This window comes from Rhodococcus sp. IEGM 1341 (assembly GCF_030056895.1).
In the GTDB taxonomy this organism is placed as follows: domain Bacteria; phylum Actinomycetota; class Actinomycetes; order Mycobacteriales; family Mycobacteriaceae; genus Rhodococcoides.
Genome location: NZ_JASHKV010000001.1, coordinates 748,972 through 864,314, shown reverse-complemented (window position 1 = coordinate 864,314; position 115,343 = coordinate 748,972). Strand labels below are relative to the sequence as shown.

The 115,343-nt window shown below is 65.4% G+C and carries 107 protein-coding genes, 2 tRNA genes, 1 other RNA gene and 2 pseudogenes (2 of these 112 only partly in view); 74 read left to right on the top strand and 38 right to left on the bottom strand.

Annotated elements, in window-relative coordinates; all coding sequences use genetic code 11:
- From nirB to QM615_RS03835, 4 genes are all read left to right on the top strand, one after another.
- On the top strand, positions 1-1,574 hold the 3' portion of the coding sequence (gene nirB, locus QM615_RS03850; RefSeq protein ID WP_283347026.1) for a nitrite reductase large subunit NirB. The gene continues 922 nt to the left of window position 1, outside the view; the window shows 1,574 of its 2,496 coding nt (coding positions 923-2,496); its start codon lies off the left edge, out of view; the stop codon is at positions 1,572-1,574.
- A gap of 121 nt (positions 1,575-1,695) precedes the next feature.
- Positions 1,696-2,088 carry a nitrite reductase small subunit NirD gene (gene nirD / locus QM615_RS03845; protein WP_094642301.1) on the top strand — a complete coding sequence of 131 codons (393 nt, stop codon included), beginning with the start codon at positions 1,696-1,698 and terminating at the stop codon, positions 2,086-2,088.
- Positions 2,089-2,108: 20 nt separating this feature from the next.
- Complete coding sequence (locus QM615_RS03840) at positions 2,109-3,290, top strand: uroporphyrinogen-III synthase (protein WP_255183303.1); 1,182 nt, start codon at positions 2,109-2,111, stop codon at positions 3,288-3,290.
- On the top strand, positions 3,290-4,018 hold the full coding sequence (locus QM615_RS03835) for a sirohydrochlorin chelatase (protein ID WP_283347025.1): 729 nt from the start codon (positions 3,290-3,292) through the stop codon (positions 4,016-4,018). Before QM615_RS03840 ends, QM615_RS03835 begins: the two co-directional genes overlap by 1 nt.
- Here the strand turns inward: QM615_RS03835 and QM615_RS03830 are convergent.
- From QM615_RS03830 to QM615_RS03805, 6 genes are read right to left on the bottom strand one after another with little or no spacing between them, the layout of a single operon-like run.
- The gene (locus tag QM615_RS03830) at positions 3,972-5,753 is read right to left on the bottom strand and encodes an NTP transferase domain-containing protein (protein WP_283347024.1); all 1,782 of its coding nucleotides are present in this window, start codon (positions 5,751-5,753) and stop codon (positions 3,972-3,974) included. The genes QM615_RS03835 and QM615_RS03830 overlap by 47 nt on opposite strands.
- 13 nt (positions 5,754-5,766) lie before the next feature.
- Positions 5,767-6,213: a PaaI family thioesterase gene (locus QM615_RS03825; protein ID WP_256989530.1), complete on the bottom strand. Its 447-nt coding sequence runs from the start codon at positions 6,211-6,213 to the stop codon at positions 5,767-5,769.
- Positions 6,210-6,551 carry an MGMT family protein gene (locus tag QM615_RS03820; RefSeq protein WP_068046009.1) on the bottom strand — a complete coding sequence of 114 codons (342 nt, stop codon included), beginning with the start codon at positions 6,549-6,551 and terminating at the stop codon, positions 6,210-6,212. The genes QM615_RS03825 and QM615_RS03820 overlap by 4 nt, the downstream gene beginning before the upstream one ends.
- Positions 6,552-7,337 carry an alpha/beta hydrolase gene (locus tag QM615_RS03815; protein WP_176460496.1) on the bottom strand — a complete coding sequence of 262 codons (786 nt, stop codon included), beginning with the start codon at positions 7,335-7,337 and terminating at the stop codon, positions 6,552-6,554. It lies immediately after the preceding gene.
- A 14-nt stretch (positions 7,338-7,351) separates the two neighbouring features.
- Positions 7,352-8,128: an ABC transporter permease gene (locus QM615_RS03810; RefSeq protein WP_283347023.1), complete on the bottom strand. Its 777-nt coding sequence runs from the start codon at positions 8,126-8,128 to the stop codon at positions 7,352-7,354.
- Positions 8,125-8,856, bottom strand: a complete 732-nt coding sequence (locus tag QM615_RS03805; protein WP_283347022.1) for an ABC transporter ATP-binding protein — start codon at positions 8,854-8,856, stop codon at positions 8,125-8,127. Before QM615_RS03805 ends, QM615_RS03810 begins: the two co-directional genes overlap by 4 nt.
- Positions 8,857-8,992: 136 nt before the next feature.
- Between QM615_RS03805 and QM615_RS03800 the strand changes: the two genes are divergently transcribed.
- The 4 genes from QM615_RS03800 (at position 8,993) to QM615_RS03785 (ending at position 17,549) form a co-directional block, all read left to right on the top strand.
- On the top strand, positions 8,993-10,114 hold the full coding sequence (locus QM615_RS03800) for a histidine kinase (RefSeq protein ID WP_283347021.1): 1,122 nt from the start codon (positions 8,993-8,995) through the stop codon (positions 10,112-10,114).
- Positions 10,111-10,755 carry a response regulator gene (locus QM615_RS03795; protein WP_283347020.1) on the top strand — a complete coding sequence of 215 codons (645 nt, stop codon included), beginning with the start codon at positions 10,111-10,113 and terminating at the stop codon, positions 10,753-10,755. Before QM615_RS03800 ends, QM615_RS03795 begins: the two co-directional genes overlap by 4 nt.
- 63 nt (positions 10,756-10,818) lie before the next feature.
- A complete protein-coding gene (locus tag QM615_RS03790) occupies positions 10,819-14,136 on the top strand; it encodes an ATP-dependent helicase (protein ID WP_283347019.1) in 3,318 nt (1,105 codons plus the stop codon).
- Positions 14,133-17,549, top strand: a complete 3,417-nt coding sequence (locus QM615_RS03785) for an ATP-dependent helicase (RefSeq protein ID WP_283347018.1) — start codon at positions 14,133-14,135, stop codon at positions 17,547-17,549. The genes QM615_RS03790 and QM615_RS03785 overlap by 4 nt, the downstream gene beginning before the upstream one ends.
- Here the strand turns inward: QM615_RS03785 and QM615_RS03780 are convergent.
- The gene (locus tag QM615_RS03780) at positions 17,512-17,898 is read right to left on the bottom strand and encodes a DoxX family protein (protein ID WP_094670882.1); all 387 of its coding nucleotides are present in this window, start codon (positions 17,896-17,898) and stop codon (positions 17,512-17,514) included. The genes QM615_RS03785 and QM615_RS03780 overlap by 38 nt on opposite strands.
- 105 nt (positions 17,899-18,003) lie before the next feature.
- Here QM615_RS03780 and QM615_RS03775 point away from each other — a divergent pair, with 105 nt between their 5' ends.
- Positions 18,004-19,071 (top strand): potassium channel family protein, encoded by a 1,068-nt coding sequence (locus QM615_RS03775; protein WP_094670884.1) that lies wholly within the window; start codon positions 18,004-18,006, stop codon positions 19,069-19,071.
- Between the two features lie 24 nt (positions 19,072-19,095).
- Positions 19,096-19,998, top strand: a complete 903-nt coding sequence (gene nudC, locus QM615_RS03770; protein WP_283347017.1) for an NAD(+) diphosphatase — start codon at positions 19,096-19,098, stop codon at positions 19,996-19,998.
- A 7-nt stretch (positions 19,999-20,005) separates the two neighbouring features.
- Here the strand turns inward: nudC and QM615_RS03765 are convergent, their stop codons facing one another.
- Complete coding sequence (locus QM615_RS03765; RefSeq protein ID WP_032398313.1) at positions 20,006-20,275, bottom strand: mycoredoxin; 270 nt, start codon at positions 20,273-20,275, stop codon at positions 20,006-20,008.
- Positions 20,276-20,391: 116 nt separating this feature from the next.
- Between QM615_RS03765 and QM615_RS03760 the strand changes: the two genes are divergently transcribed.
- Positions 20,392-22,506 carry an ATP-dependent DNA helicase UvrD2 gene (locus QM615_RS03760; protein ID WP_373455157.1) on the top strand — a complete coding sequence of 705 codons (2,115 nt, stop codon included), beginning with the start codon at positions 20,392-20,394 and terminating at the stop codon, positions 22,504-22,506.
- 603 nt (positions 22,507-23,109) lie between these two features.
- Positions 23,110-23,430 carry a WhiB family transcriptional regulator gene (locus QM615_RS03755; protein ID WP_068045970.1) on the top strand — a complete coding sequence of 107 codons (321 nt, stop codon included), beginning with the start codon at positions 23,110-23,112 and terminating at the stop codon, positions 23,428-23,430.
- A 34-nt stretch (positions 23,431-23,464) separates the two neighbouring features.
- On the opposite strand, the gene QM615_RS03750 is transcribed toward QM615_RS03755, so the two are convergent.
- The 3 genes from QM615_RS03750 to QM615_RS03740 form a co-directional block, all read right to left on the bottom strand.
- Complete coding sequence (locus QM615_RS03750; RefSeq protein ID WP_068045967.1) at positions 23,465-24,775, bottom strand: ABC1 kinase family protein; 1,311 nt, start codon at positions 24,773-24,775, stop codon at positions 23,465-23,467.
- Positions 24,776-24,866: 91 nt separating this feature from the next.
- The gene (locus tag QM615_RS03745) at positions 24,867-25,760 is read right to left on the bottom strand and encodes a hypothetical protein (RefSeq protein ID WP_283347016.1); all 894 of its coding nucleotides are present in this window, start codon (positions 25,758-25,760) and stop codon (positions 24,867-24,869) included.
- Between the two features lie 122 nt (positions 25,761-25,882).
- Complete coding sequence (locus tag QM615_RS03740) at positions 25,883-27,280, bottom strand: zinc-dependent metalloprotease (protein WP_283347015.1); 1,398 nt, start codon at positions 27,278-27,280, stop codon at positions 25,883-25,885.
- Between the two features lie 146 nt (positions 27,281-27,426).
- On the opposite strand from QM615_RS03740, the gene QM615_RS03735 reads away from it, so the two are divergent.
- Positions 27,427-28,452: a YlbL family protein gene (locus QM615_RS03735; RefSeq protein ID WP_068045962.1), complete on the top strand. Its 1,026-nt coding sequence runs from the start codon at positions 27,427-27,429 to the stop codon at positions 28,450-28,452.
- 13 nt (positions 28,453-28,465) lie between these two features.
- Here the strand turns inward: QM615_RS03735 and QM615_RS03730 are convergent, their stop codons facing one another.
- Positions 28,466-29,044, bottom strand: a complete 579-nt coding sequence (locus QM615_RS03730) for a PPA1309 family protein (RefSeq protein ID WP_176460511.1) — start codon at positions 29,042-29,044, stop codon at positions 28,466-28,468.
- A 276-nt stretch (positions 29,045-29,320) separates the two neighbouring features.
- Between QM615_RS03730 and QM615_RS03725 the strand changes: the two genes are divergently transcribed.
- Positions 29,321-32,281 carry a UPF0182 family protein gene (locus tag QM615_RS03725; protein WP_283347014.1) on the top strand — a complete coding sequence of 987 codons (2,961 nt, stop codon included), beginning with the start codon at positions 29,321-29,323 and terminating at the stop codon, positions 32,279-32,281.
- A 147-nt stretch (positions 32,282-32,428) separates the two neighbouring features.
- Here QM615_RS03725 and QM615_RS03720 read toward each other — a convergent pair whose 3' ends face one another.
- A complete protein-coding gene (locus QM615_RS03720) occupies positions 32,429-32,992 on the bottom strand; it encodes a transglycosylase family protein (protein WP_283347013.1) in 564 nt (187 codons plus the stop codon).
- A 502-nt stretch (positions 32,993-33,494) separates the two neighbouring features.
- On the opposite strand from QM615_RS03720, the gene QM615_RS03715 reads away from it, so the two are divergent.
- Both QM615_RS03715 and QM615_RS03710 read left to right on the top strand, forming a co-directional pair.
- A tRNA-Met gene (locus QM615_RS03715) sits at positions 33,495-33,571 on the top strand.
- 109 nt (positions 33,572-33,680) lie between these two features.
- Positions 33,681-34,193, top strand: coding sequence for a putative immunity protein (locus QM615_RS03710; RefSeq protein WP_283347012.1), 513 nt, complete (start codon positions 33,681-33,683; stop codon positions 34,191-34,193).
- A gap of 619 nt (positions 34,194-34,812) precedes the next feature.
- Here QM615_RS03710 and QM615_RS03705 read toward each other — a convergent pair.
- A complete protein-coding gene (locus tag QM615_RS03705; RefSeq protein ID WP_269593548.1) occupies positions 34,813-35,055 on the bottom strand; it encodes a hypothetical protein in 243 nt (80 codons plus the stop codon).
- 16 nt (positions 35,056-35,071) lie between these two features.
- Here QM615_RS03705 and QM615_RS03700 point away from each other — a divergent pair, with 16 nt between their 5' ends.
- On the top strand, positions 35,072-35,617 hold the full coding sequence (locus QM615_RS03700) for a GNAT family N-acetyltransferase (protein ID WP_283347011.1): 546 nt from the start codon (positions 35,072-35,074) through the stop codon (positions 35,615-35,617).
- Here the strand turns inward: QM615_RS03700 and QM615_RS03695 are convergent.
- The 4 genes from QM615_RS03695 to QM615_RS03680 form a co-directional block, all read right to left on the bottom strand.
- Entirely contained in the window at positions 35,590-36,870 is a 1,281-nt protein-coding gene (locus QM615_RS03695) for an RNA polymerase sigma factor (protein ID WP_283347010.1), read from the bottom strand. The genes QM615_RS03700 and QM615_RS03695 overlap by 28 nt on opposite strands.
- A gap of 31 nt (positions 36,871-36,901) precedes the next feature.
- A complete protein-coding gene (locus QM615_RS03690) occupies positions 36,902-37,246 on the bottom strand; it encodes a YciI family protein (RefSeq protein WP_149405493.1) in 345 nt (114 codons plus the stop codon).
- A gap of 185 nt (positions 37,247-37,431) precedes the next feature.
- A complete protein-coding gene (locus tag QM615_RS03685) occupies positions 37,432-38,652 on the bottom strand; it encodes an acyl-CoA dehydrogenase family protein (RefSeq protein WP_068045941.1) in 1,221 nt (406 codons plus the stop codon).
- Between the two features lie 45 nt (positions 38,653-38,697).
- Positions 38,698-40,107 (bottom strand): acyl-CoA dehydrogenase family protein, encoded by a 1,410-nt coding sequence (locus tag QM615_RS03680; RefSeq protein ID WP_283347165.1) that lies wholly within the window; start codon positions 40,105-40,107, stop codon positions 38,698-38,700.
- Positions 40,108-40,249: 142 nt separating this feature from the next.
- Between QM615_RS03680 and QM615_RS03675 the strand changes: the two genes are divergently transcribed.
- Positions 40,250-40,624: a DUF1304 domain-containing protein gene (locus tag QM615_RS03675; protein ID WP_283347009.1), complete on the top strand. Its 375-nt coding sequence runs from the start codon at positions 40,250-40,252 to the stop codon at positions 40,622-40,624.
- A gap of 1 nt (position 40,625) precedes the next feature.
- Here QM615_RS03675 and QM615_RS03670 read toward each other — a convergent pair whose 3' ends face one another.
- Positions 40,626-41,417 (bottom strand): inositol monophosphatase family protein, encoded by a 792-nt coding sequence (locus QM615_RS03670; RefSeq protein ID WP_283347008.1) that lies wholly within the window; start codon positions 41,415-41,417, stop codon positions 40,626-40,628.
- A 59-nt stretch (positions 41,418-41,476) separates the two neighbouring features.
- A complete protein-coding gene (locus QM615_RS03665; protein ID WP_283347007.1) occupies positions 41,477-41,968 on the bottom strand; it encodes a beta-class carbonic anhydrase in 492 nt (163 codons plus the stop codon).
- 213 nt (positions 41,969-42,181) lie between these two features.
- Here QM615_RS03665 and prfB point away from each other — a divergent pair, with 213 nt between their 5' ends.
- The 19 genes from prfB (at position 42,182) to QM615_RS03570 (ending at position 59,921) form a co-directional block, all read left to right on the top strand.
- Complete coding sequence (prfB, locus tag QM615_RS03660) at positions 42,182-43,294, top strand: peptide chain release factor 2 (RefSeq protein WP_068045939.1); 1,113 nt, start codon at positions 42,182-42,184, stop codon at positions 43,292-43,294.
- Between the two features lie 38 nt (positions 43,295-43,332).
- A complete protein-coding gene (locus QM615_RS03655) occupies positions 43,333-44,232 on the top strand; it encodes a mechanosensitive ion channel family protein (RefSeq protein ID WP_149405496.1) in 900 nt (299 codons plus the stop codon).
- Positions 44,229-44,675 carry a hypothetical protein gene (locus QM615_RS03650; protein ID WP_283347006.1) on the top strand — a complete coding sequence of 149 codons (447 nt, stop codon included), beginning with the start codon at positions 44,229-44,231 and terminating at the stop codon, positions 44,673-44,675. Before QM615_RS03655 ends, QM615_RS03650 begins: the two co-directional genes overlap by 4 nt.
- 86 nt (positions 44,676-44,761) lie before the next feature.
- Entirely contained in the window at positions 44,762-45,451 is a 690-nt protein-coding gene (gene ftsE / locus QM615_RS03645; protein WP_027496574.1) for a cell division ATP-binding protein FtsE, read from the top strand.
- A 63-nt stretch (positions 45,452-45,514) separates the two neighbouring features.
- On the top strand, positions 45,515-46,420 hold the full coding sequence (gene ftsX / locus QM615_RS03640) for a permease-like cell division protein FtsX (RefSeq protein ID WP_068045894.1): 906 nt from the start codon (positions 45,515-45,517) through the stop codon (positions 46,418-46,420).
- Between the two features lie 83 nt (positions 46,421-46,503).
- Positions 46,504-46,977: an SsrA-binding protein SmpB gene (gene smpB, locus QM615_RS03635; protein ID WP_027496576.1), complete on the top strand. Its 474-nt coding sequence runs from the start codon at positions 46,504-46,506 to the stop codon at positions 46,975-46,977.
- On the top strand, positions 46,974-47,840 hold the full coding sequence (locus tag QM615_RS03630) for an EamA family transporter (protein ID WP_502941869.1): 867 nt from the start codon (positions 46,974-46,976) through the stop codon (positions 47,838-47,840). The genes smpB and QM615_RS03630 overlap by 4 nt, the downstream gene beginning before the upstream one ends.
- A gap of 31 nt (positions 47,841-47,871) precedes the next feature.
- The gene (locus QM615_RS03625; protein WP_283347005.1) at positions 47,872-49,332 is read left to right on the top strand and encodes an SDR family NAD(P)-dependent oxidoreductase; all 1,461 of its coding nucleotides are present in this window, start codon (positions 47,872-47,874) and stop codon (positions 49,330-49,332) included.
- Between the two features lie 65 nt (positions 49,333-49,397).
- Positions 49,398-49,768: a transfer-messenger RNA gene (gene ssrA, locus QM615_RS03620) on the top strand.
- Positions 49,769-49,886: 118 nt separating this feature from the next.
- Entirely contained in the window at positions 49,887-50,546 is a 660-nt protein-coding gene (locus tag QM615_RS03615) for an alpha/beta hydrolase family protein (protein WP_269593557.1), read from the top strand.
- Positions 50,543-51,814 (top strand): NAD(P)/FAD-dependent oxidoreductase, encoded by a 1,272-nt coding sequence (locus QM615_RS03610; RefSeq protein WP_269593558.1) that lies wholly within the window; start codon positions 50,543-50,545, stop codon positions 51,812-51,814. Before QM615_RS03615 ends, QM615_RS03610 begins: the two co-directional genes overlap by 4 nt.
- Positions 51,805-52,584: a DUF1365 domain-containing protein gene (locus QM615_RS03605; protein WP_269593559.1), complete on the top strand. Its 780-nt coding sequence runs from the start codon at positions 51,805-51,807 to the stop codon at positions 52,582-52,584. Before QM615_RS03610 ends, QM615_RS03605 begins: the two co-directional genes overlap by 10 nt.
- On the top strand, positions 52,581-53,894 hold the full coding sequence (locus QM615_RS03600) for an SAM-dependent methyltransferase (protein ID WP_269593560.1): 1,314 nt from the start codon (positions 52,581-52,583) through the stop codon (positions 53,892-53,894). The genes QM615_RS03605 and QM615_RS03600 overlap by 4 nt, the downstream gene beginning before the upstream one ends.
- Positions 53,891-55,216 (top strand): SAM-dependent methyltransferase, encoded by a 1,326-nt coding sequence (locus QM615_RS03595; RefSeq protein WP_269593561.1) that lies wholly within the window; start codon positions 53,891-53,893, stop codon positions 55,214-55,216. The genes QM615_RS03600 and QM615_RS03595 overlap by 4 nt, the downstream gene beginning before the upstream one ends.
- 56 nt (positions 55,217-55,272) lie before the next feature.
- Complete coding sequence (locus QM615_RS03590; protein ID WP_411741275.1) at positions 55,273-56,004, top strand: DUF1295 domain-containing protein; 732 nt, start codon at positions 55,273-55,275, stop codon at positions 56,002-56,004.
- A 70-nt stretch (positions 56,005-56,074) separates the two neighbouring features.
- Entirely contained in the window at positions 56,075-57,715 is a 1,641-nt protein-coding gene (pgm, locus tag QM615_RS03585) for a phosphoglucomutase (alpha-D-glucose-1,6-bisphosphate-dependent) (RefSeq protein WP_283347004.1), read from the top strand.
- A gap of 77 nt (positions 57,716-57,792) precedes the next feature.
- The gene (locus QM615_RS03580) at positions 57,793-58,950 is read left to right on the top strand and encodes an MFS transporter (protein WP_094642463.1); all 1,158 of its coding nucleotides are present in this window, start codon (positions 57,793-57,795) and stop codon (positions 58,948-58,950) included.
- A 25-nt stretch (positions 58,951-58,975) separates the two neighbouring features.
- On the top strand, positions 58,976-59,722 hold the full coding sequence (locus QM615_RS03575) for a DsbA family protein (RefSeq protein ID WP_283347003.1): 747 nt from the start codon (positions 58,976-58,978) through the stop codon (positions 59,720-59,722).
- Positions 59,723-59,848: 126 nt separating this feature from the next.
- Positions 59,849-59,921: transfer RNA gene (locus QM615_RS03570), tRNA-Ala, on the top strand.
- A 152-nt stretch (positions 59,922-60,073) separates the two neighbouring features.
- Here QM615_RS03570 and QM615_RS03565 read toward each other — a convergent pair.
- The gene (locus tag QM615_RS03565) at positions 60,074-60,418 is read right to left on the bottom strand and encodes a histone-like nucleoid-structuring protein Lsr2 (protein WP_037190211.1); all 345 of its coding nucleotides are present in this window, start codon (positions 60,416-60,418) and stop codon (positions 60,074-60,076) included.
- 528 nt (positions 60,419-60,946) lie between these two features.
- Here QM615_RS03565 and QM615_RS03560 point away from each other — a divergent pair.
- Both QM615_RS03560 and QM615_RS03555 read left to right on the top strand, forming a co-directional pair.
- On the top strand, positions 60,947-62,014 hold the full coding sequence (locus QM615_RS03560; protein ID WP_283347002.1) for an N-acetylmuramoyl-L-alanine amidase: 1,068 nt from the start codon (positions 60,947-60,949) through the stop codon (positions 62,012-62,014).
- An 11-nt stretch (positions 62,015-62,025) separates the two neighbouring features.
- Positions 62,026-63,067 (top strand): annotated as a pseudogene (locus QM615_RS03555) (CobW family GTP-binding protein).
- 4 nt (positions 63,068-63,071) lie between these two features.
- Here QM615_RS03555 and QM615_RS03550 read toward each other — a convergent pair.
- Genes QM615_RS03550 through QM615_RS03540 form a run of 3 tightly spaced genes read right to left on the bottom strand, consistent with a single transcriptional unit; the run spans position 63,072 to position 65,675 of the window.
- Complete coding sequence (locus tag QM615_RS03550; RefSeq protein ID WP_269593567.1) at positions 63,072-63,485, bottom strand: molybdenum cofactor biosynthesis protein MoaE; 414 nt, start codon at positions 63,483-63,485, stop codon at positions 63,072-63,074.
- Positions 63,478-64,488, bottom strand: a complete 1,011-nt coding sequence (moaCB, locus tag QM615_RS03545; protein WP_149405508.1) for a bifunctional molybdenum cofactor biosynthesis protein MoaC/MoaB — start codon at positions 64,486-64,488, stop codon at positions 63,478-63,480. Before moaCB ends, QM615_RS03550 begins: the two co-directional genes overlap by 8 nt.
- Positions 64,485-65,675: a molybdopterin molybdotransferase MoeA gene (locus QM615_RS03540; protein ID WP_269593568.1), complete on the bottom strand. Its 1,191-nt coding sequence runs from the start codon at positions 65,673-65,675 to the stop codon at positions 64,485-64,487. Before QM615_RS03540 ends, moaCB begins: the two co-directional genes overlap by 4 nt.
- A gap of 147 nt (positions 65,676-65,822) precedes the next feature.
- Here QM615_RS03540 and moaA point away from each other — a divergent pair, with 147 nt between their 5' ends.
- Together moaA and QM615_RS03530 are read left to right on the top strand one after the other, a co-directional pair.
- Positions 65,823-66,911: a GTP 3',8-cyclase MoaA gene (gene moaA / locus QM615_RS03535; RefSeq protein ID WP_373455156.1), complete on the top strand. Its 1,089-nt coding sequence runs from the start codon at positions 65,823-65,825 to the stop codon at positions 66,909-66,911.
- Complete coding sequence (locus QM615_RS03530) at positions 66,904-67,158, top strand: ubiquitin family protein (protein WP_269593569.1); 255 nt, start codon at positions 66,904-66,906, stop codon at positions 67,156-67,158. Before moaA ends, QM615_RS03530 begins: the two co-directional genes overlap by 8 nt.
- A gap of 33 nt (positions 67,159-67,191) precedes the next feature.
- On the opposite strand, the gene nadE is transcribed toward QM615_RS03530, so the two are convergent.
- Positions 67,192-68,037: an NAD(+) synthase gene (gene nadE / locus QM615_RS03525; protein WP_149405511.1), complete on the bottom strand. Its 846-nt coding sequence runs from the start codon at positions 68,035-68,037 to the stop codon at positions 67,192-67,194.
- A gap of 12 nt (positions 68,038-68,049) precedes the next feature.
- Between nadE and QM615_RS03520 the strand changes: the two genes are divergently transcribed.
- On the top strand, positions 68,050-68,880 hold the full coding sequence (locus tag QM615_RS03520; protein ID WP_411741264.1) for a fructosamine kinase family protein: 831 nt from the start codon (positions 68,050-68,052) through the stop codon (positions 68,878-68,880).
- A 35-nt stretch (positions 68,881-68,915) separates the two neighbouring features.
- On the opposite strand, the gene QM615_RS03515 is transcribed toward QM615_RS03520, so the two are convergent.
- Entirely contained in the window at positions 68,916-69,515 is a 600-nt protein-coding gene (locus QM615_RS03515; RefSeq protein ID WP_094642277.1) for a TetR/AcrR family transcriptional regulator, read from the bottom strand.
- Between the two features lie 104 nt (positions 69,516-69,619).
- Here QM615_RS03515 and QM615_RS03510 point away from each other — a divergent pair, with 104 nt between their 5' ends.
- From QM615_RS03510 to nrdF, 7 genes are all read left to right on the top strand, one after another.
- Positions 69,620-70,186: an NAD(P)H-dependent oxidoreductase gene (locus QM615_RS03510; protein WP_149405514.1), complete on the top strand. Its 567-nt coding sequence runs from the start codon at positions 69,620-69,622 to the stop codon at positions 70,184-70,186.
- Positions 70,187-70,227: 41 nt separating this feature from the next.
- Complete coding sequence (ykgO, locus tag QM615_RS03505) at positions 70,228-70,350, top strand: type B 50S ribosomal protein L36 (RefSeq protein WP_037189801.1); 123 nt, start codon at positions 70,228-70,230, stop codon at positions 70,348-70,350.
- A gap of 410 nt (positions 70,351-70,760) precedes the next feature.
- Positions 70,761-70,994, top strand: a complete 234-nt coding sequence (locus tag QM615_RS03500) for a redoxin NrdH (RefSeq protein ID WP_269593570.1) — start codon at positions 70,761-70,763, stop codon at positions 70,992-70,994.
- 24 nt (positions 70,995-71,018) lie between these two features.
- Positions 71,019-71,480, top strand: a complete 462-nt coding sequence (gene nrdI / locus QM615_RS03495) for a class Ib ribonucleoside-diphosphate reductase assembly flavoprotein NrdI (protein WP_269593571.1) — start codon at positions 71,019-71,021, stop codon at positions 71,478-71,480.
- A 36-nt stretch (positions 71,481-71,516) separates the two neighbouring features.
- Entirely contained in the window at positions 71,517-73,682 is a 2,166-nt protein-coding gene (gene nrdE, locus QM615_RS03490) for a class 1b ribonucleoside-diphosphate reductase subunit alpha (protein WP_068045844.1), read from the top strand.
- Between the two features lie 67 nt (positions 73,683-73,749).
- On the top strand, positions 73,750-75,144 hold the full coding sequence (locus QM615_RS03485) for a DUF2252 domain-containing protein (RefSeq protein ID WP_283347001.1): 1,395 nt from the start codon (positions 73,750-73,752) through the stop codon (positions 75,142-75,144).
- Between the two features lie 160 nt (positions 75,145-75,304).
- Positions 75,305-76,270 (top strand): class 1b ribonucleoside-diphosphate reductase subunit beta, encoded by a 966-nt coding sequence (gene nrdF / locus QM615_RS03480; protein ID WP_008717549.1) that lies wholly within the window; start codon positions 75,305-75,307, stop codon positions 76,268-76,270.
- Between the two features lie 23 nt (positions 76,271-76,293).
- On the opposite strand, the gene QM615_RS03475 is transcribed toward nrdF, so the two are convergent.
- The 4 genes from QM615_RS03475 to QM615_RS03460 form a co-directional block, all read right to left on the bottom strand.
- Positions 76,294-76,491 (bottom strand): type II toxin-antitoxin system antitoxin, encoded by a 198-nt coding sequence (locus QM615_RS03475; RefSeq protein ID WP_037189794.1) that lies wholly within the window; start codon positions 76,489-76,491, stop codon positions 76,294-76,296.
- A 3-nt stretch (positions 76,492-76,494) separates the two neighbouring features.
- Positions 76,495-77,412, bottom strand: coding sequence for an SPFH domain-containing protein (locus tag QM615_RS03470; RefSeq protein WP_188078574.1), 918 nt, complete (start codon positions 77,410-77,412; stop codon positions 76,495-76,497).
- Positions 77,413-77,509: 97 nt separating this feature from the next.
- Positions 77,510-77,983 (bottom strand): NUDIX hydrolase, encoded by a 474-nt coding sequence (locus tag QM615_RS03465; protein ID WP_149405518.1) that lies wholly within the window; start codon positions 77,981-77,983, stop codon positions 77,510-77,512.
- Positions 77,984-77,987: 4 nt separating this feature from the next.
- The gene (locus QM615_RS03460; protein WP_262498303.1) at positions 77,988-79,073 is read right to left on the bottom strand and encodes an ABC transporter substrate-binding protein; all 1,086 of its coding nucleotides are present in this window, start codon (positions 79,071-79,073) and stop codon (positions 77,988-77,990) included.
- A gap of 302 nt (positions 79,074-79,375) precedes the next feature.
- Here QM615_RS03460 and ctaD point away from each other — a divergent pair, with 302 nt between their 5' ends.
- The 4 genes and pseudogenes from ctaD to yczE all read left to right on the top strand — a co-directional run.
- Positions 79,376-81,166 carry an aa3-type cytochrome oxidase subunit I gene (ctaD, locus tag QM615_RS03455; RefSeq protein ID WP_068045815.1) on the top strand — a complete coding sequence of 597 codons (1,791 nt, stop codon included), beginning with the start codon at positions 79,376-79,378 and terminating at the stop codon, positions 81,164-81,166.
- Between the two features lie 145 nt (positions 81,167-81,311).
- Positions 81,312-82,538: a phosphoserine phosphatase SerB gene (serB, locus tag QM615_RS03450; RefSeq protein WP_068045812.1), complete on the top strand. Its 1,227-nt coding sequence runs from the start codon at positions 81,312-81,314 to the stop codon at positions 82,536-82,538.
- A complete protein-coding gene (locus QM615_RS03445; RefSeq protein ID WP_283347000.1) occupies positions 82,535-83,341 on the top strand; it encodes a peptidyl-tRNA hydrolase in 807 nt (268 codons plus the stop codon). The genes serB and QM615_RS03445 overlap by 4 nt, the downstream gene beginning before the upstream one ends.
- A 65-nt stretch (positions 83,342-83,406) precedes the next feature.
- Positions 83,407-84,009 (top strand): annotated as a pseudogene (gene yczE, locus QM615_RS03440) (membrane protein YczE); the annotation flags it as partial.
- On the opposite strand, the gene glgX reads toward yczE, so the two are convergent.
- Positions 84,000-86,165, bottom strand: coding sequence for a glycogen debranching protein GlgX (gene glgX / locus QM615_RS03435; protein ID WP_502941859.1), 2,166 nt, complete (start codon positions 86,163-86,165; stop codon positions 84,000-84,002). The pseudogene yczE and the gene glgX sit on opposite strands and share 10 nt — an antisense overlap.
- A 31-nt stretch (positions 86,166-86,196) precedes the next feature.
- Here glgX and QM615_RS03430 point away from each other — a divergent pair, with 31 nt between their 5' ends.
- The 5 genes from QM615_RS03430 to QM615_RS03410 all read left to right on the top strand — a co-directional run bounded on the left by QM615_RS03430 (position 86,197) and on the right by QM615_RS03410 (position 91,038).
- Positions 86,197-87,039, top strand: a complete 843-nt coding sequence (locus QM615_RS03430; RefSeq protein ID WP_068045832.1) for an ABC transporter ATP-binding protein — start codon at positions 86,197-86,199, stop codon at positions 87,037-87,039.
- A gap of 48 nt (positions 87,040-87,087) precedes the next feature.
- Positions 87,088-87,903 carry an NUDIX hydrolase gene (locus tag QM615_RS03425; RefSeq protein ID WP_283346999.1) on the top strand — a complete coding sequence of 272 codons (816 nt, stop codon included), beginning with the start codon at positions 87,088-87,090 and terminating at the stop codon, positions 87,901-87,903.
- 26 nt (positions 87,904-87,929) lie between these two features.
- Entirely contained in the window at positions 87,930-88,709 is a 780-nt protein-coding gene (locus QM615_RS03420) for an enoyl-CoA hydratase/isomerase family protein (protein ID WP_068045804.1), read from the top strand.
- A gap of 105 nt (positions 88,710-88,814) precedes the next feature.
- Positions 88,815-89,825, top strand: a complete 1,011-nt coding sequence (locus tag QM615_RS03415) for a class I SAM-dependent methyltransferase (RefSeq protein ID WP_283347162.1) — start codon at positions 88,815-88,817, stop codon at positions 89,823-89,825.
- 40 nt (positions 89,826-89,865) lie between these two features.
- Positions 89,866-91,038: a THUMP-like domain-containing protein gene (locus QM615_RS03410; RefSeq protein ID WP_149405522.1), complete on the top strand. Its 1,173-nt coding sequence runs from the start codon at positions 89,866-89,868 to the stop codon at positions 91,036-91,038.
- Here the strand turns inward: QM615_RS03410 and QM615_RS03405 are convergent.
- Complete coding sequence (locus QM615_RS03405; protein ID WP_149405523.1) at positions 91,026-92,348, bottom strand: outer membrane protein assembly factor BamB family protein; 1,323 nt, start codon at positions 92,346-92,348, stop codon at positions 91,026-91,028. The two genes, QM615_RS03410 and QM615_RS03405, sit on opposite strands and share 13 nt — an antisense overlap.
- Before the next feature lie 150 nt (positions 92,349-92,498).
- Here QM615_RS03405 and QM615_RS03400 point away from each other — a divergent pair, with 150 nt between their 5' ends.
- Positions 92,499-93,260, top strand: coding sequence for an acyltransferase (locus QM615_RS03400; protein ID WP_068045796.1), 762 nt, complete (start codon positions 92,499-92,501; stop codon positions 93,258-93,260).
- 11 nt (positions 93,261-93,271) lie between these two features.
- Here QM615_RS03400 and QM615_RS03395 read toward each other — a convergent pair whose 3' ends face one another.
- From QM615_RS03395 to QM615_RS03385, 3 genes are read right to left on the bottom strand one after another with little or no spacing between them, the layout of a single operon-like run.
- Entirely contained in the window at positions 93,272-94,519 is a 1,248-nt protein-coding gene (locus QM615_RS03395; protein ID WP_149405524.1) for a glycosyltransferase family 4 protein, read from the bottom strand.
- The gene (locus QM615_RS03390; protein WP_149405525.1) at positions 94,516-96,048 is read right to left on the bottom strand and encodes a 1,4-alpha-glucan branching protein domain-containing protein; all 1,533 of its coding nucleotides are present in this window, start codon (positions 96,046-96,048) and stop codon (positions 94,516-94,518) included. The genes QM615_RS03395 and QM615_RS03390 overlap by 4 nt, the downstream gene beginning before the upstream one ends.
- Positions 96,049-96,071: 23 nt before the next feature.
- Positions 96,072-96,911, bottom strand: a complete 840-nt coding sequence (locus tag QM615_RS03385) for a class I SAM-dependent methyltransferase (protein WP_149405526.1) — start codon at positions 96,909-96,911, stop codon at positions 96,072-96,074.
- Positions 96,912-97,081: 170 nt separating this feature from the next.
- On the opposite strand from QM615_RS03385, the gene QM615_RS03380 reads away from it, so the two are divergent.
- The 10 genes from QM615_RS03380 (at position 97,082) to ligA (ending at position 107,931) form a co-directional block, all read left to right on the top strand.
- Entirely contained in the window at positions 97,082-97,882 is an 801-nt protein-coding gene (locus QM615_RS03380; protein WP_068045787.1) for an electron transfer flavoprotein subunit beta/FixA family protein, read from the top strand.
- Between the two features lie 42 nt (positions 97,883-97,924).
- Positions 97,925-98,881: an electron transfer flavoprotein subunit alpha/FixB family protein gene (locus QM615_RS03375; protein ID WP_149405527.1), complete on the top strand. Its 957-nt coding sequence runs from the start codon at positions 97,925-97,927 to the stop codon at positions 98,879-98,881.
- 146 nt (positions 98,882-99,027) lie between these two features.
- A complete protein-coding gene (locus QM615_RS03370; RefSeq protein ID WP_149405528.1) occupies positions 99,028-99,846 on the top strand; it encodes a GNAT family N-acetyltransferase in 819 nt (272 codons plus the stop codon).
- Positions 99,843-100,733: a lysophospholipid acyltransferase family protein gene (locus QM615_RS03365; protein ID WP_255183285.1), complete on the top strand. Its 891-nt coding sequence runs from the start codon at positions 99,843-99,845 to the stop codon at positions 100,731-100,733. The genes QM615_RS03370 and QM615_RS03365 overlap by 4 nt, the downstream gene beginning before the upstream one ends.
- A gap of 82 nt (positions 100,734-100,815) precedes the next feature.
- Positions 100,816-102,054 carry a cysteine desulfurase family protein gene (locus QM615_RS03360; protein WP_068045777.1) on the top strand — a complete coding sequence of 413 codons (1,239 nt, stop codon included), beginning with the start codon at positions 100,816-100,818 and terminating at the stop codon, positions 102,052-102,054.
- Entirely contained in the window at positions 102,054-103,142 is a 1,089-nt protein-coding gene (gene mnmA, locus QM615_RS03355; RefSeq protein ID WP_068045774.1) for a tRNA 2-thiouridine(34) synthase MnmA, read from the top strand. Before QM615_RS03360 ends, mnmA begins: the two co-directional genes overlap by 1 nt.
- Positions 103,139-104,158 carry a methionine synthase gene (locus QM615_RS03350; RefSeq protein ID WP_149405529.1) on the top strand — a complete coding sequence of 340 codons (1,020 nt, stop codon included), beginning with the start codon at positions 103,139-103,141 and terminating at the stop codon, positions 104,156-104,158. Before mnmA ends, QM615_RS03350 begins: the two co-directional genes overlap by 4 nt.
- A 131-nt stretch (positions 104,159-104,289) precedes the next feature.
- Positions 104,290-105,477, top strand: a complete 1,188-nt coding sequence (locus tag QM615_RS03345; protein ID WP_149405530.1) for a GGDEF domain-containing protein — start codon at positions 104,290-104,292, stop codon at positions 105,475-105,477.
- 65 nt (positions 105,478-105,542) lie between these two features.
- A complete protein-coding gene (locus tag QM615_RS03340) occupies positions 105,543-105,725 on the top strand; it encodes a hypothetical protein (RefSeq protein ID WP_068045768.1) in 183 nt (60 codons plus the stop codon).
- A 55-nt stretch (positions 105,726-105,780) separates the two neighbouring features.
- Positions 105,781-107,931 (top strand): NAD-dependent DNA ligase LigA, encoded by a 2,151-nt coding sequence (gene ligA / locus QM615_RS03335; protein WP_262498304.1) that lies wholly within the window; start codon positions 105,781-105,783, stop codon positions 107,929-107,931.
- 31 nt (positions 107,932-107,962) lie between these two features.
- Here the strand turns inward: ligA and QM615_RS03330 are convergent, their stop codons facing one another.
- Positions 107,963-108,613 (bottom strand): ACT domain-containing protein, encoded by a 651-nt coding sequence (locus QM615_RS03330; protein WP_149405531.1) that lies wholly within the window; start codon positions 108,611-108,613, stop codon positions 107,963-107,965.
- Between the two features lie 306 nt (positions 108,614-108,919).
- Between QM615_RS03330 and gatC the strand changes: the two genes are divergently transcribed.
- From gatC to QM615_RS03310, 4 genes are all read left to right on the top strand, one after another.
- Positions 108,920-109,219, top strand: a complete 300-nt coding sequence (gene gatC, locus QM615_RS03325; RefSeq protein ID WP_068045762.1) for an Asp-tRNA(Asn)/Glu-tRNA(Gln) amidotransferase subunit GatC — start codon at positions 108,920-108,922, stop codon at positions 109,217-109,219.
- Positions 109,216-110,688, top strand: a complete 1,473-nt coding sequence (gene gatA, locus QM615_RS03320) for an Asp-tRNA(Asn)/Glu-tRNA(Gln) amidotransferase subunit GatA (RefSeq protein WP_149405532.1) — start codon at positions 109,216-109,218, stop codon at positions 110,686-110,688. Before gatC ends, gatA begins: the two co-directional genes overlap by 4 nt.
- A 6-nt stretch (positions 110,689-110,694) precedes the next feature.
- Positions 110,695-111,774 (top strand): alpha/beta hydrolase, encoded by a 1,080-nt coding sequence (locus QM615_RS03315; protein WP_262498305.1) that lies wholly within the window; start codon positions 110,695-110,697, stop codon positions 111,772-111,774.
- Positions 111,775-111,901: 127 nt separating this feature from the next.
- A complete protein-coding gene (locus QM615_RS03310; protein WP_094642260.1) occupies positions 111,902-112,933 on the top strand; it encodes an ATP-dependent 6-phosphofructokinase in 1,032 nt (343 codons plus the stop codon).
- A gap of 23 nt (positions 112,934-112,956) precedes the next feature.
- On the opposite strand, the gene QM615_RS03305 is transcribed toward QM615_RS03310, so the two are convergent.
- Positions 112,957-113,421 carry an acyl-CoA thioesterase gene (locus tag QM615_RS03305; RefSeq protein WP_262498317.1) on the bottom strand — a complete coding sequence of 155 codons (465 nt, stop codon included), beginning with the start codon at positions 113,419-113,421 and terminating at the stop codon, positions 112,957-112,959.
- Between the two features lie 94 nt (positions 113,422-113,515).
- On the opposite strand from QM615_RS03305, the gene gatB reads away from it, so the two are divergent.
- Positions 113,516-115,027, top strand: coding sequence for an Asp-tRNA(Asn)/Glu-tRNA(Gln) amidotransferase subunit GatB (gene gatB, locus QM615_RS03300; RefSeq protein WP_094671441.1), 1,512 nt, complete (start codon positions 113,516-113,518; stop codon positions 115,025-115,027).
- Positions 115,028-115,088: 61 nt separating this feature from the next.
- Here gatB and QM615_RS03295 read toward each other — a convergent pair whose 3' ends face one another.
- On the bottom strand, positions 115,089-115,343 hold the 3' end of the coding sequence (locus QM615_RS03295) for a PQQ-dependent sugar dehydrogenase (protein ID WP_149405534.1). It continues 894 nt past the right edge of the window; only the last 255 of its 1,149 coding nucleotides appear in the window; the start codon falls outside the window, past its right edge — the gene reads right to left on this strand; its stop codon occupies positions 115,089-115,091.

Here is a 115,343-nt window from a genome sequence, read left to right as displayed (position 1 = left end):
TCGGCGGCGCAGCGCAATTCCCGGGTGCCGACATGTCCACCAAGCTCAAGCTGATGGGCGTCGACGTCGCGAGCTTCGGCGACGCGATGGCGGCAACGCCGGGCGCACTCGAAGTGGTGTTCAGCGATGCCCCCAAAGGCACGTACGCCAAGCTCGTCGTCACCGACGACGCGAAGACGCTGCTCGGCGGCATCCTCGTCGGCGACGCCTCCGCGTACTCGCTGTTGCGGCCGCTGGTCGGTCGCGAGTTGCCCGGCGATCCGGGCGCTCTGATCTCACCTGCCGCCGAGCAGGTCGGCATCGGTGCACTGCCCGACGACGCCGAGATCTGCTCGTGCAACGGTGTGAGCAAGGGTGCCATCTGCTCCGCGATAGCCGACGGAGCCTGCGACCTGGCGGCCGTGAAGAGCTGCACCACCGCGGGTACCACCTGTGGCGGATGCCTGCCCTCGATCAAGTCGTTGCTCGCCGCGTCCGGTGTGGTCCTCTCGAAGTCGTTGTGCGAGCACTTCGCTCAGTCCAGGGCCGAGCTGTACGAGATCGTTCGGGCCACGAACACCCGCACCTTCTCGTCGCTGATCGCCAAGTACGGCTCGGGAACCGGCTGCGACATCTGCAAGCCTGTCGTCGCGTCGATTCTCGCGTCTACGTCCTCCGACCACATTCTCGACGGCGAGCAGGCGTCGTTGCAGGACACCAACGATCACTTCCTGGCCAACATCCAGAAGAACGGCACCTACTCGGTTGTGCCGCGTATGCCCGGCGGTGAATGCACTCCGGAACAGCTCATCGTCATCGGCGAGGTCGCTCGCGATTTCGGGCTCTACACGAAGGTGACCGGAGGGCAGCGCATCGACATGTTCGGTGCCCGCGTCGAGCAGTTGCCGGCGATCTGGAAGCGCCTCGTCGACGCCGGGATGGAGTCGGGTCAGGCGTACGGGAAGTCGCTACGGACGGTCAAGAGCTGCGTCGGATCGAGTTGGTGCCGTTACGGCGTCCAGGATTCGGTGGGGATGGCCGTCGATCTGGAGAACCGCTATCGAGGTCTGCGGTCGCCGCACAAGATCAAGTTCGGCGTCTCGGGCTGCGCTCGCGAATGCGCCGAGGCCCGCGGCAAGGACGTCGGGATCATCGCGACCGAGGGTGGTTGGAACCTCTACGTAGGCGGTAACGGAGGTCAGTCGCCCAAGCACGCGCAGTTGCTCGCGTCCAATCTCGACGATGCCACCCTGGTCAGCTACATCGACCGTTACCTCATGTTCTACGTGCGTACAGCCGACCGGCTGCAGCGCACGGCGCCGTGGCTCGAATCGCTCGACGGGGGACTCGACCACCTCAGAGCCGTCGTGTGCGAGGACAGTCTCGGGATCGGTGCCGAGCTCGAATCCGACATGGAACGCCACGTCGCCGGATACAAGGACGAGTGGGCCGGCGTGCTCGAAGACGACGAGAAGCTCGGTCGGTTCGTCTCCTTCGTCAATGCTCCGGACGAGTCCGACCCCACGATCGCGTTCGACGAGTCCGGCGCGCGCAAGGTGCCCGTGCTGATGGGAATGCCACGTGTGGGCGCGTGAGCCGATACGGGAGCTGACAACCGGCAGGTCACGAGACTGAGTGCATGTGCACAGACGGGTAATCGCGACTTAACGGCCAAGAAACACAAGCAACGTGGAATAGCTGATCAGGAGGTACGCCATGACTGTCATCGATTCGTCAGCAGTGAAGTCACCATCAGCGGTACCGAACGACATCGCTCGTGATTGGACCCCGGCCTGCACGCTCGACGCGCTGATTCCGGGGCGCGGGGTAGCGGTGCTCCTGCGAGGCGGCACCCAGGCGGCGCTGTTTCTGCTCGACGACGGACGACTGTTCGCGGTGGGCAACATCGATCCGTACGGGCGTGCAGCAGTGATGTCACGCGGACTGGTGGGAGACCGAGGGGGCGAACCCACCGTCGCATCGCCGCTGCTCAAGCAGGTTTTCTCGCTGGCCGACGGGCGCTGCCTCGATGACCCGCAGGTCACCCTCGGATCGTTCGAGGTCTCCTGCGTCGAGGGCGTCGTGCTCGTCCGCGGCGGATCTACGTGAGCGAAATTGCAGGGGCTGCAATGCCTCTGGTCGGGTTCACCGTCGGGATCACCGCTTCGCGTCGGGCCGAGGAGTTCGCGACTCTGCTCGAGCGGCGCGGGGCCACCGTGATGCATGCCCCCGCTATTCGCATCATCCCACTGGCCGACGACGCCGAGCTCGAACGCGTCACCGCCGCCGTCATCGCTGATCCACCCGAAATAACCGTGGCCACAACAGGAATCGGATTTCGTGGCTGGGTCGAGGCAGCGGACGGGTGGGGGCAGGCAGAAGAACTGGGGCGGGCACTCGGTGCGTCCCGTCTGCTCGCTCGCGGTCCGAAGGCGAAAGGAGCCATTCGAGCAGCCGATCTACGCGAGGAGTGGTCGCCCGCCTCGGAGTCCTCGGCGGAGGTACTCGAACATCTGTTGGCCGAAGGGGTGGAGGGCAAACGCATCGCCGTGCAGCTGCACGGCGCGACCACCGAATGGGAGCCGGTCCCCGATTTCTGCGAGGTGTTGCGCTGCGCGGGAGCCGAGGTGGTGCCGGTGCCGGTGTATCGCTGGACAGCGCCCGACGACCAGAGCCCGATGGACCGCATGATCGAAGCCGTCATCGTCGGTGATCTCGATGCCCTCAGCTTCACCTCGGCACCGGCGGTGGCGTCGATGCTGATGCGCGCCGACGAGAACGGAGTGCTCGAACCTTTGCTGCAGTCGATGCGATCGAGGGTGCTGCCGGTGTGCGTCGGGCCGGTGACGGCAGCGCCCCTCGAACAGCTGAACGTGGCCACCACACAGCCGACACGGGCGCGTCTGGGGGCACTCGCGCGGCACATCGCCGAAGAACTGCCGAGGCGCACCGGTCGTCTGCATGCGGGCGGACACGTGGTGAGTGTTCGCGGTAAGTGCGTGGTGGTCGACGGTGAAGTTCGACCGGTGTCCCCAGCAGGCATGGCGTTGATGAAGACGTTGGCTCGCAATCCAGGACGCGTCGTCTCCCGCGAGGACCTGTTGGCGTCCCTGCCCGGCGGAGGGGGCGACACCCACGCGGTGGAGACGGCGATGACCAGACTCAGATCCTCGCTGGGTGCGCCGAAAGCTATCCAGACCGTGGTCAAGCGTGGCTATCGCATCGCACTCGATCACATCGAGACCGAAACGGACTGCGATTCCGAAGAACCGGCTGATCGAGTGGCCGTCGTAGAAGGGGGAAAGTACTGATGACACCGACTCTTGTTCTGGTTGCCCACGGCACCCGAAACCCCCGTGGTGTCGAAATGGTCGCCGCACTCGCCGATGCCGTGTCGACGCAGATCGGTACCACGCGCGTGGCATTCGTCGACGTACTCGGGCCGTCACCGGCCGAGGTGCTGCGCGACACCGCCGGGCCCGCGGTCGTGGTTCCCGCTTTCCTCGCGTCGGGCTACCACGTGCACACCGATGTGCCGCGTGAGATCGCCGACAGCGCCCACACGTCGGTCTCCGTCACCCGCGCTCTCGGACCCGACCCAGTGCTGGCCGAGGTCATGGTCGACCGACTACGTGACGCCGGGTGGTGCTCGGGCGATCCGATCGTGCTCGCTGCCGCAGGATCGTCCGATGCTCGTGCGTTGGAAGAACACCGGCGCGCGGCGGCGATGTTGGCCGATGTCGCCCGAGTCCCGGTACGCATCGGCTACGTCGCCACCAGTACCCCCACCGTGTCCGACGCGGTGTCGACCCTGCGAGAAGCCGGGCACGCACGTGTGTTCGTGGCGTCGTATCTGTTGGCGCGCGGCCTCTTTCACAACCGTCTCGCCGACGCCGGAGCCGACGGCGTCGGTGCACCGCTCGGCGTGCATGCCGCGATCGTCGATCTCGTGGTCGCGCGCTACCGCGAGGGTGTTCGATCTCTCGGTGAAACTAGTGGTGCGGCAACGGAAGAATTGTCACCGGCTCGTCGGCGCTGACCTCGGCCGGGATCACAGCCAGTGCGTCGCGGCCGACGAGGTGAGCGAGGTGCGCCGTGCGGACTCGGGTATCTGCCCGCCACCGTGTGCCGTCCGCGGTGACCGGGACGATGCGAGGCGTCGAGGATCGAACCTCGGCAGCATTGGACAACAGGCCGATCCGCGATGGGCGCACCGTTCTCCCGGTCAGGGCATCGACGATCGCGGGCGCGGCGAGCATCGCGGTACCGACGGCCGCCAGCGGATTGCCCGGTAGGCCGAGTACCACTGTGCCGTCGGGCAACGCCGCGGTGATCTGAGAACCGCCGGGACGCATGCGCATTCGCCCGACGACGGTCTCGGCATCGATGCCGGCGAGGGTCGCGCGGAGCTGATCGGCTGCCCCGCCTCCGGTTGCCCCGACGACGATGATCACGTCCACGTCCCGAGTGCGGGTCAGCACGTCTCGAAACCCCGTCGCAGAATCGTCGAGCAGCGTCACGTCGACGACGGTGATGCCGCAGTGCGCCAGGTAGTCCGGCAACACCGACCCGAGCACGTCCCTGGTCTCGCCGGGAGCGAGTGGCCCGGTGGATCGGATCTCGTTGCCGCTGATGACTACTCGTCCGCGGACCGGACCGCGCACCGCCACCTCGAACACCTCTGCACTGGCAGCGAGCGATCGTACGGCCGCATCGATCGGGGTGCCGGCTGCGACGAGTTCGGTACCGGGCAGCCAGTCCTCACCGCGTCGACGCGTGTCGTCGGACTGCGGTGCCGTCGGGATGCGTCGAGCCGAACTGCCGGACTCGCGGGTCATGTGCTCGTCGCGAACCACCGATGTCGCTCCGGGCGGAAGCGCTGCGCCCGTCGCGATGCGCACGGCCGTTCCTTCGGTGAGTGGGGCGATGTCGGAGGTGCCGGCGTACGCGATGTCGGACCGGAGCGTCCACGGATCGGTGCCGCACACGGCGTAGCCGTCCATCGCGGAGATGTCGACTGCCGGCAGCGCGGTTCGGGAGACGAGGGGTTCCGCGAGCACGGTTCCGGCACTGTCCTGCAGGGGAATTCGACGGATCGGCAACGCGGGGAGTCGGCTCCGAACGCGTTCGAGTGCGTCGCTCACCTCGAGCGTCTCCGGCTGTTGTGCGGCCAGACGGGCGGCGAGAAGATCGGCGGGGGTGTCGCAGTCCTCGACACCGGACACCGCGATCACCAGATGATCGGCAGGAAGGATCGTGCGCATCGGCGCGCCCTCCACCGAATCCAGCTGTGCCAGCGCGGAACGCAACGCGCCGTGCCGCCAGACTCCCAGCAGGAATTGGGTACGACCGGCACTGTCGCGGGCGAAGACGGCGTCGGTCTGCGAGCGAGATACGGCACCGATCAGCGACTCGACCGTCGCGGCGTCGAGAAAGGGTAGATCCGACGCGATGACCACCACCAGATCCGCGGTGCCTTCCGCACAGTCGTCGAGTGATCGCAGGCCCGCGGCGAGTGCAGCGACCGGGCCGCCGCCCACGGGGGACTCGCGAGTCTGCACCACGTGATCGGGCACTCCGGTACGGGTCGGACCCACCAGAATCGTTGTGCGACAACTCGTTACCGCGTCCACGGCGATGTCGACCATACGGCGCCCGCCGACGGTCATGGCAGGTTTGTCGACCTCGTGCGGCGCAGCGGGGTTCTCGGGATCTGCCATCCTCGACCCTCGACCGCCGGCGAGGACGATCGCGTCGCAGACCGGTTGCGTCACGTTGCGAGCTCCGTCATGTCGGCAGCGGCACGTTCTGCAGGCGAACCTGCCCGCGTGCTATGACTTTTCCGCTGTCGGAGGCGGTGATCGTGACCAGCCACAGTTGTTGAACACGGCCCTGCTGCAACGGTTCTGCGACAACGTCGACGCGGCCGCCCTTGCTGGCGCGGAGAAAGTCGGTGCCGTTGTGTACGCCGACTGCGAATTCACCGCGATCCTTGACCGCCTCGCTGGCACCGATGCTCGCTGCGCTCTCGACGGCAGTGGTGTAGACGCCGCCGTGGACGACCCCCCAGGGCGTGAAGTGCTCGTCCGTCAACTCGATGTGCCCGGCCACCCTGGTGCCCGAGACCTCGTCGACGACGAGACCGGCGGAGGCGACGAAGCTGCTCGCCTTCGACAGCGCGAACTTCGCCGTGGGGCGTGGATCGAACTGCTCGAGTGCGTCCCTGATGTTCATTCTCCGAGATTAGTGGTCGGCGGCGGTGGCGGTGGGAGCGCGCCGAAGTCGAATCGAATCGAGCTCAATGGCACGCGCCCGTCGTGGTTCGGAACGCCTTCGCTGCGCAGAGTTTCCAGCTGTCTCGAGGCCAGGTGCGGGGCGGGCCTTCCACTCGCGCCGAGGACTCGATGCCAGGGCAGGTCGGCGGAATCGGTGCGCATGATCCATCCGACGATGCGTGGACTCGACAGGTCGGCGGCGGCCGCGATGTCTCCGTAGGTGGCCACGAATCCAGGGGGGATCGACGCGACCAACGCGCGAACTCTCTCGACCTGGGCTTCGGTGATCGGGGCCATCTACAGCAGGGATCGCACCAGCTCGGCGACCTCGACCGGCTTGGCCTGGCCGACCATGTGATCGCAGTCCAGTTCGACCGTTCGTAGGTTGTCACCGAGCTTGTCTCGCAGCGCCGAGAGGAATTCCTCTGTGACATAGGGGGGTTCGACGCGCATGGCCCGCACCACGATGGTCGGGACACTCTCGGCGGGGACCACGATCGGACGTGCGAGCTCGCCCCACGTCGCGACGATGGCCGGAATCGACATTCGCCACGCGACCTTTCCGTCGTCGGCGGGGATCAGGTGATCGGCGACCTCACGGTCGAGCAATTCGGTGGGCACGTCCGCCCACGCCCCGTGGATCTTCTCCGAGCGCGCCTCGTCGACGTCGGTGTAGTCGGGGGATTTCGCGGTCGCCTCGGCCACCTCGAGTAGCTCCTCCGGCGGCAGAGCGATTGCGGGATCGAGCAGAATCAGCGCCCGCACAGCCTCGGGGAACCTCTGCGCGAGGTGCACGGCCAGCGCGCCGCCGTACGAGTGGCCGAGGACCACGACCGGTCCACGCGCATGGGCGTCGAGCACGGCTTTGAGCGCAGTGACCTGCGCGTCGATGTCCCAGGGCGGTGTGGATGGGGAATGCCCGTGGCCGATGAGGTCGGGTGCCAGAATCCTGGCCTCGGGAAGGTGGTTCTCGGCGAGGTCCCACCACCGGGCACCGTGTCCGGTGACACCGTGGACGGCGAGGATTTCGGGACCGTCTGCGGGTCCGAACGTATGCAGATTCAACTCGGTCACGTCGACCACTATGCCGTATCGCGCTAGGACCAGCGAAACAACCGGATCGCGCAGGCGGTTCCGGCGATCACCGCGACCACGAGTCCGATGGGTCCGCCGATGTCGACAGGCGTTCCGGCCCAGGCAGATCCCAGCGCACTGACGGTGGCACCGAAAGGAAGTACCTCACCGATGGCCGCAACCGGACCGGGCAGATCCGCGACCGGTCCGAACAGCCCGCCGACTGCACCGAGAACGAGGAACAGCGTCAGACCGATCGCGACGGCCGAGTTCGCTGTGGGTGCGACGGCAGCCACGACGATCCCCAGCGAGTACATCGCCGCGGCACCGAGCGCGAGAACGGCCGCAACCAGGATCGGGTTGTGCGGGGGCGTGATTCCGAAGAGCAGGGCAGCAGTGGACAGAGCGATGCCGATTCCGAGTGTCGCTTGGACGGCGCTGGTGATCACCTGCGCAGCCAGCACCTGCGTCGGTCGGATCGGTGTCGTCGACAGTCGCTTCAGTACGCCGGACTTGCGATAGAGCGCAAGAAAGCTCGGCATGTTCACGATTCCGACGACGGCGATGATCATGGTCAGGGCGAGTGGCAGTACGAACCGGTCGAATGCGGTGATCGCGCCCGGACCGACGATTTCCGACGAGGTACCCGATCCGTTCATCACCAGTACGAGAACCGGGAGGGCGATGGGAACGATCAGGCCGGCAGTGTCCCGGGTGACCATGCGCATTTCGGCCCGCACGAGCGCGCCGGTGGCGCGCAGGCCCGGACGAGGTGAAGCGTCGATCTCGTGTGCGGTCATGCCGAGCTCCGTTCGGTCAGCGCCAGGAATGCGTCCTCCAGGGTGGCTCGGTGGTCGCCTCCGAGGCCGGCGTCGGCGATCAGAGAATCCGGTGTGCCGGTGGCCACCACGGAGCCTCGATCGAGGACGGTGATGCGATCGCACAGGCGGTGTACCTCGTCCATGTGATGGCTGATCAGCAGGATGGTGACACCGTCTGCGCGGAGGTCCTCGATCAGTCGCCACACGGTGCGTCGTGCATCGGGGTCGAGTCCGGTGGTGAGCTCGTCGAGCAGGACCACCCGAGGGGAACCGATCAGGGCGAGGACGACCGACAACCGTTGTTGCTGGCCTCCGGACAACCGTTCGTAGCGCACCCGGCGGTGCTCGTGCAGGCCGACAGCGCGGACGAGAGCGTCTCCATCGGCAGGTCGACGGTGGAAGGAGGCGAACAGATCGACCAGTTCGGCAACGGTGAGCGCGGTGTGCAGGTCGTTGGACTGCAGCTGTACTCCCAGCACGGAGCGCACTCGATCGCGGTCGGTGAAGGGGTCGAGTCCCAGAACTCGTACGGCACCGGAGCTCGGCCTGCGAAGGCCTGCAACGGTTTCGACCAGGGTCGTCTTGCCGGCACCGTTGCGCCCGAGCAGGCCGTGCGTCTCGCCTTCGGCGACCGTGAGGCGCACGCCTGCCACGGCGGTCCGTCCCCGATACCGCTGGGTGATGTCTCGAACGTCGATCGCTGCCATCCGATGCTCCCTTCTCGATGGTCTCGATCTCGACGCTAGATCGGCCGTGGCCTGCGCACAGGTGCCGATGGTCACCGATGGTGATCGTGACTTTCGGCAGGGGTGTGCGGACGAAATGGGCGATAAAGTCGACAGAATGAGACGCCTCGGACCCGACGTTCTGGCCGGTGCGTTCGTGTCTGCGCTCGCGGTCGCGATGGGCGCTCTCGTCGTCTTCGATCGGTCGATCGCCGACGGTCTCGCGGTTCCCCGCTGGGTCTGGGCTGCGCTGTTCGTGGTCTTTCTGCTCGTGCAGACCGCAGGCATGTGGTGGGAAGACCGGTTGCCGGATCGTCTCGTGCGCGCGTGCTTCGGCGCACAGGTGGTACTGGCACCGATTCTGGTGCTGACCGCCCCGACGGCGGGTTGGTTGCCCATCCTGCTGGTGTTCACCTCGACGTTCGCCGTGTATCGGGTGACCGGTCTCTCGGTGGCGGTCGTCGTTGCGGTTTACACCTGCTGCGTGGGGGTGTCGGTTGCGATCCGGGGTGGACGGATCTCGGAGATCGCGCTGATCACGTCGATCTACGGGGCGCTGCAGGTGGCCAGTGCGTTGTCGGTGACCGCACAGCTGCGACAGGCTCGGCTGCGTCGGGAACTGGCGGTCGCGCACGCCGAACTACGCACTGCCAGTGCGTTGTTGGACGATTCCTCCCGTGCCGACGAGCGATTGCGCATCGCACGAGAGTTGCACGACGTGCTCGGTCATCAGCTCACCGCACTGAGCCTCGAACTCGAGGTGGCGTCTCACAGGGTCTCCGAGCCTGCGCGCGAGCACGTCCTTCGGGCGCAATCCATCGCACGCGACCTGCTCGGCGACGTTCGGTCGACCGTCGGCGAGGTACGCGCCAGGACTCCGGTGCTGGGGGAGTCACTCGATCGTCTGGTTGCCCGGCTACCCGAACCGGTCGTGCATCTGACGGTCGACCCCGAGATCAGGGTCGACGAGGCTCGCGCGGTGGCTGTGGTCCGCTGCGTGCAGGAGATGATCACCAACACCATTCGCCATGCGAATGCCGACGAGATGTGGATCGAGGTACGCGCGGATTCGACCGGTGCGCTGTCGGTCTCGGTGCGCGACGACGGCCGGGCGACGGCCGATTTCGAGCCGGGGCACGGGCTGCGAGGAATCCGAGAGCGCATCGAAGGACTCGGCGGCACGGTCACGTTTTCGGTCGATCGCGGGTTCGCGGTCCATGCGACGGTGCCAGCACCGTGATCAGGGTCTTGATCGTCGACGACCACACTCTGGTTCGGCAGGGTATCCGCAGCCTGCTCGACCTGGCCCCCGACATCGAGGTGACCGATGAGGCGGAGGACGGTGCCGCTGCGGTCGCGTCGATCGAACTCGATCCTCCCGATGTGGTCCTGCTCGACCTACGCATGCCGCGGTTCGACGGACTGTGGACGCTACGGGCTTTGCAGGACAGAGGAATTCGGGTTCCGGTCTTGGTTCTGACGACGTTCGACGACGACGAGTTGGTGCTCGGGGCGCTGCGGGCGGGCGCGAAGGGCTACCTGCTCAAGGACGTGACCTTCGAGCGGCTCGGCGGTGCCGTACGTGAACTCGCGGCCGGGCGCACCTTGGCACAACCCGCCATCACCGAGAGACTGCTGGACGCTCTCCGGGCCGGGAAGCACGGCCCGAGCGACGTCGGAGTCGCCGACACACTCACCGCCCGCGAGATCGACGTCCTACGGCTCGTCGCAAGCGGATACACCAACAGATCGATAGCCGACGCACTGCATCTGGCCGAGGGAACCGTCAAGAACCACATGTCCTCGGCCATTCTCAAACTCGGTGCGAACGACAGAACGAGCGCAGTTCTGCGTGCGCTGCGTGACGGCCTGCTCGACTGACCGGGCCGGCGATCGGTCCGGGCGGCGGCCGATGTGTCGGTGGCTCGTGATTGCATCTGTGTCATGAGCTCGGACGGCAGACACGGCGCGACGGTCACACTCGTCCGTGCGCCCAAGGTGGCTCGCCCGGCACGTGAGTGGACCGGCTCGGCAGCGCGGCTGCTGTCCTCGACACCCGACTCGGCAGCAGAGGCCGCGACAGGTGCACCGCGATGGAATCCGTGGCAGATCCTGGGTGGTCCCGGCACGGGTAAGACATCGCTCGTGGCCGATTACGCCGTCTCGCGCATCGTCACCGGTGATCCGGAGTCGGTGCTGATGCTCACCCAGTCCAAACGGGCGGCAACTGCGGTCCGCGAGGTCATCACCTCTGGTCTCTTCAGCGGCGATCACGCACTGCGGGCGACCCGTGAACCGTTGGTGCGCACGGTGCACTCCTACGCCTTCGCGGTGCTGCGGCTGCAGGCCTCGCTGTACGGCAATCCGCCACCGCGATTGCTGACCGGTGCCGAGCAGGACGCCGTGGTGCGTGAGATGCTGCGCGGCGATCTCGAGGACGGAGCTCGAGACTGGCCGGAGCGGCTGCGTCCGGCACTGGGCACCGCGGGATTCGTGACTGCGGTGCGAGACATGATGCTCAGGTCCGCCGAACGCGGGATCGGACCGGAAGACCTCGTCAAACTGGGTCGCAAACACGGCCGACCCGAGTGGGTTGCCGTCGGGAGGTTCGCTGCCGGATACGAGCAGGCCATGTTGTTGCGCGGTGCCGTCGGAGTGGAAGCGGCCGGAGCCACGGCACCGGGTCTGGACGCCGCCGAGCTGATCGGTGCAGCGCTCATGGCGTTCGCCACCGATCCCGAATTGCTGCGCAGCGAACGCGCCCGTATCCGGCACCTCGTCGTCGACGACGCGCAGCACCTCGATCCGCAAGCGGCACAGCTGGTTCGGCTGATCGGAACCGACACCGAATCCACCGTCGTCGCCGGGGATCCCGATCAAGCCGTGTTCACCTTTCGCGGTGCCGACCCCTCTTTCGTGGCCGACCTGGTCGAGGTGGATTCGCCGCGTCGCGTGATGCTCACTCGCAATCACCGGTCCGTGCCCGAGGTCGCAGAGCTGACCGACATCATCGCCGGACGGTTGCCCGGGCTCGGTCGGCACCGCTGTCCCGAACCGGTGGGCACCGCACGCTTCGGTGAACCTGCAGCGCGAGTGCACGTCGTGTCCTCGCCTGCCAAGGAGGCGGCGATCATCGCCGACGCCATGCGTCGTGCCCACCTGATCGACGGCATGCCGTGGTCCGAGATGGCGATCGTGGTGCGGTCCGTGCCGCGCACCCTCGCACCGTTGCGTCGGGCGCTGCACGGCGCAGGGGTGCCGATGATCACCCCGACCTCGGAGCTACCGCTGCATCGCCAGCACGGGGCCGTGGGTCTCCTGCTGGTGCTGCGTGCGATCTCCGACCCGAGCTTCGACGGTGAAGATGCACTCGCGCTGCTCTCCGGGCCGATCGGCGGGGCCGATCCGGTGGGTCTGCGGCGATTGCGCCGGGGCGTGCGCAGGCTCGAACTCGCATCGGGCGGCGAGCGCGACTCGGCCGAGCTGCTCAGAGTCGTACTCACCGACGACGCTCGGGGGAGCGCCGGGTGGATCGGCGGACTCTCGGATGTGGAGTCCGCCCCGTTGCGTCGAGCCCTCGGTGTCATTCGGAAGGCACGGGCGCTCGCCCGCACCGGCCGCGGTGTCGAGGACGTGCTGTGGGCGGCGTGGCAGGCATCGGGGCTCGAGCGGCGTTGGTCCACCGCGTCCGCCTGGGGTGGCTCGGCCGGTGCCCAGGCCGACCGCGACCTGGATGCGGTGGTGGCGCTGTTCGACGCGGCGGCAGCATACGTCGACAGGTTGCCGCGGGCTCAGATCGGTGGATTCCTCGATTACATTGCGCAGCAAGAGATTCCTACTCTGAACTCACACCGCGCCACGGTTCGGGCCGACGCGGTGACGCTGCTGAGCGCGCATTCTGCCGCGGGTCGGGAATGGGAGCTCGTCGCGGTCGCCGGGGTGCAGGAAGGCCTGTGGCCGGGGCTGCGGTCACGTGGCAGCCTGCTGGGCACCGACACCCTGGTCGACCTCGTATCCGGGAAGGTCGATGCAGCTGCGGCGCTCGACGGGCGACTGTCGAAGTCGGCACCGTTGCTGGCCGAGGAGCGCACGCTGTTTCTGGTGGCGTGCAGTCGCGCTCGATCGACCTTGCTCGTGACAGCCGTCGATTCCAGTACCGGAGATGCGGATCTGGTCCGATCGCGATTCGTGGACGAACTACGCGGCGTCGACGGCGGAGGCGAGTCGGATCTCGCACCCGGGACCCCCGTGCCGGAGACCGCGCACCGAGTTTTGGCGCTGCCCATGCTGGTGGCCGAACTCCGAAGTGTGGTGTGCGATCCGATTGTCGCCGAACAGGATCCGGACAAGCGTGCCCGAGCGGCCCGGCATCTGGCCACTCTCGCCGACGCCGGTGTCCGAGGCGCGCATCCCGACGAGTGGTTCGGAGTGGCAGGGCCGAGCACCGACGCGCCGATGTGGCAGCTCGGCGACGGTCCGGTGCCGCTGTCGCCGTCGACGGTGGAACAACTCACCACCTGTCCGCTGCGGTGGATGCTCGAACGTCACGGCGGCAACGACGGCACCAACACCCATGCGGTCACCGGCACGCTCGTACACACTCTCGTCCAGGCGGTGGCCGGCCGAATACCGCCGGAGCAACTCCGGCGTGCGCTCGAAACAGCATGGGATGCAGTGGACCTCGGATCGCAGTGGTTCTCACGGCACGAACTCGACCGAACCGGGGCAATGCTCGAGACCTTCGAGACCTGGTTGCAGGGCAGTCGAGGCGAGCTCACCGAAGCCGGAGTCGAAGTGCGCGTCGACGGCATACTCGACGCTCGGTCGGAGGACGAGCCGGCGGTGGCGTTGCGCGGCCGCATCGACCGACTCGAGCACGATCCGGACGGTCGGCCGGTGATCATCGACGTCAAGACGGCCAAGACCGTGATGTCCAAGGAGGATGCCCAGGGTCATCATCAGCTGGCCACCTACCAGGTCGCCGCGGCAGCCGGTGCCATCGAGGGCGAGCCTGCGGGCGAGCCCGGCGGAGCGCGGCTGGTGTTCGTGGCCAAGCCCCACAACAAGGACGGGGCAACGCAGCGTGTCCAGCAAGTGCCGACGCCGGAGAAACTCGAGGAGTGGCGAGACACCGTGCATCAGGCCGCATCGGCGACGCAGGGACCCACGTTCGAGGCGCGGATCAACGACGGCTGCAGGCACTGCCCGGTCAAGTCCAGTTGCCCGGCACACGAGACGGGAAGGCAGGTGACCGAGCAGTGACGACATCGACGAAGACACGGACCGGTTCGGTACGGGTGTCGCCGGTCGAGCTCGCCCGGGCGCTCGGGCAGAAGCATCCACCGACCGACGAACAAGCCGCGGTGATCGCAGCGCCGCCCGGCCCGACGCTCGTCGTCGCGGGGGCAGGTGCGGGCAAGACCGAGACCATGGCGGCCCGCGTGGTGTGGATGGTGGCCAACGGTTTCGTCGACCCCGACCAGGTTCTGGGGCTGACCTTCACTCGAAAAGCTGCACAGCAGTTGACCTCTCGAATCAGAGCTCGGCTGGCTCGGCTGGCCGGATCCGACCTGGTGCGCGCACTCGACCCCAGCCTGGCACTGCGCGAGCGAATCCTCGGTGCCGAGCCGGAAGTGAGCACCTACCACTCCTACGCGGGCCGACTGCTCACCGAGCACGGCTTGCTGCTGCCGATCGAACCGTCCGCGACTCTGCTCTCGGAAACCGAACTGTGGCAGCTGGCCCACCGTGTCGTCAGCACCTGGGACGGCGACCTGGACACCGACCGCAACCCCACGTCGGTCACCGAGGCGGTACTCGCACTCTCCGGTCAGTTGGCCGAGCATCTGGTCGATCCCGAGGATCTGCGCCATGCACACGTGGAGTTGGAGAAGCTGGTGCACACTCTCGGGCCGGGACCGCGACAACGCGGCGGCCCCACCAAGGAGTTGCTGAACATCCTCGACGCACAGCATCAACGAATCGGGTTGCTGCCGTTGGTGGAACGGCTGGCGCAGACGCTGCGGCGCGAGGGCGCACTGGATTTCGGCTCGCAGATGTCGATGGCGGCGCGGGTCGCGGCCGAGCATGCCGAGGTGGGAATCGCCGAACGGCAGAGATTCCGGCTCGTGTTGCTCGACGAGTACCAGGACACCGGTCATGCCCAACGCGTCCTGCTGTCGTCGCTGTTCGGTTCCGGCAGCGATCCGCAGTTGGCCCTGACCGCCGTCGGTGACCCGATGCAGTCGATCTACGGGTGGCGCGGCGCATCGGCAGCAAATCTGCCTCGGTTCGCCACCGATTTCCCCAAGGCCGACGGCAGCCCGGCACCCCGGCTCGAGCTGCTCACCAGCTGGCGAAATCCGCCCGAGGCATTGACGCTGGCCAACCTGATCACCGACCCACTGCGCCGCGTCGGGGTGCCGGTGCCGACCCTGCGGGCCCGCCCGGGTGCGGTTCCCGGTGATGTCCGACTGGCCGTCACCGATACCGTTGTGGGCGAACGAGAGTGGATCGCCGACCGGATCGCGGGGGAGTACCGTGCTGCACTCGAACAGGACCGCACGCCGCCCACCGCCGCGGTTCTGGTGCGCCGCAACGCCGACGCCGAGCCGATCGCGGACGTGCTGCGCAGCCGCGGGTTGCCGGTGGAGGTCGTGGGGCTCGGTGGATTGCTGCACGTTCCCGAGGTGGCCGACATCATCGCGATGCTGCGGTTGGTGGCCGACCCCACTGCCGGTAGCTCGGCGATGCGCATCCTCACCGGCTCTCGGTGGCAGATCGGACCGACGGATCTGCGGGCACTCTCGCAGCGCGCCCGAGAACTCGAGATCCGCGGCGGCTACGGCACCGCGGGTCGCGTCGACGACCCGGAGGCACTCGATGCGGCGCTCGGTAGCGCCCTACCCGGCGAGCAGTCGGAGCAGGCCGGTCTGGCCGACGCGATTGCCGATCCCGGTCCGGCCGAGCGGTACTCGGAGGTGGGGCATCGCCGGATCGTCGCCCTGGCGGGCGAGCTGCACCTGCTGCGCGATCGAATCGGTCAGCCGCTGACCGAATTGGTCGGCGACATCGAACGGATCATGGGGATCGGTGTCGAAGCTCAGGCCCGCACACCGATCAGCACCGACGGCGCGGTCGGTCGTGAACATCTCGACGAATTCGCCCATGTGGTGGCCGATTACGCTGATAACCCGACTGCCACGGTCACCGGATTCCTGTCGTTCCTGGCCGCTGCGGAGACGGTCGAGGACGGCCTCGCCCCCGGAGAGGTCGACGTCGCCCCCCATCGTGTGCAGGTGCTCACCGTCCATTCCGCGAAAGGCCTCGAATGGGAGGTGGTCGCGGTCCCGCACGTGGCGAAGGGCGTGTTCCCGTCCGCGAACGCATCCTCGACCTGGCTCGGGGCGATGGCCGAGTTGCCGCCGTCGCTGCGCGGTGACCGCGCGCTCGACGGCGAGGGCTCGGAAGGCGTTCCGGTCCTCGAACTCGACCGACTCCACAATCGCAAGGACCTCGAGGACGCCGTCAAGAGTCACAAGGATGCGCTGGCGAGGCGTCGACTCGCCGAGGATCGCCGACTGTTCTACGTGGCACTCACCCGAACCGAACGGGTGCTGCTGGTATCCGCGCATCACTGGGACGAGACCGCCACGAAGCCGCGTGGGCCGTCGGAGTTTCTCGCCGAGTTGCACACACACACCGAGCAATTCGCCGACACCGCGGTGATCGAGCAGTGGGCACCCGCCCCGGAGGATGGGGCATCGAACCCGCTCGGAGCCGTGCCGCACACCGCGTCCTGGCCACGCGATCCACTCGGCTCCAGGCGCGGAGCGATCGAGAGCGGTGCGCAGGAAGTGCTGCGCGCGCTGGCAGATATTTCGGCCACACCGAGCGAAGAGCGTGACGGCATCCAGGATCGAACCCGGGAGGACCCCGAGAACTGGGCCGCGGACGTCGACACTCTGCTGGCCGAGCGGGCCGCACGATCGGTCGCGGGAGTGGACGTGGCTCTTCCCGGCAACCTGTCGGTGACGCAGCTGGTCGACCTCGCGGCGGACCCCGATGCGTTGGCCTCACGACTGCGCAGGCCGCTGCCGTTCCCGCCGAACCCGTTGGCGCGCAGAGGAACCGCGTTTCACGCCTGGATCGAGCGCCGTTTCGGCGCGACCCGATTGCTCGATCTCGACGAACTGCCGGGCTCGGCCGACACCGGAGCCTCGGCCGACGTCGACCTCGAAACCCTCCAGCAGGCGTTTCTCGAATCGGACTGGTCGCTCCGCAGCCCCGTCGAAGTGGAGGTACCGTTCGAGACCTCCGTGGCGGGAACGGTACTGCGAGGCCGCATCGACGCCGTGTTCGCGGACGCGGACGGCGGCTGGACCGTCGTCGACTGGAAGACGGGCGCAGAGCCGACGGCGTCGGAACAGCGGGCGGTAGCGATGCAGCTCGCGGCCTACCGGTTGGCGTGGGCCGAGCTGATGTCCATCGGGCGGACCGAACCGGTACCGCTCGACCGAGTGCGCGCAGCGTTCCATTACGTGCGCAGCGGTCACACCATTTCGCCCGAGAACCTGCCGGACGCAACGGAATTGGCCCAGCTTCTGGAAGGCCGGGCCGGGCCCGAGCAGCCAGAGCCTACGGTGCGTTCCGGCGAGCCTTCAGAGCCTCGGTGACGAGCGGGATCTGCAGCGGCAGCCGGGCGATCATCGCTGCTTTGAGAGCAGGTGAGGTCTTCGGGCTCTGCACGTACTTCCACGCGAGGTTGATGTTGGCGGGGAAGACCACGACGAACAGCGCGGCCGCGAGTGCACCGCCCAGTCGGCGAGTCCGTGGTGCGGCCAGCGTTGCGGCCACGGCGAGTTCGGCCACACCCGAGACCTGCGTGTAGGTCCGCGCCGAGCCGGGCAAGGCCGTCGGTACCTGGGCATCGAAGAACTTCGGCGTGGCGAAGTGCAGAACTCCGGCTCCGGCGAGCAGTCCCGCGAGGCGCAGTGCGGCTGCCTGACTCGATCTCTGTGTCATGCCCATACCGTGCCACACCCAGCGTCGTCGGCACGGAAGCCTGGCATGGGGTTACGCTGCGTGCCGTGAATGATCTCGACATCGGTGAGTACCTCGGCGGGCGACGTGGCAGGTAGGTTGCGAGCGCGCTTGGGTGACAGCGGCGCGCTGACCGACAAGCCCGACTTCGCCCTCGTGGGAGTGCTCCGGGTACCCGAACTGGAATCGAGTCCGTGGCGCGCCATCTACAAGCGAGTTCTGATGGCGCTGGGCATCCTGTTCTTGGCGGCGTTCGTCGTCTATCTCGATCGCGACGGGTACAGCGACAACCAGAACGGCGAATTGTCCTTCCTGGACGCCTTCTACTACGCAACCGTGTCGCTGTCGACGACGGGATACGGCGATATCGCACCGATGAGCCCGTCGGCTCGACTGGTCAACATCCTGGTCATCACACCCCTCCGGGTCCTATTCCTCATTCTGTTGGTCGGTACCACGCTGTCGGTTCTCACCGAGCGGTCCCGGCAGGCATTCAAAATTCAGCGATGGAGACGCAGCGTGCGCAATCACACCGTGGTCATCGGTTTCGGCACCAAGGGCCGTACCGCAGTCGACGCGATGCTCGGAGACGGCGTGTCGGCGTCCGACATCGTGGTCGTCGACACCGATCAGATGGTGCTCGACACCGCATCGGCCATGGGCTTGGTCACGGTCCACGGTTCGGCGACCAAGTCCGACGTGCTCAGACTCACCGGTGCCCAGCACGCGTCGGCGATCATCGTGGCGACCAATCGAGACGACACCGCAGTGCTGGTGACTCTGACCGCCCGAGAGATCGCTCCCAAAGCCAAGATCGTCGCAGCCATCAGGGAAGCCGAGAACACGCACCTGCTGCGTCAGTCCGGTGCCGATTCGGTTGTCGTCTCGTCCGAGACCGCGGGACGTCTGCTCGGTATCGCCACGTCGACTCCGTCCGTCGTGGAGATGATCGAGGATCTGTTGACGCCGGAGGCAGGCTTCGCGATCGCGGAGCGTGAAGTCGAGCGTGACGAGGTGGGCGGGTCTCCGCGGCACCTGACCGACATCGTTCTCGGGGTGGTGCGGGGCGGCAAACTGTTCCGAGTCGGTACTCCGGAAGTCGATGCGGTCGAGGCCTCCGACCGACTGCTCTACATCCGTCGCGTCGGCGACTAGTCACGGCCAAGTAGGGTCGTGCGCGTGCCGAAATTCCAACTCGCTCACCCCCCTCGACTGTCCCGATCGCCACTGAACAGGGCAGAAGAACTGCGCCGAGACACCGCAGCGTTGGCAGCGGGTTGGCCGACTGCTCGCATCCTGAACGTGGACGGCAGAGGCCGATTCCCGGTTGACGAGAACGGCCTGGTGTTCGGCTCTGCCGCGGATCTCGCCACCGAGCCGACGGCCGATGCAGTGTTCCTCGGAATTCACGGCGATCGGCATCTGTGGGCCCGACGGGTGGAGGTCGTGGCGGGCACGGTCGGCGACCTGCGCACCGACGGCGATCGACTCGACAGCGCCGCGTTGTCGACGGTGACCGGAGCCCTGGCGATCCTCAATTGGCATGCGAGCGCGCAATTCAGCTCACTCGACGGCGCGCCGTCCGTTCCGTCGAGCGCAGGCTGGTCGCGAACGAGCACGTCCACCGGTCACGAGGAATTCCCGCGTACCGATCCGGCGGTGATCTGTCTCGTTCACGACGGCGGCGACCGAGTGTTGCTGGCGCGGGCACCCGCGTGGCCCGAGCGTCGTTTCTCGGTGCTCGCGGGCTTCGTCGAGGCCGGTGAGTCGCTGGAAACCTGTGTCACACGGGAGATCAGAGAAGAAGTGGGCCTGGACGTGTCCGGTATCGAGTATCTGGGCAGCCAGCCGTGGCCGTTTCCACGTTCGGTGATGATCGGGTTCTCCGCCGTCGCCGACCCGGAGCAACCGCTGCACTTTCAGGACGGCGAGATCGCCGAGGCCCACTGGTTCGATCGGGCGGAAGTTCTCGCCGCGCTCGAGCTGGGCGACTGGGGATCGGATTCGACCTCCCGGTTGCTTCTGCCGGGCTCGATCTCCATCGCACGGGGAATGCTCGAGGCGTGGGTGGCGACGGCCTGACGTCCGATCAGAGCGACAGCGCGCGCTTGACCTCGGCCAGAGTGGGGTTCGTGGCCGTCGAGCCGTCGGCGAAGAGCACGGTCGGCACCACATGGTTGCCGTTGTTGACGCTGCCGACGAAGTCGGCCGACTCCGGGTTCTGCTCGATGTCGATCTCGGCGTACTCGATTCCGGCCTGGTCGAGCTGGGTCTTGAGCCTGCGGCAGTAACCGCACCACGTGGTGGAGTAGACGGTCAGCGCGGCCGGGGTCTGCGGGGTGTTCTCGGTAGTGGTCACGTGAACAGTCAACAGGAGCGCAGGCGCGATTGTTCCGGCCGACACCTGCATCGGCCGTCGGCCACCCGGTTCGGCCCCGGGTGGAACTGTCGGTACGCACTGACACAATGGTCCTCATGGCTGACGACGCGATGACCGCCGGACTCGATCCGGAGCAATCCGCGGCGGTACTGGCTCCCCGTGGCCCGGTCTGCGTTCTGGCCGGTGCGGGCACGGGAAAGACACGTACGATCACCCGACGCATCGCCCACCTCGTCTCTGCCGGGCATGTGTCCTCGGGACAGGTGCTGGCGGTCACGTTCACCGCGCGCGCGGCCGGCGAGATGCGTGGCCGTCTGCGCGAGCTCGGCGTCGGGGGAGACGGTCCTCCGGTGCAGGCTCGTACGTTTCACGCCGCGGCCATGCGCCAGCTCAAGTACTTCTGGCCTCAGGTGGTCGGCGACACCGGCTGGCAGCTGCTCGACCGCAAGTTCACCGTCGTCTCGCAGGCGGCGAACCGCGCCGGGGTGTCGACGTCGACGGACGCCATCCGAGATCTCGCGGGAGAGATCGAGTGGGCCAAGGGATCATTGATCGCACCCGAGGACTATCCGCGCATCGCGGCGAGCAATCGTCGTGACGTTCCGATGGACGCGACCAAGGTCGCCGCCGTGTACGCAGGTTACGAGGAGCTCAAGTCGCGCGGCGGTGACGGGATGTTGCTCGACTTCGACGACCTCCTGCTGCACACGGCCGCTGCGCTGGAGGAACATTCGTCGGTGGCCGACGAGTTCCGTGAGCGCTACCGCTGCTTCGTCGTCGACGAATACCAGGACGTCACTCCGTTGCAGCAACGGGTGCTCGACGCCTGGGTGGGCGAGCGTGACGATCTCACCGTCGTCGGCGACGCGAACCAGACCATCTATTCCTTCACCGGGGCATCTCCGCGGTATCTCCTCGACTTCTCACGGAAGTACCCCGAGGCCACCGTGGTTCGGCTCGAGCGCGACTACCGTTCCACGCCCGAGGTGGTGTCCCTGGCCAATCGCGTGATCGGTGCCGCTCGCGGTCGCATCGCCGGCACCCGACTGCAGTTGATCGGTCAGCGTCAGCCAGGACCGGAGCCGGAGTTCTTCGAGTACGACGACGAGCCTGCGGAAGCCGACGGTGTGGCGCGTGCGGTCAAGCGATTGATCTCGAAGGGCGTCGAGCCGGCCGAGATCGCGATTCTGTACCGCATCAACGCACAGTCGGAGGCACACGAGCAGGCGTTGACCGAGCTGAAGATCCCCTACCAGGTGCGTGGCGGCGAGGGGTTCTTCACCAGGCCCGAGGTGCGGCAGGGAGTCAACGCGTTGCGGCAGGCAGGTGGCCGTGACGATCTGCCCGACGGCGCACAGGCGGGCGAGGGACTGCCGGCTCTGGTGCGAGCGGTGTTGGCCCCGCTCGGCCTGACGGCAACCGAGCCGACCGGTGCACAGGCCCGCGAGAAGTGGGCATCTCTCGGCGGTCTGGTGCAGCTCACCGAAGAACTTCTGGTGCACGATCCGGAACTGACCCTCGAGAAGTTGTTGGGGGAGCTCGCCGCGCGCGCCGAGGCGCGGCACCCACCGACGGTCCAGGGCGTGACCCTTGCGTCGCTGCATGCGGCGAAGGGGCTCGAGTGGGACGCGGTGTTCATCGTCGGTCTCGCCGACGGCACCCTGCCGATCTCGCACGCGATCGGCAACGACCCCAGTGCCAACAACGAGGCGGCCGTCGAGGAGGAACGCAGGCTGCTCTACGTCGGTGTCACCCGCGCCCGTGTCCACCTGCATCTGTCCTGGGCGCTCGCCCGCAACGAGGGTGGACGCAAATCGCGGCGGCGGTCGAGGTTTCTCAACGGTCTGATCCCCGAGGACTCACCCGCCTCGCGTATCGCCGCGCCTGCTGCCAAGAAGTCCGGGCCCAAGTGTCGGTTGTGCGGGAAGCCGTTGATCGGTACGTCCGCGACCATGCTGGGTCGGTGCGACAGTTGTCCGTCGAACGTAGACATCGCCCTGCTCGACGCGCTGAAGTCGTGGCGATTGGACAAGTCCCGCGAACTGAAGGTGCCCGCGTACGTGGTGTTCAGCGACAACACGCTGACGGCCATCGCGGAGCAGCAACCGCAGGACGAGCGTGGGTTGGTCGCGATTCCGGGAATCGGGGCCAAGAAGCTGGAGCGGTTCGGCGAAGAAGTTCTCACCGTGGTGCGAGCCTCGGACACGTGACGCGGAGGTCAGAAAATTTCCGCAAAACCGCAGGTAGAAAATAACTTGTGCAGATATCGGCGGGGGGCTTAGTCTGTTTCATGTGCCGCGGGAGATCGCGCACTGTCCAATCCGCCGACGAGACCAGAACAGGAGCTGAAGAAAATGATCAACACATTGCACGCCGCCGTTGCCCACGCAACCGTCGCGTTCAGCCCTGTCCTCGGCACGGCACCTTTCGGAGTTGCCCCCCTCGGCACTCATGCCGCCGCCGCAGGCTCTGTTGCGCAGACGTGGATTCGTTCCTCTGCTTTCGGCCCCATCCAGGAGTCCGCATATGCGGCCTCGGGGGCGAATTGCGCCCAGGTCGCCCTGGCACCAGGAGCGAAAGCCGTTCCTCAGGCAGCCCGACGTCACCGCGCACCACGTGCGTCCGTGCTCGACAGCAGACACCGACTTCACTGTCGGTAGACGCTTCGACAAGCCCCACCAGGCCACGGACCCGCACTCGCGGACCGTGGCCTTTCTCGTTCAGGTAGTTCCTCTATCCGAGCGTGAGGCCGACTGGTTCGCATCACCCCTCGAACCGATAACGACGCCGCACGAAAAGTAGAGGAGACCGACGTGTCAACCGCCACGATCCGGACGACATGCCGACCAGAGTCCGAAAGTGCCTACGCTGCACAGTATTCGACCGAATCGGTCGAACTGGCCTTGTCGGTGCCCTGCCGAGCGGCGAACCCCGACATGTGGTTCGCCGACACCCCTGCCGAACTCGAGCAGGCAAAGGCGCTGTGCGCCCAATGCCCCATCCGGCGTACCTGCCTGAGCGCGGCCCTCGACCGGGCCGAGCCGTGGGGCGTCTGGGGCGGCGAGATCCTCGAGCAGGGTGTCGTCATCGCCCGCAAGCGTCCCCGGGGACGGCCACGCAAGAACGCAGCATGACGCCCGAGACCGGTGCCCGGTTTCGCCGAACGAATCAGTCGGTGAAGCCGGGCATCCACTCGGTCAGGATCGCCATGTACGGCGCGTAGGCGTCGAGTTGGGCACAGATCCCGACCAGCCCGCCCAGCACGCGAAAAATCATCACGTATTCCGCAGGCATGTTCAGTGCACGAACGGTGCGGAACTGCGCACTGTTGAAATCTGCAGCGGTGCCCGCGGCCTTCTGCAGCCAGGCCCGGGTGAAGTGGAACGATTCGGTGTGAATCGGATCGGTGAAGGGACGCAGATAGTCTTCGATCTCCTTCTCTGTCACCGTTCGGCCCGGCACCACGAAGCCGCTCTCCGTGAACAACACCACGAGCTCGTCGAACTTCTCGTCGCGGGCGAGCGAGACCATACGACCCAGGACGGGCGGGAGACCGTCGGGCATCGGAGCGCACGCACCGAAGTCGATGACACCCATGCGTCCGTCGTCGAGCATCATGAAGTTGCCCGGATGCGGGTCGGCGTGCAGCAACTTCGCCCGCGCCGGGGACACGAATGCGAACAACGCGAGCAGTTCGCCCGCCCGGTTACGCTCCTCGGCCGTCCCGTTCGCGATCACATCGGCCAACGGCCTGCCCGTCATCCATTCGCTGACAACGACTTTGGGAGCACTGGCGACGATCTTGGGAATCGCGAACTGTGAATCGCCTGCGAATTCCTTGCTGAAGGCACGTTGATTCGCGGCCTCGATACGGTAATCCAGCTCGTCCTCGGTACGGGCCGTCAATTCTTCGAGCACCGGCTTGACGTCCGTGCCCGCGAGCACCGTGCTGAACAGGTTCGCGAACCGCGACAGCGTCTTGAGGTCGGAGCGCAATGCGTCGTCTGCGCCGGGGTACTGGATCTTGACCGCGACATCGCGTCCGTCGGCCCAGGTTGCGCGGTGCACCTGTCCGATGCTCGCCGACGCGATCGCAGTGTCGTCGAAATCGAGGAAACGTGACCGCCACGCAGTTCCGAGTTGCTGGTCCAACACCCGATGCACGGTCTTCGCGGGCATGGGCGGGCCCTGCGCCTGCAGTTTGGTCAACGCCTCGCGGTACGGCTCCGAATACTCCTCCGGAACGGCCGCTTCCATCACCGAGAGCATCTGCCCGAGCTTCATGGCACCGCCCTTGAGCTCCCCGAGGACGGAGAAGAGCTGTTCGGCTGCCTTGGCGGCCATGTCCGCATCGATTTCGTCACGATTGCCGCCGGCGAGCTTCTTGCCGAACCCCATGGCAGCACGACCGGCCATCCCGAGGGGAATGCTGGCCAGTTTTGCAGTACGAGTCGATCCACGGCGCGGTATGTCAGACACAGCTCCATCATGGCTGAACCTTCCGACAATTGCTCGGACGGCCCTGCGCCGACCCCATCGGTCGTGGTGAGCTCGCTGCGAGCGCGTGTGGTCAGTGCCAGCAATCGCAGTGAGGATGCTTGGACCACAGACGTTTGTGCACGGTGGTTCCGGTTGCTGCGAAGTCCAGTTCCATGGTGCAGTCGGCGGTCTCGGGAAGCGCGGCGTCGGAACGGCCGATGAGGTTCTCCAGCTGAGCGAACGCGAACGCTGCCGTGGCCAACACCGTCGCGCTGCTGGCCTGGCCGACCGTGCCGAGCAGTTGAGCGGAAAGATGCGGCCACTCGGGCTCGAAATCACATCGCGTCAGATCTGCGCACCGTAGACAACTCGTTCGACCGGGCAACACGAAAGGACCGACGATGCCCTTCCCGTCTCGCAGCCGCACCTGCAGATGTGGGATGCGCAGCCGCACCAGGTCGGTCACCAGACGAGGTTCGGCAACCAGATCGTCGGCGAGCACCACGACGTCGTAGTTCCACGACCTCACCACCGAGTGCGGATAGCGCGTCGGAGTCAGACTCGTTCGGCTCACCGTGACACCGGTTCGACTCAGACCGGAGGCCAACGCGTCCGAGATCGGACCCCGCCCCACGAGGTGCACGGTCTTCACCGTCCCCGGTCCGACCTGCGACGCATGCGGCGAGGCGTCGGGCACCACGGGTTCTCTCGTGCCGTGCATCAGCAAGCCGGAGTCCTCCAGTTCGCCGAGCATCGCCGATGTCCGATTGGCCGACAGTCCCAAAGTCATTGCGTGACAGACGATATGAGGTCTGGAATGGCCCGCGGCCAGCAGTCGGAGTATTTCGAGTATCGAGCCCGGCTCGGCACCGGGAGGTGGCGTGACGACGACGCTGGTCTCGGGATTCCAGCCCAACTGAACGGTGCCGTCTCGACGCGGCAGAATTGCCACTGCAGGATCGAGTCGAACGGTCGGTGTGATCATGAGACACACTCTGACAGCGCCGACAAACAAGAACGCCCGCTCAGGGCACGTTATCCACAGGGTGGAAGTGCCTCCGAGCAGGCGTTCGACGGTCTCGATCGAAGTGGCGCGAACCCGACGGGTCAGGGTGTGGATGAACCCTTCTCGGGATCTCCGTCGGTGCCCCTGTCGTCGCCTTCCGCGGCGCGTTCGGCAGCCTCGGCGCGCTCCTTGGCCTCCATCGCCTCGAGCTGCGCGATCGGGTCGTCGAAGCTCGACGTTCCACCGCCGACCACGCGGTCGATGAACGCCGCGGGGTTGTCCAGGTCCGAGGAGTCGGGGAGCAGATCGGGGTGTGCCCACACACCGTCGCGTCCCTCGACGTCAGCTGCGGCGAGGAGCTGACGCCACAGCTCGGCGGCCTCGCGAACCTTGCGGGGTCGCAGTTCGAGGCCGACCAGCGTCGCGAAGGTCTGTTCGGCGGGGCCTCCCGACGCCCGGCGGCGCCGGATCGTTTCGCCGAGCGCGACGGCACCGGGCAGGCGGTCGCCCAAAGCGGCTGCAACCACCGTCTCGACCCATCCTTCGACCAGGGCGAGCAGCGTCTCGAGACGCTCGAGTGCGTGCTTCTGCTCCGGCGTCGTCTGTGGCTCGAAAGCACCCTGCTGCAGGATCGCCTCGATCTTCGACGGATCGGTCAACGCGGACGGGTCGAGTCCTGCGGCGGCCTCCTCGATGGCCGAGAAGTCCATCCGGATGCCGCGCGCGTACTCCTCGACGGTGGCCAGAACCCGCTGCCGCAACCACGGAATGTGGCTGTACAGCCGCTGGTGGGCGGCTTCACGCGCGGCGAGGAACACCAATACCTCACGGTCGGGCTGCTCGAGTCCCTCACTGAACGACGAGATGGCCGACGGCAGCAGTGCCGCTGTTCCCGACGGTCCGAGGGGCAGGCCGATGTCGGTGGAGGTGAGCACCTCCTTGGACAGCTGGCCGAGTGCCTGACCGAGCTGCGAGCCGAACGCCATCCCGCCCATCTGCGTCAGCATGCCCATCATCGGACCTGCCATCTGCTGCGCCTCGGCGGGCAGGCCGGAGGTCCACATACCCGAGATCTGCTCGGCGACCGGGTCGCACAAGCGCTTCCAGGTGTCGATCGTGTTGTCGAGCCAGTCGACCGGCGTCCATGCAACGGTCTTCGTAGCACCGGCCGGCAACGTCGTCGCCCCGTCCAGCCACAGCTCGGCCAGGTGTGCGGCGTCGGTGATGGCCTCTCGTTCGCCTGCCGACACCGGGCTGAAATCGCCCATCTGCTGACGTGCGAGCTGTTTGGCCAGGTCGTAGTTCACCGGCCCCGAACCGGTTCCGCCCGCAGCTCCCATACCGCTGAGCATCTGGCCGAACTGGGTGAGCATCTGGCCCAGCTGTGCGGGGTCGAATCCCTCGCCGCCGAAGCCGAAACCGGCAGGGTTGCCCGAGCCGTCCGGATCCTTCTTCTTGTCCGGGTCGTCGTCGGAGGCACCGAAACCAAAATTGCTCATGACTCAACGGTACAAGCCCGACGAACGGAGAGAGTGGTGGATCGTCACGCTGACGGCGAACAGTCCGAGCCGAGAGAAGTCGGTACGGACGTACTCGGTAGGGGCGGTCTGCACCGTCGACCGTATTCGGATCTAGTGTCTACGGAGTGAACCGAAGGATCGCCACTCTTGTCGCTGCGCTGGTACCTGTGGTGGTGCTCGGCGTCACGGGCTCGGTCGTCACCGTTCCGTTCGCCGCTCTCGGCCCCGGCCCGACGTACAACACTCTCGGTGACGTCGACGGGGTACCCGTGGTGCAGATCGACGGAACCGAGGTCGACCCCACCGCGGGCCACTTGAACATGACGACCGTGGCCGTGCGCGATCAGCTCAATCTGTTCGAGGCACTCGGCTTCTGGGCCAGCGGCAGGCAGGGACTCGTTCCGCGCGAGGAGGTCTATCCGCCGGACATGTCGAAGGAAGAAGTGCAGGAGGGTAATCAGGCGGACTTCGAGGAGTCGGAGTCCAGCGCCGAACTCGCCGCGCTGCATCATCTGGATCTGCCCGTGACGCTCGCGGTGGCGAGTGTGGCCGATGACGGGCCCGCTGCCGGCGTGCTGAACGTGGGGGACACGCTCGTCTCGGTCGACGGAGCTCCCGTGTCCACGGCGTCCGCGGTTCGCGAGGCGGTCAGCTCCAGGGCCCCGGGTGACTCCATCGATATCGAGTACGTCCGGGACGGCACGACGCGGACGGATTCGGTGGTGCTCGAAGCCCGGCCCGACGACGACGCGTTGGGATACCTCGGCGTCACGCCCGAGGAGCAGCCGGACGTGCCGTTCGACGTGACGTTCAACCTTGCCGACGTTGGTGGACCGTCGGCCGGACTGATGTTCAGCCTGGCCGTGGTCGACAAGCTCAGTCCCGGTGAGCTGAGCAACGGAGAGTTCGTCGCGGGGACGGGGACCATCGACGCCGAAGGCACGGTCGGCCCCATCGGCGGCATCCCGTACAAGCTGATCGCCGCCCGTGAGGCCGGAGCCACCACGTTCCTGGTGCCGGACGCGAACTGCGGAGAGGCGCAACAGAACGTCCCCGACGGCCTCAGACTGGTGCGTGTCGAATCGTTGGACGGTGCAATCGACTCGCTACAGGCGATCGGCTCCGGCGGCGACGTGCCGTCCTGCAGCTGACCCAGCCCTGTCGCTAGTCGTCGTCGACGGCGTCGAACGTGGCGTAGAGACCGTGCACGACGTTGGGGGCCAGGTCCTCCGCGATGCGAAGGTCGATGGGTGCGAACGGATCGGCGTCCTCGTCCGGGTGCAACTGCAGAAGAGTCAGGGACGGACCGTCCTTGAGGACCGCGACGATCAACCGAGCATCTCGTTTCTCGGGATGGTTCTCGGCAGCCGAGCGAGCGGCCTGGTCGGCCGCATCGGGATCGGCGAGCAGCGGGATCAAGGCATCGTCGAGGGTCGATTCGGCTGCTGGGGGAAGAACTACGATCTCTTGGACCAAGGCGCATCCGACGACACCCTCGGGCCACGTGGAGGTGGCCAGGAACTCGTCCAGGGCGGGGGAGCCGCCGGTGATGTCCTCGGGTAGCGAATGCTGTTGGATCGGAGTCAGGGCAGCGCCGTCGGCCAAATCGTCGAGCAGTCCCGGCTCGGCCGCGGCGAGTGCGGCTGTGGGCACCAAGGCGAACATCTGGGGTGCCTGGTGCCATCCGCCGGCATCGACGAAGTCCGCCACCTCCCGCGCACACCGCGCCAAGGCGTCGGCCACATCCTGTCCACCCGTCTCGGGGTCGAACTCGACACCGAAATCGTCTCGGCCGGGCACTCCGTCGCTGTCGTTGCTCACCGCACTATCCTCGCATTCGGATGGTTCCTCGGATGCGAGGCTCCTGACCTGCGGTCGGCTGTGGCCGCGGTACGGGCGTCGCAGCCGTAGGATCAACGTACGTACAGTAGGGCGAAACGGACATGCGGCGCACGGCGAGTGCGCCGCCGAAGTCATCTGCGGCGCCGGTCGGCGTCGCCCGAAGTTGGAGTGTGGCTCGTGGGCATGAGGCCCCCCACCGGTATGCCGTCCTTGTCGCGGCGCAGCCGGATCTTGCTCGTATTGGCCTTGGTAGCAGCAGGTTTGCTACTCATCGGTCCCCGTCTGATCGACGTGTACACGAACTGGTTGTGGTTCGGCGAAGTCGACTTCCGCGGCGTGTACACCACCACTCTGCTGACGCGGTTGGTGATCTTCTTCGTCGTCGCCCTGGTTGTCGGACTCATCGTGTTCGCAGCTCTGGCGGTGGCGTACCGCAACCGTCCGGTGTTCGTGCCCGTCGCCGGGCCCAACGATCCGATCGCGCGATACCGCACCACGGTGATGAGCCGACTGCGCCTGTTCGGCATCGGAATTCCTGTGGTGTTCGGGTTCCTGTCCGGCATGATCGCCCAGACCAATTGGGCGACCGTGCAGTTGTTCATCCACGGCGGCGACTTCGGCATAACCGACCCGCAGTTCAATCTGGATGTCGGTTTCTACTCGTTCGACCTCCCGTTCTACCGGTTCATCCTCAATTGGCTGTTCGTCGCCATCCTGGTTGCCTTCTTCGCGAACCTGGTGACGCAGTACGTGTTCGGTGGAATTCGTCTCGCCGGGCGCGAGGGTGCACTCACTCGCGCAGCGCGGATTCAACTCGCGGTTCTGGCCGGTACTTTCGTCCTGCTGAAGGCCATCGCGTACTGGTTCGATCGGTACACGCTGCTGTCGAGCAGTCGCAAGGAGCCGACGTTCACCGGTGCCAGCTTCACCGACATCAACGCGGTGTTGCCGGCCAAACTGATCCTGCTGGCAATCGCCGTCATCTGTGCGATCGCCTTCTTCGCAGCGATATTCCTGCGTGATCTCCGTATCCCGGCGTTGGCCACGGCTTTGTTGGTGCTGTCGTCGATCCTCATCGGTGCCGTCTGGCCGCTGGTGATGGAACAGTTCTCGGTGCGCCCGAACGCGGCGGACAAGGAGAGCACGTACATCGAGCGGAACATCGCAGCAACCCGAGACGCGTACGGCTTGAACGACGACGTGGTCACCTATCGGGACTATTCCGGTGAAGCAGCATTGAGCCCCGGCGAGGTGGCGTCCGAGTCGGCCACGATGTCCAACATTCGCCTGCTCGACCCCAACATCCTCGCGCCCACCTTCACCCAGCAGCGTCAGATTCGTAACTTCTACGGGTTCCCCGACACGCTGGCCGTCGACCGATACCCGGATGCGGACGGCAACCTGCGCGACTATGTCGTTGCAGCCCGCGAGATCTCACCGCAGACGCTCGACGCCAACCAGCGTGACTGGATCAACCGCCACACCGTGTTCACACACGGAAACGGCTTCGTCGCAGCGCCGGCCAACTCCGTCGACGAGGCCGTCGCAGACGAATCGAGCGGTGGACGCGGTGGTTACCCGAACTACCAGGTCAACTGGATCGAGAACGATTCCGAGGGCACCATCCGCAAGGACGGACCCGGCGACCTGGATCAGCCGCGCATCTACTTCGGCCCGGTCATCGCCAACTCCGACGCGGACTACTCGATCGTCGGTTCCACCGGCGAGCCCCGCGAGTACGACACCGACAGCAAGAGTTACACCTACACCGGTGCCGCAGGCGTCGACGTCGGTAACTTCTTCAATCGACTCGTGTTCGCCAGCAAGTACGCCGAGCGCAACATCTTGTTCTCGAGCGTCATCGGGGACGAGTCGAAGATCCTGTTCAACCGTGACCCCCGCGACCGCGTACAGAAGGTCGCACCGTGGTTGACCACGGATGGATCGACCTACCCGGCGATCGTCGAGGGCAAGCTCGTCTGGATCATCGACGGGTACACCACGTTGGACAACTTCCCGTACGCCCAGCGGATGTCGCTCGAGGACGCCACTGCCGACAGCATCGAGTCGACGACGACACGTGCGTTGCCGAGCCGAGAGGTCTCGTACATCCGAAATTCGGTGAAGGCCACCGTCGATGCCTACGACGGCACCGTCAAGCTCTACGAGCAGGACGAGAACGATCCGGTGCTCAAGGCATGGGAAGGCGTGTTCCCGGGAACCGTCATTCCGAAGGACCAGGTGTCCGACGAGCTGCGCGATCACTTCCGCTACCCGGAAGATCTGTTCAAGGTCCAGCGTGAACTGCTGACCAAGTACCACGTCAACGATCCGCGAGAGTTCTTCACCAACAACGCGTTCTGGGAGGTTCCCACCGACCCGACCGCAGAGAACACCGCGGCCAAGCAGCCCCCGTACTACGTCGTCGCATCCGATATCTCGAACCAGGAGAATCAGGCGTCGTTCCAGCTGACCAGTGCGTTGGTCGGTTACCGCCGAGAGGTGTTGGGCGCGTACGTCAGTGCGGATTCCGATCCGGAGAACTACGGCAAGATCACCGTGTTGAGATTGCCGACGGATACATCCACGCAGGGTCCGAATCAGGTGCAGAACCAGATGACGACCACGACCGACGTGTCCGAGAGTCTCGGTATCGTGCGCCGTGAGAACACCGTGGAGTTCGGAAACCTGCTGACACTCCCGGTCGGCGACGGCGGATTGATCTACGTGGAACCGGTGTACGCCTCTCGTACCAACGAGGCGTCGGCCTATCCGCAGTTGATTCGGGTGTTGGTCTCGTACGAGGGCCGCGTCGGGTACGCCGCGACACTGCCCGAAGCCATCGAGCAGGTGTTCGGAGCGGGTGCCGGACGCACAGTCACCGCACCCGGTGAGACCGACGGAACCACCCAGCCCGGCGCTGTTCCCGAAACCGCGCCGTCCGACGGAGGTGCGCCTGCGGCAACTCCGGCCCCGGCCACCGGCGGTTCGACGACCAGGGATGCGGCCGTGTCCGAATTGAATTCGGCACTCGCGGCCGTGCGCACTGCACAGCAGAGTGGAAATCTCGCGGAGCTCGGTACTGCGTTGGAGGATCTGCAGACCGCCGTCGATACCTACAACCAGGCAGGTAACTGATCGCTGAGGCCACGGCCTGCTGACCGAGAGAAAGAGCCGCCTCACCGAATGGTGAGGCGGCTCTTTCGTCGTTCGTCACCTGGCTCGTTCACGCTGTGCAGCGGTGCAACTCCGAGGTGAGTGGCAGTTCGACGAACTGCCGGGCGATCAGCGTCCGATGGGCGCGAGCACCGGGGCGTTGGCAGCAACGAAGTGCTGGAACTGCGTGCTCAAGCCGTACTGGTCGGCAAGCTTGGACGCTGCGTCGAACGCGCCCTGTGCAGCCTGCGTGGCCGCTGCGGCCTCGGGAGCCACGGCCGGTGCCGGTGCCGGTGCGGGAGCCGGCTGTGGTGCCGGTGCGGGAGCTGCCTCGGGCGCGGGAGCGGAGGCACCCTTGCTCAGCTGCTGACCGCACACGGGCCATGCGCCCGGTCCCTGGGTCTGAAGGGTGTTCTCCGCAACGCGGATCTGCTCGGCCTTTGATGCGTTGGCCGGTGATCCGGATCCGCCGTTGGCCGTCCAGGTGCTCTGCGAGAACTGCAGGCCACCGTAGTAGCCGTTTCCGGTGTTGATGCTCCAGTTGCCACCGCTCTCGCACTGCGCGACCGCGTCCCAGTTGTTCGGGGCTGCGTTGGCGGTTCCGGCAGAGATACCGAGGGGGATTGCTACAGCGGCACCTGCGATGACGGCCATTCCGAGTGCGCGCTTGCCGACATTGTTCAGTGTGGTCATTCGGGGTGAATCCTCTCCGCGCTCGACTGGCGCGACTGGCCTGCAATCACCTCGCCGGTGTGGATGGCGTTGGTGACCAGGCGCTTCGTATCGTCGCGGCTCTGCCCCCGTACGTCTTGGGGACCACACCCGCGGGGCAGAGCGAAAGGAGCGGCGGGGTGGTGCAGGCCCAGCGGTTTAGGGCCGTCCGTGAAGGTAGTCGAGGATCTGCTCACCGTCACTGAGCCGTAATGGGATGGTCGATGTCCACATATTGGGACGACGGGGGGTGTTTCCGCAGCTCAGACCAGCTCGTGGCGCTAATGTTTCTACTTCGTAACCCGAACGTTATGTGACTCGAAACACGCCCCAAAAGAGACGCGGAGCACTATTTTCTGCGGTGTTCGGCGTGATAAATGCGTGCCGTGACGCGTCGCGGTGCACTCGTCGGGGTGCGCGAGGACGCGGAGAAGTCACGTGATTTGCATTGGTTGTACGCACGGGAGTAACTTCGTAGACGCAACGCGGGGTGGAGCAGCTCGGTAGCTCGCTGGGCTCATAACCCAGAGGTCGCAGGTTCAAATCCTGTCCCCGCTACCACTGAAGAAGACCCAGGACATATGTCCTGGGTCTTTTTTCGTGCTCTGATGGGTCCGGAACGGACTCTCGGCCGCAGTCTGCACGTTCGAAACCGGAAGGTTCGCCTCGCATGATTCTCCCCGCCGTCAGAGATCCGCGCCTCATCACCGTGCATCGCGGCGGCCTTCTGTCCGATGACGACCATCGGAGCCTTGCGCTCTGGGCGGCCGAGTGTGCGGAACATGTTCTCCACCTGTTCGAGGAGCTCGAACCTTCCGACTCGCGGCCGCGTGAGGCAATCGACGGTATCCGTGCGTGGACGCGCGGCGAGCTCGCGATGATGGCAACCCGCGCTCTCGGCGGGCACGCCATGGGTGCGGCACGGCCGCTGCACGGTTGCGCTCGCTTCGCCGCATACGCCGCGGGGCAGGCAGCCTGTGTGGCACACGTACCCGAACACGACCTCGGAGCGGCCGCCTATGCCATCAAGGCAGCTCGGGCGGCCGCACGTGACGGCCTGGAGCTGAGTGCAGGTCTGAAGGAACTCGAATGGCAGCGCGACCGGCTCCCGAGCAGTGTGCGAAAACTGGTGCTGGAAGACCAGGAGAGAAGAAACAGTATCTGTTGGTCGTTGTTCGCCTGATTCCGTTTGGGTGACCGATACCGTCAGAAGCTCGCGCGGGACGATCACCGACCGCAGATCGGTCGGCGTCAGCAGTGATCCTGGCACCAGAGACGCGTCGGGCAGGAAGCGAATGGTGGTGCCGGTGTGGCCGGTCGACGCAGCCGAGCTCAGCTCGGTGACGGGAACTCCGTGCTCGTACCGTCTGGTCCACGAACCGTCGACCCGCCGGTTGGTGTGTTCGAGCATCCGCGAGAGAGCAGCCACTGTGGACATCCCACGTCGAGCGTGTCCGTCGTCGAGCATGACGGGCTGTGATTCGTCGAAGAAGCGGACATCTTTCGTGCTGACGACGGGCTTACGGATGGCTAGTCCGTCGTCGAGCCTGGTGTCGGTGCCTCGACCTGCGTCGGACACTTCGACAGTCCCGTCCGCGCCCAACACGACTGTCGCGTGACCACCGCCCTGATGTTCTGCTTCGTCCACCGCGTAGGCGAGTACCTCGAGAACCAGGTGCAGGACTCCGCCGGGCGCGTATTCGCCGGGTCGAGATCTGATGTGCGACAGATGATCCAGATCGACGTCCACCGACCAGTCGTGTGTGGTCGTGGACCACGTGTGGCGACTGGGCATCGGGAGTTCAGTCCGTGATCTGCTCGCGTGCATCGTCACTGGTGACTGCTTCGGAAGGGGCGGGGCCTCCTTCGTCGTCTGCATCATCGGCAGTGAGGTCGACGGTGTCCACACCTTCGAGTGCGGTCAGTTCCTGCTCTGCCTCGGCGATGAGGCCTTTCGCGTTCTCTTCCATCTTCTTGATCCACTCGGCCATGACGGTGACACCCTTCGCTCGATCGTGTACCACCGGTCTACCAGACTTCTTCACCCCTAGGATCCATGGTGTGCGAACACGAACCTCGCGTCTCGATCTCGACGAGCCGGTCGGCACGGATCTCGATGAGCTGTACGCGATCTGCAGCGACCCGCAGTCGTGGACGCACTTCCCGAGCCTGCGACACACCGATCCCGGTGCAACCGAACGAATGTTGCAGAGCTGGGCGGAGCAGTGGCGGCGGGATGGACTGTCCACGTGGATCATTCGTGAGCGCGGCAGCCGCACGATCAGTGGCTACGGCGGATGCTCGAAGCGGCGGAACACCTTCTGGAATCTCGGGTATCGCCTCCATCCCGACGCACAGGGCAACGGGTACGCCGCGGAGATGTGTGAGATCGCAGTCGAGTGTGCGCACCGAACCGAGCCCGAATTGCCGATCGTGGCGTACCTCCTCGAACACAACGTCGCGTCGGCCCGAGTGGCCGAGCGCGCGGGCCTGCAGTTGATCGCCCGTGGACCCGACATCGGCAATCCCGATGTCGACGCAGTACGCCTGGTGTACTCAGACCGTTCGTTGACTGCAGATCAGGTGGACGTGGTGCTGTCGGCCTGACCGGGGTACGCGCGCACCTCCGCGAGCCGAGCGCGAAGCAAGCGTTTCTCCGGTGCGGTTCGGGCGAAATCCAACGCTCGTCGATAGTCGATTGCCGCCTCGTCGAACCTGCCGAGTCGTTGCAGCAGATCTGCTCTCGCCATGGGATACGGGTGATAGCGGCGCAGGGACGGCTCGTCGGCAAGCAGGTCCAATTCGTGCAGACCGGCTGCGGGACCGTCGCGCATCGCCAGCGCAACCGCCCGGTTCAGCGCGACGATGGGGCTCGGTGCCCGCGTCATGAGTACGTCGTACAGGGCTACTATCTGAGGCCAGTCCGTGCTGTCGGCGTCGAGTGGTTCGTCGTGCAGTGCAGCAATGGCAGCCTGTAGAGCGTAAGGACCGCTCCCGCCGCCGCCGAGAGCCTCGACCACGAGTTCCGTACCCTCGGCGATGAATTCGGCATTCCAGAGTCGACGGTCTTGGTCGGCCAACAAGACGATCTCACCGTCCGGTCCGGTTCGCGCGTCGCGTCTGGCATCGACGAGCAACATCAGCGCCAGTAGACCGATCACCTCGGACTCCGTCGGCAAAGCGGCGTACAGGAGTCGGCCCATCCCGAGGGCCTCGTCGGTGAGATCGATTCGTCCGACGTGATCACCCGACGTCGCCGAATAGCCCTCGGTGAAGATCGAATAGATCACCTCGAGCACCATCGGGACCCTGCCTGCCAACTCGTCCGGGCCCGGGAGACGGAACGGTATCCGTGCGGCCCGAATCTTGTTCTTGGCTCGCACTATTCGCTGCGCTGCTGTCGCCGGGGGGATGAGCAGAGCCCGGGCGACCTCGCCGGTGGTGAGACCGGCCACGCATCGAAGAGTCAGTGCGAGCCGGTCACCGGCGGCAAGGGCAGGGTGCGCGCAGGTGAAGAACAACTGCAGTCGGTCGTCGGGCAGATTATCGTCGAGCGAATTCAGGCGACTCGGTTCGGTACGATCCGTATCCGCCTGCAGCACAACGACTTTCGCGGCCAGAGTCTGGTCGCGCCGCAAACGATCGACTGCCTTCCGGCGGGCAGTGGTGAGCAACCAGGCTCCGGGCTTGGCCGGGACACCATCGACCGGCCAGTGTTTCAGGGCCGCTTCGATGGCGCCCGAGGTCACTTCTTCGGCGAGGTCGAGGTCGCGATACCGCTGCACCAGCGAGGCGAGCAGTATCGAGCGCTCGGCTCGGAAGACCGAGTCGAGCGCTCGACCAACCTCGGCATCGGTCACCGAAGAACCGAGTACGTGGGGTTTCGGCGGTTCAGAACTCGGCAAGGGGACGTACGATCACCGTGCCGCCGTCCTTGGAGCCCGGGCATCGGGCCGCCCACTCGAGTGCAGCGTCCAGGTCGGGAACGTCGATGACGTCGTAGCCACCGAGAACCTCATGAGATTCGGCATACGGGCCGTCGGTGACGCTGCGTTCTCCGGTGGCGGCGTCGACGCGCACAGCCGTGGCTGTCGTGAGGTCGGCCATCGCGTGACCGGAGACGTGAACGCCCGCCTCCTTCATCTCCTTCTCGTAGGTCATCCAGTCCTCGACACTGCTGCAGCCCGGTGCTGCTCCGGGTGCGGTGTCTGCGTTGATCAAGAGGATGTACTTCATGGTGCGCTCCTGGGTTCGGTACCTCGGTGTCGCGGCGCGAGTCGCCGTACACGATGACGACGTTCGACAGACCACGATATCGACACCGCCTCCCGATTTTTCTTTCTCACACACGAAAAACGGCACCGGACGCAAAGTCCGGTGCCGTTCAGCGGTTACTCCTCGGCTCGACTACGAGCCAGGTGTCACTTCAGTTCTGCCGACGACTTTCCGAGTACACGGCGAGCAACGATCAGCTGCTGAATCTGCTGCGTTCCCTCGAAGATGTCGAGAATCTTGGAGTCGCGGCTCCACTTCTCGAGCAGCGGGCGCTCCGAGTAGCCGTACGTGCCGGCCAATTCGACTGCCTTGAGGGTGATGTCGACTGCCGAGCGACCGGCCTTGGCCTTGGACATCGAGGCCTGGAGGGAGTTGGGCTCCTTGTTGTCGGCCATCCACGCCGCACGCAGTGCGAGCAGATGTGCTGCCTCCCAGTCCGCTTCGAGGCGCAGGAACTCCGCGGCCGCCGCGTGCTGGTTGTAGGCGGGCGTTTCGTAGGAGATGTCGACTCCGGCGTCCACCAGGATGGAACGCAGTTCTTCGAGAGCCGCACGTGCGACGCCGATCGCCATGCCTGCCACCAGGGGACGGGTGTTGTCGAACGTCTGCATGACGCCGGCGAAGCCCTTTTCGACGTTCACTTCGGCGGTACCGAGCAGGTTGTCCTTCGGGATGCGGCAGTCCTCGAGCAGCAGGGCTGCGGTGTCGGACGCCTTGATGCCCAGCTTGTGCTCGAGGCGGGCGACCGAGAGGCCCGGAGCGTCACGCGGGACGACGAACGACTTGATGGCCGCGCGGCCGAGCGACTTGTCGACCGTGGCCCACACCACGATGTGGGTGGAACGCTCGCCGGCGGTGACGTAGATCTTTTCGCCGTTGAGTACCCACTCGTCGCCGTCGAGGACGGCGGTGGTGGTGACAGCTGCGGAGTCCGAACCGAAGCCGGGCTCGGTGATGGCCATCGAAGCCCACACCTTGCCGAAGCGCTCGAGCTGCTCGTCGGTGGACACCGCGGCGATGGCCGAGTTACCGAGTCCCTGGTAGGGGATCGACAGGGTGAGGCCGACGTCGCCCCAGCAGGTCTCGATCACGTTCACCAGAGCGGACATGTTGCCGCCGTTGGCGTTCGCGGTCTTGCTGGGCTTGGCCGACTCGCTGTCCTTCTCGCGGCCACCGGCGGCTCCGCCGATTTCGCCACCGGCGTCGGACATGCCTTCGACCATCGACGCCATGGTGTCGAGTTCCACCGGGTACTCGTGCTCGGCGAGGTCGTACTTGCGGGAGATCGGGCGGAAGATCTCGGCAGCGACCTGATGAGCCTGATTCGCCTGCGCCCGAAGCTTCTTGGGAAGTTCAAGATTGATCATCGTGTAAGTCCTTGGGTGAGTGCCATGGAAATTCGGGGCGGCGAGCTAGATGAGAACGATGCCCTCGGCGACGCCGACGGACCGCAGATCGCGGTACCAACGCTCGACCGGGTGCTCCTTGGTGAAGCCGTGACCGCCGAGCAGCTGCACGCCGTCGGAACCGATCTGCATGCCCTTCTCGGAGGCGAGTCGACGGGCGAGCGCCGATTCACGAGTGAACGACAGTCCCTGCTCGGCCCGCGAAGCGCCGCGCAACGTGACCAACCGCATACCGTCGAGCTCGATGGCGATGTTGGCGACCATGAATGCCACGGCCTGGCGATTGCTGATCGGCTCACCGAAGGCGACGCGATCGTTGACGTACGGAATGACGTAGTCGAGTACGGCCTGGCTCGTACCGACGGCCAACGATGCCCAGCCGAGTCGCGCCAGGCCGATCGCAGCGCTGTACTCGGCGGCACGCTGGTCTGCGTCACCGTCACCGAGTAGGGCCGACTCGGGAACCGCGACGTCGGTCAGGATCAGGCGGCCCAAACCGGCTGCGCGCAGGCCCATGCTCGGGTCGGCTTCGACGACGAGGCCCTTGGAATCGGACTCGACGATGAAGAATGCCGGACGGCCTTCGAGTTCTGCGGCGATGACGAACAGCTCGGAACTGCCGGCAGCAGGCACAAGGCTCTTGACTCCGTTGAGCTTGTAGCCGCTGGGGGAGCGAACGGCTTTGGTCTGCAACGCGTACGGATCGAACAGTGCGCGGGGCTCGTTGACGACCACTGCTGCATTCGGCACCTTCTCACCGACGAAGGCCGGGAGGTAGGTCTTCTGCTGTGCGTCGGTGCCCCACTGGGTGAGGGCGACGGCGACGCCGCTGGGAGCGAGGATGGGCAGTGCCAAGCCCATGTCGCCATGGGCGAGTGCCTCGGCGACGAGAGAGTTGGTGACAGCGCCACGCTCGGTGGCGGCACCGTCGAGTTCCTCGGGAACGTTGATGAGCGTGATGCCGAGCTCGGCGGAGCGCCGAACCAGATCCTCGGGCGACGAGGCGCTGTGGTCTGCGTCGAGGGCAGCCGGGCGAAGGATCTCTTCGGCGAATTCTTTGACCGTCTCGACGATCATGCGCTGTTCGTCGTCGGGCGTCAGGTCGAAGTAGCTCAGGTTCTTGGCAGCGCCGTCGTCGAGGCGCTTGGGCTTGCCGCCACCGGTGACCTTGGCAAACGTGCGATTGGCAGCGCCGAGGGTCTTGAACCCGGTTTTGGTGCTCTCGTACGTCACCCGGTCGATGGTTTGGCGGAGGTTGTACTTCTCCGCCAGTTCCGATCCGGTGATGGCGGTCAGAACGCGCATGGCGGTTCCGATCGCATCCCTCTTGAACGGGTTGAGGCCAACTGCAGAAGTATCGCGGGGCACCTTCGGGGCCTTCGCGTCGACCACACTGTCTTGCTTGCTCATGATCACCAGTTCCTCGGCGTCGGGCACGGACTTCACAGATCTTACTCCCGAGTAAGTTAGCTGTCTACTGTCGAGTAAGTTGACCTTTCCAAGAGGCCGGCGAACCGAACATCGCCTCCGGCGACGAGGGGTATGGCACGCTACGTCGGTGCATCCGATCGCCCAGGTCTTCGCCGCCCTCGCCGCGGCCCTTCACGTCGTCATCTTCGTCATGGAAAGTGTCTTGTGGTCGAAGCCGGCCATCTGGGCCAAGTTCGGGGTCGCAAGCCAGAACGACGCCGATGTCGTGAAGCCGATGGCGTTCAATCAGGGCTTCTACAACCTGTTTCTGGCCGTCGGCATCGTGGTGGGCCTCGTCGTGGGCGGGTCCGCGGGCCACGCCGTCGTCTACTTCGCGTGCGCGAGCATCGTCGGCGCAGCGATCGTTCTGGCGACCGGCGGTGCGAAGTACTCCCGGCCCGCATTCGTCCAGGGCATCACACCGCTGATCGCGCTGATTCTGGCCGCAGTTCTCCAGGCGTAACTCAGGCGCTGGGGGACAGGTGCGCGAGGACCTGGTGTTGCAGTAGACCGTTGGTGGCCACGGCGCTGCCACCGTGCGGGCCTGCGGTGGCGTCGAGTGCGGTGAAATCGCCTCCGGCTTCGCGTACGAGGACATCGAGTGCGGCCAGGTCCCACAGCGAGACCTCGGGTTCTGCGGCTATGTCGACCGCCCCCTCTGCGACGAGGCAGTAGGAGAAGAAGTCGCCGTACCCGCGAACCCGCCACACGGCGTCGGTCAGATCGAGGAACCGATCCCTGATGCCGAGATCCGCCCACCCACTCAGGCTCGAGAAACTCAAGCTCGACGACGCCAGCGAATCGACCTTCGAGACCTCGATCCGGCGCGGGGTACCCCCGTCCGATGCCGTCCAGGCTCCCAGATCGAGTGCGGCCCACCACCGTCGGCCCAAGGCGGGCGCGCTCACCACGCCGACACGGGGTATTCCGTCGTCGAGCAGCGCGATCAACGTCGCCCACACCGGAACGCCACGGACGAAGTTCTTGGTGCCGTCGATGGGATCGACGACCCACTGGCGTCCGCTGAACGTTGCAGTGCCGCCGAATTCCTCGCCCAGTAACGCGTCGGCAGGGCGCTGCGCTCCGAGCACGCCGCGGATCGTCGTCTCGACGGCCAGATCCGCGTCCGACACCGGTGTCAGATCCGGCTTGGAATCCACCGAGAGGTCCATGGCGAGAAATCGTCGCCGGGTGATGGCGTCGGCCTCGTCGGCGAGTCGGAGGGCGAGAGAAAGATCAGCGGCGTAGTCGGTCACCGGAGAAGACTATCGCCGCGCACACGGCGTCTCGCATGTGGAGATATGTGCGTTTCGGCCTATCCGGTGACTTCGTTCAGCTTTCCGCTTGCCACGTCGAAGACGAAGCCTCGAATGGATTCGTGCTTCGTGACGAACGGGCTCTGCTCGATGCGTGCCAGCGATTGGCGAACATCACGGTCCAGATCGGTGAACGACTCGGCCGCCCAGTTCGGCTTGAGACCGGTCTCGTCCTGAAGATCGTTCTTGAACTGGTCGTCGGTGAACGTGAGCATGCCGCAGTCGGTGTGGTGAATGAGAATGATCTCCTTCGTGCCGAGTAGCCGCTGGCTGATGGCCAGAGACCGGATCTCGTCGTCGGTGATCACACCGCCCGCATTCCGGATGACGTGGGCTTCACCGTCGGCCAAACCGAGGATTCGATACACGTCCAGTCGAGCGTCCATGCACGCCACCACTGCCACGTGCTTCGACGGCGGCAGCGGCAGGGGACCGCCGAACGTCGCGGCGTACGCCTTGTTGTTCTCGAGGTACTGGTCGGTGACGGTCATACGAAGCTCCTGAGTCTTGCGGGGTGTGGCCGGCACCGGGCGGTGGCAGGCATGTCGATGTGCGCATATGTCGACGCGTCGAAGCTAACAGCGGACGAGGTGCCCGGACAGGGTTCGAATCAGCACGGTTCGAACCCTGGCCGACCACCCGTCTTCGTCGTCGGATTCGGGGGCGGTCGGGTTCGGGTTCGCGTGCCGGTAACCTTGACTCTCGTGCATCCCGACGTTTCTGCAGACCTCGCCGAGCTCGACACCACTCTCTCCACAGTCGAGTCCGTTCTCGACGTCGAGGAACTGCGGCGACGCATCGACGAACTCGAACATCAGGCGGCCTCACCGGACCTGTGGAACGACCAGGAACACGCTCAGCAGGTCACCAGCCAGCTGTCCCACGCGCAGGCCGAGCTGCGCCGCGTCGAAGAGCTCCGTCAGCGCCTCGAGGACATGCCGGTGTTGTACGAGCTCGCCGAGGGTGAGGAAGGTGACGACGCCGCATCCGCCACCGCCGATGCCGACGCCGAACGCGCGTCGCTCCGTGAGGACATCGCAGCCATGGAAGTACGGACCCTGCTGTCCGGTGAGTACGACGCACGTGACGCGCTGGTCAACATCCGGTCCGGTGCAGGCGGAATCGACGCCGCCGACTGGGCCGAGATGCTGATGCGCATGTACATCCGCTGGGCCGAGAAGCACGGCTACGGTGTCGAGGTCTACGACACGTCCTATGCGGAAGAAGCCGGCATCAAGAGCGCGACGTTCGCGGTCAAGGCTCCGTACACGTACGGCACGTTGTCGGTGGAGCAGGGCACACACCGGCTCGTGCGCATCAGTCCGTTCGACAACCAGGGTCGACGCCAGACGTCCTTCGCCGAGGTCGAGGTTCTCCCGGTCGTCGAGACCACCGACCACATCGAGATCCCCGAGAACGACATTCGCGTGGACGTGTACCGCTCGTCCGGACCGGGTGGGCAGTCGGTCAACACCACCGACTCCGCCGTTCGGTTGACGCACATCCCGACGGGGATCGTGGTGACCTGCCAGAACGAGAAGTCGCAGCTGCAGAACAAGGTGTCGGCCATGCGAGTGCTGCAGGCCAAGCTGCTCGAGGTCAAGCGCAAGGAAGAACGCGCCGAGATGGACGCCCTCAAGGGAGACGGCGGCAGCTCCTGGGGCAATCAGATGCGCTCGTACGTACTGCATCCGTACCAGATGGTCAAAGATTTGCGTACCGAGTACGAGGTGAACAATCCGTCTACTGTTCTCGACGGAGACATCGACGGATTCCTGGAATCGGGAATTCGATGGCGAATGCGGGGGGAGCAGTAGATGACCGGTCATTGCGCAGGCTCCACTCCGACGATCCGATGACGAGCTGGTTGAACCCGACGCTCGACCTGAAGCAGAATGCCCTCGGCATACTGCTGTACATTCTCGGCGGGCTTCTGGCCGCGCGCTTCGTCACCTGGACCGGGTCGCGGATCACTGCCCGCATCGACCAGAACTACCAGCACAGCGATGCGCTCGTGCGGTCCGAGGCCGCCAAGCATCGGCACGCCCTTGCCCAGGTCATCACCTGGGTCGTGGTCACCCTCATCTACATCCTGGTCACCATCGAGGTGCTGAGGCGTTTCGGATTCGGCGTCGGCGGGCTGGTGGCACCCGCAACGGTCATCGGCGCGGCACTCGGTTTCGGCGCTCAGCGCGTGGTGCAGGACATTCTGGCCGGGTTCTTCATCATCACCGAACGTCAGTACGGATTCGGTGACGTCGTGCAGATTGCCGTCAACGGTTCTGCCGAGGACGCCGAGGGCACGGTCGAGGATGTGACGCTGCGCGTGACCCGGGTCCGTAGCGTCGACGGTGAGGTCATCACCGTGCCGAACGGGCAGATCGTCAAGGCGATCAACCTGTCGAAGGATTGGGCGCGCGCCGTCGTCGACGTTCCCGTGCCGAGCACCGCGGATCTCACCCAGGTCAACGCACTGCTCCGCACAGTCGGCCGCGACGCGTTCGCGGACACCCGGCTTCGTCCACTGTTGCTCGACGAACCGACCGTGATGGGCGTGGAAAGCATCGAGGTGGGCCAGGTCAACGTTCGTCTGGTGGCGCGAACATTGCCCGGCAAGCAGTTCCAGGTGGGACGAGAACTTCGTGTCCGGGTGGCTGCCGCACTACGCCCCGAGGGCATCAGTGTTGCTCCCGATGTCAGTACGGCCGGGGTCGCACCGGATGCGTCGGGACGAGACCGGAGGGAGGATCAGTGAGCACGACGGAGACCGGAACCGATCACCCGCGACGGAACTGGCGACAGTGGCGCATACCGGCCAAGATCAACGGTCGCGTTCGGACGTCCACCGTGGCCTTCGGCATCTGCTTCGTGCTCACCGGTCTGTGGTACGGCCAGATCAGCGCCGAGATCGCCGAAAGGGACAGCGAACAGATTCAGGGACCGGTTGCTGTCGATCCGGGCGAGCTCACCCCGTACATCCAGCCGCAAACCTCGGAGCCGAGTTTCACGAGCACCACGGTCACACCCACGCCGACGGCCACCACCGATCCGGATGGATCGGACAGCGTCGACGGATCCGGTCAGCCGGCGACCACGACGACTGTGCCACCGACGACGACCGCGCCGTTCGGCGTGCCGATTCCGCCGGCAATCCAGTCGCTGATACCCAGCCAACCTGCGCCGACATCCGCGCGCTGAGTCGGCCTTTACCGTCTCTCGGGACTCGCCGCGACGCCCGAGCGGTTCCGGCAGCTACCGGCGAGTAAGGACTACACTGGCGACCCGTGATCAGCACCTCGAATGTCTCCAAGTCCTACAAGACCTCCACCAGGCCCGCCCTGGACAAGGTGACGGTCTCCATCGACAAAGGTGAGTTCGTGTTCCTGATCGGCCCGTCGGGTTCGGGGAAGTCGACGTTCATGCGGTTGCTGCTCAAGGAGGAGACGCCCACCTCCGGCGACATCCATGTTGCCGACTTCCATGTCAACAGGTTGGCGGCCCGTCGTGTCCCGAGGTTGCGGCAGAGCATGGGCTGCGTGTTCCAGGACTTCCGTCTGCTGCAGCAGAAGACCGTCGTGGAGAACGTGGCGTTCGCCCTCGAGGTGATCGGCAAGCCGCGCTCGATGATCAAGCGCACCGTCCCCGAAGTGCTCGATCTCGTGGGACTCGGCGGCAAGTCGGATCGTCTGCCCAACGAGCTGTCCGGTGGTGAACAGCAGCGAGTCGCCATCGCTCGGGCGTTCGTCAATCGTCCGCTCGTGTTGCTCGCGGACGAGCCAACCGGAAACCTCGATCCGGATACCAGTCAGGACATCATGCTGTTGCTCGAGCGCATCAACCGCACCGGAACCACGGTGCTGATGGCCACCCACGACAACCACATCGTCGATTCGATGCGCCGACGCGTCGTCGAGCTCGACAACGGACGAGTCGTTCGTGACGAGGCCCGCGGGGTGTACGGCGTCGGTCGCTGACGACACCCGACCAGGACCTATCGGACTTCACGACCGAACGAATCGAAGGGCTCGGATTCCGCGATGCGCGCAAGTTTCATCTTCAGCGAGGTCTTCACCGGACTTCGCCGCAACATCACCATGACGATCGCCATGATCTTGACGACCGCTATTTCTCTCGGCCTGTTCGGGGGGGGACTGCTCGTGGTGCAGATGGCGGGCAAGACCCAGCAGATCTTTCTCGACCGGGTCGAAGTGCAGATCTTCCTCACCGACGACATCTCGGCAACCGATCCCGATTGCGCCGAGGACACCTGCGCCACCCTGCGCTCGGATCTGGAGAGCACTCCGTCGGTGGTCTCGGTGCAGTACCTCAATCGCGAGGATGCGGTCAAGGACGCCACCGAGCGAGTGTTCAAGGACCAGCCCGAGCTGGCCGAACTGGTCAGTGCCGACAGCTTTCCCGCGTCGTTCAAGGTACGTCTGAGTGACCCGGAGCGGTTCGGGGTGATCAACGACAATTTCGAGAATCGACCCGGCGTGCAGAGCGTGCTGAACCAACGCGACCTGGTGGAGCGCTTGTTCAGCGTGCTCAACGGCGTGCGCAACGCTGCATTCGCCATCGCCACGGTGCAGGCGATCGCCGCAATCCTGTTGATCGCCAACATGGTTCAGATCGCGGCGTTCACCAGACGGACCGAGGTGGGCATCATGCGCTTGGTCGGTGCCACTCGCTGGTACACCCAGCTGCCGTTCCTGCTCGAGGCGGTGGTGGCGGCCTTGATCGGCTCCGCACTTGCCATTGCCGGCTTGTTCACGGCCAAGAACATGTTCATCGACGACGTTCTGTCGGATGTGTATCAGGCCAACATCCTGGCCCGGATATCGAACAGTGACGTGCTGCTCGTCTCGCCGTTCCTGGCGTTGGTGGGAGTCGGCATGGCCGCGGTGACGGCCTACATCACGCTGCGCCTGTACGTGCGCGAATAAATTCGCTTGCCGTTCGGTTCTATGCTGGAGCGGTTGCCCGTGGAACCGGTCTGCGCGACGAACGCTCGAGAAAGGGCCCTGCAGTGAGAGAGAAGGGCCGCAAGGCCATCGCGACCAATCGCAAGGCGCGGCACAACTACTCCATACTCGACGTCGTCGAGGCCGGAGTTGCCCTCGTCGGAACCGAGGTCAAGAGTCTGCGTGACGGCAAGGCCTCGCTGGTCGACGCCTTCGCGACCGTCGACGACGGAGAGATCTGGCTACGCGGACTGCACATCGCGGAATACACGCTCGGTAGCTGGACCAACCACGCGCCGCGGCGCAACCGCAAACTTCTGTTGCACCGCCGCGAGATCGACCGCCTCGCAGGCAAGGTCAAAGAGGGCAACCTGACGTTGGTGCCGCTGTCGATGTACTTCTCCGACGGCAAGGTCAAGGTCGAGCTGGCACTGGCCAAGGGCAAGCAGGACTACGACAAACGACAGTCGCTGGCCAAGCGCACCGCCGAACGCGAGGTCACTCGCGAGTTGGGCCGTCGCGTGAAGGGAATGCGCTGACCGCTGTTCTGCTCGCTCTGGTAGCTGCCGTCGGCTACGGGGTGAGCGATTTCGTCGGCGGTGTCGCATCCCGCCGGGTCGCCGCCCTCCGGGTGGTCATCGTGTCCTACCCGCTCTCGCTGGTGATCGTCCTGCTCGTCGCTCCGTTCGTCGGCGGCACCATCGAACTCCCGGCGATGCTCTGGGGCCTGGCCTCGGGTGTCGCAGGCGGAGTTGCCGTGTGGTGGTTCTACCTGGCCCTCGCCGCCGGACCGATGGCCGTGGTCTCGCCGGTCACCGCGGTGCTGGTCGCCGGTATCCCGGTGCTGGTCGGGTTGTCGATGGGCGAGCGGCCCGGCGTGATCGCGTTCGTCGGTATCGCCGTCGCACTGGTGGCCGTGGTGCTGGTCAGCAGAGAATCACCGGACGAGGTGACCGGTGAGGTTGCCGGTGGTCGAGAGATGAAGTTCACCCGAACGGTCGCCTGGTTGACGGTCGGTTCGGGGGTGACGTTCGCGTTCGCCTTCATCTTTCTGCACCGGATCGGGGACGGCAGTGGGCTGTGGCCGCTCGCGGCGTCGCGCGCATCGGCGACCGCGGTCGTCTGGATCGTGGCACTTGCCTCTGGTCACTTCTCACCTCCGCACGGCAGCGTCCTCAAACTCGCCGCCTTCGTCAGCGTGCTCGACGTCGTCGCCAACGCTGCGATGATCTACGCGTATCAGGGCGGTTTGCTGTCGCTGGTGAGCGCCATCGCCTCGCTGTATCCCGCAGCCACGGTGTTGCTGGCGATGGTGATGCTCGGCGAGCGAGTCGGCACTCTGCAGAAGATCGGTATGGCGTTGGCGCTCGGCGCCATCGCGATGATCGCGCTCTCCGGTTGAACCGCACCGCGCGGGGGTAATGACTCCGCTTATGACAGGTTACGATTCGCCCTCCCACGATCCCGCAGTTCAGGACCACGCCCGGCCTCCCCGCGTTCTGGTGACCGGTGCCACGGGATACCTGGGTGGACGACTGGCTCCGCGACTCCTCGAAGAGGGGTACACGGTCCGCGTGCTGGCACGCACCCCCGCCAAGCTCGACTCCGTGCCGTGGGCGGCCGATGTCGAGATCGCTCAGGGCGATCTGAGCGATCGGGAATCGTTGAAGGCAGCGCTCAGCGGAGTCGACATCATGTACTACCTCGTGCATTCGATGGGCACTGCAGGTCACTCGGATTTCGCCGACACCGAACGCGACAGCGCCGAGAACGTCGCAGCCGTGGCAGCGGAATGCGGCGTGGGGCGGATCGTCTACCTCGGCGGGCTGCATCCACCGACCGGTGAACTCTCACCACACCTGAAGTCGAGAGCCGAGGTGGGACGCATCCTGATCGACTCGGGTGTGCCGACGATCGTGCTGCAGGCAGGCGTCGTGATCGGATCCGGTTCGGCGTCGTTCGAGATGATTCGGCACCTCACCAATCGGCTACCGGTGATGACCACACCGCGGTGGGTACACAACCGCATCCAACCGATCGCCGTTCGCGACGTGTTGCACTACCTGATCGGGGCGGCGAGTGCGCCGATCACCGAATCCAGGACGTTCGACATCGGTGGTCCTGACGTCATGCAGTACGGCGAGATGATGAACATCTACGCCGACGTCGCGGGCCTGCGGCAGCGTCGAATCATCGTTCTCCCGGTGCTGACTCCTCGACTGGCCGGCCACTGGATCGGTTTGGTGACTCCCATTCCGCGCGGCCTGGCGATGCCGCTCATCGAATCTCTGCAGTACGACGCCGTGGGCCACGAGATGGACATCGACGCCGTCGTACCGCGTCCGGACGGCGGCCTGACCGGCTACCGCGACTCCGTGCGATTGGCACTGCGCAAGATCGACGACGGTGAGGTGGAGACGCGGTGGACCGACGCCACCGGTACCGCGGCACCGTCGGATCCGTTGCCCTCGGATCCGACATGGGCAGGGGAGGTCGTCTACACCGACACCAGGGTCGCCCCAAGCGCGGCACCGTCGACCGCGATCAGGCCCGCTCTCGAACGATTGGCCGACGCCGACGTTCTCACCGGTTGGCGTCGCGACGTCACCGGACCCGACGCATCCGCGTCGGGCACCGAACACACCACTCGGCTCAAGTCCTCGACCCGACTTCCCGGCGAGGCCTGGCTCGACCTGACGGTGGGAGGAACTGCAAAGCAGCCGACCATCGAGCAGCGGCTGGTGTTCTTTCCTCGCGGTCTGGCCGGTCGGGCTGTCTGGTACGCCTCGCTGCCGGCACGCCTGGTCATGACACGTCGAATGCTGCGCACGGTCGTGCAACGAGTGGACGAAGATGCCGCGTCGAACACGACGGATCGCCGGGTCGGCCGTTAATGGAATGAATGTGCTCGGGAGAGGCGTTACACTGAACAGCCCGGACACGGTGTTCGGGAACATACGGGGCTGAACGGTTTCGACTTTGTATGTTGAGTCAGGGGAAGCGTGTCGGTGCAGGCGAGAGACCACCGTAAGCGTCATCGCAACCTTATAAGCGCCGATTCCAATCAGCGCGACTACGCACTCGCTGCCTAAGTAGCGACTGCGTGTCTGTCAGTCCGGGCTCGCCCTCGGTCCGGGTACTGGCATCAGCTAGAGGGCTCACCGATTCATCCGGCCGCGGGATGATGAGGAACATCAAACAGTGGCTGGGATCGTCATCCTGACTTGTTCGCGAGATCGGGAGATCCAAGTAGAGGCATAGCGGACTGCACACGGAGAAGCCCTGGCAATGCAGCAGAGGACCCGGGTTCGATTCCCGGCAGCTCCACCGCAGAAGACCGGGCCGAGAGACACACTCTCGGCCCGGTCTTCTTTCTCTGTCGGCCAGGTCACAATCGACTCGACTCGACCCATCCCACCCGAAGCGACCGCAGTGCCGAATAGTGGTCATGAGCAACGAGCCGACTCCAGTTCTGCGGACCGGGAAAAGAGTCTCCGAGCCTGCACTGGTCGTGTTGGTCCTCGGCGGCGGCAAGGACGTGAGCCGGGCGCGCAGTAGGCCCTGGCACCTGGCCGGTCTGCGCATGTGGCCGTTCACGTGGATGCTTCGTCGCGCGGGCCGAGCACGCGGCATTTCGGTCCAACAGCTGCAGTATCGGTTTCGTGGTTGGAACGCCCCCCAGCGGTCTCCGGTCGAGGATGCGCGGTGGGCGCTCGATCGCATACACGCCGAGCACCCCGACGTTCACGTGGCGGTAGTCGGCCATTCGATGGGTGGCCGCACCGCTGCTGCTCTGATCGACGACCCTTTCATCGTGGGTGTCGTCGCGTTGGCTCCGTGGTGGCCGGAGGTTACGGAAGCCGACGGATTCGGCGCGCAGCATGCGTTGCTCGTCGTACACGGGACGGCCGACAAGTGGACCGATCCGCGAACCTCGCGTCGGGCGACCGAGCGAGCAGCATCCCGAGGGGCGGACGCCCGCTACCTCTCCGTTCCGGGTGGGCACTTCATGCTGCGCGATCCGCGGGTCTGGTCGCGGGCGACGCGTGACTTCGTTCTCGGTATCGCTGCCGATGCGCGGGCCGACTGCACGGGCACACCGTCGTGACGCGCCGTCGCATCGCGGTGATCGGCAGCGGTATCGCCGGCCTGACGGCCGCATACGCGCTGTCGAAGAACTCGTCTGTGACGTTGTACGAGGCGGACTCTCGGCTCGGGGGTCACGCGGACACCCATTACGTGGACGGCCCCGACGGTCCTGTCGGCGTCGACACCGGGTTCATCGTGCACAACGACCGGACCTATCCGACTCTGCTGCGCCTGTTCGACGAACTGAACGTCCCGACGCAGGACTCGGACATGAGCATGTCCGTGCGCTGCGACGGGTGCGGACTCGAATACTCGGGCGGCCAGGGCATGCGCGGGATCCTCGCGCAGCGCACCGCGGTGTTCAAGCCACGATTCGTCTCGATGTTGCTCGATGTCAAGCGTTTTCATCGCCTGGCCAACGAACTGCTGGACAGTGCCGAACCGGTGGAGTCCGAGACGACCCTCGCGCAGTTCCTCGCAGATCATTCGTTCTCCGCGTACTTCGAATCCCACTTCATGACGCCGTTGGTGTCCGCGGTGTGGTCGTGCGATCCGGACACTGCTCTCGCCTACCCGGCTCGCTACCTGTTCACGTTTCTCCGCCACCACGGAATGCTCACCGTCACAGGATCTCCCACCTGGCGCACCGTCACCGGCGGGTCCATCGAATACGTTCGCCGAGTTGCGAAGCACATCGACGAGGTGATGCTCGAAACCCCGGTGCGCGCGGTGTACAGGTCCGAGGACTCCGTGCAGATCCGCGACGGCCACGACCGCCTGCGCACGTTCGACGCGGCCGTGATCGCCGTGCATCCCGGTGCCGCGCTGAAGATGCTCGCAGAACCGACGGCGCTCGAGCACAGCATCCTGGGAGCGATGCCGTACTCGACCAATCACACGCAACTGCACACCGATTCGTCGGTGTTGCCGAGGAACACCAGGGCGAGAGCGTCGTGGAACTACCACCTGCCGTCCTGCGCCGCCAGACCCGACCGAGTGCTGGTCAGCTACGACCTGACCAGGTTGCAGCGTCTGGGCGGCACCGATCGCAGAATGCTGGTCACCCTCGGCGGAGCGGATCGCATCGACCCGAATGCGGTACTCGACGAGATGACCTACGAACACCCGCAGTACACCCCCGAATCGGTTGCAGCGCAGCGTCGGCTTCCTGAATTGGACACCGACACAGTGGCCTTCGCCGGTGCATACCATGGCTGGGGATTCCACGAGGACGGTGCATTGTCGGGAGCGCGCGCCGCACAACGGGTGGGGGCCACGTGGCTCTGACATCCGTTCTGCCGACCACCCGCGCACACGGGGCGGCGTTGTATCGCACTCGAATCGACCACGTTCGACGCGCGCCGATCCGAAACGCGTTCTCGTACAAGAGCTACAGCTGGTTCGTCGACCTCGACGCACTCCCCGAATTGCCCCGGATGCTGCGACCGCTGGCCTCGTTCGACGCCCGTGACCATCTCGGTGACCCCGACGCCACCATTCGAGAGAACGTCGACGGGTTCCTGGCGGAGAACGGTATCGACCTGGGCGGCGGACGGATCACGATGTTGGCCAGCGCGCGGGTGTTCGGGCACACGTTCAACCCACTGAGTGTGTACTGGTGTCACGATCGCGACGGAGACCTCCGCTGCGTGGTGGCGGAGGTCCACAACACCTACGGCGAGCGATACCGGTATCTGCTGCACACCGATCATCGCGGCGCGGCCCGCACCTCCAAGGAGTTCTACGTCTCGCCGTTCAACGACGTCGACGGCGAATACTCCATGCGGCTACCCGAGCCGGACGTGGCACTCCGGCTGTCGATCGTCCTCGAACGGCCCGGTCAGCCGCCGTTCGTGGCGACCGTGGACGGCCGACGGCGAGAGGTGACGACGCGGTCGATTCTTCGCACCGCACTCGAGATCCCCTGTGCGCCGCTGCGAGTGGTGATACAGATCCGCTGGCAGGGCATTCGGCTCTGGGCTCGGGGGCTGAAGATCGTGCAGAAACCTGCCCCTCCCGGGGCACGAGAATTCCAGAAGGAAGGGGCCCGCAGATGACAACCGTGTCGAAGGCCGATTCTGTGTCGAACCCGTACCGTGCTTCCGCTGTCGGTCCGCGTCCATCGGTGGATCCGCGGGTCTGGCCTCAGATCGCCCATGTCCCCGGTGGCGTCAAGGTTGCGGCTGCCGCACCCGTCGCCGATTTCCTCTTTCGCCGCGCGGTCGCGCGATTGCAGGTCCGGGTCGCGATGCCCGACGGTGAGGTCATCGGGGCCGGCTCGGCCGATGCACCGTTGATGACCGTCCGTCGACCACACGACTTCGCAGCACGGGTCGGCGACAGCGGACTCATCGGATTCGGTGAGGCATACATGGCCGGAGACTGGGAGGCCGAGGACCTCACTGCTGTGCTCGAGGTCTTCGCCCGGCGCATGGCGTCCCTGATTCCGAAGTCCCTGCAGCGCCTCCGAGGGATCTATGTCCCCAAACCTCCACGGAGCGAGCGGAATACGACCACGAACACGCGATCGAACATCTCGCGCCACTACGACCTGTCGAACGACCTCTTCGAGCTCTTCCTCGACGAGACGATGACCTACTCGAGTGCGTTGTTCGCCGCATCGGGAAGCGACGACGACAGCGAGGAGCTCGCCGATGCTCAGCGCCGGAAGATCGACCGTCTACTGGACCGGGCGGGCGTCGGCGAGGGAACCAGGGTGCTCGAGATCGGCACCGGGTGGGGCGAACTGGCAATCCGCGCGGCTTCGCGAGGAGCAATCGTTCGCTCGGTGACCTTGTCGGTCGAGCAACAGGAATTGGCACAGAAACGATGTGCCGCAGCAGGATACGGTGAACGGGTCCAGATCGACCTACTGGACTACCGGCTCGTCGACGGCGAGTACGACGCGATCGTGTCGGTCGAGATGATCGAGGCCGTCGGGCATCAGTACTGGGCGACGTACTTCGAGACGATCGACGCGCTGCTCGCGCCGGGTGGGCGGGTTGCCCTCCAGGCCATCACGATGCCGCACGACCGAATGCTGGCCACCCGAAACACGTACACCTGGGTACACAAGTACATATTTCCCGGCGGGTTTCTGCCGTCCGTGCGGGCCATCGAGGAGGTGACCGAGCAGAGCACCTCCCTTCGGGTTCGCGAGCGTCTGTCGATGGGTGATCACTACGCGCGCACCCTCGCTCAGTGGGACAGGCGTTTCCGTGAATACCGCAGCGAGGCCGAGGAGCTCGGTTTCGACGAGGTGTTCGCACGAATGTGGCACTTCTACCTGTGCTACTCGGAGGCCGGATTTCGATCCGGGTACCTCGATGTTCAGCAGATCGTGCTCGACCGAAGGGACAACCGATGACCGCCTCGACACTTTCCGTGGACCGGACCGATCGCAGTGTCGGTGTCGCACATCGGATTGCCGAATTGATCGAACCCCTCGTGGGTGGTCCGCTTCCCGTTCGGCTGCAGGCGTGGGACGGATCCGTAGCAGGAGATGCGTCGGCACCGCGAGTGCTGTTGCGGAGCCCGAGTGCCCTTCGTCGATTGCTGTGGAGCCCCGGCGAACTCGGCGCTGCGCAGGCATACGTCACCGGGGAGCTGGACGTCGACGGCGATCTCGCCGCGGCCCTGGATCACGTCTGGGGAGTGGTGCGTGCGCGCCGACTCTCGGCGATCCGACCGGGGCCGGCGTCGCTGGTGCGGTTGGCGAAACTGGCCAAGGACCTCGGAGTGTTCGGTCGCCCACTACCTCCGCCCGTGTCGCAGGCCTCGGTGAAGGGTCGGTTGCATTCGATGCTCCGTGACCGCGCTGCGATCAGCCACCATTACGACCTGTCGAACGACTTCTACGAATTGGTCCTCGATTCGCACATGGCGTACTCGTCGGCGTACTGGACCTCGGATTCGCCGGAGTACACCCTCGACGATGCCCAGCGCGACAAACTCGACCTCGTCTGTCGAAAGATCGGCCTCGACAAGCGTGCAGGGCAACGCTTTCTCGACGTCGGCTGCGGCTGGGGGTCCCTGAGCCTGCACGCCGCTCAGGAGTACGGAGCGCAGGTCGTCGGAGTGACCATCTCGCGCGAACAGAAAGCCTTCATCGACAAGCGAATCGCCGACCGAGGACTGCAGGACAACGTCGAGATTCGAATTCAGGACTATCGAGAGATTCCGGACGGGCCCTTCGACGCGGTGGCGTCGATCGAGATGGGTGAGCATGTGGGGGAGGCCAATTACCCCACCTACACCGCCGCACTGCACTCCAACGTCAAGCCGGGTGGACGCGTGCTGATTCAGCAGATGTCGCGAAGAGAAGGGGACAACCCCGGCGGCGGAGCATTCATCGAATCGTTCATAGCGCCGGACATGTACATGCGCCCGGTCGGGCGGACCGTCGCGATGATCGAGGAGGCAGGACTCGAGGTTCGCGACGTCCACGCTCTTCGGGAGCACTACGTGCGGACCGTCGACGTCTGGACGGAGCGTTTCGAGGCGCGCTTCGAAGATGTGGTGGCGATGGTCGGGGAAGAGGTCGCTCGCGTGTGGCGGCTGTACCTGATCGGCGGCGGAATGGCGTTCCGGGACAACCGGATGGGCGTCGACCAGATTCTGGCGGTTCGGTCCGAGAACGGACCGTCCGAGATGGAACCGGTGCGGCCGGTGTGGGTGTGCCAACGGTGAACTGGTCAGATTTCCTCACCGTATCGCTGGCGAGCCTCGGCGGCACCGCCCTTCTGATGATCGTCACCGCCCTCATCGGCGCGCGCATCGGACGCCACAACGTCGTGGACGTGACGTGGGGCGGCGGGTTCGTTCTGATCGCGCTGATCTCGGCTGCGACCGGAACAGGCGAATTGTGGCGTCGAATACTTCTGCTCGTCCTCGTCGCTGTGTGGGGACTTCGACTTGCAGTGCACGTCTTTCGGCGCTCGCGCGGGCACGGTGAGGATCCGCGCTACACCGAACTGCTCGCCAAGGCCACCGGTAACGAAACCCTGTACGCGCTGCGGAAGATCTACCTGACGCAGGCGATTGCATTGTGGTTCGTGTCCCTGCCGCTGCAGGTATCAGCGGTCGCCCACGGATCCGTTCTGCCGGTGGTCGTACTCGGTGTACTGGTGTGGATTCTCGGATGGACGTTCGAGGCAGTGGGCGATGCGCAGTTGACGGCCTTCAAGGCCGACGCGTCGAACAAGGGCAAGGTCATGGATCGTGGTCTGTGGTCCTGGACGCGGCACCCCAACTACTTCGGCGATTCGGCGGTCTGGTGGGGACTGTTTCTCGTCTCGGCGTCGGCGTGGCCCGGAGTGTTCACGTTGCTGTCGCCCATCGCGATGACGTACTTCCTGGTGTTCGCCACCGGTGCGCGGTTGCTCGAGCGCAGCATGGAAAAGCGTCCGGGATATCGCGAATACCAGCAGCGGACCAGCTATTTCCTCCCACGGCCGCCGAAACGAGCCGGCAAGTAGCTCGCGGGTGGGGCAGCGGCGCTAGGGTTGGTCGAGGATTTCGGTTCGTCGATCAACGAGGAGGCGCATCGTGGCGCACGAGAGAGCTGGAACCACTGCACTGCCGGAGGATCTGGTCGATCTTTCGCAGCTCGTGACGGCGTACTACTCGCGAGTTCCCGACGTGTCGGAACCCAGTCAGCAGGTGGTGTTCGGCACCTCAGGACATCGAGGGTCCAGTCTGGATTCGGCGTTCAACGAGGCGCACATCGTCGCGACGACGCAGGCGATCGTGGAGTACCGCGCGGCACAAGGCATCACCGGGCCGTTGTTCATCGGCCGGGACACCCACGCGTTGTCCGAGCCCGCCTGGACGACGGCTCTGGAAGTGTTGGCAGCCAACGACGTCGACGTCCTGGTCGATTCGGGGGACCGATACACACCGACCCCCGCCGTCAGTCACGCCATACTTCGGTACAACGAATCAGGCCCGTCGGCGCAGGCCGACGGCATCGTGGTGACTCCGTCGCACAATCCGCCCCGGGACGGCGGCTTCAAGTACAACCCTCCGCACGGCGGTCCGGCCGACAGCGATGCCACATCGGTCATCGCCGCTCGAGCGAACGAGCTTCTGCGCGATGGCATTTCGGGCATCAAGCGGGTGACCCTCGCACAGGCGTTCGCGGGGAGCGTCTCGCGCTACGACTTCCTCGGCAACTATGTGGACGACCTGCCGAACGTGCTGGATCTCGACGCCGTTCGCGCGGCCGGGGTGCGCATCGGAGCAGATCCGTTGGGTGGTGCGAGTGTCGATTACTGGGATGCCATCGCCGAGCGGCACAATCTGGACCTGACCGTGGTGAACCCGTTGGTGGACGGCACATTCCGCTTCATGACTCTGGACACCGATGGCAAGATCAGGATGGACTGCTCGTCGCCGAACGCGATGGCGTCGCTCATCGCTGCCCGCGATCGCTTCGACATCTCGACGGGAAACGACGCCGACTCCGATCGGCACGGCATCGTCACTCCCGACGGTGGCCTGATGAATCCCAATCACTTCCTCGCCGTCGCCATCGACTACTTGTTCACGCACCGACCCGATTGGTCACCCACGGCGGCAGTGGGCAAGACGTTGGTGAGCTCGTCGATGATCGACCGGGTCGTCGGAGGTCTCGGTCGCCGACTCCTCGAGGTGCCGGTCGGGTTCAAGTGGTTCGTTCCGGGTCTGCTCGCAGGTGAGCTCGGTTTCGGCGGCGAGGAGAGCGCAGGCGCGTCGTTCCTCCGTCACAACGGCCGAGTCTGGACCACCGACAAGGACGGCATCATCCTCGCGCTGCTGGCGTCCGAGATCACCGCCGTCACCGGGTCCACGCCATCGCAGCGCTACGGCGAGTTCACCGCGAAGTTCGGTAATCCGACGTATGCCCGCGTCGACGCGCCGGCCACCCGCGAGCAGAAGGCCGTTCTCGCCAAGCTCTCACCGAGCCAGATCACCGCCACCGAGCTTGCCGGGGAACCGATCACGGCAACGCTGACCGAGGCTCCGGGTAACGGAGCTGCCCTCGGTGGACTGAAGGTGACGACGGAGAGCGCTTGGTTCGCTGCGCGCCCGTCCGGAACCGAGGACGTGTACAAGATTTATGCGGAGTCGTTCCAAGGCGAGGAGCATCTGGCCCGGGTTCAAGCCGCAGCACGTGAACTGGTGTCGTCCGCACTCGAGAGCTCGTGACCGACTCACCTCCCCCCGATCACGACAGTTCGACGCCCGAGCCGGCGTTCCAACCCGGAGGCAAGCTCCCGCCGGAGATCTGGGTTCTGGTATCCGCGGCGTTCGTCATCGCGCTCGGATTCGGCATCGTCGCGCCCGCTCTGCCACAGTTCGCCCGGGAATTCGGCGTCGGCTACACCGCGGCGTCGGCGGTCATCAGTGCATTCGCTCTCATGCGGTTGCTGTTCGCACCCGCCAGTGGCGCTCTGGTGCAGCGGCTCGGCGAGCGGCCCGTGTATTTGATCGGACTGCTGATCGTTGCGGTGTCCACCGGTGCGTGCGCTCTGGCCCAGACGTACTGGCAGCTGCTGCTCTTTCGCGGACTGGGCGGCATCGGCTCGACGATGTTCTCGGTGTCGGCATTGGGACTGCTGATCAGGATCAGTCCTCCGACCAGTCGTGGCCGTATCTCCGGCCTGTATGCGACCGCCTTCCTGTTGGGAACCATCGGCGGTCCACTCGTCGGCGGCGCGCTCGTCGGATTCGGTCTGCGGGTGCCGTTCGTCATCTACGCCGTGGCTCTCGTGATCGCCGCGGCCGTCGTGTATTTCACCCTGGGCAATTCGGACCTCGTCAAGCCTGAGAAGGGCTCGGCACCGCCGACGATGTCGTTGCTCGCCGCCCTGCGGATTCCGTCGTATCAAGCCGCGCTGGCGTCGAATTTCGCCAACGGGTGGGCAGTGTTCGGTGTCCGGGTGGCCTTGGTGCCGTTGTTCGTCGTCGAGGCGATGCAGCGATCCGAGGTGTTCGTCGGTATCGCGCTGACCGTGTTCGCAGTGGGAAATGCACTGGTGCTCACCACTGCCGGTCGCCTGTCCGATGTGCGCGGTCGCAAGCCCTTCATGGTGGGTGGGTTGGCGGTGTGCGGCCTGGGAACCGTCGTTATGGGCTACGTGCACGATCCCGTGCTGTTTCTCGTGGTGTCGTTGATCGCCGGAATCGGATCGGGACTGATGAGCCCCGCCCAGCAGGCCTCGGTTGCCGACGTGATCGGATCGAAGGCGCGCGGAGGGCCCGTGCTGGCTGCATTCCAGATGGCCTCCGATGTCGGTGCGGTCATCGGCCCGATCGTGGCCGGGATGATCGTCGAGCAGGTCTCGTTCGGTCCGGCTTTCGCGGTGACAGGAGCGCTGCTTCTCCTGGCCGGACTCTGGTGGTCGCGAGTTCCGGACACGCTCGGGCGCGAGCGCACCTGACACACGCAACCGTAGTATTCGCTGTGTGAGCCAGAAGAAGATACCGAGTACGAAACACACACCCGAGGCAACCTCCAACACGATGACGTACGTATTGGGCGGCATCGCATTCGTCGTAGTGGTGATCGTCATCGTGGTGGCGATCATGTGGCAGAGCGGAAGCGACGCTCCCCGCAACGACGGCTACGGAACGGTCAAGAATCCGGCGGTCGAATTGTCGTTGCCGGGTGACGGGGTGGTGCAGCTGTCGCGTCCTGAAGCGCAGCGGGGCATCGATGTCTTCGAGGATCCGATGTGCCCGTTCTGCGGCGACCTCGAGGTGAAACACGGCCAGGAGTTGGCTCAGAAAATCGACGACGGTGTCGTCTCGGTGAATTACCACCTGGTCAATTTCCTGGATCCACAGTCGGCGTCCGGTGACTATTCGACGCGTGCCGTCGCGGCGTCGCACTGCGTGGCAGCGACCGAGAACGCGCGGGTCTACTCGGCATTTCACGCCGGGTTGTTCGACCCGGAATTTCGCCCCGAAGAAGGCGGTGACTCCGACCGAACCGATGCCGAACTCGCCGAACTCGCCGGATCTGCAGGAGCGAGCGAGCTGGCAACGGAGTGCATCACCAGCGGTGCGCAGCGCGACGCAGCAGTAGCGGATGCGAACACCGGACGGGACGCACTGGCGGCGTCGGGTGCCCGGGGAACGCCGGGGGTCCTCGTGGACGGTCAGGTTGTCGACGCGCTCGGTGATTCGGAATGGCTTGCGTCGATCAACTGATCTCGGGCGTCGGTGCGGTCGGTCGTGGAGGATTCGGTACCGGTCGCACCAGGTGATTTGTTGCTGCTGCGGCCGATGGTGTAACTTCGTTCGAGCAACCGCATGAGCGGGAGCACGCAGTAACTCGGGGCTATGGCGCAGCTGGTAGCGCACCACACTGGCAGTGTGGGGGTCAGGGGTTCGAGTCCCCTTAGCTCCACCGAGAAGCAAGCTCCACCGAGTAACAAGCTTCACCAAGATGGTCAATGAAAAAAGCGTCGCCCTCGGGCGACGCTTTTTTCGTGTTTCGGTGTCGAGACCGCCGAATCGGCTTTCGGGTGTCGGACCGGAGCCCGATTCGGCTGTGGTGGCTCAGTGAGCGGCGTCGAATGCCTGCTCGACCTCGGCGGGGATTCTGCCTCGCGCCGAGATGTTGTGGCCGTTCGCCTTGGCCCATTCTCTGATGGCTTTGGTCTGATTGGCGTCGCGCTTGGCACCGGTTGCCGGGGTGCTCGACTTCTTCGTTCGCTTTCCACCGACCTTGGTGGAGTGCTCGATGTAATAGTCGAGCTTGCGGTGAAATTCCTTCGCGTTCTTGTCGCTCAGGTCGATTTCGTAGCTGACTCCGTTGACCGAATAGGTTATGTGTTCGCCACCAGATTCGATCGGTTTTTCGTCGATGTCGTCGACTAGTTGCACATAGACTTTTCTGGCCATGCTGAAGCTCTCCAATGATGCAGGGGATGATGCCGGGATGTCCAGATCGAACTGAAGCGACTATACGGCTGAACAATGTGTTTATCCATGTGGGTCGGGGAATTGTTACTCGACTCGCAGAATTCTCACAATCACCTCGACAGCTCGGGAAACCGACGAGGTGATTGTGAGAAGCATTGTCTCGGCGATCCTGTTCATCGTTATCCGTGAGAAAGACGAACTGTCCGGTTTGAATACGTAGTGCCATCCTCGAGTCGGTTCGAGTTCGATCGAATGCGATCGGCCGGCGCACTCCGCTCCGATGTTTCTGGCAACGAATCGGTCACGAAACGCACTCGTTTCACTAACGAAAAATCACCCGATACGCGTCGACGGCAATATCTGCTTCACTTGAGGCGCAAGTGTCTGTTGTGACGTGTGGTGCCCCGCAATGCGGTGACCCGCTCGGATCAGCGGTGTCCGAGGGTCGAGAAGGGGAGTTGCGCAGCGAGTTCCACCGTTGCGCCAGACGCTATGAAATCTGCACCGATGACCAGATCGGTAGTGACGGCGCTGATGTGCGTCGGGATTCTCGGTGCCGGGGTGCTCGTTTCCGCGCCTGCCATGGCAGCACCGGACGGCACGGCACCCGCCGCAGGCACGGAGTTGTCGGGGAAGACGGTGTTCCTCGATCCGGGTCATCAGGGCACCGCACACTCGGAGAATCTGCAGCGGCAGGTGAACGACGGACGTGGCGGCACCAAGGACTGCCAGACCACCGGCATGACCACCCTGGACGGCGTGCCCGAGCACACGATCAACTGGAAGGTCAGCGAGCTCGTCCGATCGAGCCTCGAAAGTCTGGGTGCGACGGTGAAGACGAGTCGAGCAGACGACACCGGCTGGGGTGGCTGCGTCGACGACAGGGCGAGGGCAGCCAGTGAGTCCGGAGCCGACGTGGCCGTGAGCATCCATGCGGACTCCACGAGTACGACGACCGACACCGACAGGCGCGGGTTCCATCTGATCGTGCCCACTCTGCCGATTCCGAGCGCCGCTGCCGACGCTGCCCAGTCAGAGGGGGGACGTTCGGCGTCGACGCTGATGCGAGACTCCTACGTGCGCGCAGGCTTCGAGCCGGCGAACTACGCGGGGGTCGAGAACGGGATACAGGAGCGATCCGATGTCGCCGGTCCTGCGCTGACCACGGTGCCCCTCGTGTTCGTGGAGATGGGCAACGGATCCAACCCCTACGACGCAGCTCTGTTGGAGAGCTCGGACGGTCAGCTCGAGCATGCGATCGCCATCTCGACGGGGATCATCGACTACCTCCTCGGGGCCGAAACCCCCTCGACCCCAACGGACGCTGCGACCACCCCTGCGGCTGCCCCCGCCGCGACTGCGACCACCGATACCGCCGCGTCTCCGGCAGCACCCAGCGGCGCGGGCCCCGCGGACGAGGGGCGCAGCGCGTTGTCCAGGTTGTTCGAGAGCGTGTCCCCGTACGTGAATGCGTTGGGCGTCGACGGCCTGGAAGCGCTCGCGACCCCGGACAACGTGAGCAGTGTGTCGACGTTCGCTCGAGGCCTGCTGAAGCAGATTCTCGCCGACCGGTAGTCTCGGACGCCGTGGCGCGTCGACGAATTCCGGTGGTGATAGTTGCGGGCTTTCTCGGCGCAGGCAAGACCACCCTGCTGAACCACCTGTTGCGCAATGATTCCGGTATCCGAATAGGTGTTGTGGTCAACGACTTCGGGGCGATCAACATCGACTCGATGCTCGTGGCCGGCCAGGTCGATTCGATGGTCTCGCTCGGCAACGGTTGCATCTGTTGCGCCGTCGACATCAGCGATATGGACGCGATGTTCGACGCCCTCGCACACCGTCGGTCCGCCATCGACGTGATCGTGGTGGAGGCCAGCGGCTTGGCCGAACCCCGCAATCTCATCAGAATGGTCCGGGGCAGCGAGAACGAATTCATCGTCTACGGCGGGCTCGTCGGGGTCGTCGACGCCGTGGAATTCCCGCAGACCCGCGTGCGGCATCCCGAGATCGACCAGCACCTGCAGTTGGCCGACCTGGTGGTGTTGAACAAGTCCGACGCGGTGAGCGAGTCCGAACGCTCCGCGGTGGTGTCGACGGTGCAGTCGGTCGTAGGAGACGTGCCCGTCGTACCCGTGGCCTTCGGTCGCGTCGACCCGCTGCTGCTGTTCGACCGACGCGAGGATCACTCGGTGAATTCGGCAATGGCGGTGCAGCTGTCGTTCGACGAACTACTCCGGGAGAACCACGACCACGACCACGACCGACACCTGCACGCGCAAGTACTCACACACCGAATTCGTCACGGCGGAGCCCGTCGAACCGCGTCGGTTGATCGAGTTTTTGGAGAATCCTTCCGGGAACCTTTATCGCATCAAGGGATTCGTGCATTTCGGCATCGCCGGCTACCCGCAGAAGTTCGTCGTGCACACGGTGGGCCGACACATTCGATTCGAGGCTGCGTCCTGGGCCCGAGGCGAGCCCGAGCAGACCTCACTAGTGCTGATCGGTACCGAACTCGATGCGTCGGCCGTCGAGCAGCGGTTGCGTGCCTGTGTGCGAGGACCGGACGACGTCGCTGACGCCTCCGCCATGCTTCCGGTCCATCGCTACCTCGAGACCGGCTAGTTCCTTAGAGCCCGACCCACTCGGTACGTCCGCCCTCGAATCCCTGACGCTTCCAGATCGGGACCTCGGCCTTGATGCGCTCGACGAGCCTGGCACAGGCCTCGAACGCCTCGGCGCGATGAGCCGAGCCGACGGCCGCTACGAGTGCGAGGTCGCCGACGCGCAGATCGCCGACGCGATGCACTGCGGCCACCGCCAATCCGGTCTCTGCCGATACCTCCGAGCAGCAGCGGCTCAGGAACCGCTCTGCATCGGGGTGGGCGCGGTATTCCAGAGTCTCCACCGCATGTCCGCCGTCGTGATCGCGCACGATTCCACTGAACAGCACGACTGCACCGTGATGCGAATCCTGCACTGCTGCTTCTACTTCGGCAGTGCTCAGCGGTTCGTTCGAGATACGGGCGACGAGCTCACTCATCGTGGGGGCCTCCTCCGGCGATCTGGGCGAGCACATGGTCGAGGAGCGGGTCGAGAACGGAGAGTCCGTCCTTCACGCCACCCGGTGAGCCCGGCAGGTTGACTATCAGTGTGCGTCCGATCAGACCCGAGACGCCGCGGCTGAGCACCGCGTGGGGCGTCGCAGACGTCCCGCGGGTTCGGATGGCATCGGCGATACCCGGCATGTCGATGTCGAGGAGCGCTGCCGTCGCCTCGGGGGTCGCATCGGTGGGGGATACGCCGGTGCCGCCGGTGCTGACGATCAGCGACGGTTCGCCGAGCAGAGCGTCCTGCAGCCCCGCAGCGATCTCGGCATCGGCGTACACCAGTGGGCCCCGCACGGCGAAGCCTCGATCGGTCAACCAGGACGCGATGGTGGGGCCGGTGGTGTCCGGTCGAGTTCCGTTCGCGCCGCCGGTGGAGGCCACCAGTACCGCCGCGGACCGTGAGGACTCGAAGATCGGCGCAGCCGCAGCCTCGGGGGAGACCTCTGCGTCGTCCCGCTGCCAATGTCCGTGCTTGCCGCCGTCTTTGGTGAGCAACCGGACGCCGTTCATGGTGGCACCGGGATCGACGGCCTTGACCATGTCGTGCAGGGTCAGGCCGGCGACGGCGACCGCGGTCAGTGCTTCCATCTCCACCCCGGTGCGTCCGGTGGTGCGGGCGGTGGCCTCGACCGTGATGGACGACTCGGTGAATCCGAACGAGATCTTCACCGAGGAGAGGGCGAGCTGATGGCACAGCGGAATCAGTTCCGACGTGCGCTTCGCTGCCGAGATGCCGGCGATGCGGGCGGTGGCGAGAACGTCGGCCTTGGGCATGTCGTCCGCGCGCACGAGCGCGATGACCTCGGCCGTGGTGACGAATTCACCGGCGGCGACGGCCGTGCGCGAGGTTTCCTTCTTGTGCGCCACATCGACCATGCGGGCGCGGCCCTGATCGTCGAGATGAGACAGCTGGGGTGGCTGGGCGTCGGTGGTCACAGCGGCCACACCTCCACGTCGGTTCCTGCGGCGAGTTCGGTTGTCTCGGAGTCGATATCGATCAGCACATCGGCCCATGCCAGTGCGGCCACCAGGTGGGAGCCGGGGCCGGCGACGAGCTCGACCCGACCGTCGTCGCGTAATCGGCCACGAAGTAGTTGTCTGCGACCGGGCGGTGACACGATCGGTTCGTGCAGGGCCGCGGTGGTCGAGAGGACCGGCGGCAGACCGGCCGCTCGCCGAACGATGTTGCGCGCGAACATGATGTACGAGACGACCGTACTGACGGGATTGCCGGGAAAGCTGAGCACGGGGACGCCGTCGAACATCGTGGTGCCCTGCGGTCCGCCCGGCTGCATTCGAACCGATCCGAAGTTGCCGCCGAGCGGGCGGAGTATGTCCTTGACCACCTCGAAGTCGCCCATCGACACTCCGCCGGAGGTGATGATCAGCTCGGCCGATTCGGCTGCGGCGTCGAGGATCTCGCGAAAGCGGCTCGGCTCGTCGGAACTGCGCGAGACGGAGACCACCTCTGCGCCGCTGGCGCGAAGATGTGCGGCGAGGGTGATGCCGTTCGAGTCGTAGATCTGACCGGGCGTCAGCGTCGAACCGGCGTCGACCAGTTCGGCACCGGTGGTCACCACGGCCACGCGAGGGCGCGAGCGAACGTCCACTTCGCCGAAGCCGACGGCGGCGAGAACGGAGATGTGGCGGGGTTCGAGCACTCGGCCCGACTCGACCAGGATTGTCCCGACGCGTACGTCGCTTCCTTGTTCACGTACGAATTCGCCTGCTGCGCGGCTTCTTTCGATCGTCACGGAACCGGCCGTCGGTACCGAGGTGTCCTCGACGGGGACGATGGTGTCCGCTCCTTCCGGAATGGGGGCACCGGTCATGATCTTGGCGGCGCTGCCCGGCGCGAGAACTGCAGATTCCGTCGGGCCTGCGGCGATGATCGTCGAGACCGGAAGCGTCACCGGGGTCGTCGCCACGGATCGAGAATCCACGGCGTAGCCGTCCATCTGAGAGTTGCGGAACAGTGGCAGATCGACCGGAGATCGGACGTCCTCGAACGAGACGCGGCCCAACGCGGCGTCGAGAGGAATTCGCTGAGCGGTTCGCGCTGTCAGCGCCGCGAGCAGACCCTCGACCGCGGTGGCATGTTCCTCGACCGATACCGCGGTCACCGTGCGGATCCAGTGATCGCGTGCCTCTGCTCAACCGTCATGGGTGCCAATCCTAGGCACGCCGATCCGTCCGCTCGGTGTGGGCTGCGGCATAATGGGTAGACACATCTACGACAGGCGTGATTCCCGACAGAGACGAGGTACGAGGTGACGGTGGACAGTGTCACCTCGCTCGGCATTCCAACGTTCGGCACCACCACGGGTTCTGCGGCAGGCGGGGTGAACTCCGTGTCCGATCGGCCGGACGTGCCACACCTGATCGATCGATTCGGCCGGGTGGCCCGCGACCTGCGTATCTCGATCACCGAAAAATGCTCGCTGCGCTGCACGTACTGCATGCCAGAGGAGGGCCTTCCGGCTATCCCGGCGGCAGCGTTGCTGACGCCGGCCGAGATCGCTCGCGTGGTCTCGGTGTCCGTGCGGCTGCTGGGTATCAGGGATGTGCGTTTCACCGGAGGTGAACCGCTGATGCGCCGCGACCTCGACGACATTCTGCGGTTGTGCCGCGATGCCGCGGAGGGTGTGCCGCTGTCGATGACCACCAACGCCGTCGGTCTCGAACACCGGGCTCGGTCCCTGGCCGATGCCGGGTTGACCCGAGTGAACGTCTCGCTGGATTCCGTCGACCGCGAAGATTTCGCTCGCCTGACCCGACGAGACCGGTTGCCGTCCGTTCTCGCCGGAATCAGGGCAGCGCAGCGAGCCGGGATCGGACCGGTCAAGGTCAATGCCGTTCTGATGCGCGACACACTGTCCGGTGCCGTCGATCTGCTGCGCTGGTGTCTCGACGAGGGGGTGGCACTTCGATTCATCGAGCAGATGCCGCTCGACGCCGATCACGAGTGGGCCCGCGCGAACATGATCGACGCCCAGACCTTGCTCGACGAGCTGTCCACCGAATTCGATCTGCGTGAGGTGGGGCGTGCCGACCCCTCGGCCCCGGCCGAGGAGTGGAGCGTCGACGGCACCGACGCCACCGTCGGCATCATCGCGTCGGTGACACGCTCGTTCTGCGGTGATTGCGACCGCACCAGGATCACTGCAGAAGGAACGATTCGGTCCTGCCTGTTCAGCGACGACGAAACCGATCTGCGGGCCGCTCTGCGCGGCGGTGCCACCGACGAGGAACTGGCAGCGGTATGGCGCGGGGCCATGTGGAACAAGTGGGCGGGACACGGCATCGACGCCGACGGCTTCGTGCCTCCCACCCGCAGCATGGGAGCCATCGGTGGGTGACACCCAGGTGGAGGTGCGGTATTTCGCTGCAGCGGTCGACGCGTCGCACTGCGAGTCCGAGTACCTCACCGTGCCGGTCGGTGCCACCCTCGCAGATCTGAGAGGGCTGATTCTGTCCCGGCACGGCGCGCCGATGGAGCCGATTCTCAGGGTGTCGGCGTACCTGGTGGGAGAAGATCTCACCCGCGATCTGGGGCGCGTGATCGGCGGCAGGGTCGACGTGCTGCCGCCCTTCGCCGGCGGCTGAGCACACCCCGCCGCCGACCCGTGGCTGCCCGATTCAGCTGCTTCTCTTCCACCAATCGTCGAACGGCGTAACGGGCACCGTGCGCTTGTGACGAGTTGCGAGGAACATCTTCTCCAGCTTGTCGGCGACCTCGTCGGTGACGTCCTTGCCCTCCAGGTAGTCGTCGATCTGCTCGTACGTGACACCGAGCGCTTCCTCGTCGGGTAGCGCAGGTCGATCGTCTTCGAGATCTGCGGTGGGAACCTTGCGCCAAGTGCTCTCGGGTGCGCCCAGCTCGCGCAGCAGTGCCGCGCCCTGGCGCTTGCTCAAGCCGGTCAGCGGAGTCAGATCGACGCCGCCGTCACCGAATTTGGTGAAGAAGCCGGTGATCGCCTCGGCGGCATGATCGGTGCCCACGACGACGTAGCCGAGTTCGCCTGCGAGGGCGTACTGCGCCACCATGCGCTGGCGAGCCTTGATGTTGCCGCGGACGAAGTCTCGGATTCCGGCACTACCGAGTGCTTCCGCCGTCGCGGCCGCTGCGGCGTCGGCGGCGTCCTTGATGTTCACCGTCACCGTGCGGTCGGGATCGATGAACTTCAGCGCGATCGAGGCGTCGTCCTCGTCGGCCTGCACGCCGTAGGGGAGGCGAACGGCGACGAACTCGGCCTCGTGTCCGTCCGCTCGGAGCTCCGTCGCAGCCTGTTGGGCGAGCTTGCCGGTGAGCGTGCTGTCCTGTCCGCCACTGATGCCGAGCACGAACCCCGAGGCAGGCGTCGACGCCAGGTAGTCCTTGAGGAAGTCGACTCGCCTGCGGACCTCCGTGATCGGGTCGATGGTCGACTGCACGGCCAGCTCGCGCATGATCCCCGTGCGCAATTCCGAGTTGATGTGTCCCATCACGTCATCCTAATGACGAATGCCGGGGCAGATCTCGCGCCGTGCGTAGTGTCGGTGGTCGTGAGTGGAACCTCCGATACCTTCGTCAAGCGAAACCCCCAGGCACACCCCGACTTCTACGCCGCCGAGGCCACCGGGCTCGGGTGGCTCGGCGAGGCCGGGGCCCCGGTCGTCGGGGTCGTCGGGCACGGCCGGGCGTACATCGAACTCGAGCGGCTGGTTGCAACCCGTCCCAGGCCGGCCGCAGCCGAACGATTCGGGCGCGCGCTGGCCGCGACACACTCGGCCGGAGCCGCCGGGTTCGGTGCGCCACCCGAGGATGCCGACGGCGTCGCCTTCTCGGGTCAGCTGTTCATCGGATCCCGGCCCATGAGCAGTACGGTGCACCGATCCTGGGGAGCCTTCTACGCGGCCGAACGAGTGTTGCCGTTTCTCCGAATCGCGGTCGACGCCGGAACCGTGACGTCGGGGGAGGCGTCGATCGTCGAATCGGCGTGTGGACGCATCGCGGACGGCGACTTCGACGATGCAGAGCCGCCGAGTCGTATTCACGGCGATCTCTGGAACGGCAACGTGTTCTGGACCGACGCGGGAGTGGTGCTGATCGATCCGGCGGCGCACGGTGGGCACCGCGAAACCGATCTGGCGATGCTGGCGCTGTTCGGTTGCCCCCACCTCGACGTCGTCGTCGGCGGCTACGAGACGGTGCAGCCGTTGCGAGCAGGGTGGCGCGAACGCACAACACTGCATCAGCTGCATCCACTCGCCGTTCACGCAGCCGGTCACGGCCGCTCGTACGGCACCGCGCTGCACGCGGCGGCCGCCGCCGTCGTCCGTCTTTGAGCGCAGGACCTTCCGAGTGCGAGTTGCCCCGATGGCTATCGGACTCGAGTTGCCCTGCGTACCAAGTCTTCCCAACCGTCGGCAAGGCGATCCATCGGCATTCCCAGATCGCGGTACTGATGGAGGACCAGGGTGGCTTCGAGTGGTGTGAGCAGCCAGTACGCGAGCAATTCGAGATCCCCGTCCACCTCGGCGGCGCGGAGCAGCGACAGCACATGGGTGAAGTTGACCATGTGCGCCGGGGCGGAATACCGCGCGTCGTCGGCGCTCTCCGCGGCGCGGAGCACTTCCCCTTGAACGTTGACGAATTCCAGTCGCGCTCGGCCGAAGGCGACGAGACGATCGATCGGGTCGGCTCCCGGGCCCAGCGGCGGATCGCCGAACATGAACGAGTGTTGCAGTTTCTTCTCGGTGTGGTCGAGCAACGCACGCATCAGCCCGGCCCGGTTCCCGAAGCGACGGAACACGGTGCCCTTGCCCACTCCGGCCTTGGTGGCCACCGCGTCCATGGTGATGGCGTCGGCTCCGACGGCCGCCACCAGATCCGTTGCGGCATCGAGGAGAAGGCGACGGTTGCGGGCTGCGTCGCACCGTTCGGAGTCCTCGCCCGCTATGGGCAGCATGGGGCCGGTCACAGAGGAAGCCTACCTTGCCGGGAACATAAATGGACCACGGTCCGTTTGGATGGTAGGAATTGACACGACGATCACGTCATCCGAACTCGCGAAGGAATAACCTCATGTCAGACGCTCATGTACTCGTTCTCGTCGGAAGCTTGCGCGCCGAGTCGGTGAACAAGCGGATCGCCGAGACTGCTGTCACCGTGGCACCCGCCGGTGCCGAGGTAGTGGTCTACGACGGACTCGGAGATGTCCCCTTCTACAACGAGGACATCGACGTCGAGGGATCGGTGCCCGAGGGCGCACTCGCTCTGCGGGCCGCTGCCGAGAAGGCCACGGCGTTGTTGCTGGTCACGCCCGAATACAACGGCACCATTCCGGCCGTGCTGAAGAACGCCATCGACTGGCTTTCGCGCCCCTACGGTGCGGGTGCCATGGTGGGCAAGCCGGTCGTCGTCATCAGCGCTTCCCCCAGTGGCAACGGAGCCAAGTGGGCGCACGAGGACACCAGCAAGGCCGTCCGCATCGCCGGCGGAACGGTTCTCGAGGATGTTCGGCTCTCCATCGGTGGCACCGTCGACAAGTTCGGCTCGGCCCACCCGCGTGAGAACGCCGAGGTCTCCGGTGAGATCGGCCACGTCGTTGCCGAACTGGTGAAGGCCGCCGACGAACTCGTGAGTGCGTGACCCGTTCGGTTATGAGAATCGTTTTCATGTAGGGTTGCTGCATGAAGGTGAGAAACTCTTTGAAATCGCTCAAGAACAAGCCCGGCGCACAGGTGGTGCGACGCCGTGGCACGGTGTTCGTGATCAACAAGAAGGAACCGCGGTTCAAGGCGCGCCAGCGCTGACCACTGCGTGATCGCCGAAGGGCCCTCGGAGAAGTTCGAGGGCCCTTCGGCGTGTCGTGGGGAGGGTCGGCGGTTCTCGGTACACGTCATGGACCCGGCCCGGTCTCCCTGTGACGAACAACATGCGCGCGATGTGACGTGCGACACGCCGATGTCCTCCGATTCTTGCGGCTTCACAACGCCGTGACCAGCGAATACCAAGCATGTTGTTCGCAACATCTCGTGTTCTAGGCAGATGTCGGACACTAGGTGTAGTGTTTGACCAACCGAGAGACCACAACTCGAAGAGCCTGCACACATGGGTTCGAGCAGGTCGAAGTCGCCCTGAGCGGGAGATGTTCTCGGTGCCACACGCAGAGCACATCGGTCGCGTCGGTTCACCCGATGGCGACAACGGAAAGAGGGACACCATGAGCATCACCGTTTACACCAAGCCCGCCTGCGTTCAGTGCAATGCCACCTATCGCGCCCTCGACAAGGCCGGTATCGAGTACTCCGTCATCGACATCTCGCAGGACCCCGAAGCGCGCGACTACGTCATGGCTCTCGGTTACCTGCAGGCTCCGGTCGTCGTTGCCGGTGACGATCACTGGTCCGGCTTCCGTCCGGACCGCATCAAGAGCATTGCAGCGAACGCTGCTTGAACAGAACGAGGAAGTGAGTGAGCGGTGAGTTTCCAACCGCAGTCCTCCCACTCACTGGTCTATTTCTCCAGCGCGTCCGAGAACACTCATCGCTTCGTCTCGAAGCTGGACATTCCCGCGACTCGCATTCCATTACGTGATCCGGACGGCACCTTTCGTGTCGACACTCCCTACGTCCTCATCGTGCCGACGTACGGGGGAGGGGTCACGTACTCCGGGCGCGACACCAACTACGTCCCCAAGCGTGTGATCAAGTTTCTCAACGACAAGCACAATCGGTCGTTGATCCGAGCTGTCATCGCTGCCGGAAACACGAACTTCGGTGACTCGTTCTGCTTCGCAGGAGATGTCATTTCGCAGAAGTGCGCAGTTCCGTATCTCTACCGATTCGAATTGATGGGCACCCCCGAGGACGTAGTGCGGGTCCGCGAGGGGCTGGAGGACTTCTGGGAACGTGAAGTCCGACGCGCCGCCCACACGCACTAGAGCACCACACACCACATACCCAGTAGGAGCATCGCCGTGGCACCGACCATCACCGACGCAGGACCCGTACCCAGCACCGTCCGCGGCGACGGCGACATGGACTACCACGCGCTCAACGCGATGCTCAATCTGTACGGGCCCAACGGTGAGATCCAGTTCGAGAAGGATCGCGAGGCTGCCAATCAGTACTTCCTGCAGCACGTCAATCAGAACACCGTGTTCTTCCACGATCTGGACGAGAAGCTGGACTACCTCGTCGAGGAGAACTACTACGAGCCCGAGGTTCTGGACCAGTACTCTCGCGAGTTCGTGAAGTTCCTGATCAACCACGCGTACTCGAAGAAGTTCCGGTTCCCCACGTTCCTCGGGGCGTTCAAGTACTACACCTCGTACACGCTCAAGACGTTCGACGGCAAGCGTTACCTCGAGCGGTTCGAGGACCGGGTGTGCATGGTGGCGCTGACGCTGGCCGCAGGCGACGAGGCCCTGGCCACCGATCTGGTCGACGAGATCATCGCAGGCCGCTTCCAGCCCGCGACGCCCACCTTCCTCAACTCCGGCAAGAAGCAGCGCGGCGAGCCCGTCTCGTGCTTCCTGCTGCGTATCGAGGACAACATGGAGTCCATCGGTCGCTCCATCAACTCGGCCCTGCAGCTGTCCAAGCGTGGTGGCGGAGTTGCGTTGCTGCTGAGCAACATTCGCGAGGCCGGTGCGCCCATCAAGCGCATCGAGAATCAGTCCTCGGGTGTCATCCCGATCATGAAGCTGCTCGAGGATTCGTTCTCCTATGCCAACCAGCTGGGTGCGCGTCAGGGCGCGGGCGCGGTCTACCTGCATGCTCACCACCCCGACGTCTACAAGTTTCTCGACACCAAGCGTGAGAACGCGGACGAGAAGATCAGGATCAAGACGCTCTCGCTCGGAATCGTCATCCCGGACATCACGTTCGAGCTGGCCAAGAAGAACGAGGACATGTACCTGTTCTCGCCGTACGACGTCGAGCGCATCTACGGAGTTCCGTTCGCAGACATCGACGTCTCCGAGAAGTACTACGAGATGGTCGACGACAAGCGGATCCGCAAGACCAAGATCAAGTCGCGCGAGTTCTTTCAGACTCTCGCCGAGTTGCAGTTCGAGTCCGGTTACCCGTACATCATGTACGAGGACACCGTCAATCGCGCGAACCCGGTGAAGGGCAAGATCACTCACTCCAACCTGTGCTCGGAGATCCTTCAGGTCTCGACGCCGTCCACGTTCAACGACGACCTTTCGTACAGTCATGTCGGCAAGGACATCTCGTGCAACCTCGGTTCGCTGAACATCGCCAAGACGATGGACTCGCCCGATTTCGGTAAGACCATCGCCGTGGCCATTCGCGGACTCACCGCAGTGTCCGATCAGACGCACATCTTCTCCGTGCCGTCGATCGAGCAGGGCAACAACGATTCTCACGCAATCGGCCTCGGGCAGATGAATCTGCACGGCTACCTAGCACGGGAGCGCATTCACTACGGCTCGACCGAGGGCATCGACTTCACCAACATCTACTTCTACACGGTGCTGTTCCACGCTCTCCAGGCATCGAATCAGCTGGCCAAGGCTCGTGGGCAGTACTTCAAGGGGTTCCCGGACTCCAAGTACGCGTCGGGTGAATTCTTCGACAAGTACACCGATCAGGTCTGGGAGCCGGCCACACCCAAGGTCGCGAAGTTGTTCGCCGATGCGGGCGTATCCGTTCCCACTCAGGCGGATTGGACGACGTTGAAGGCGTCGGTGCAGGAGTACGGGATCTACAACCAGAATCTGCAAGCCGTCCCGCCGACCGGTTCCATCTCGTACATCAACAACTCCACCTCGTCGATTCACCCGGTGGCGTCGAAGATCGAGATTCGCAAGGAAGGCAAGATCGGCCGCGTCTACTATCCGGCACCGTATCTCGACAACGACAACCTGGATTTCTACCAGGACGCGTACGAGATCGGGTACGAGAAGATCATCGACACCTACGCTGCCGCAACGCAACACGTCGATCAGGGCCTGTCTCTGACGCTGTTCTTCAAGGACACGGCCACCACTCGTGACATCAACCGCGCGCAGATCTACGCATGGCGTAAGGGCATCAAGACGCTCTACTACATCCGCCTGCGCCAGTTGGCCCTCGAAGGCACCGAGGTGGAGGGTTGCGTGTCCTGCATGCTGTAGTCGACTCGGTCGGTCGGCCTGTGGCGAATACCGCGATATCGCGGTGCGCCGCGGAGCATAATCAGGCATGGACACCGAAGCGGGCGACGAGGTCGAATCCGATATCGATGTGACAATTGCTCGGAAGGACGCACGTCCTTCCGAGCAATTGTCGCGTGGTCGACACGCCCGACGGCGTGTACCTCGCAGCGGGTTGGGCGAGTGGGATCCAGCCTCACGTGGCCATGATGCGCTCGAAACGGTGCTGGCACAGAACACCATTCGGGTGCCGGAGCTACTCCCGATCCGCTACGCCCGCATGTCCGCGTCGCCGTGGACCTACTTCCGTGGGGCCGCGGCCGTGATGGCGGCCGATCTCGCGTCGACTCCGCACACCGGCATCGAGGTCCAGTTGTGTGGCGATGCCCACGTGTTGAACTTCGGATTGTGGGCCACCCCCGAACGGAACCTGTACTTCGATCTCCGCGACTTCGACGAAACGCTGCCGGGCCCGTTCGAGTGGGATCTCCAGAGGCTGGCGACGTCTCTGGTGGTTCTCGGTCGCGAGAACGGGGTCGATGCGCGGCGCTCCGATCGGGCGGTCGCAGCGATGACAGCAGCGTACTGCAGAAAGATGAGGGCGTACGCGAAGACCCCGGAGATCGACATCTGGTACGACCGCATCGACGTCGCGGGTTTGCTCGGTCACTTCTCGTCGGGCATCGCCCGCCACGCCGAGAAACTCATCGAAACGAAAGCCGAGCGTCGTACCAGCCGTGGAGCGTCCCGCAAGTTCACCGAGACGAGGGACGGGCGTCGACGAATTCGCGAGGACCCGCCTTTTCGCACCCACGTGGGTGATTCCCAGATCGAACTGGTGCAGGCGGTCATCGCCGGTTACAGCGAGTCGGTGGACGACCATATCTGGAGTCTGCTGTCCAGGTTCCGAGTTCTCGACGTCGTTCGGCAGGTGGTCGGCGTCGGGAGCGTAGGGATGCGGGTGTATCTGGCGCTGCTGGAAGAACGGCGGACGGGCGATCCGTTCTTCCTGCAGATCAAGCAGGCGGGGCCGTCGGTGTTCGAGCGGTTTCTCGAACCGAGCAGGTACGACAATCACGGTGCGCGCGTGGTCAGCGGACAGCGAATGCTGCAGAGTGCCACCGATATGTTCGTGGGATGGACTGCAGTGGGGGACATGAACTTCTACGTTCGGCAGTTCCGTGACATGAAGGTCATTCCCGACGGCGAGATCATCGGGCCGTACCTCACCGAATTCGCAACCGCATGCGGTGAGGTGCTCGCACGAGCGCACGCCCGAAGTGGTGACGCGGAGGCGATCGCCGACTACCTCGGACGAGGAGACAAGGTCGATCGGGCGATGGTGGCTTTCGCCCACGCCTACGCCGATCAGAACGAGCGCGATCACGCGCAGTTGGTCGAGGCCATCGAAGCCGGAACCGTCCCGTGCTCGGTGGGGTGGTGACCGACCGAAGCAGGCGTAGGGGTCGTCTCTGCGGGCAACACTCGCGGCACACTTTGTAGTGCCTACCGGACTTGTCGGACACAACGGGTAGTGTTCGTGTCAGCGACTTTTCACGCAGTTCCGTCCCAGTTCTCGCTCATCGACCTGTAGGTAGGCACCCATGGTAAAGCTCATCGATCGCGTCTCCGCGATCAACTGGAATCGGGTCCAGGACGACAAGGACTCCGAAGTGTGGGAGCGCCTCACCAGTAATTTCTGGCTGCCGGAGAAGGTGCCGGTGTCCAACGACATTCCGTCGTGGGCAACGCTGACCGCCGTCGAGAAGCAGTTGACGATGCGTGTGTTCACCGGATTGACACTGCTCGACACCATTCAGGGCACCGTCGGCGCTGTCAGCCTCATTCCTGATGCCATCACTCCCCACGAGGAGGCGGTGTACACCAACATCGCGTTCATGGAGTCGGTGCACGCCAAGAGCTACAGTTCCATCTTCTCCACCCTCAGCTCCACCCGCGACATCGACGACGCATTCCGCTGGTCCGAGGAGAATGTCAACCTCCAGCGCAAGGCCGAGATCGTCCTGAACTTCTACCACGGTGACGATCCGCTCAAGCGCAAGGTCGCGTCGACGCTGCTCGAATCGTTCCTGTTCTACTCCGGCTTCTACCTGCCGATGTACTGGTCCTCACGGGCCAAGCTCACCAACACCGCGGACCTGATCCGTCTGATCATCCGCGACGAGGCCGTGCACGGGTACTACATCGGGTACAAGTACCAGAAGGGTCTCGAGAAGGTCAGCGAGGCGCAGCGCGAGGAACTCAAGAACTACACCTTCGAGTTGCTGTTCGAGTTGTACGACAACGAGGTCGAGTACACCCAGGACCTCTACGACGAGATCGGCCTGACCGAGGACGTCAAGAAGTTCCTGCGCTACAACGCCAACAAAGCACTGAACAATCTCGGCTACGAGGGCCTGTTCCCCAAGGACGAGACGGACGTCAACCCGGCGATTCTGTCGGCGCTCTCACCCAACGCCGACGAGAACCATGACTTCTTCTCCGGTTCGGGTTCCTCGTACGTCATCGGCAAGGCCGTCAACACCGAAGACGAGGACTGGGACTTCTGAGCCCGTTCGCCACGCCGGGACGCTCACGAATTCGGTGGGCGTCCCGGCGGGCGAATGTCCTCGGCGTCCTTGGGCATTCGGCCCTTCTCGCTCAGAGCGCGGCGCAATAGGAACTCGATCTGAGCATTGGTGCTCCGCAACTCGTCGGAGGCCCAACGGGCGAGAGCGTCGTGCACCGCTGGGTCCAACCGCAGCAGAATCTTCTTACGCTCGACGGCCATGGCTCACTGGTACAGCGATCCGGTGTTGACGACCGGTTGCGTGTCTCGGTCGCTGCACAGGACCACGAGCAAATTCGACACCATCGTGGCCTTGCGCTCCTCGTCGAGCTCGACGACGTGCTTTTCCTCCAGCTTCCCGAGCGCCATCTCCACCATTCCGACGGCACCTTCGACGATCTGCTGACGGGCGGCGATGACCGCGCCTGCCTGCTGCCGCCGCAACATTGCCTGAGCGATTTCCGGGGAGTAGGCCAACCGGTTGATTCGGGTTTCGATCACCTCGACACCGGCCGAACGTACCCGTGCGTGCACCTCCTCCGACATGGCGGCAGTGATCTCGTCGGCGTTCTCCCGCAACGACATTCGCCCTTCGGCGTCGTACGGGTAGCTGCCGGCGATGTGCCGGACGGCGGACTCGGTCTGGACGGCGACGAACTCCTCGTAGTCATCGACCTGGAACGACGCCAGTGCAGTATCGGCGACCTGCCAGACGACGATGGCGGAGATTTCGATCGGGTTGCCGTCGGCGTCGTTGACCTTGGATTGTCCGGTTTCGTGGTTGCGGATTCGGGTCGAGATGGCCCTGCGATACGTCAACGGATTTGTCCAGCGCAGCCCCGGCGTCCGCAGGGTGCCGCTGTACGAACTCCCGAGGAGCTGAAGAACGCGAGCCTGATTCGGTTGCACCAGCGTCAGGCCCATGAGTGCCGGAAGTGAGAGGACGAACAGTACGACCCCCGTCACGATCAGTCCGACGACGGAGAAGACCAGTCCGACCGTGAACGCAACGATTCCGCCGAGAAGCAGCGCGAGGCCGATGCCGAGCATCGACCAGCCGGGTAGATCCCATCCCGGGCGCTCGGCGATGGTGGTGGTCGGAGTACCCGTCGGCTTCTCGGCGACGGTTGCAGGTGCGGACATGAGAACCTCCCTCTCGATGGTGATATTAAAGTGATATCACATTACGAATCGAAAGGGGGAAGGTTCGGTCGAACTGTGTCCTCGGTGCGGTCGGGAGTCAGCGCCGGAACCACGCCGACGGTTCGTCGGCGATGGCCTTCTCGATTCGCAATCGCGAAGTGGCCGTGAGGTTTTCGGGGAGCGCGTCGAGTGCGAACCAGGCAACGTCGAGATTCTCGTCGTCGGCCACATGCGGGATGCCGCCGGTGTATCGAGCGAGGAACGTGATGTCCAGATACTGCGCGACGTCGCCGTTGGGGTAGGTGATCGGCTCCGTCACGTCGACGCTCGTCAAGCGCTCGATCGAGGCGTCCACCCCGGTTTCCTCGCCGATCTCACGCAGTGCTGCCGGGGCGGGTTCCTCGCCCGGTTCGAGAATTCCCGAGACCACGGCCCAGGTGTTGTTGTCCGCTCGCAGGGTCAGCAGCACGCGCCGGTCGTCGTCGAGAACGACTGCGCTGACACCGGACAACCACAACGGCGACGTTCCGACGACACTGCGCAGAGCGCGGACGAATTCGGGAATCGGCATCGCGTCAGGAGACGTAGGCGTTCAGGGAGGCGGACAGGTCGTCCAGAACGGCCCGTGCCGCGACGACGCCGCTGCCCGACCACACCGTGTCGTCGACGGCGAAGACCCGACCGTCGGTGACCGAACCGAGAGCGTGCCACGCATCGGAGTCCATCACCTCGCGCCCGAAGCTCTCGCCGTCGGGGCCCGCGAATCGCACGTAGACGATGTCTCCCTCGACCGGCGTGAGGTTGTCCGACTCGACCGAGAACGTGGCGTCGCGCTGGCTCTGGGGCCGGCCGACTCCGACCTCGTCGAGTATCTGGCCCGCGAACGAGTTCGGTCCGTCCACCTCGATGGAGTCGGCAGCGAATCGGACGACGGACGCCTGAGTCTGGGTGGCGTCGATCTCTCGACCGACTCGTTCGGCGTCGGCGGAGAACGAGGCGAGTGCCTCGAATGCCGCCTGGCCGCGACCGAGCGCCGCCGCGGACTGCAGAAAGGTGTCTTTCCAACCCTGCCCTGTTGCGGTGAAGACGGTCGGGGCGATGGCTGTCAGCTCGTCGTACGTAGTTGATCCGAGCGACTCGGCACCGAGGATCAGATCGGGGTCGAGGGCGGCGATGGCATCGATGTCGGGTGAACCCACCGGCCCGACGGACGGAACGGACGCCAGTCCGGTGCCCAGGTACAGCGGTTGGTCTCCGTCGCCCCGGAAATCGGGGTCGATCGTGGCCGCCCCGACGACGCGCTCCCAGATGCCGACCGCGCAGCTCGCGTCCAGGCCTGCGGCATCGAGCACGACGATGCGCTGGGGGTCGGCGGGAAGGACGCTGATGCCCTCGGCATGTCCGACGGGTCTGGTGTCACCCTCGATGCCGGTCGGATCGAGTGGTGCCAGGGCGGGGCACAGACCCGCGGTGTCCCGGTTGTTGCCGACCACTCCGGCACCGGCGATGTTCGTGGTGGTGCGAACGATGGTGGATGCGTCGTCCTGCGCCTCGGAGTCGGAACAACCGACCAGCGCCACGGCGGCGGCGAGGCACACGGAGGCGACGGCACCGATCCTGCGCGGCGCACACGAACGGGGGACTCGTGGATGGAGTGGCAACGCGGGACTTCCTTCGACGGGTCGGGTGGTCTCACACAGTATCGGAAGGCGGCCGTCGCAGAACACCCGAACGGGCACCGCGGAGCGTGCGGAATCGGCGACTCCCGCGGCGTCCCCGACTGCGCCGGAAAGGCCGACAGCGCAGGCAGATCGCGCGATCCGGGCACGGCCGATCGGGCCCAATACGACACACGGTAGGACCGGTTCGGCAAGCGTCGGTCCGAAGGTCTACGATTCGAGGAGCGCACGACTAGATGACGTCGCCTCGTGGTTCGAGGTCCGACGCGCAATCAGGAGGATCTGTGACTGCCCTAGCGCCTAGGCCCGCACCTGCGGTGGATGCTGCTCGGCCGTTCCCGCCGCGGACGGGACCGAAGGGGTCGTTCCTGCACAAAGCGGTGACGACAACCGATCCCAAGGTGTTGGGAATCATGTACATCGCGACATCGTTCGCGTTCTTCCTGGTCGGTGGACTCATGGCGCTGCTGATGCGCGCCGAGTTGGCCATACCGGGAATGCAGTTCCTGTCCAACGAGCAGTACAACCAGCTGTTCACCATGCACGGCACCATCATGCTGCTGCTGTACGCGACGCCGATCGTGTTCGGATTCGCGAACTACATCCTGCCGCTGCAGATCGGTGCCCCCGATGTCGCGTTCCCACGGTTGAACGCGTTCTCGTACTGGCTCTACCTGTTCGGTGCCCTGATCACCACGGCCGGGTTCATCACTCCCGGTGGCGCAGCGGACTTCGGTTGGACCGCGTACACCCCACTGACGTCGGCTCTGCACTCGCCGGGCGTCGGCGCGGACCTGTGGATCATGGGTCTGGCCGTTGCCGGTCTCGGCACCATCCTCGGTGGCGTCAACATGATCACCACGGTGATCTGCCTGCGCGCCCCCGGTATGACGATGTTCCGTATGCCGATCTTCACCTGGAACATCCTGGTGACGTCGATCCTGATTCTGCTGGCCTTCCCGCTGCTGACGGCGGCGCTGCTCGGCCTGGCGGCCGACCGTCACCTGGGCGCGCACCTGTTCGATCCGGCCACCGGTGGCGTGTTGCTGTGGCAGCACCTGTTCTGGTTCTTCGGCCACCCCGAGGTGTACATCATCGCGCTGCCGTTCTTCGGAATCGTCTCCGAGGTGTTCCCCGTCTTCTCGCGTAAGCCGATCTTCGGCTACTCGGGTCTGATCTACGCGACGATCGCGATCGCCGCTCTCTCCATCGCCGTGTGGGCGCACCACATGTACGCCACCGGCGCTGTGCTGCTGCCGTTCTTCTCCTTCATGACGTTCCTCATCGCGGTGCCCACCGGTGTGAAGATCTTCAACTGGGTCGGCACGATGTGGCGAGGCCAGGTGACGCTGGAAACGCCGATGCTGTTCTCGATCGGGTTCCTGATCACCTTCGTCTTCGGTGGTCTGACCGGTGTTCTGCTGGCATCGCCGCCCATCGACTTCCAGGTCACCGACACGTACTTCGTGGTCGCCCACTTCCACTACGTGGTGTTCGGCACCGTGGTGTTCGCTACCTACGCCGGCATCTACTTCTGGTTCCCGAAGATGACGGGCCGGATGATGGACGAGGCTCTGGGCAAGTGGCATTTCTGGCTGACGTTCTTCGGATTCCACGCCACGTTCCTGGTGCAGCACTGGCTCGGAAACGAGGGCATGCCGCGTCGGTACGCCGATTACCTTCCCTCGGACGGGTTCACCGAGTTGAACGTCATCTCCACGGTCGGTGCTTTCATTCTCGGTGCCTCGACACTGCCGTTCGTGTGGAACGTGTTCAAGTCCTACCGATACGGCGAGGTCGTCACTGTCGACGATCCGTGGGGCTACGGCAACTCGTTGGAATGGGCCACCTCGTGCCCGCCGCCGCGACACAACTTCACCGAACTGCCTCGGATCCGTTCCGAGCGTCCGGCGTTCGAGTTGCACTACCCGCACATGGTCGAGCGGATGCGCGCGGAAGCGCACGTCGGGCCGGGAGCGCACGGCGGTAAGACCACCGCAGTGCTCGAACAGGCCCGCCGGGCCCCGATCGCCACCAGCGATCACGAAGGGTCAGGAGACCCGGACCCCAAGTAGTCCACAGTGCAGCGAGAGCCCCTCCCGGCTACCGGGTGGGGCTCTTCGCTTGCGACAATCTCGTGGCGTGTTCGGGTTCGCTCGTCCACGACAGGTGACACGAAGACCTATCCGGCCGCTGGGCCGTGCACGAAAGGGAGATTCGGTGACTTCGAGCGACACCGCAGTGCTGGTGACGGTGACGGGACCCGACAAGCCGGGCGTCACATCGGTGCTGTTCGCAGCACTGTCACGGCACAACGTCAGTCTGCTCGACGTCGAGCAGGTGGTCATCCGCGGCAGATTGACACTGGGCGTTCTCCTGTCCTGCCCGCGCGATCCCGAGGCACTGCAGGAGGAGCTCGAGGACGCGATGGCGACGGTCGGTGTTCACGTCGATGTCGAGATCGACACCGCGCGGGGCGGTGGTCAGAGCTTGGCCACCCACGTCGTCGTCGTTCTGGGACGACCCGTGACAGCGCGCGCTTTCAGCACCATCTCCCGTGAACTCGCCCGCCAGGGCGCGAACATCGATTCCATACGCGGAATTGCCGACTATCCCGTCACCGGCCTCGAACTGCAGGTGACCGCGACCGACACGTCGCCGGATGCCGACCTGCAGTTGCGCACGGGGCTCGCGGCCATCGCCGCCGGAATCGGCGTCGACATCGCGGTGCAGCGCGGCGGAATCGCACGGCGATCCAAGCGACTGATCGTATTCGACGTCGACTCCACGCTCGTCCAGGGTGAGGTCATCGAAATGTTGGCTGCTCGCGCGGGACGCGAGGACGAGGTACGTGCGGTCACCGAAGCTGCCATGCGCGGTGAGATCGACTTCGCGGAGTCGCTCGAACAGCGGGTCGCCGTGTTGGCGGGACTCGACGAATCCGTCATCGACGAAGTGGGCGAAAGCCTGGAACTGACCGCGGGGGCCAGAACCACCATCCGCACCCTCCGGCGTCTCGGCTTCGCCTGCGGCGTCGTGTCCGGGGGATTCCGACAGGTCATCGAGGGCCTCGCTCACGAACTCGAACTCGATTACGTCAAGGCGAACACTCTCGAGATCGTCGACGGCAAGCTCACTGGACGGGTCATCGGAGAAGTGGTCGATCGTGCTGCGAAGGCGACCGCACTGCGTGAATTCGCGGCGCAGTCGGGAGTGCCGATGGAGCAGACCGTCGCCGTGGGCGACGGAGCGAACGACATCGACATGCTCACCGCAGCAGGCCTCGGGGTTGCCTTCAACGCCAAGCCTGCGTTGCGAGAGATCGCCGACACCGCTATCTCCCATCCGTACCTCGATGCGGTCCTGTTCATCCTCGGCGTCACCCGCAACGAGATCGAAGCCGCGGACGCAGTGGACGGGGGAGTCCGCCGCGTCCCGATCCCGTGACCGGCGATCCCGTGACCGGCGATCCCACTCCCGGCGACACATCGGATGACGTGGTGGCCGAGACTGTGGTCGAGGAATTCTCACCGGAGAACACGTTCGTCTCGCGCCACGCCGAGCTCGCTCGTGGGTACGGCGGAGCGGAGGACCCGGCAGATCCGGCACAGGTTCTGGCGATGCCGTTGGTGCTGCACATCCCCAAGATCGATCCGCCCCGCCGTAGCGAGTTGCTCGAGGCGGCTGCACGAGCAACCGTTGCGTTGTGCCTGGACCCACGAGTGGGCGTGGGCGCGTCGTGGAACGAGGCCTTCACCGAATGGACGTCGGCACGCATCCGGAAGGTTGCCCGACGTGCACGCGGTGCGCAGTGGCGTGCGGCGCAGGACGTTCCGGGTGTCACGGTCGACGTCGGGGGAGCGTCGGCACGTGCGTTCGTGCCCGGTCGGGTTGGAGATCTGGATCCTCGGATCAAGCGGCTGCAGATCGGCGGAACCGATGTGTCGGCCGACGACGAGCCTTCGGTCTCGGCCGGACCGGTGCTGTGGGTCGACGCCTCCCTGTCGATGACGGTGGGCAAGGCAGCCGCTCAGGTGGGGCACGCGTCCATGCTGCTGGCGGGTGCGATGAGCACAGCGCAATGCCGCGAGTGGGCTGTGTCGGGCTTCGAATGTTCGGTCCGATCCGCGAACCCGGAACAATGGACGCGTGCACTGGGCGAGGTTCGTGCCGGTCGCGCCGTCGCGGTGCGGGATGCAGGCTTCACCGAAGTGGCACCTGGTTCGACAACCGTCATCGCTGTTCCGTAGCTCTGGGGTCCACTGTCGCACAAGTGGCTATGCCGAACATATCCAGTAGCCCCGAGACTGGAAGCATGTTCACCTCACCACGTCGTCTACTCGCCGGTCGCCGACTCCCTGCTCGGTTGGCTGCCCTCTACGTGGGGCTGTGGCTGTACGGGGCGTCGATGTCGTTCATGATCGCCGGTGGGCTGGGCGTCAACCCGTGGGACGTCTTTCATCAGGGGCTCGAAAGCCACCTGTCGCTCAGCTTCGGAACCATCACCGCGATCACCGGCGCGGCCGTACTGCTGATGTGGATCCCGCTACGGCAACGTCCTGGCCTGGGCACAGTGAGCAACGTGGTGGTGATCGCCGTTGCGGTGGACACGACGTCGGCGATGTTGCCGGACCTGGACGGGCTGCCGATGAGGACCCTGGCCATGGTGTCGGGCATCGTGGTCAACGCGTTCGCAACCGCGCTGTACATCGGTGCCGGGATGGGTCCGGGGCCGCGAGACGGACTGATGACCGGTCTGGTGGCCAGGACCGGATGGTCGATTCGCCTCACCCGCACCGGAATCGAGTGCACGGTGGTGCTCACCGGTTGGTTGCTCGGCGGGACGCTCGGCGTCGGGACGGTTCTCTATGCGCTCGGAGTCGGTCCGCTCGTGCAATTGTTCATGACTCACCTGCCTGCGCTGCGCAGCACGAGGACCGTCGATCCGGTCACCGATATCGTCGAACCCGGTTCCAGCGCAGTGGTATCGGAGGGCACACCGTCCACAGTCGAGGAATCGAGAACCGGAACGAACCGAGACGACGACCAACTCGGGCACGCCAGAACGATATCGGCTGGGCCTCCGGAATGGAGAACGAGGAGCGAGCTGGCATCGTCGACCTGCCCGCCGTCGGAGGCGAAGGAGCGGACGTCGGAACCGTCCACCCAGGCCTGAATGGTGCGCACCGAGTCGTCGTTCCATCGGTCCGTGTCGAATTCGATTCCGGCGGAATCGAACCACACCAGATCGGGTCGGCCGGTCGGTGTCGCGCGGCCGGTGAAGAACTCCTGCTGACGCAGTGTCGGAGCGCTCGCTCGGACACGAAGGAGTCGACCCACGAAGCGAATCATGTTCTGATCGGCACTGTCCCAGTCGATCGCCCAGGCGTCGGCCGCCGGTGCATCCTCGGCGATGCAATAAGCGTTGTTGTTGCCTCCCTGACTGTGTCCCAGTTCGTCGCCGGCAAGGAGCATCGGTGTTCCAGTGGAGAGCGTCAGGGTTGCCAGTAGTGCCCGGACATGGCGTCCCCTGGCCTCGGCGACGGATGGATCCTCGCTCGGACCCTCGACTCCGTGGTTGACCGACGAGTTGTTGTCGGTACCGTCCCTGTTCTCTTCGCCGTTGGCCTCGTTGTGCTTTCGGTCGTACGACACCAGATCTCGGGCGGTGAACCCGTCGTGCGCGGTGACGAAGTTGATCGACGCCCATGGCAAGCGTCCACCGCTCGCGAAGAGGTCCTCCGAACCGGCCAGGCGCGAGGCCAACTCGCGGACGCCGTGTTGGCCCGCCCAGAAGCGTCGGACCGTGTCACGGTAGCGATCGTTCCATTCCGACCAGGCCACTCCGAAGTTGCCGACCTGATAGCCGGCACCGGTGGCATCCCACGGCTCGGCGATCAATTTGACCCGAGCCAGTACGGGATCGGTGGTGATGGCGGTCAACAACGGTGCGCGAGAATCGAATCGCCAACCGCCGGGTCGGCCGAGAGTGCTGGCGAGGTCGAATCGGAACCCGTCCACGCCCATGTCCTCGACCCAGTACCGAAGGCTGTCGCACACCATCCGCACGACCGCGGGCGACGCGGAATCGAGAGTGTTGCCACAGCCGGTCAGATCGACGTCCGATCCGCGTCCGTCCAGCAGGTAGTAGCCGGGCGCATCGAGCCCACGCCAGCTGATGGAGGGGCCGTCGATCGCGGATTCGCACGTGTGGTTGTAGACGACGTCGAGGATCACCTCGATTCCGGCAGCGTGCAATGCGTCGACCATGGTGCGAAATTCGTCCACCTCGTCACCGGGTACGGCGGCGAAGCGCGGATCCGGTGCGAAGTACGCACCCGTCGAGTACCCCCAGTGGTTTCGCATCCCCCTGGCACGGACGCCGGGTTCGGTGAATGTGGTGTGTACGGGCAGCAATTCGACCGACGTGATGCCGATGCGAGCGAGATGCTCGAGGACGGCCGGCTCGGCCAGGCCGAGATACTTACCGCGAAGATGCTGGGGGACAGCAGGATTGCGGGCCGTGAACGATCCCACGTGCAGCTCGTACAGGACGGTTCGGTCCCACGGCACCTCGGGGCGAGCGGGACGGCCGACGCGATCGGGGGCTGCGCGGACGACGCCGAGCGGGAGGTGCCCGAGCGAGTCGCGAGAACTGGGCGCACCGAACGGGTCGTCCTCGTAGGCGAGCAACGCCGACGGGTCTCCGAATGCGCCGATCACCTGGCGTGCCGCGGGATCGAGCAGAATCTTGGCACCGTTGAACCGGCGGCCGGAGTGCGGATCCCATCTTCCGTGGGCACGGAAGCCGTATCGATCACCTGGCCGCACTCCCGGGACGAAGGCGTGTCGAACTCCGAATGTCCGGGTGTTCAGTTCCACCCGTCGTTCGCCGCCGTCCGGATCGATCAGGCACACCTCGACTCCATCGGCCTCGGGTGCGTGGACTGCAAATTGCGTGCCAGTCGGCAACGCGGTGGCACCCAGTGGGAACGGTGATCCGGGCGGGTTCGAGGCGGACTCGTCGCCGGTGGTCCGGTGGGAGCTACGAGGCAGATCGTCATTGGGCGACACGCGTGCACATCCTGCCGTGAATGCGCGGTCGATGTGCGGGAAGATAGGCGTCGTGTCTGAACCGGATCCCGACCTGCTCGTAGATTTCACCGACGTAGTCGTCCGCCGCGGCGGTGCGACCCTGGTGGGACCCGTCACCTGGAAGGTGGAACTGGACGAACGGTGGGTGGTCCTCGGCCCGAACGGTGCCGGAAAGACGTCTCTGCTGCGCATCGCTGCGGCCGAAATCCATCCCACGTCCGGTGTCGCCCACGTTCTCGGCGAGGTCATGGGCAAGGCCGACGTCTCCGAACTCCGACCGCGGATCGGTCTGTCGTCCTCCTCGCTGGCGCAGCGCATTCCGGCCGACGAACTCGTATCCGATCTGGTGGTGTCCGCCGGCTACTCGGTGTTGGGGCGCTGGCGTGAGAAATACGACGCGGTCGACACCGAGCGTGCAGTGGAAATGCTCGAGAGCCTCGGTGCCGAGCATCTCGCCACCCGCACCTACGGCACGCTGTCGGAAGGCGAACGAAAGCGCGTTCTCATCGCCCGCGCTCTGATGACCGATCCCGAACTGCTGTTGCTGGACGAGCCTGCGGCAGGGCTCGACCTCGGTGGACGCGAGGAACTGGTGGCGCGGCTGACCGACCTCGCTGCCGATCCAGACGCCCCCGCGACCGTGCTGATCACCCATCACGTGGAAGAGATTCCGCCGGGATTCAGTCACGCGTTGCTGCTCAAAGAAGGCGGGGTGGTGGCGCAGGGACTGGTCGACGACGTCATCACCGCAGAGAATCTGACCGAGGCGTTCAGTCAGTCGATCGCACTCGATCGCGTCGACGGTCGCTTCTTCGCGCGGCGGACCCGCGCTGCCGGGGCGCACCGCCGATAGAGCGGACCGATCGACTCCGCTGCGCAATGCAGCGGTACGTTCCCTTTCATGAGCTCGAACAGTGCTGCCGATCACGTACAGGCCCGGGACGCCTCGACGGTCATCTTGATTCGTGACGGCCTGTCACGACCCGACATCGAGGTGTTCCTGCTCGAACGTGTCGGTGGCATGGCCTTCGCGGGTGGCATGACGGTGTTTCCCGGTGGCGGCGTCGACCCCTCGGACGCGGCAGCTGACGTCCGCTGGGCAGGACCGCCGCCGTCGTGGTGGGCCGAGCGCTTCGGAACCGACGAGGGCAAGGCGCAGGCCCTGGTGTGTGCCGCGGCGCGCGAGACGTTCGAGGAGTGCGGTGTGCTGCTGGCCGGCTCGACACCGGATTCGATCGTTGCCGACACCGCTCCGTTCGCGGGAGAGCGGGGTCGGCTCGAGCGCCGTGAGGTGTCGTTCGCCGAATTCCTCACCGCCCACGACCTCGTTCTGCGATCGGATCTGCTCCGGCCGTGGTCGCACTGGATCACCCCGGTGGGCGAAGCGCGACGGTACGACACCCGGTTTTTCGTCGCAGTGCTGCCCGAGGGGCAGAATGCGGACGGCGAGACCAGCGAGGCGGCGTCGGTGAGCTGGCGCTCCACCGGTGACGCACTGGCGGACTGGCGGTCGGGGAACACCATCCTCCTTCCGCCCACCTGGAGCCAACTCGACGCACTGTCTCGGTTCGACACCGTCGCACAGGTCGTCGACCACGACCGCGAGATCGCCCCGGTTCTGCCGATCCTCACCCGCGACGAGGGGACGGTCCGGGTGCTCTTCGACGGCGACGACGCGTACTACGCCGGAACGCGCCATCCCTGGTCGGATCGCTAGTCCTCGGCCCGGTAGCCTTTCGGCCCATGGCTGAGTTCGTGAATCTCGAAGTGTCCGACGGCATCGGCACCATCCGCCTCGACCGTCCGCCGATGAATGCGCTCGATCGGCAGATGCAGGACGAGATCCGAGCGGCGGCTCGCGAGGCCACGGTGAATGCCGACGTCAAGGCCGTCGTCGTCTACGGCGGCGAGAAGGTCTTCGCCGCCGGTGCCGACATCAAGGAGATGGTGGCGCTGTCCGCGTCGGAGATGGCCGCGATCGCCGGAGATCTGCAGTCGGCCCTCGGCTCGCTCAGTACCATTCCCAAGCCCGTGGTCGCGGCCGTGACCGGGTACGCACTCGGTGGTGGGCTGGAGGTTGCACTGGGTGCGGACCGTCGGATCGCCGGCGACAACGCCAAGTTCGGTGTCCCCGAGGTGCTGCTCGGTGTCATCCCCGGCGGCGGCGGAACGCAGCGGCTGGCTCGGTTGATCGGCCCGAGCCGTGCGAAGGACATGGTCTTCACCGGCCGCTTCGTCGGTGCCGAGGAAGCGTTGCGTATCGGATTGGTGGACGAGGTGGTGGCACCGGACGAGGTGTACAACGCAGCGCGCGCGTGGGCCATGCAGTTCACCACGGGTGCATCGCGAGCGCTCGCAGCGGCGAAGGCGTCGATCGATCAGGGGCTCGACGTCGATCTCACCACCGGTCTTCGGATCGAGGCTCAGCAGTTCGCGGCGTTGTTCGCCACCGAGGATCGCACGATCGGCATGACGTCGTTCGTGGCCGACGGCCCTGGTAAAGCGACCTTCACCGGACGCTGAAGCACCGGTCCCGCAGAGCAGAGTTGTTCCACAGCTACCGGATAGTAGGCTCGCCTGATGACTGCAAGCCCCCACGACGGTGTCAATCGATCGATCTCGAACGCGATGCCTTCGGCGTCGTCCGAGACCGATGACCGCCAGGTCGATCCAGCCCCGAACCCGCACGCCACTGCCGAGCAGGTCGAGGCCGCACGGTCGGACACCAAACTGGCTCAGGTGCTCTATCACGACTGGGAAGCCGAAACCTACGACGACAAGTGGTCGATCTCCTACGACGAGCGATGCATCGACTACGCGCGCGGCAGATTCGATCAGGCGGTCTCCGGTGACGCGTCGGCGCAATCCGCACTTCCGTACGGCCGCGCCCTCGAGCTGGGCTGCGGTACCGGGTTCTTCCTGCTCAACCTGATGCAGGCCGGCATCGCAGACAAGGGCTCGGTCACCGACCTCTCGCCCGGCATGGTCAAGGTCGCTCTTCGCAACGCCGAGCACCTCGGCCTGGACGTCGACGGCCGGGTCGCCGATGCGGAGACGATTCCGTACGACGACAACACGTTCGATCTCGTCGTCGGGCACGCCGTCCTCCATCACATCCCGGACGTCGAACAGTCCCTGCGAGAGGTGCTGCGGGTACTCAAGCCGGGCGGCCGCTTCGTTTTCGCGGGCGAACCCACCACGGTCGGCAACTTCTACGCACGGTGGCTCGGACGCATCACGTGGGAGGCGACCACCCGCGCGACCAAACTTCCGTTCCTGGCGAGCTGGCGCAAGCCGCAGGAAGAGCTCGACGAATCCTCGCGAGCGGCGGCACTGGAGGCCGTCGTCGACCTGCACACGTTCGATCCCACCGATCTCGAGCACATCGCGCTCTCGGCCGGTGCCGAGTCCGTGCAGGCGAACACCGAGGAGTTCGCCGCCGCTCTGCTCGGTTGGCCGGTGCGGACCTTCGAGGCCGCAGTACCCGAGGGCAAGCTGGGATGGAACTGGGCGAAATTCGCCTTCGGCGGTTGGAAGACACTGAGCTGGGTGGACGAGAACGTGCTGCAGCACGTGGTACCGCGCGGACTGTTCTACAACGTGATGATCACCGGCATCAAGCCCGCCCCTCGCGCTTGATCGGCTCGGACCGCCGCGGGCTCAGCACTCGAGTCCGCTAGTGGGCTACGAATTCACCGGCACCGACCTCGACTTCTTTTCAAGCGAGGCCGGTGCCGGAGCTCTTGCTGCGGTCGACGATCTCGAGCTCAGCGCTCGAACGTCGGTGCGCGACACGGCCTCGGTGCGCACTCGCTTCCCGGACCATGCGAGTGCACTGATCGAAACGGTCACGGTCCGCCGCAAGGCCCGAGTGAAGTTGGTCGACTCCGATCGGTGGCTGGTGACCGACGAGGCGGTCCAGCAGGCCACGCCGACGCTCGTCGCTCGGAGGCGGGCCGCTCGACTCGCGGGGCGTCGGGTGCACGATGTCACGTGTTCGATCGGCAGTGAACTGTCCGTCCTCGTCGCTACGGCGGAGTTGGCGGTGGGCAGCGATCTCGACCCGATTCGGCTTCGGATGGCCGCACACAACGTTCCTGAGGCCACTCTGCTGCGCGCCGACGCACTGACCCCGACGACGCGTGAGACCGTCGTCGTTGCCGATCCCGGCCGCCGAGCAGGTGGGCGGCGACGCCATGACCCGGCGGCTCTGCAGCCGCCGCTCCCGGATCTGTTCGACGCCTATCGAGGCCGAGACCTGGTCGTCAAGTGTGCGCCCGGCCTGGATTTCGATGCGCTCGACTGGGCCGGCGAGATCGAGGTGGTCTCGCTCGACGGGGGAGTGAGAGAAGCGTGCCTGTGGTCGGAGGGGTTGAGCGAGCGCGGTGTTCGGCGTCGGGCAGCGGTTCTTCGATCCGACGGCAGTGTTCTGGAATTCACCGATGCCGAGTCGGACGAGATTCCGGTTCGGCCCCCCGGCCGCTATCTGGTCGATCCGGACGGGGCGGTGGTCAGAGCCGGTTTGGTTCGGCACTACGGAGCCAGATTCGGTCTGTGGCAACTCGATCCGAGAATTGCGTATCTGACCGGCGACACCGTCCCGGCCGGGGTGCGCGGCTTTCGAATTCTCGAGCAGTCCAAGTTCTCGGAGAAAGTGCTTCGGCAACAACTGAATCGGATGGATTGCGGCTCGGTGGAGATTCTCGTCCGCGGGGTCGACGTGGATCCGGCGATACTGCGGCCCAGGCTCAAACTGCGCGGCTCCGTGGCGTTGTCTGTGGTGATCGCCCGAGTCGAACGGTCCGCGGTGGCGTTCGTCTGCGCTCCGGGCGCTGTCGCTCAGCCCGTGTAGGTGAAGATCTCGCCGAGGTAGCTCGCGGTGACGACCTGGCCGTCCGGGCCGATGGACGTGCCGACGGTGGTGCCGACGACGTCGGGAACCGGTTGCACGTCCACCGTTTCTCCGGTGGCCGCGTCGAACGTGAGCAGGGCCAGCCCGTCGTCCTCGCGTACGACGGTATGGCCGCGTCCGTCTGCGGATTGGGCTGCGCTGCCTGCCTGTTCGATGTCGTCGCGGACCCACACTCGCTCGGCCGAATCTCCGTTGTCGCGCACGCCCATGAGGGTGCCGTCTCCGCCCGACGGCACGATCGTGCCGTCGGAAGCGATCGAGGGACTGGCACCGATGCCGAGCCCGGTGCCCTCGGTCCACTTCTGTCGCCCGTCGGCGGTGTCGAACGCGGTCAACCTGCCGTCGACGTCGGCCAGGTAGACCGTCGACCCGTCCTCGGACAGCACCGGACTCGACGCGACTCCGGCGGGCAGCAGGTCCGAGGACCAGCGTTCGACGAGTCCGGGAGAGCCGTCCCGGTCGTACTGCACCGAAACGAGTTGTGGTGCAATCGAACCCGGACGCCACAGTGTCAGGTACATCGTTCCGGTCGCACTGTCCACCGCGGGTGCTGCGGGTACGGGGCATTCGGATCCACCCGAGCTGCACTGGGCGAGTCCGGTGTCCATCGGCTGAAAATCGGAGTTCGGCTCGGTCAGGAAATCCGGCGTCGGAACCAGATCCAGAATGGGCACTCGGAGTTGCCCGTTCTGCGAATCGAGAACGCTGACCTGGCCCATCTGGGTGATCGAGAGCAGGCTGCCGTCCCCGAGGAACTGGGCGGACTTGGGCACTCCGTACACCGGTGTGCGCCAACGCAGTTGTCCGTGGTCGTTGTACGAGTTCATGCTGCCGTCGTCGCCGATGTAGACGTTGATGGCCGAATCGACGGTCGGCGTGGCAGTGACGACGGACGGCCCGACTCGATTGCACCAGCGCTTGCGGGCGGAGTCGATCTCGAACGAGAAGAGGTTGCAGCCGGATTCGGTGGCGGCAGTGACGAACATCTGGCCCGTCGATCCGATGGACACCGGAGAGGTCACCGTGCCGCCCGTGGGGCGCGTCCAGTCCAGGGACAGAGGTGTCGACACCGACACGGCCGTCGAACCGCTGTTGTGCGAGTTCGCATGCGCTGCGGGCCACGAATCGGGGGAGAGCGGTTCGATGGCCGAGGTGTCGGCGCTGCAACCGCTCACGGTCACCACGACTATAGCCGCAGCGACCGCAGTGACCTTTCTGCCGGTCCTGCCCTTGGCCGTGACGCCGCGCATCGATCGCTCCCCGTGTCTTGATTTCCGTGCCCGACGTGGTGCCGGGGCGTCTGTGTTCGTCTCGTCGACGAGCAACAGTCGACAGGCAACCCTAGCCCGCGCAAGGGTGCCGGCAGAGAGCGGGCGAACGAGAAACTAGGGTGAACGTCCATGACGAGTATGTGGAACGCGCCGCTGCGGACACGCTGGCGCGGGTCGAGACGACGCGACACCGAGCAGGCGCGGTTCCTCACGCGTGCGTCTCTCGACTGGGTGCTCGCGAACAAGGCGTACACGCCGTGGTACCTCGTGCGGTACTACCGCCTCGCGAAGTTCAAGCTCGCCAATCCGCACGTGATCCTGAGGGGCATGGTGTTTCTCGGCAAGAACGTGGAGATACATTCGACCCCCGAACTCTCTCGTCTCGAGATCGGGCGCTGGGTCCACATCGGCGACGGTAATGCCATTCGCTGCCACGAGGGCTCGCTGCGGATCGGCGACAAGGTGGTGTTCGGTAAGGACAATGTCGTCAACACCTACCTCGACATCGAGATCGGCGCATCGACGCTGGTGGCCGACTGGTGCTACATCTGCGATTTCGATCATCGGATGGACGATGTGAACATGCCCATCAAGGATCAGGGAATCGTCAAGGGCCCGGTGCGGATCGGGCCGGACACGTGGATCGCCGCCAAGGTGACGATCCTGCGCGAGACCAGGATCGGGCGGGGCTGCGTGCTCGGAGCCCACGCCGTCGTCAAGGGTGAGATCCCGGATTACAGCATCGCGGTCGGGGCCCCGGCCAAGGTCGTCCGCAATCGCAAGGACGCGTGGGAGGCCGGTGCCGCCGACCGCGCGAAATACATTGCTGCGCTGGAGGATATCGCCCGCAAGAAGGCGCTCGGACAGGCCGAGGCGGCGCGGGAGATCTGACCCCGGTGTTCTCAGGTACGGCCGGGGAGCGCGCGCTCGGCGATGTGCGGGCGGGACAGCGGATGCCGAACCTTGCGTTTGGCTTCCAGGTAGACCTGGGCCGTCGACTCGGCGACGTGTTTCCAGTCGAAATCCACGGTGAGCCTGTCGCGGGCGGCCACGGCTCGTTCCTGCGCGGCGTCCGTGTTGTCGAGAACGCGCCGCACGGCTGCAGCGAGCCCACCGACGTCGCCGGGCTCGAAGGACAGGCCGGTCACGCCGTCGACGATGGCTTCACCCAGACCGCCTGCGGTGGACGCGACCAGTGGGGTGCCCGCAGCCGCAGCCTCCAGCGCGATGATGCCGAACGGTTCGTATCGACTGGGTAGGACGATGGCGTCGGCTCCGTGCAGCCAGCCGAGCAATTCTGTGTGGTCGAGATTGCCCAGAAAAGACACTGCGCGGGCAACCCGGTGGGTGCGCGTCAGCCCTGCCAACCAGGCGAACTGTGTTCCTTCGCCGGCGATGTGCAGGGTGGTGCCCGGGTGGCTTCGTCGGATGCGGGGCAGGGCGGCGATGGCATCCTGGATGCCCTTCTCGTACTCGAGTCGGCCGACGTAGAGCAGCTTGGCCGGCTCCGATCGAGGCTCTCGTCGACGAAAGTGCCAGGTGGATCGGTCGATTCCGTTGCGAATCACCGTCACCGCCGACTCGGATACTCCGAACAGGGTGGTGACCTCGTCCTTCATCGACCCCGAACAGGTGATCACTGCATCGGAATCGTTGGCGAGCCACCACTCGATTGAGTGCACCTGACGGTTGACGGGGCCGGAGATCCAGCCGCTGTGGCGGCCGGCCTCGGTGGCGTGGATGGTCGAGACGAGCGGTACGTCGTAGAACTCGGCGAGTGCGATCGACGGGTGCGCGACGAGCCAGTCGTGCGCATGCACGACGTCGGGTTGCCAGCCGTCGCCCAGCCCCGGCTTTCCCAGCGCGACGCCGGCACGCACCATCGCGTGCCCCATCGCGAGGGTCCATGCGAGCATGTCCTCCCCGAAGACGAAGTGAGCCGGGTCCTCGGCCACCGCGACGACGAGCACCCCGTCCTCGATGTGGTGAGACGTCGGGTGGGTGGCGGCGTCGGTTCCGGTGGGTCGACGCGACAGCACCACGACCTCGTGGCCGCACCGGACCAGTTCGGTTGCCAGGTGATGAACGTGCCGACCGAGGCCGCCCACCACCACGGGTGGGTACTCCCACGACACCATCAGTATCTTCATCGACGCCCCCCTGCATCTTCTCGCTCGCCGCCGACGTGTGCACCGGGCAGTCGGCGTGCGTCCAACGCAGGAAACAGCCCGTCCGCGCGGTTCCACTGCCGAGCCAATTCGTTCGCTCGGGCAGGTGATCCACCTGCGGCCGCAGCCGCGATCTCGCGCAACGCATGTGCGTGAACGTGTGCCCGTTCCCGCGCATAGCCTGCGGCGGAGTCCTTGCTGACCATGAATGCCCAGTCGCTGGCCACGGCCATCAGTGTCTCACGCAGTATCTGATCGTTGACGCGATTGCGGAGTTCGGGTCCACCGGCGCGACGCTGTGCAGCTCGGGCGGTATCGACGGCATCGAGAGCGGTCCGAGAGACCTCGGCATTGAGCGCAACCAGGTCCGCGACGTCGTCGCCCGCCCACACCCGCCAGTCCTTACCCGATCCCCACGACGAATCCTGCAGTTCCAGTGGCGCTCCGACGTATCCCTGCTCGCGGGCGTCGCCGAGCGTGCCGACGGTGATGCCTGCCGCGGGAAGCGCGCGCATCAGCTTGCCGAGCCACTGCGGACCCTCGTGCCACCAGTGCCCGAACAGCTCGGTGTCGAATGCCGCGACGACGAGGGCGTCGCGACCGATCCGCTCGGACTCCGAGATCAGGCGCCGACGAACCACATCGACGAAGTCGGCCACGTGACGATCCACCGTCGCCGCCGCCCGCGCGGGATCGTAGGGAGCCTTGTCGTTCGACGCGACCGAGCGGCCGGTGACCCGGGCCGGTTTGAGACCGGTCGCGTGATCGTAGGTGTGGAAATCTCGATAGGAACCGTGGCCGGGATAGCCGGACTTCGGTGACCAGACGCGGTAGCTGACCGGCAGGTCGCGTCCGAACGCGACGACGTCGGAGTCCCAGACCGGCCTGCCGAGGGAGGTGTCTCCACGCATCGCGGGCCCGTCGACCATGAAGTGCGAGACCCCGGCGGCGGCGTATTCGGTTTCCATGCCGGGGGTGAATCCGCATTCCGGTGCCCAGATGCCTCGGGGCGTGGTGCCCCACCGGGAGCGGGCGTCGAGCAGGCCTTCGCTCAGTGAGAACTGCCGAAGCCGCGGATCGAGCAGCGGCTGGAACGGATGCGCCAGCGGCCCACCCAGCAGTTCGACGGTTCCGTTGTCGACCAGCGGCCGGAGTACCGCCGAACCGCCGTGACGCCACCGGGCCTCGAATCGATCGAGCGCCGCGGCAGAACCTCGGTGCTCACGAACGGACAGGTCGCGATCTGTTGCCTCGTGGGCCCTGAGCTGCCAGTTCCCGAGCCAGTGGTGCATTCCGGACAGGCAGTGTGGATCGTCGAGTTGAGCGGCCAGAACAGGGGTGATCCCCAGCGACAGCACGTCGGTGTGACCGTCCTCGGCCAGTTGCTCGAGCATCGCGGTGAGTGGCAGGTAGCAGTCGGCCCAGGACTGATACAGCCACTCCTCGCCTACCGGCCACCTGCCGTGATTGGCCAACCACGGCAGGTGGGAGTGCAGAACGAGAGAGAACATGCCCGGCACGGTGGCACCGGATGTCACCCGATCACCGTGCTCGAGCTCTTGCGGGCAACGGCGACCAGGTCGAGGCTGTCGTCGATGCGGTCGGCGGTGATGTCGAAATCCTCGATCGAGACAGCCGCGACGTCCTCGGTGAGTTCGGCAGGCCAGGGTTCGCCGGCCAGTGCTCGTTCGATCTGAGCGTCGATGAACGAACCGCCGTGCTTGGCATCGAGGGCGGCCAGAGTGCGTCCGTGCCTGACCCCGGTGAGTTCGTCGACCTCGAGCCGAGCGTCCACGAGTAGTTCGGTGAGTTCGGCCGCGTCGAGTTCGCGGGTGTGGAAGGGATTGAGCGGGGTGTCACGGCCGGGCGAGAACGTGATGCGGTTCGGTGTGCTGATCAACAGAATGCCCCCGGGCGCGAGTACCCGGTGCACCTCGGCAAGGAACGCACCTTGGTCCCAGAGGTGCTCGATCACCTGGAAATTGACGACGACGTCGATCGAGGAATCGGCCAACGGAAGGCGGTCGAGGTTGCCACGCAGCATGGTCACCCTCGGGTAGCGGGCATGCACGTGTGCGGCGGCCGACGCGTCGTAGTCGAGGCCGAGAACGTTCGACGCGACATCGGCAATCATGTTGGCTCCGTAGCCTTCTCCGGATCCCGCTTCGAGCACCGTTCGGTCACGGCAGCGGTCGACGAGTGCGCGGTAGACCACCTCGTGGCGGCGGAACCAGTAGTTCTCCTCGGCGATGCCGGGCACGGTGCGTTCTCCGGTGAGGGGGAGTGGTTCCGGTGCCGGTGCCTGAGCCGATGAATCGTTCACCGCCGAAAGGTTAGTGGAGGCGCGCGGGAGGTAAGCCAACGTGGTCTCCATAACAGTCGGGGTGCAGATGTATGGTCGGACAGGCAGGGAGGTAAGTTACCCACGAGTAACTACGGTGAGGTAACCTCGTCCCAGACCGTAGAACTGCACGAACCAGTACTGCACCAACCGTTAGAACACTCACGATCAGCAGAACATGACCAGGAGGTCGACGCAGACCCATGACGAACATCGTTGTTTTGATCAAGCAGGTTCCAGACACGTGGTCCGAGCGCAAGCTCACCGACGGTGACTACACCCTCGATCGCGAGGCTGCCGACGCCGTCCTCGACGAGATCAACGAGCGGGCCGTCGAAGAAGCACTGCTCATCAAGGAAGCCCAGGGCGGTGAGGTGAAGGTTCTGTCCGCAGGCCCCGACCGCGCCACCGACGCCATTCGCAAGGCCTTGTCGATGGGTGCAGACAGCGCAGTGCACCTCAACGACCCGACCCTGCACGGCTCCGACGCGATCCAGACCGGATACGCGCTGGCCGCAGCGCTCGGCAACGTCGCATTCGAGAACGACGAGCCGGCCGATCTCATCATCGCCGGCAACGAGGCCACCGACGGCCGCACCGGTGCCGTTCCCGCGATCATCGCCGAATACCTGCAGATCCCGGCCCTGACGCAGATGCGCAAGCTCGTCGTAGCCGACGGCAAGGTCACCGGCGAGCGGGAGACCGACGAAGGCATCTTCGGCCTCGAAGCCGCGTTGCCCGCCATCGTGAGCGTCACCGAGAAGATCAACGAACCGCGCTTCCCGTCCTTCAAGGGCATCATGGCCGCGAAGAAGAAGACGGTGCAGACCATCACGCTCGCCGACATCGGTGTCGAGGACGGCATCGTCGGCGTCGACAACGCGGGAACGACCGTCACGTCGTCCACCCCCAAGCCTCCCAAGACTGCAGGCGAGCGGCTCACCGACGAGGGCGACGGCGGCGACAAGATCGCCACCTACCTCGTCGGCCAGAAGATCATCTGATCCCGCCCCACCGAGCAATCGAAGACAAACGAGGAGCAAGTCATGGCAGAAGTACTCGTGCTCGTGGAGCACGTCGAGGGAACACTGAAGAAGGTCAGCACCGAGCTGATCACCGCCGCTCGTGCGCTGGGTGAGCCGTCCGCGGTCGTCACCGGCCCGGTCGGCACCACCGACAAGGTCGCCGACGCACTGACCGAAGCCGGTGCCGAGAAGATCTACGCCGCCGAATCCGACGCGGTCGACGGATTCCTCGTCACCCCGAAGGTCGACGTGCTGTCGGCACTCGCGGAGTCGGTCTCACCGGCAGCGATCATCACCGCTGCCACGATCGAGGGCAAGGAAGTTGCGGGACGACTCGCAGCACGCCTCGGCTCGGGCTACCACAACGACGTCGTCGCAATCAACGGCGACGGCAGTGCCGTCTACTCCATCTTCGGTGGCGCGTTCACCGTCGAGGCCAAGGCCAACGGCGACGTTCCGGTCATCTCGCTGCGCCCCGGTGCAGTCGAGGCCGAGCCGAAGGCCGGAGCGGGCACCCGCGAAACCGTCGAGGTTCCCGCGCAGGAAGAGGGGGCCGTCAAGGTCACCTCACGTGACCCGATCGTCGGCGGCGACCGTCCGGAGCTCACCGAGGCATCGGTCGTCGTGTCCGGTGGACGTGGTGTCGGCAGCGCCGACAAGTTCTCCGTCGTCGAGAGTCTGGCCGACTCGCTCGGTGCCGCAGTCGGTGCCTCGCGCGCCGCTGTCGACTCCGGCTACTACCCCGGCCAGTTCCAGGTGGGTCAGACGGGCAAGACCGTTTCCCCGCAGCTGTACGTCGCGCTGGGTATCTCCGGAGCCATCCAGCACCGTGCAGGCATGCAGACCTCGAAGACGATCGTCGCGGTCAACAAGGACGAGGAAGCGCCCATCTTCGAGATCGCCGACTACGGCATCGTCGGTGACCTCTTCAACGTCGCACCGCAGCTGACCGAGGCAGTCAAGAAGCACAAGGGATAGCCTCCAGCGCTGTTCGACGACAGGCCCCCACCGCTCGCGCGGTGGGGGCCTGTCGTCTCGGGCAGCGCAACCTTGTTCACACAAACTCTTCCGACACGTTTCCCCGACGATGCCCGGTGGCCTTCCCCGCTCGTTAGACACACCTCATGACCACTTCCGTCATGAGCTCGACTGCATCGATCGTCCCGGCCACCGACCGTTATTCGCTGGTGTTGTCCACCGACCCGGAGCACCGACTCGCCGCGCAGCGTCTGCGCTACGAGGTGTTCGCTTCCGAGCCGGGGTTTTCCATTCCCACCGACACCGACGGCCTCGACGCCGATCGGTTCGACGAATTCTGTGATCACCTGCTCGTTCGTGACCAGTGGACCGACACGTTCGTCGGCTGCTACCGCATGTTGCCTCCGCAGGCCGCCGTGTCCGCCGGCGGGTACTACACGGCAACCGAATTCGATATCTCCGCGCTCGATCCAGTCGGCATGAACATCGTCGAAATGGGAAGGGCTGCAGTTCATCCCGATCACCGGTCCGGGTCCGTGCTCGGGCTGATGTGGGCCGGAATCCTGCACTACCTCGATGTGACGGGATACGAGTGGGTCATGGGGTGCGTGTCGGTGCCCATGCAGTCGGCACCAGGGGATCCGATCGGGGCCAACGTTCGCGGTGTTCGAGACCGCCTGTTGGACAAGCACGCCACGCCGCCCGACCGTCGGGTCCGGCCGTACGCTCCGGTCGTCGTCGACGGGGTGGATCTGATCGACATCGAACCCGCGAAGCGAACGTCGATGCCGCCGTTGATGAACGGCTACCTCCGGCTCGGTGCCTCTATCTGCGGTGAGCCGGCTCATGATCCGGAATTCGGTGTCGCCGATTTCGTCGCATTGCTCGGGCTGCACGAGGCCAACACTCGCTATCTCGACCGGTTACGTTCGGCAGCAACGACGTTCGAGTCGGGTGTCCGGTGACACGACCGATCGTGCACGCGTGGATGCCGTCGTCGCCGTGCAGTGACGGTTGTCTGCCGAAGAACCCACCGACGGTGGGACGAATCGTCCTCGCGCTCCGAATCGCACTGGCGATGGTGGCCTTCGGGTTGCTGCCGGTGTTGGTCGTCCTCGGGGTTCCGTTCCCGCGGGTTCGCCGCTCGCTGACGCGGATCGGTGCTCGCACTCTGCTGTTCGCCATCGGGATCGATCTGACCGTGCTCGACGCTCGCTCCGACCGCGAACGCTCCCGCACCGCCGCAGGTGCACTGCACGTCGCCGGTCACATCTCCTGGACCGACGTCGTCGTGCTCACCGCGGTACAGCCGTCGACCTTCGTGGCGCGTGCCGACCTGATCGACTGGCCGCTGCTCGGTCGCCTGGCGCGGGCCATGAAGGTACTTCCGATCGATCGAGCTCGACTGCATCAGCTCCCCGGCGTCGTCGATCAGGTTGCCGATCGTGTCCGCGCAGGCGGGTCGGTCGTCGTCTTCCCCGAGGCCACCACCTGGTGTGGTCGTGCTTACGGCTCGCTACGGCCGGCGCTGCTGCAGGCCGCGATCGATTCGGAGACCTGGGTACAACCGATTCGGCTGCGCTACGTCGACCGGACCGGCGAGCAGACCACCGCCACGTGCTTCGTGGGAGACGAAACGATCGGTGCCTCCATCGGCCGGATCTTCCGACTGCGAGGACTGCGCGCCGAGGTGGAGTTCACGGCCCCGGAGGCACCCGGCGGCGATCGACGCGACCTCGCCCGGCGGTGCGAGGTGGCGATTCGCCGGGACGACGTCTACGACCCAGCTGTGCACGAGGTCGTGGCCGAGGCCGAACGCAGCCCGGTGCCGCCGAAGGTCGCGGCGGCCTGACCGAGTATCGATCACCGTGACCGCGGACCCACCTCGCGCAGGTAGGTCCGCGGTCACGGCAGCGGGTATCGTCTAGCCTGTTATGCCTTCTGTGCGCAGTACGACTGCTCCCGTCCCGCCGCGGCCACCGGTGTACCTCGATCACGCAGCGACGACCCCGATGTTGCCGAGCGCGATCGAGGCGATGACATCTGTGTTCGCCACGGTGGGCAACGCGTCCTCGCTGCACACCTCCGGTCGGTCCGCTCGGCGTCGGGTGGAGGAATCCCGCGAGTCGATTGCTGCGGACCTGGGCGCGCGCCCGTCCGAGGTGATCTTCACCTCCGGCGGTACCGAGAGTGACAACCTTGCCGTCAAGGGCATCTTCGCGGCCCGTCGAGACTCCGATGCGGCACTGACCAGAATCATCGCCAGCTCGGTTGAACATCACGCGGTGCTCGACGCAGTGGAGTGGCTCGTCGCACACGACGGTGCGAGTGTCACGTGGCTCCCGGTCGACGCCGAGGGGCGGGTCACCCCGGATGCCCTGCGCGCCGAGCTGGCCCTGCATGCCGACGAGACCGCGTTGGTGACGATCATGTGGGCCAACAACGAAATCGGCACCGTCATGCCGATCGCCGAGCTCGCAGCCGTGGCCGCCGAATACGGGGTTCCGATGCACAGCGATGCGGTCCAGGCCGTTCCGCATCTGCCCGTCGGGTTCTCCGAGAGCGGCCTGTCCGCTCTCAGCATCGCCGCGCACAAGTTCGGCGGACCCCAGGGCGTCGGAGCGTTGTTGCTCGGCCGCCAGGTCCCGTGTGTTCCGCTCTTCCACGGCGGGGGGCACGAGCGAGACGTTCGATCGGGCACTCCGGACACTGCAGGCGTCGTCGCGATGGCGGCTGCGCTGCGTTCGACCGTCGAGGACTCCGCGCGGCACCGAGCAGAACTCGGAGCACTACGAGATCGGTTGATCGCCGGAATCCGAGACGCCGTTCCCGACGCGATCCTCAACGGTCCGGAAGGCGACGACCGGCTGGCCGGGAACGTGCATTTCACCTTTCCCGGGTGCGAGGGTGATTCGCTGTTGATGTTGCTCGACGCGGCGGGCATAGAATGCTCGACGGGCTCGGCGTGCACCGCAGGCGTCGCCAGCGCCAGCCATGTACTGATTGCGCTGGGGTGCGATCCGGCCGTCGCCCGTGGATCACTGCGGTTCTCGCTGGGAGCCGGCTCGTCCGAATCGGACGTCACCACTGTGCTTGCGGTTCTGCCGCAGGTCGTCGAACGTGCTCGCGCCGCCGGAATGGCCGGCGTCGGAGCTCGAGGAGGAAATCGCTGATGCGTGTTCTGGCTGCTATGAGCGGGGGAGTCGACTCGGCCGTGGCCGCGGCCCGTGCCGTGGACGAGGGCCACGACGTCGTCGGCGTGCACCTGGCTCTGTCGACCGCTCCGGGAGCTCTGCGCACCGGTTCGCGTGGTTGCTGTTCCAAGGAAGACGCGGGTGATGCTCGTCGCGCTGCCGACGTACTCGGAATCCCCTTCTACGTATGGGATTTCGCCGATCGCTTCAAAGAGGACGTCATCGACGATTTCGTCGCGTCCTATGCTGCGGGCGAGACCCCGAATCCGTGCCTGCGCTGCAACGAGAAGATCAAGTTCTCCGCTCTGGCGGACCGCGCCCTCGCGCTGGGCTTCGACGCCGTGGCGACCGGGCACTACGCGCAACTGCACGACGGCGTCCTGCGACGTGCCGTGGACGCGGACAAGGACCAGTCGTACGTGTTGGCGGTACTGAACCAGGCACAGCTCTCGCGTGCGATGTTCCCCATCGGCGACACCCCGAAGTCCGAGATTCGCGAGGAAGCTGCCGAGCGAGGGTTGGCCGTTGCCGACAAGCCCGACAGTCACGACATCTGCTTCATCCCCTCGGGCGACACTCGCGCATTCCTGGGCGCGCGTATCGGCGTGCGCCCGGGCAAGGTCGTCGACTCCGAGACCGGAGCCGAACTGGCCGATCACGAGGGCGTTCACGGCTTCACCATCGGGCAACGCAAGGGCCTCGGCGTGGAAGGACCGGCCGCCGACGGCCGTCCCCGCTACGTGACGTCGATCGAACCCGACAGTGGCACGGTCATGGTCGGCTCCGCTCAGAAGCTCGACGTCTGGGCGATCAGCGGTGACCGCGCGGTGTGGACCGAAGGTACCGCCCCGACCGGCCCCATCGAGTGCGTCGTCCAGGTTCGCGCGCACGGTGGACTGACCGAGGCCGTCGCCGAGGCAGCGGGCGACGGCATGGAGATCCAACTGCGGTCCCCACTGACCGGTGTGGCCAAGGGGCAGGCAGCGGTGCTGTACCGCAAGGACATTCACGGAGACATCGTCATCGGCAGCTCGACCATCTCGGGCACTCGATCCGAGCGCGAGTGACCCCGAGCGTTTTCGCGGGGCTCGCGACCGGTATCGGTTCGTGGCCGGGCACCGACATCCGTGAGGCCGCGGCGGTCGTCGTAGGGGAGTTCACCGAGCTTCCGCACATCGTCGAACTTCCGGCCCGCGGTCTGGGCGCGGACATGATCGGGCGCACCGGCGCCATCATGGTCGACGTCGAACTCGACGTACGCACCTCCGGCTATCGCGTCGTGCCACGTCCTATGCTCGCCGGCCGTCGGGCGACCGATTTCCTGGCCGAGGACCTCGATGTGCTCGAGGAATTGTGGGAGGTCTCGGGCCTTCGCGGTAGTGGCCGCACCATCAAGGTCCAGGCCGCCGGTCCGTTCACGATGGCAGCGCAGGTCGAACTTCGGCACGGGCATCGGGCCCTGACCGATCGCGGGGCGCTGCGGCATTTCGCCGAATCTCTCGGCGAAGGACTGCGTCTGCATTGTGCGGAGATGACGCGTCGGCTCGGGGTCGAGGTCGTCGTTCAGCTCGACGAACCCAGTCTCGCAGCCGTTCTGGCCGGTAGCCTGACGGGCATCACCGGCCTCGATTCGGTGCGGGCAGTCCCGGAACCGGACGTTCTGGACCTGCTGGATTCACTGATCGAGACGATCGACCTTCCCGTTGCGGTGCATTGCTGCGACGGCGACGTTCCCTTCGATCTTCTTCGCCGTTCGCGTGCCGTTGCGGTTTCCGTCGACGCGACTGCGCTGCGCCGCAGCGACTTCGACGGAGTCGGCGAGCTGCTGCAATCCGGCAAGACACTGATGCTCGGGTTGATTCCGTCCGAAGCCCCCGCGCGGCCGCCTCAATGGCGGGAACTGGCCGAGCCGGGTGTCACATTGATCGACCGACTCGGTTTCGACAGGTCGGTTCTGGCCTCCCGGATTTCTGTGACGCCTGCATGTGGATTGGCGGGCAGCACACCGGAGTGGGCCCGTCGCGCAACAGGACTCGCCCACGACGTGGCCGCCGCGTTCGGAGATTCACCCGATTCGTTGTGAGATTACACAGCCGGACGGAGTGAAACACCGCGGACTCCGGACGATCGAGCCCACTACTACTAGTACGTCGAACAGGTGTGACACTATTCACATGGCCGTTGGGGGTCTGTTGAATACGTGGGAGTTCGGAAATGGCATCAGGTGGTCGCGACTTCGACGAGGTTGCCTCCCTGCGGCGTTCCGGCAGGCACCGCCGAGGTCTCCTGGCGAAACTGGCCGCGGCCACCTCCGACTGGTATCGGGCTCCGCACGATTTCGAGTGGATCCTCAATCACAGATCGACCCGTCCGCTGACCGGGATCATTCGTGCCGTGTTCGGCACCGCCACGATGCTGTACGCCGTCACGTCGATACTGATGCTGTTCAGCGATCTCGGTCCTCAGGGCAGTGTGGCGATCGGCTGGGTTCTCTTCGTTCTCGTCACCCAGGTGTTCGTCGCCGCGCGGTGTGTGTTCGGGCCGCTGCCCGGGAAGAAGTTCTTCGTCGCGTTTCTGGCCTTCGGGGACATTCTCACGACCTCGGTGTTGATTCTGTACGCACCCGTCGCGTCCTTGATCGGAACCGTGTTGTTCGCCGTCACGGGGGCGTTCTGCACTTACTTCCTCAGTCCGCGACTGCTGGTGGCGCACCTGGTATGGACCGCGACGTTCATCATCGGGTTCGGCGTCCGCGTGTTCCTGGCAGTGATGAACGGGGAGGTCGAATACATCGACGGGCCTTCGGTGGCGACGGCCACTGTGGTTCTCCTTCTCGCCACCGTCGGTGTACCGGTGTTCGCTCAGGTGGCGTGGACGACGCTGTCCAACGACGCCAAGCGATCGGTTCTCGATCCGCTGACCGGGGTGTACAACCGGCGCGGCATCGACAGCGAACTGCTGGACCTGTGGCATCAGGCCAGCAAGCGGGGTATGTCCATGGCCTTCCTGGTTGTCGACATCGACAAGTTCAAGTCCGTCAACGACCGATTCGGGCACAGCCGCGGCGACGAAGTGATCGTGCGCGTCGCCGATCGGCTGCGCCGCTTGGTCCGGCATCAGGGCGGAGTGCTCGCCCGAACCGGTGGAGAAGAGTTCCTCGTCGCCATGGTCGGTGATGCGCGGGGGATGGTCGATCTCGGCTTCGACGCGGTTCGGGTGCTCTGCGACCACCGCGACGACATCCCCGTCACCGTCAGCGTGGGAATGGCGTTGTTGCGCGAGGATTCGGCTCTGTGGGACGTGGGGAAGTCCGTGGTCGGCAGAGCAGCCCGTACGGCGGACGCGGCGATGTACCGGTCCAAGCAGTCCGGGGGAAACAGCTTGGTCATCGACGAGATCTGAGCCCTCGAACCGACGTCGCTCGATGCGCCGGTGTGCCTGGGTGGGACCTCTGCGATGATCGTGCGATGTATCGGCTATCGGATGCTCAGCGACGTGGACTGCCTGCCGGAGTGCTGCTGTCGGTGATGGCCTCCGTGCTCGGCGGAATCTACGCCGACTCCTTCGTGACCGGATTCGCCTTGACCGCCGGTGTCTGCGCGGTGGCGATCATCGCCGCGACGCTGTTGCTGGGTCTGCTGGGGCGGTAGTCGCTGGGCTGCAGCCCGTGCTTCTCTGTCGGTGGGTTCGGATAATCTTCGACACGTGCCCGAAGCGACCGAACCGCCCGCAGGAAACGACGAGACCGCAGGGACCGTCGGTGTCGAACTCGATGCCGCGTCGTCGGCCGATCGTGAGCGATGGCAGATGCTGGCCGAGGAAGTACGCGGTCATCAGTTCCGCTACTACGTGCGCGACGCGCCGATCGTGTCCGACGGCGAGTTCGACGCGTTGCTGCGTGAGCTGAACGAGCTGGAAGAAGCACACCCGGATCTGCGCACCGCGGATTCACCGACGCAACTCGTCGGGGGTGGCTTCGCGACGGAATTCACCGCCGTGGACCATCTCGAGCGAATGTTGAGCTTGGACAACGTGTTCGATCACGACGAGCTACGTGCCTGGGCCAAAAGAGTCGAGACCGAGGCAGGGCCTGATCTGGAGTATCTGTGCGAGGTCAAGATCGACGGCGTTGCACTGAATCTGGTGTACGAGAACGGGGCGCTCGTGCGCGGTGCCACCCGAGGTGACGGGCGGACCGGTGAGGACGTGACGCTCAACGCACGCACGATCGACGACATCCCGGACACTCTGACGGGTAGCGAGCAGTACCCCGTGCCGGAGTTGTTGGAAGTGCGCGGCGAGGTTTTCTTCCGGCTCGAGGATTTCCAGGCGCTCAACGCCTCGCTCGTGGCAGAGGGCAAGCCCCCGTTCGCGAATCCACGAAACTCGGCGGCGGGGTCGCTGCGACAGAAGAATCCGGCGGTCACCTCCAAGCGACGTCTGGGAATGATCTGCCACGGCTTCGGTCGCATGGTGGGTTTCACCCCGGAGTCGCAGTGGCACGCGTACGAGGCGCTTCGCGCCTGGGGGCTGCCCATCTCCACCCACACGACCCGAGTACGGGGCGTCGACGCCGTCGTCGAGAAGGTCGTCTACTGGGACCAGCACCGTCACGACGTCGAACACGAGATCGACGGCCTGGTCGTCAAGATCGACGACATGTCGCTGCATCGTCGACTGGGGACGACGTCTCGCGCGCCGCGGTGGGCGATCGCGTACAAGTACCCACCGGAGGAAGTCACCACGACGCTGCTCGACATCCGCGTCAGCGTGGGCCGGACGGGCAGAGTGACGCCGTTCGCGTACATGACGCCGGTGCTCGTGGCCGGGTCCACAGTGTCGCTGGCGACGCTGCACAACGGTTCGGAGGTCAAGCGCAAGGGCGTTCTGATCGGTGACACCGTGACCATTCGCAAAGCGGGAGAGGTCATTCCGGAGGTTCTCGGCCCGGTCGTCGACGCCAGGACCGGTGACGAGACCGAGTTCGTCATGCCCACCGAGTGCCCGGAGTGCTCGACGCCTCTGGCCCCGGCCAAGGAGGGTGACGCCGACCTGCGGTGCCCCAACTCGCAGTTCTGCCCGGCGCAGCGCCGTGAGCGGGTGTTCTTCGTCGCCGAGCGGCAGCGATTCGACATCGAGGGCCTCGGGTACGAGGCCGCATCCGACCTGTTGGCCACCGGCGCCATCGAGGACGAGGGCGATCTGTTCTCGCTCACCGAGGACGACCTGATGAAGACGGCGATCTTTCGCACCAAATCCGGGTCGTTGTCCGCCACCGGTCGAAAGTTGCTCGACAACTTGGCCACCGCACGGAATCAGCCGCTGTGGCGGGTGCTGGTCAGTCTGTCCATTCGGCACGTGGGGCCGTCGGCAGCCCGAGCACTGGCAGGGGAGTTCGGCAGCCTCGAGCGGATACAGGCGGCGTCGGTCGAGGAACTCTCGGCGGTCGACGGGGTGGGTGGCACTATCGCGGCCGCAGTCTCCGAGTGGTTCGAGGTCGACTGGCACCGCGCCATCGTCGACAAGTGGCAAGCAGCAGGCGTGCGGATGGAAGACGAGCGTGATGCGTCGATCGAGCGGAACCTGGAGGGGCTCTCGATCGTGGTCACCGGGTCGCTGACGTCCTACTCACGTGACGAGGCCAAGGAAGCGATTCTGCTGCGAGGTGGCAAGGCTGCAGGTTCGGTGTCCAAGAAGACGGCGTTCGTGGTCGTCGGCGAAGCTCCGGGGTCCAAGCACGACAAGGCAATCGAGCTCGGCGTGCCGGTACTCGACGAAGCGGGTTTCACCCTGCTGTTGACCGAGGGACCCGAGGCCGTGGCTCCGACCGAAGCAGAACCTGGATCGGCGGACTGATCGAGCCCGGACGCGTCAGTGCCTCGGTGCGTCAGTTCAGTACCGTCGCGACGATGCCGGCGAGATAACCGAGTCGGGCAACCTCGGAGGGTCTGAACTCCGGGCCGCCAGGCCTGCCCAGCATCAGCACGGTGCCGGTGGTGCCGAGGGGAGCAGCGGCGATCTTGGTGTCCATGTCGCGCCATACCTGGGGCACCCACTCGGCGTCGGAATCCAGAGCAGCGGGGGCGCTCAGCGGGAACCACGGCAGCTCGGCGGCGTGAGTCTCGGGAGCCCCCGAGCTGCCCACCAGACGGAACGGGCCGTGCGCGTTGGTGGCGACGACGGTGCTCCACCCCACTCGGAGGACGCGGGGAGCTCCGTCGACGAGCACCTGAAGTCGATCGTCGGACGCCGCGGCGACGCGATCGATCAATTCCAGTTCACGATGCGTGTCGAGGACGCCGGTGTATGGGCGGATGGAATCGACCCGGACATCGGTGAGGTTCTCGGCAGCCGTGATCAGCGTGTCCGGAAGCGAACCCGGAGCAACGTCGACCACCAGATCGTCGACCGCATAACCGTCGCCGCGTTCGATGACGTCGAGGGAGAGGATGTCCGCCCCGACCGAACCGAGCGCGACGGCCAACGATCCGAGGCTGCCCGGACGATCCGGCAGTTGGACGCGGAGCAGGTAGGACATGTCACGCTCCCTTTCGACTTCTGGCGTACTGCGGCCACCCCAGCGTCAGCGGTCGTTGCTGGCTGGCAGAAGGGAACACTGTGCACCCCGGCGCGAGCAATCCTTGCATCTTCGACCTGTCCGGTACGTCGCGCAACGCGGGCCGTGACAATTCCGACACCCGCTGTGCCCACGAGGAGTGCGCGAAGCCCGCGTAACACTACGCACTAGGCTGGACCGCGTTCGCGAACCCGTGAGGTTCGCTCTGCACGAATACGGGGCCGCTTCTGCAGGCTCCGCTCCTACCGTCTGAAAGGGGTCTACGCGGTGCCAGACATCTCCCGCGACGAGGTCGCTCACCTCGCCCGGCTGTCGCGCTTGGCTCTCAGCGACGCCGAACTCGACGAGTTCGCCGGCCAGTTGGACTCGATTCTTCATCACGTCAAGGCAGTGGCCGAAGTGGCGACGGACGACGTTCCGCCGACGGCCAACCCCAGTGACATCGTGAACGTGACGCGTCCCGACGTGATCGTTCCAGGCCTGACGCCGGAGCAATCGCTGTCCGGTGCACCGAACGCCGAGGAGGGCCGTTTCGCGGTGCCGCAGATTCTGGGAGAGAGCGAATGACCGACCTGACGAAGCTCGACGCGTCCGAGCTCGCCACCCGCATCCACGCGCGTGAGATCAGCGCCGTCGAGGTGACCCAGGCGCATCTCGACCGGATCTCCGAGGTCGATGGTGACCTGCACGCATTTCTGCACGTCGCAGGAGCCGAGGCACTCGCAGCAGCGACCGACGTCGATGCGGGACTGTCGGCGGGACACGCACCTGCCTCGGCTCTGGCCGGCGTGCCGCTTGCTCTCAAGGACGTGTTCACCACGACCGACATGCCGACGACGGCCGGATCGAAGATTCTCGACGGGTGGATGTCGCCCTACGACGCGACGCTGACCACGAAGCTGCGGGCCGCGGGCATTCCAGTGCTGGGCAAGACGAACATGGACGAGTTCGCGATGGGCTCGTCCACCGAGAACTCGGCGTACGGACCGACCAAGAACCCCTGGGACACCACTCGGATCCCCGGCGGCTCCGGCGGCGGCAGTGCTGCGGCGCTCGCGTCGTACCAGGCCCCGCTGGCCATCGGCACCGACACCGGTGGATCGATCCGTCAGCCGGCGGCTCTGACCGGCACCGTGGGAACCAAGCCGACCTACGGCAGCGTCTCTCGCTACGGACTGATCGCCTGTGCCTCGTCACTCGATCAGGGTGGCCCGTGTGGTCGGACCGTGCTCGACACCGCGTTGCTGCACGAGGTCATCGCCGGATACGACGCGCGGGACTCCACATCGGTCGACATGGCTGTTCGACCGGTCGTCGCAGCGGCACGAGAGGGTGCTCGGGGTGACCTGACGGGCGTACGCGTCGGTGTGGTGAAGGAATTGCACTCGGACAAGTACCAGCCCGGTGTGATCTCGTCGTTCGATGCTGCGGTCGCCGCACTCACCGAACTCGGTGCCGAGGTGGTCGAGGTGTCGTGCCCCAACTTCGTGCATGCACTGGCCGCTTACTACCTGATCCTTCCGTCGGAGGTGTCGTCCAACCTGGCTCGGTTCGATGGCATGCGGTACGGATTGCGTGCGGGGGACGACGGCAAGCACAGCGCCGAGCAGGTCATGGCCACCACGCGCGCGCAGGGGTTCGGGCCGGAAGTCAAGCGTCGCATCATGATCGGGACGTACGCCCTCTCCGCGGGATATTACGACGCCTACTACGGCTCTGCTCTGAAGGTGCGCACGCTCATCGCACGTGACTTCGATGCCGCATACGAGAAGGTCGACGTGCTGGTGTCGCCGACGACCCCGACGACGGCATTCCCGTTGGGGGACAAGGTCGGCGACCCGATGGCGATGTACCTCAACGACCTCTGCACGCTGCCGACCAACCTTGCCGGTCATTGCGCGATGTCGGTTCCGTCGGGTCTTGCCTGCGAGGACGGACTACCCGTGGGTCTGCAGATCATGGCTCCGGCGTTCGCGGACGAGCGGCTCTACCGCGTCGGTGCCGCATACGAGGCCGCTCGCGGCGATCTGAGGTAGTCAGAGGTGCTGCATCGGTGGGCTGCCGATCTGGCTCATCTGCCCTTGCTCTCCGGTGCAGTGCCCGTGCTCGCGTCGACGGCGGCCGTTGTCGTGACGTCGGTCCTGGCCGTCGCTGTCGTCCTGCGGGTCCGGCGAGGCCGAGCACTGGGATCGGTGTTCGGCCCGCTGAGCGCTCTCGGTCTCGTGGCGTCGCTTCTGTTGGCGGCGACGGTGCTCACCAATCTGACCGTCACTCGATACCCGACGGTGGCCGTGGCGCTGGGCCACCGTCCGGCCGTGACCGAGGGCCCCGGCCGGTTGGTCGATGTGGACGTGCCCGGCACTGTGTCGCACTTCGCCGCGCGGCCCGCCACCGTCTACGTTCCGGCGTCGTACGACGCCGGAGCGAGCGATCTACCGGTGCTGGTGCTGCTCACCGGCCAACCCGGCCACGTCGTCGACTGGATCGAGGGTGGTCGTCTGGCCCAGACGATGGACGCCTTCGCGGCGCGGCACGGCGGTGCGGCCCCGATCGTCGTGGTGGCCGACGGTCTGGGTGACACCGAGGCGAATCCGATGTGTATGGATTCGGATCTCGGAAATGCCGCGACATACTTGTCGGTCGATGTGCCGCACTGGGTTCGGTCGAATTTTCGGGTGTCCTCGGATCCGAGGGCCTGGGCGGTCGGCGGCTATTCCTACGGGGGAACGTGCGCGCTGCAGCTGGCGGTGACAGCACCGTCGGTGTACCCCACCTTTCTCGACATCTCGGGTGAGGACGAGCAACGTCGGGGCACGAGAAGCGAGTCCGTTACAGCGGCATACGGCACGGACACCCCGGCGAACGAGGCGCGTTTCGAGCGCACGACGCCGCTGAACATACTCTCGCGCAACAGCTTTCCCGATTCGGCCGGTGCCTTCGTCGTGGGTGCCGACGACGAAGAGTTCCGGCCGCAGACCGAGCGTGCGTTCGAGGCTGCAGTGGCATCCGGTGTGGACGCGCACTACAGCGAGCTGCCCGGTGGACACTCGATGCAGGTCTGGGCTCCGGCGCTGGAACAGGAGATGGACTGGCTCGGCGAGCGTGTGGGTCTGCTCGACTGACGCACGGCCTCGCCTCGACGAAGTGAGCACCGAACGGTACCGACGCGCGCAGCATCCCACGCCCGATTAGGCTGACGTCCGTCACCGGGTCCGCTTCACGGACCTGCGAGCAGAGAGGCGAAAATCGATGCGCATCGGAGTTCTGACCGGAGGCGGCGATTGCCCAGGGCTCAATGCGGTGATCCGCGCAGTCGTACGCACCGCGGACGCCCGGTACGGCTCCACCGTCGTCGGTTTCCAGGACGGATGGCGAGGTCTTCTCGAAGACCGTCGAGTGCAACTGCGTAACGACGACCGCAACGACCGGTTGCTCACCAAGGGCGGCACGATGCTCGGCACCGCACGCACCAATCCGGATGTGTTGCGCGCCGGACTCGATCGGGTCAAGCAGACTCTCGAGGACAACGGCATCGACGTGTTGATCCCGATCGGCGGCGAAGGAACCCTCACCGCTGCCGCGTGGTTGTCGGAAGAGGGTGTGCCGGTGGTCGGTGTGCCCAAGACGATCGACAACGACATCGATTGCACCGACGTCACATTCGGCTTCGACACGGCTCTGACCATCGCCACCGATGCGATCGACCGACTGCACAGCACCGCAGAATCCCATCAGCGCGTGATGCTCGTCGAGGTGATGGGTCGGCACGCGGGGTGGATCGCTCTGCACGCCGGCCTGGCGTCCGGTTCGCACATGACGCTCATTCCCGAGCAGCCGTTCGACGTCGAAGAGGTGTGCACGTTGGTGCGCAAGCGTTTTCAGCGCGGAGACTCGCACTTCATCTGTGTCGTCGCCGAGGGTGCCAAGCCGATCGAGGGCTCGATGCAGCTTCTCGACGGCGGAATCGACGAGTTCGGCCACGTTCGATTCACCGGAGTTGCCCACCAGCTCGGCGTCGAGATCGAGCGCCGTATCAACAAGGAAGTACGCACCACGGTGCTGGGCCATGTCCAGCGCGGTGGAACGCCGACGCCGTACGACCGTGTTCTCGCAACACGATTCGGCGTCAACGCGACCGATGCGGCGCATTCGGGAGACTTCGGCAAGATGGTCTCGTTGCGCGGCACCGAGATCGGCCTGGTGTCTCTGGCCGAGGCCACCAAGCAACTCAAGCGGGTACCGCAGACCCGATACGACGACGCCGCCGCGTTCTTCGGCTGAATTCGGTGTGGCGGCGTGAGCCGTCAGATGCGACCGGACGCCTGCTGGATTTCGGCTTCGCGTTCCTCGGTCTCGCGGCGTAGTTCGCGCCGTCGCCGCGCTGCCTCGAAGCGCTGAGCACCGACCTCGGTGGTCGGCGTCAACTGGGGCAGTGTCTTCGGCTTGCCGTCGTCGCCGATCGCGACCATGGTGAAGTAGCAGCTGTTGGTGTGGCGCAATTCACCGCGCTGAATGTTCTCGGTTTCCACGCGGATACCGACCTCCATGGAGGTGCGGCCGGTGTAGTTGACCGACGCAGAGAACGTGACCAGTTCTCCGACGTGGATGGGTTCGCGAAACACGACGCGATCGACCGACAGAGTCACGACATAGGCCCCCGCGTAGCGGCTGGCGCAGGCGTACGCCACCTGGTCCAGGAACTTGAGAATCGTGCCGCCGTGGACGTTGCCCGAGAAGTTGGCCATGTCGGGTGTCATCAGCACGGTCATGGACAGTGTTTGCTTCTCTGGGGGAGTCACCCGTGCACGGTAACGAGTGCACGTGGTTACTCGCGCGTCGTGTGCAATGCATAAACTACTGACCATGACTGCTGCAACCGTCGATCTGATCGATTACGACGATGTGCTCGCCAAGTTCGACCCCGTGTTGGGCATGGAGGTCCACGTGGAGTTGGGCACGGCGACCAAGATGTTCTGCGGCTGCCCCACCGAATTCGGTGCCGAGCCGAACACCCAGGTGTGCCCGGTGTGCCTGAGCCTTCCCGGCGCGCTTCCGGTGGTGAACTCGGCTGCGGTGGAGTCGGCGATTCGGATCGGGCTGGCGCTCAATTGCTCGATCACCCCGTGGGGACGGTTCGCTCGCAAGAACTACTTCTACCCGGATCAGCCGAAGAACTATCAGATCTCGCAGTACGACGAGCCCATCGCCACCGAGGGCTACCTCGATGTGCTGCTCGACGACGGCAGTACGTTTCGAGTCGAGATCGAGCGCGCGCACATGGAGGAGGACACCGGTAAGTCGACGCACGTGGGCGGTGCGACCGGCCGTATCGAGGGGGCGTCGCATTCGCTGCTCGATTACAACCGTGCCGGGGTTCCGTTGGTGGAGATCGTGACCAAGACCATCACCGGAACCGGTGCCCGTGCGCCCGAGGTCGCACGGGCGTACGTCACCGCGTTGCGCGACCTGTTGAAGTCGCTGAACGTGTCCGATGTGCGGATGGATCAGGGCTCGTTGCGCTGCGATGCCAACGTGTCTCTGATGGAGAAGACGGCAACCGAATTCGGCACGCGCACCGAGACGAAGAACGTCAACTCGCTCAAGAGCGTCGAGGTTGCCGTTCGGTACGAGATGCGGCGTCAGGCAGCGGTTCTCGAATCGGGCGGAGAGGTGACGCAGGAGACTCGGCACTTCCAGGAGTCGGACGGAACCACCACCGCCGGCCGCAAGAAGGAGACCGCCGAGGACTACCGCTACTTCCCCGAGCCCGATCTTGCGCCCGTCGCTCCCGACGCGGCGTGGATCGAGGAGCTTCGGACGACGTTGCCCGAGCTGCCGTGGTTGCGCCGCGGTCGGATTCAGAAGGAGTGGGGTGTCTCCGACGAGGAGATGCGCGATCTGGTGAATTCCGGTGCGCTCGAGCTGGTCGCGGCGACGGTCGAGGCGGGTGCGTCGGCGCAGGCGGCGCGGTCGTGGTGGGTGTCGTACCTGGCGCAGCAGGCCAACATCGCCGGAGTCGAACTGACCGATCTGTCCATCTCCCCGGCTCAGGTCGCCGAGGTGGCGGCGTTGGTCGCAGACGGCAAGCTCAACAACAACGGTGCCCGTCAGGTCGTGGACGGGGTGCTGGCGGGCGAGGGTGAGCCTGCAGAGGTCATGGCTGCGCGCAATCTCGTACTGGAGAAGGACGACACCAAGTTGCAGGCCGCCGTGGACGAGGCGCTCGCAGCGAATCCCGGTGTGGTGGAGAAGATCCGCAGCGGAAAGGTTCAGGCCGCCGGGGCCATCGTCGGTGCGGTGATGAAGGCGACACGCGGCCAAGCCGATGCCGCTCGCGTCAAGGAACTCGTGCTAGAGGCCTGCGGCCAGCCCTGATCACGACGGAGAACGACCGAGGCCGAGCGCAATCGAGCGCTCGGCCTCGGTCGTTTCTCGTTCAGTCGAAACCGCCTCCGCCGCCGCCGGGGAACGGCACTTTGACGACGCGGTCGTCGGTGGGTCCGGGCTCCGCACCGTTCTTGTTGACGGTGCCCACCAGAATCTGTCCATCGGCCGAGCTCGTCGCGCCGTTCAACTGGCCGTACTCGTCCTGGATCAGCAGTGTCGGTTCGGCCGAGACAGCTCCGGTGTTCGCGTCCGTGGTCAGTGCTGCAACAGCTTTGGCCGTTGTGAGTGCAACCGCCACGCCACC

Bases quoted from the DNA above. Each gene is read 5' to 3' on its own strand.
- QM615_RS03370 (WP_149405528.1), top strand. From the start codon at position 99,028: ATGACCACTTCCGTCATGAGCTCGACTGCATCGATCGTCCCGGCCACC.
- QM615_RS03395 (WP_149405524.1), bottom strand. From the start codon at position 94,519: ATGAAGATACTGATGGTGTCGTGGGAGTACCCACCCGTGGTGGTGGGC.
- QM615_RS03430 (WP_068045832.1), top strand. From the start codon at position 86,197: ATGTGCGGGAAGATAGGCGTCGTGTCTGAACCGGATCCCGACCTGCTC.
- QM615_RS03560 (WP_283347002.1), top strand. From the start codon at position 60,947: ATGACCAGATCGGTAGTGACGGCGCTGATGTGCGTCGGGATTCTCGGT.
- QM615_RS03625 (WP_283347005.1), top strand. From the start codon at position 47,872: ATGACAGGTTACGATTCGCCCTCCCACGATCCCGCAGTTCAGGACCAC.
- QM615_RS03405 (WP_149405523.1), bottom strand. From the start codon at position 92,348: ATGCGCGGCGTCACGGCCAAGGGCAGGACCGGCAGAAAGGTCACTGCG.
- mnmA (WP_068045774.1), top strand. From the start codon at position 102,054: ATGCGTGTTCTGGCTGCTATGAGCGGGGGAGTCGACTCGGCCGTGGCC.
- QM615_RS03820 (WP_068046009.1), bottom strand. From the start codon at position 6,551: ATGGCCCCGATCACCGAAGCCCAGGTCGAGAGAGTTCGCGCGTTGGTC.
- QM615_RS03835 (WP_283347025.1), top strand. From the start codon at position 3,290: ATGACACCGACTCTTGTTCTGGTTGCCCACGGCACCCGAAACCCCCGT.
- QM615_RS03685 (WP_068045941.1), bottom strand. From the start codon at position 38,652: ATGATCAATCTTGAACTTCCCAAGAAGCTTCGGGCGCAGGCGAATCAG.
- ftsX (WP_068045894.1), top strand. From the start codon at position 45,515: ATGCGCGCAAGTTTCATCTTCAGCGAGGTCTTCACCGGACTTCGCCGC.
- QM615_RS03400 (WP_068045796.1), top strand. From the start codon at position 92,499: ATGACGAGTATGTGGAACGCGCCGCTGCGGACACGCTGGCGCGGGTCG.
- QM615_RS03485 (WP_283347001.1), top strand. From the start codon at position 73,750: ATGGACACCGAAGCGGGCGACGAGGTCGAATCCGATATCGATGTGACA.
- QM615_RS03710 (WP_283347012.1), top strand. From the start codon at position 33,681: ATGATTCTCCCCGCCGTCAGAGATCCGCGCCTCATCACCGTGCATCGC.
- nrdF (WP_008717549.1), top strand. From the start codon at position 75,305: ATGGTAAAGCTCATCGATCGCGTCTCCGCGATCAACTGGAATCGGGTC.
- QM615_RS03415 (WP_283347162.1), top strand. From the start codon at position 88,815: ATGCCTTCGGCGTCGTCCGAGACCGATGACCGCCAGGTCGATCCAGCC.
- QM615_RS03470 (WP_188078574.1), bottom strand. From the start codon at position 77,412: ATGTCCGCACCTGCAACCGTCGCCGAGAAGCCGACGGGTACTCCGACC.
- QM615_RS03840 (WP_255183303.1), top strand. From the start codon at position 2,109: ATGCCTCTGGTCGGGTTCACCGTCGGGATCACCGCTTCGCGTCGGGCC.
- gatA (WP_149405532.1), top strand. From the start codon at position 109,216: ATGACCGACCTGACGAAGCTCGACGCGTCCGAGCTCGCCACCCGCATC.
- gatB (WP_094671441.1), top strand. From the start codon at position 113,516: ATGACTGCTGCAACCGTCGATCTGATCGATTACGACGATGTGCTCGCC.
- QM615_RS03590 (WP_411741275.1), top strand. From the start codon at position 55,273: ATGATCGTCACCGCCCTCATCGGCGCGCGCATCGGACGCCACAACGTC.
- QM615_RS03510 (WP_149405514.1), top strand. From the start codon at position 69,620: ATGTCAGACGCTCATGTACTCGTTCTCGTCGGAAGCTTGCGCGCCGAG.
- QM615_RS03690 (WP_149405493.1), bottom strand. From the start codon at position 37,246: ATGAAGTACATCCTCTTGATCAACGCAGACACCGCACCCGGAGCAGCA.
- QM615_RS03385 (WP_149405526.1), bottom strand. From the start codon at position 96,911: ATGGAGACCACGTTGGCTTACCTCCCGCGCGCCTCCACTAACCTTTCG.
- QM615_RS03790 (WP_283347019.1), top strand. From the start codon at position 10,819: ATGAGCTCGGACGGCAGACACGGCGCGACGGTCACACTCGTCCGTGCG.
- QM615_RS03595 (WP_269593561.1), top strand. From the start codon at position 53,891: ATGACCGCCTCGACACTTTCCGTGGACCGGACCGATCGCAGTGTCGGT.
- QM615_RS03425 (WP_283346999.1), top strand. From the start codon at position 87,088: ATGAGCTCGAACAGTGCTGCCGATCACGTACAGGCCCGGGACGCCTCG.
- QM615_RS03475 (WP_037189794.1), bottom strand. From the start codon at position 76,491: ATGGCCGTCGAGCGTAAGAAGATTCTGCTGCGGTTGGACCCAGCGGTG.
- QM615_RS03305 (WP_262498317.1), bottom strand. From the start codon at position 113,421: ATGACCGTGCTGATGACACCCGACATGGCCAACTTCTCGGGCAACGTC.
- QM615_RS03360 (WP_068045777.1), top strand. From the start codon at position 100,816: ATGCCTTCTGTGCGCAGTACGACTGCTCCCGTCCCGCCGCGGCCACCG.
- QM615_RS03420 (WP_068045804.1), top strand. From the start codon at position 87,930: ATGGCTGAGTTCGTGAATCTCGAAGTGTCCGACGGCATCGGCACCATC.
- nirD (WP_094642301.1), top strand. From the start codon at position 1,696: ATGACTGTCATCGATTCGTCAGCAGTGAAGTCACCATCAGCGGTACCG.
- QM615_RS03740 (WP_283347015.1), bottom strand. From the start codon at position 27,280: ATGAGCAATTTTGGTTTCGGTGCCTCCGACGACGACCCGGACAAGAAG.
- QM615_RS03615 (WP_269593557.1), top strand. From the start codon at position 49,887: ATGAGCAACGAGCCGACTCCAGTTCTGCGGACCGGGAAAAGAGTCTCC.
- QM615_RS03825 (WP_256989530.1), bottom strand. From the start codon at position 6,213: ATGAACATCAGGGACGCACTCGAGCAGTTCGATCCACGCCCCACGGCG.
- QM615_RS03465 (WP_149405518.1), bottom strand. From the start codon at position 77,983: ATGCCGATTCCCGAATTCGTCCGCGCTCTGCGCAGTGTCGTCGGAACG.
- nadE (WP_149405511.1), bottom strand. From the start codon at position 68,037: ATGGGACACATCAACTCGGAATTGCGCACGGGGATCATGCGCGAGCTG.
- QM615_RS03655 (WP_149405496.1), top strand. From the start codon at position 43,333: ATGACGAGCTGGTTGAACCCGACGCTCGACCTGAAGCAGAATGCCCTC.
- QM615_RS03665 (WP_283347007.1), bottom strand. From the start codon at position 41,968: ATGACCGTCACCGACCAGTACCTCGAGAACAACAAGGCGTACGCCGCG.
- QM615_RS03810 (WP_283347023.1), bottom strand. From the start codon at position 8,128: ATGACCGCACACGAGATCGACGCTTCACCTCGTCCGGGCCTGCGCGCC.
- QM615_RS03345 (WP_149405530.1), top strand. From the start codon at position 104,290: ATGGCATCAGGTGGTCGCGACTTCGACGAGGTTGCCTCCCTGCGGCGT.
- QM615_RS03390 (WP_149405525.1), bottom strand. From the start codon at position 96,048: ATGTTCTCTCTCGTTCTGCACTCCCACCTGCCGTGGTTGGCCAATCAC.
- QM615_RS03760 (WP_373455157.1), top strand. From the start codon at position 20,392: ATGGCTGACGACGCGATGACCGCCGGACTCGATCCGGAGCAATCCGCG.
- QM615_RS03745 (WP_283347016.1), bottom strand. From the start codon at position 25,760: ATGATCACACCGACCGTTCGACTCGATCCTGCAGTGGCAATTCTGCCG.
- QM615_RS03600 (WP_269593560.1), top strand. From the start codon at position 52,581: ATGACAACCGTGTCGAAGGCCGATTCTGTGTCGAACCCGTACCGTGCT.
- QM615_RS03500 (WP_269593570.1), top strand. From the start codon at position 70,761: ATGAGCATCACCGTTTACACCAAGCCCGCCTGCGTTCAGTGCAATGCC.
- QM615_RS03800 (WP_283347021.1), top strand. From the start codon at position 8,993: ATGAGACGCCTCGGACCCGACGTTCTGGCCGGTGCGTTCGTGTCTGCG.
- QM615_RS03565 (WP_037190211.1), bottom strand. From the start codon at position 60,418: ATGGCCAGAAAAGTCTATGTGCAACTAGTCGACGACATCGACGAAAAA.
- QM615_RS03805 (WP_283347022.1), bottom strand. From the start codon at position 8,856: ATGGCAGCGATCGACGTTCGAGACATCACCCAGCGGTATCGGGGACGG.
- QM615_RS03310 (WP_094642260.1), top strand. From the start codon at position 111,902: ATGCGCATCGGAGTTCTGACCGGAGGCGGCGATTGCCCAGGGCTCAAT.
- QM615_RS03520 (WP_411741264.1), top strand. From the start codon at position 68,050: ATGACGAATGCCGGGGCAGATCTCGCGCCGTGCGTAGTGTCGGTGGTC.
- QM615_RS03330 (WP_149405531.1), bottom strand. From the start codon at position 108,613: ATGTCCTACCTGCTCCGCGTCCAACTGCCGGATCGTCCGGGCAGCCTC.
- QM615_RS03550 (WP_269593567.1), bottom strand. From the start codon at position 63,485: ATGAGTGAGCTCGTCGCCCGTATCTCGAACGAACCGCTGAGCACTGCC.
- QM615_RS03340 (WP_068045768.1), top strand. From the start codon at position 105,543: ATGTATCGGCTATCGGATGCTCAGCGACGTGGACTGCCTGCCGGAGTG.
- QM615_RS03375 (WP_149405527.1), top strand. From the start codon at position 97,925: ATGGCAGAAGTACTCGTGCTCGTGGAGCACGTCGAGGGAACACTGAAG.
- QM615_RS03780 (WP_094670882.1), bottom strand. From the start codon at position 17,898: ATGACACAGAGATCGAGTCAGGCAGCCGCACTGCGCCTCGCGGGACTG.
- QM615_RS03720 (WP_283347013.1), bottom strand. From the start codon at position 32,992: ATGACCACACTGAACAATGTCGGCAAGCGCGCACTCGGAATGGCCGTC.
- ykgO (WP_037189801.1), top strand. From the start codon at position 70,228: ATGAAGGTGAGAAACTCTTTGAAATCGCTCAAGAACAAGCCCGGCGCA.
- QM615_RS03380 (WP_068045787.1), top strand. From the start codon at position 97,082: ATGACGAACATCGTTGTTTTGATCAAGCAGGTTCCAGACACGTGGTCC.